Source organism: Streptomyces sp. NPDC056373 (assembly GCF_042262425.1).
Taxonomy (GTDB): Bacteria; Actinomycetota; Actinomycetes; order Streptomycetales; family Streptomycetaceae; genus Streptomyces.
The window spans coordinates 215,921-328,762 of the sequence record NZ_JBHJPX010000012.1; the positions used below are offsets into that span (position 1 = coordinate 215,921).

106 protein-coding genes, 4 tRNA genes, 1 pseudogene and 1 riboswitch (2 of these 112 only partly in view) are annotated in these 112,842 nt (G+C 70.5%); of the genes and pseudogenes, 61 read left to right on the top strand and 50 right to left on the bottom strand.

From position 1 onward, the window contains the following. Positions 1–433 carry the start of an MATE family efflux transporter gene (locus ACFCXS_RS26150; protein WP_376645757.1) on the bottom strand. The gene continues 905 nt to the left of window position 1, outside the view, so only the first 433 of its 1,338 coding nucleotides appear in the window; its start codon is at positions 431–433; its stop codon lies beyond the left edge, outside the window. Positions 434–893: 460 nt separating this feature from the next. Here ACFCXS_RS26150 and dnaB point away from each other — a divergent pair, with 460 nt between their 5' ends. From dnaB to ACFCXS_RS26170, 4 genes and pseudogenes are all read left to right on the top strand, one after another. After that, positions 894–2,375 (top strand): replicative DNA helicase, encoded by a 1,482-nt coding sequence (gene dnaB, locus ACFCXS_RS26155; RefSeq protein WP_358280283.1) that lies wholly within the window; start codon positions 894–896, stop codon positions 2,373–2,375. Positions 2,376–2,534: 159 nt separating this feature from the next. Further along, a pseudogene (locus ACFCXS_RS26160) lies at positions 2,535–2,939 on the top strand (TetR-like C-terminal domain-containing protein); the annotation flags it as partial. Next, positions 2,936–3,778, top strand: coding sequence for an alpha/beta fold hydrolase (locus tag ACFCXS_RS26165; RefSeq protein WP_376645758.1), 843 nt, complete (start codon positions 2,936–2,938; stop codon positions 3,776–3,778). The pseudogene ACFCXS_RS26160 and the gene ACFCXS_RS26165, both read left to right, overlap by 4 nt. 90 nt (positions 3,779–3,868) lie before the next feature. Continuing rightward, complete coding sequence (locus tag ACFCXS_RS26170) at positions 3,869–5,254, top strand: serine hydrolase domain-containing protein (protein WP_376645759.1); 1,386 nt, start codon at positions 3,869–3,871, stop codon at positions 5,252–5,254. A gap of 58 nt (positions 5,255–5,312) precedes the next feature. Here the strand turns inward: ACFCXS_RS26170 and ACFCXS_RS26175 are convergent, their stop codons facing one another. Together ACFCXS_RS26175 and ACFCXS_RS26180 are read right to left on the bottom strand one after the other, a co-directional pair. Further along, positions 5,313–5,765, bottom strand: a complete 453-nt coding sequence (locus tag ACFCXS_RS26175) for a GNAT family N-acetyltransferase (RefSeq protein WP_376645760.1) — start codon at positions 5,763–5,765, stop codon at positions 5,313–5,315. A 63-nt stretch (positions 5,766–5,828) separates the two neighbouring features. Then, positions 5,829–6,293, bottom strand: a complete 465-nt coding sequence (locus tag ACFCXS_RS26180) for a MarR family winged helix-turn-helix transcriptional regulator (protein WP_376645761.1) — start codon at positions 6,291–6,293, stop codon at positions 5,829–5,831. Positions 6,294–6,434: 141 nt separating this feature from the next. Here ACFCXS_RS26180 and ACFCXS_RS26185 point away from each other — a divergent pair, with 141 nt between their 5' ends. Both ACFCXS_RS26185 and ACFCXS_RS26190 read left to right on the top strand, forming a co-directional pair. Next, positions 6,435–7,643: an MFS transporter gene (locus tag ACFCXS_RS26185; protein ID WP_376645762.1), complete on the top strand. Its 1,209-nt coding sequence runs from the start codon at positions 6,435–6,437 to the stop codon at positions 7,641–7,643. 78 nt (positions 7,644–7,721) lie between these two features. Continuing rightward, positions 7,722–8,144, top strand: coding sequence for a heme-binding protein (locus ACFCXS_RS26190; protein ID WP_376645763.1), 423 nt, complete (start codon positions 7,722–7,724; stop codon positions 8,142–8,144). A gap of 113 nt (positions 8,145–8,257) precedes the next feature. Here ACFCXS_RS26190 and ACFCXS_RS26195 read toward each other — a convergent pair whose 3' ends face one another. Then, entirely contained in the window at positions 8,258–9,121 is an 864-nt protein-coding gene (locus ACFCXS_RS26195; RefSeq protein ID WP_376645764.1) for a GNAT family N-acetyltransferase, read from the bottom strand. A 569-nt stretch (positions 9,122–9,690) separates the two neighbouring features. On the opposite strand from ACFCXS_RS26195, the gene ACFCXS_RS26200 reads away from it, so the two are divergent. Beyond that, positions 9,691–11,328: a globin domain-containing protein gene (locus tag ACFCXS_RS26200; RefSeq protein ID WP_376645765.1), complete on the top strand. Its 1,638-nt coding sequence runs from the start codon at positions 9,691–9,693 to the stop codon at positions 11,326–11,328. An 8-nt stretch (positions 11,329–11,336) separates the two neighbouring features. Here ACFCXS_RS26200 and ACFCXS_RS26205 read toward each other — a convergent pair whose 3' ends face one another. From ACFCXS_RS26205 to ACFCXS_RS26225, 5 genes are all read right to left on the bottom strand, one after another. Beyond that, positions 11,337–11,819: an NUDIX domain-containing protein gene (locus ACFCXS_RS26205; protein WP_376645766.1), complete on the bottom strand. Its 483-nt coding sequence runs from the start codon at positions 11,817–11,819 to the stop codon at positions 11,337–11,339. 131 nt (positions 11,820–11,950) lie between these two features. Next, on the bottom strand, positions 11,951–12,856 hold the full coding sequence (locus ACFCXS_RS26210) for a LysR family transcriptional regulator (RefSeq protein ID WP_376645767.1): 906 nt from the start codon (positions 12,854–12,856) through the stop codon (positions 11,951–11,953). A 194-nt stretch (positions 12,857–13,050) separates the two neighbouring features. Further along, positions 13,051–14,283 carry a cystathionine gamma-lyase gene (locus ACFCXS_RS26215; protein ID WP_376645768.1) on the bottom strand — a complete coding sequence of 411 codons (1,233 nt, stop codon included), beginning with the start codon at positions 14,281–14,283 and terminating at the stop codon, positions 13,051–13,053. Further along, a complete protein-coding gene (locus ACFCXS_RS26220; RefSeq protein ID WP_376645769.1) occupies positions 14,280–14,771 on the bottom strand; it encodes a low molecular weight protein-tyrosine-phosphatase in 492 nt (163 codons plus the stop codon). Before ACFCXS_RS26220 ends, ACFCXS_RS26215 begins: the two co-directional genes overlap by 4 nt. A gap of 6 nt (positions 14,772–14,777) precedes the next feature. Beyond that, positions 14,778–15,155, bottom strand: a complete 378-nt coding sequence (locus tag ACFCXS_RS26225; RefSeq protein ID WP_376645770.1) for a phage holin family protein — start codon at positions 15,153–15,155, stop codon at positions 14,778–14,780. 60 nt (positions 15,156–15,215) lie between these two features. Here ACFCXS_RS26225 and ACFCXS_RS26230 point away from each other — a divergent pair, with 60 nt between their 5' ends. The 4 genes from ACFCXS_RS26230 (at position 15,216) to ACFCXS_RS26245 (ending at position 17,498) form a co-directional block, all read left to right on the top strand. Further along, on the top strand, positions 15,216–15,533 hold the full coding sequence (locus ACFCXS_RS26230) for a cupin domain-containing protein (RefSeq protein ID WP_344460577.1): 318 nt from the start codon (positions 15,216–15,218) through the stop codon (positions 15,531–15,533). A 165-nt stretch (positions 15,534–15,698) separates the two neighbouring features. Next, a complete protein-coding gene (locus ACFCXS_RS26235; RefSeq protein WP_020271174.1) occupies positions 15,699–15,911 on the top strand; it encodes a DUF5326 family protein in 213 nt (70 codons plus the stop codon). A 316-nt stretch (positions 15,912–16,227) separates the two neighbouring features. After that, positions 16,228–16,965 (top strand): IclR family transcriptional regulator, encoded by a 738-nt coding sequence (locus tag ACFCXS_RS26240; protein WP_376645865.1) that lies wholly within the window; start codon positions 16,228–16,230, stop codon positions 16,963–16,965. Between the two features lie 98 nt (positions 16,966–17,063). Further along, on the top strand, positions 17,064–17,498 hold the full coding sequence (locus tag ACFCXS_RS26245; protein ID WP_104779090.1) for an SsgA family sporulation/cell division regulator: 435 nt from the start codon (positions 17,064–17,066) through the stop codon (positions 17,496–17,498). A 129-nt stretch (positions 17,499–17,627) separates the two neighbouring features. On the opposite strand, the gene ACFCXS_RS26250 is transcribed toward ACFCXS_RS26245, so the two are convergent. Continuing rightward, a complete protein-coding gene (locus tag ACFCXS_RS26250) occupies positions 17,628–19,421 on the bottom strand; it encodes a YibE/F family protein (protein ID WP_376645771.1) in 1,794 nt (597 codons plus the stop codon). Between the two features lie 72 nt (positions 19,422–19,493). Next, positions 19,494–19,683, top strand: a riboswitch (TPP riboswitch). Between ACFCXS_RS26250 and thiC the strand changes: the two genes are divergently transcribed. Then, entirely contained in the window at positions 19,676–21,460 is a 1,785-nt protein-coding gene (gene thiC / locus ACFCXS_RS26255) for a phosphomethylpyrimidine synthase ThiC (protein WP_376645772.1), read from the top strand. Its footprint overlaps the riboswitch before it by 8 nt. Before the next feature lie 143 nt (positions 21,461–21,603). Here the strand turns inward: thiC and ACFCXS_RS26260 are convergent, their stop codons facing one another. From ACFCXS_RS26260 to ACFCXS_RS26270, 3 genes are all read right to left on the bottom strand, one after another. After that, complete coding sequence (locus ACFCXS_RS26260; RefSeq protein WP_376645773.1) at positions 21,604–22,470, bottom strand: hypothetical protein; 867 nt, start codon at positions 22,468–22,470, stop codon at positions 21,604–21,606. A 183-nt stretch (positions 22,471–22,653) separates the two neighbouring features. Further along, entirely contained in the window at positions 22,654–23,742 is a 1,089-nt protein-coding gene (locus ACFCXS_RS26265; RefSeq protein ID WP_376645866.1) for a metallophosphoesterase, read from the bottom strand. A gap of 276 nt (positions 23,743–24,018) precedes the next feature. Then, positions 24,019–25,131 carry a LacI family DNA-binding transcriptional regulator gene (locus ACFCXS_RS26270; RefSeq protein ID WP_376645774.1) on the bottom strand — a complete coding sequence of 371 codons (1,113 nt, stop codon included), beginning with the start codon at positions 25,129–25,131 and terminating at the stop codon, positions 24,019–24,021. Positions 25,132–25,562: 431 nt separating this feature from the next. Here ACFCXS_RS26270 and hisC point away from each other — a divergent pair, with 431 nt between their 5' ends. Next, positions 25,563–26,648, top strand: a complete 1,086-nt coding sequence (gene hisC / locus ACFCXS_RS26275; RefSeq protein WP_376645775.1) for a histidinol-phosphate transaminase — start codon at positions 25,563–25,565, stop codon at positions 26,646–26,648. 125 nt (positions 26,649–26,773) lie between these two features. Here hisC and ACFCXS_RS26280 read toward each other — a convergent pair whose 3' ends face one another. After that, a complete protein-coding gene (locus tag ACFCXS_RS26280) occupies positions 26,774–27,166 on the bottom strand; it encodes a cyclophilin-like fold protein (RefSeq protein WP_376645776.1) in 393 nt (130 codons plus the stop codon). A 149-nt stretch (positions 27,167–27,315) separates the two neighbouring features. Between ACFCXS_RS26280 and ACFCXS_RS26285 the strand changes: the two genes are divergently transcribed. The 4 genes from ACFCXS_RS26285 (at position 27,316) to ACFCXS_RS26300 (ending at position 34,539) form a co-directional block, all read left to right on the top strand. Further along, on the top strand, positions 27,316–28,824 hold the full coding sequence (locus tag ACFCXS_RS26285) for a cytochrome ubiquinol oxidase subunit I (RefSeq protein ID WP_376645777.1): 1,509 nt from the start codon (positions 27,316–27,318) through the stop codon (positions 28,822–28,824). A 20-nt stretch (positions 28,825–28,844) separates the two neighbouring features. Next, positions 28,845–29,849 (top strand): cytochrome d ubiquinol oxidase subunit II, encoded by a 1,005-nt coding sequence (gene cydB / locus ACFCXS_RS26290; RefSeq protein ID WP_376645778.1) that lies wholly within the window; start codon positions 28,845–28,847, stop codon positions 29,847–29,849. A 12-nt stretch (positions 29,850–29,861) separates the two neighbouring features. Further along, positions 29,862–33,377, top strand: coding sequence for a thiol reductant ABC exporter subunit CydD (gene cydD / locus ACFCXS_RS26295; RefSeq protein ID WP_376645779.1), 3,516 nt, complete (start codon positions 29,862–29,864; stop codon positions 33,375–33,377). Positions 33,378–33,477: 100 nt separating this feature from the next. Next, positions 33,478–34,539, top strand: a complete 1,062-nt coding sequence (locus ACFCXS_RS26300; protein ID WP_376645780.1) for a peptidoglycan DD-metalloendopeptidase family protein — start codon at positions 33,478–33,480, stop codon at positions 34,537–34,539. A 19-nt stretch (positions 34,540–34,558) separates the two neighbouring features. Here the strand turns inward: ACFCXS_RS26300 and ACFCXS_RS26305 are convergent, their stop codons facing one another. The 4 genes from ACFCXS_RS26305 to ACFCXS_RS26320 all read right to left on the bottom strand — a co-directional run bounded on the left by ACFCXS_RS26305 (position 34,559) and on the right by ACFCXS_RS26320 (position 39,118). Beyond that, on the bottom strand, positions 34,559–35,446 hold the full coding sequence (locus ACFCXS_RS26305) for a Cof-type HAD-IIB family hydrolase (protein WP_376645781.1): 888 nt from the start codon (positions 35,444–35,446) through the stop codon (positions 34,559–34,561). 155 nt (positions 35,447–35,601) lie between these two features. Next, positions 35,602–36,504 (bottom strand): LLM class flavin-dependent oxidoreductase, encoded by a 903-nt coding sequence (locus ACFCXS_RS26310; protein WP_376645782.1) that lies wholly within the window; start codon positions 36,502–36,504, stop codon positions 35,602–35,604. Positions 36,505–36,588: 84 nt separating this feature from the next. After that, complete coding sequence (locus ACFCXS_RS26315; protein ID WP_376645783.1) at positions 36,589–37,137, bottom strand: RNA 2'-phosphotransferase; 549 nt, start codon at positions 37,135–37,137, stop codon at positions 36,589–36,591. Positions 37,138–37,360: 223 nt separating this feature from the next. Next, positions 37,361–39,118 (bottom strand): SDR family oxidoreductase, encoded by a 1,758-nt coding sequence (locus ACFCXS_RS26320; protein ID WP_376645784.1) that lies wholly within the window; start codon positions 39,116–39,118, stop codon positions 37,361–37,363. 180 nt (positions 39,119–39,298) lie between these two features. Between ACFCXS_RS26320 and ACFCXS_RS26325 the strand changes: the two genes are divergently transcribed. The 6 genes from ACFCXS_RS26325 to ACFCXS_RS26350 all read left to right on the top strand — a co-directional run bounded on the left by ACFCXS_RS26325 (position 39,299) and on the right by ACFCXS_RS26350 (position 43,490). Next, entirely contained in the window at positions 39,299–40,267 is a 969-nt protein-coding gene (locus tag ACFCXS_RS26325; RefSeq protein ID WP_376645867.1) for an ABC transporter ATP-binding protein, read from the top strand. Next, positions 40,257–41,174, top strand: coding sequence for an ABC transporter permease (locus ACFCXS_RS26330; protein ID WP_376645785.1), 918 nt, complete (start codon positions 40,257–40,259; stop codon positions 41,172–41,174). Before ACFCXS_RS26325 ends, ACFCXS_RS26330 begins: the two co-directional genes overlap by 11 nt. Next, positions 41,171–42,082, top strand: a complete 912-nt coding sequence (locus ACFCXS_RS26335) for an ABC transporter ATP-binding protein (RefSeq protein WP_097217810.1) — start codon at positions 41,171–41,173, stop codon at positions 42,080–42,082. The genes ACFCXS_RS26330 and ACFCXS_RS26335 overlap by 4 nt, the downstream gene beginning before the upstream one ends. Positions 42,083–42,091: 9 nt before the next feature. After that, on the top strand, positions 42,092–42,811 hold the full coding sequence (locus tag ACFCXS_RS26340) for an ABC transporter permease (protein WP_104779072.1): 720 nt from the start codon (positions 42,092–42,094) through the stop codon (positions 42,809–42,811). 101 nt (positions 42,812–42,912) lie between these two features. Continuing rightward, positions 42,913–43,122, top strand: a complete 210-nt coding sequence (locus tag ACFCXS_RS26345) for a hypothetical protein (RefSeq protein WP_376645786.1) — start codon at positions 42,913–42,915, stop codon at positions 43,120–43,122. A 281-nt stretch (positions 43,123–43,403) separates the two neighbouring features. Further along, positions 43,404–43,490: transfer RNA gene (locus tag ACFCXS_RS26350), tRNA-Ser, on the top strand. A 91-nt stretch (positions 43,491–43,581) separates the two neighbouring features. On the opposite strand, the gene ACFCXS_RS26355 is transcribed toward ACFCXS_RS26350, so the two are convergent. From ACFCXS_RS26355 to ACFCXS_RS26395, 9 genes are all read right to left on the bottom strand, one after another. Further along, positions 43,582–44,400 (bottom strand): HAD family hydrolase, encoded by an 819-nt coding sequence (locus ACFCXS_RS26355; protein ID WP_376645787.1) that lies wholly within the window; start codon positions 44,398–44,400, stop codon positions 43,582–43,584. Next, complete coding sequence (gene serS, locus ACFCXS_RS26360; protein ID WP_376645788.1) at positions 44,397–45,674, bottom strand: serine--tRNA ligase; 1,278 nt, start codon at positions 45,672–45,674, stop codon at positions 44,397–44,399. Before serS ends, ACFCXS_RS26355 begins: the two co-directional genes overlap by 4 nt. Before the next feature lie 540 nt (positions 45,675–46,214). Further along, positions 46,215–47,147, bottom strand: coding sequence for a prephenate dehydratase (gene pheA, locus ACFCXS_RS26365; protein ID WP_376645789.1), 933 nt, complete (start codon positions 47,145–47,147; stop codon positions 46,215–46,217). A 63-nt stretch (positions 47,148–47,210) separates the two neighbouring features. Further along, positions 47,211–48,509: an iron uptake transporter deferrochelatase/peroxidase subunit gene (efeB, locus tag ACFCXS_RS26370; RefSeq protein ID WP_376645790.1), complete on the bottom strand. Its 1,299-nt coding sequence runs from the start codon at positions 48,507–48,509 to the stop codon at positions 47,211–47,213. Between the two features lie 6 nt (positions 48,510–48,515). Then, positions 48,516–50,567 (bottom strand): copper resistance CopC/CopD family protein, encoded by a 2,052-nt coding sequence (locus ACFCXS_RS26375; protein ID WP_376645791.1) that lies wholly within the window; start codon positions 50,565–50,567, stop codon positions 48,516–48,518. Between the two features lie 13 nt (positions 50,568–50,580). Further along, on the bottom strand, positions 50,581–51,054 hold the full coding sequence (locus ACFCXS_RS26380) for a copper chaperone PCu(A)C (RefSeq protein ID WP_376645792.1): 474 nt from the start codon (positions 51,052–51,054) through the stop codon (positions 50,581–50,583). After that, a complete protein-coding gene (locus tag ACFCXS_RS26385) occupies positions 51,051–51,704 on the bottom strand; it encodes an SCO family protein (protein ID WP_376645793.1) in 654 nt (217 codons plus the stop codon). The genes ACFCXS_RS26380 and ACFCXS_RS26385 overlap by 4 nt, the downstream gene beginning before the upstream one ends. 95 nt (positions 51,705–51,799) lie before the next feature. Beyond that, entirely contained in the window at positions 51,800–52,543 is a 744-nt protein-coding gene (locus ACFCXS_RS26390) for a YcnI family protein (protein ID WP_376645794.1), read from the bottom strand. A 117-nt stretch (positions 52,544–52,660) separates the two neighbouring features. Beyond that, on the bottom strand, positions 52,661–53,491 hold the full coding sequence (locus ACFCXS_RS26395; protein ID WP_376645795.1) for a hypothetical protein: 831 nt from the start codon (positions 53,489–53,491) through the stop codon (positions 52,661–52,663). A gap of 244 nt (positions 53,492–53,735) precedes the next feature. On the opposite strand from ACFCXS_RS26395, the gene ACFCXS_RS26400 reads away from it, so the two are divergent. Next, positions 53,736–54,200 (top strand): ATP-binding protein, encoded by a 465-nt coding sequence (locus tag ACFCXS_RS26400; protein WP_376645796.1) that lies wholly within the window; start codon positions 53,736–53,738, stop codon positions 54,198–54,200. A gap of 105 nt (positions 54,201–54,305) precedes the next feature. Here ACFCXS_RS26400 and ACFCXS_RS26405 read toward each other — a convergent pair whose 3' ends face one another. Continuing rightward, complete coding sequence (locus ACFCXS_RS26405; RefSeq protein WP_376645797.1) at positions 54,306–57,299, bottom strand: glycine--tRNA ligase; 2,994 nt, start codon at positions 57,297–57,299, stop codon at positions 54,306–54,308. A 279-nt stretch (positions 57,300–57,578) separates the two neighbouring features. Here ACFCXS_RS26405 and ACFCXS_RS26410 point away from each other — a divergent pair, with 279 nt between their 5' ends. Further along, positions 57,579–58,448 carry a triphosphoribosyl-dephospho-CoA synthase gene (locus ACFCXS_RS26410; protein ID WP_376645798.1) on the top strand — a complete coding sequence of 290 codons (870 nt, stop codon included), beginning with the start codon at positions 57,579–57,581 and terminating at the stop codon, positions 58,446–58,448. Here ACFCXS_RS26410 and ACFCXS_RS26415 read toward each other — a convergent pair. Then, the gene (locus ACFCXS_RS26415; protein WP_376645799.1) at positions 58,438–59,922 is read right to left on the bottom strand and encodes an aminopeptidase P family protein; all 1,485 of its coding nucleotides are present in this window, start codon (positions 59,920–59,922) and stop codon (positions 58,438–58,440) included. The genes ACFCXS_RS26410 and ACFCXS_RS26415 overlap by 11 nt on opposite strands. A gap of 92 nt (positions 59,923–60,014) precedes the next feature. Next, on the bottom strand, positions 60,015–61,529 hold the full coding sequence (locus tag ACFCXS_RS26420; protein WP_376645800.1) for a PP2C family protein-serine/threonine phosphatase: 1,515 nt from the start codon (positions 61,527–61,529) through the stop codon (positions 60,015–60,017). A gap of 504 nt (positions 61,530–62,033) precedes the next feature. On the opposite strand from ACFCXS_RS26420, the gene ACFCXS_RS26425 reads away from it, so the two are divergent. Both ACFCXS_RS26425 and ACFCXS_RS26430 read left to right on the top strand, forming a co-directional pair. Next, positions 62,034–62,699 (top strand): bifunctional DNA primase/polymerase, encoded by a 666-nt coding sequence (locus tag ACFCXS_RS26425; protein WP_376645801.1) that lies wholly within the window; start codon positions 62,034–62,036, stop codon positions 62,697–62,699. 55 nt (positions 62,700–62,754) lie between these two features. Then, positions 62,755–63,459: a hypothetical protein gene (locus ACFCXS_RS26430; protein WP_376645802.1), complete on the top strand. Its 705-nt coding sequence runs from the start codon at positions 62,755–62,757 to the stop codon at positions 63,457–63,459. A gap of 252 nt (positions 63,460–63,711) precedes the next feature. Here the strand turns inward: ACFCXS_RS26430 and ACFCXS_RS26435 are convergent, their stop codons facing one another. From ACFCXS_RS26435 to ACFCXS_RS26445, 3 genes are all read right to left on the bottom strand, one after another. After that, positions 63,712–64,701: a DUF5926 family protein gene (locus tag ACFCXS_RS26435; RefSeq protein WP_376645803.1), complete on the bottom strand. Its 990-nt coding sequence runs from the start codon at positions 64,699–64,701 to the stop codon at positions 63,712–63,714. 123 nt (positions 64,702–64,824) lie between these two features. Next, complete coding sequence (locus ACFCXS_RS26440) at positions 64,825–65,463, bottom strand: ATP-binding protein (protein ID WP_376645804.1); 639 nt, start codon at positions 65,461–65,463, stop codon at positions 64,825–64,827. 238 nt (positions 65,464–65,701) lie between these two features. Then, on the bottom strand, positions 65,702–66,529 hold the full coding sequence (locus tag ACFCXS_RS26445) for a glycerophosphodiester phosphodiesterase (RefSeq protein WP_376645805.1): 828 nt from the start codon (positions 66,527–66,529) through the stop codon (positions 65,702–65,704). A gap of 285 nt (positions 66,530–66,814) precedes the next feature. Between ACFCXS_RS26445 and ACFCXS_RS26450 the strand changes: the two genes are divergently transcribed. Together ACFCXS_RS26450 and ACFCXS_RS26455 are read left to right on the top strand one after the other, a co-directional pair. Then, complete coding sequence (locus tag ACFCXS_RS26450) at positions 66,815–68,257, top strand: S1C family serine protease (protein WP_376645806.1); 1,443 nt, start codon at positions 66,815–66,817, stop codon at positions 68,255–68,257. 63 nt (positions 68,258–68,320) lie between these two features. Beyond that, a tRNA-Ser gene (locus tag ACFCXS_RS26455) sits at positions 68,321–68,407 on the top strand. A gap of 173 nt (positions 68,408–68,580) precedes the next feature. Here ACFCXS_RS26455 and ACFCXS_RS26460 read toward each other — a convergent pair. Beyond that, on the bottom strand, positions 68,581–69,336 hold the full coding sequence (locus ACFCXS_RS26460) for a GntR family transcriptional regulator (RefSeq protein ID WP_376645807.1): 756 nt from the start codon (positions 69,334–69,336) through the stop codon (positions 68,581–68,583). A gap of 79 nt (positions 69,337–69,415) precedes the next feature. Between ACFCXS_RS26460 and ACFCXS_RS26465 the strand changes: the two genes are divergently transcribed. From ACFCXS_RS26465 to ACFCXS_RS26480, 4 genes are all read left to right on the top strand, one after another. Next, positions 69,416–69,694 carry a hypothetical protein gene (locus ACFCXS_RS26465; RefSeq protein WP_376645808.1) on the top strand — a complete coding sequence of 93 codons (279 nt, stop codon included), beginning with the start codon at positions 69,416–69,418 and terminating at the stop codon, positions 69,692–69,694. A 12-nt stretch (positions 69,695–69,706) separates the two neighbouring features. Then, entirely contained in the window at positions 69,707–70,003 is a 297-nt protein-coding gene (locus ACFCXS_RS26470; RefSeq protein WP_376645809.1) for a hypothetical protein, read from the top strand. Between the two features lie 437 nt (positions 70,004–70,440). Next, positions 70,441–71,172 carry a GntR family transcriptional regulator gene (locus ACFCXS_RS26475; RefSeq protein ID WP_376645868.1) on the top strand — a complete coding sequence of 244 codons (732 nt, stop codon included), beginning with the start codon at positions 70,441–70,443 and terminating at the stop codon, positions 71,170–71,172. Beyond that, positions 71,169–71,459, top strand: a complete 291-nt coding sequence (locus ACFCXS_RS26480; protein WP_376645810.1) for a hypothetical protein — start codon at positions 71,169–71,171, stop codon at positions 71,457–71,459. Before ACFCXS_RS26475 ends, ACFCXS_RS26480 begins: the two co-directional genes overlap by 4 nt. Before the next feature lie 1,240 nt (positions 71,460–72,699). Here ACFCXS_RS26480 and ACFCXS_RS26485 read toward each other — a convergent pair. Beyond that, positions 72,700–73,164, bottom strand: coding sequence for an NUDIX hydrolase (locus ACFCXS_RS26485; protein WP_376645811.1), 465 nt, complete (start codon positions 73,162–73,164; stop codon positions 72,700–72,702). An 18-nt stretch (positions 73,165–73,182) separates the two neighbouring features. Here ACFCXS_RS26485 and ACFCXS_RS26490 point away from each other — a divergent pair, with 18 nt between their 5' ends. The 15 genes from ACFCXS_RS26490 (at position 73,183) to ACFCXS_RS26560 (ending at position 83,181) form a co-directional block, all read left to right on the top strand. Continuing rightward, positions 73,183–73,962 (top strand): GntR family transcriptional regulator, encoded by a 780-nt coding sequence (locus ACFCXS_RS26490; RefSeq protein ID WP_376645869.1) that lies wholly within the window; start codon positions 73,183–73,185, stop codon positions 73,960–73,962. Between the two features lie 138 nt (positions 73,963–74,100). Further along, entirely contained in the window at positions 74,101–74,457 is a 357-nt protein-coding gene (locus ACFCXS_RS26495) for a hypothetical protein (RefSeq protein WP_376645812.1), read from the top strand. A 3-nt stretch (positions 74,458–74,460) separates the two neighbouring features. After that, on the top strand, positions 74,461–75,819 hold the full coding sequence (locus tag ACFCXS_RS26500; protein WP_376645813.1) for an FtsK/SpoIIIE domain-containing protein: 1,359 nt from the start codon (positions 74,461–74,463) through the stop codon (positions 75,817–75,819). Positions 75,820–75,901: 82 nt separating this feature from the next. Further along, on the top strand, positions 75,902–76,582 hold the full coding sequence (locus tag ACFCXS_RS26505) for a DUF2637 domain-containing protein (protein WP_376645814.1): 681 nt from the start codon (positions 75,902–75,904) through the stop codon (positions 76,580–76,582). 18 nt (positions 76,583–76,600) lie between these two features. Further along, positions 76,601–76,795 carry a hypothetical protein gene (locus ACFCXS_RS26510; RefSeq protein ID WP_376645815.1) on the top strand — a complete coding sequence of 65 codons (195 nt, stop codon included), beginning with the start codon at positions 76,601–76,603 and terminating at the stop codon, positions 76,793–76,795. 1 nt (position 76,796) lies between these two features. Further along, positions 76,797–76,988 (top strand): mobile element transfer protein, encoded by a 192-nt coding sequence (locus tag ACFCXS_RS26515; RefSeq protein WP_376645816.1) that lies wholly within the window; start codon positions 76,797–76,799, stop codon positions 76,986–76,988. A 12-nt stretch (positions 76,989–77,000) separates the two neighbouring features. Beyond that, the gene (locus ACFCXS_RS26520; RefSeq protein WP_376645817.1) at positions 77,001–77,156 is read left to right on the top strand and encodes a hypothetical protein; all 156 of its coding nucleotides are present in this window, start codon (positions 77,001–77,003) and stop codon (positions 77,154–77,156) included. Between the two features lie 20 nt (positions 77,157–77,176). Continuing rightward, the gene (locus tag ACFCXS_RS26525; RefSeq protein WP_376645818.1) at positions 77,177–77,494 is read left to right on the top strand and encodes a SpdD-like protein; all 318 of its coding nucleotides are present in this window, start codon (positions 77,177–77,179) and stop codon (positions 77,492–77,494) included. A 109-nt stretch (positions 77,495–77,603) separates the two neighbouring features. After that, on the top strand, positions 77,604–78,980 hold the full coding sequence (gene repSA / locus ACFCXS_RS26530; RefSeq protein ID WP_376645870.1) for a replication initiator protein RepSA: 1,377 nt from the start codon (positions 77,604–77,606) through the stop codon (positions 78,978–78,980). After that, a complete protein-coding gene (locus tag ACFCXS_RS26535) occupies positions 78,974–79,192 on the top strand; it encodes an excisionase family DNA-binding protein (protein WP_376645819.1) in 219 nt (72 codons plus the stop codon). The genes repSA and ACFCXS_RS26535 overlap by 7 nt, the downstream gene beginning before the upstream one ends. Further along, positions 79,192–80,370 carry a tyrosine-type recombinase/integrase gene (locus ACFCXS_RS26540; RefSeq protein WP_376645820.1) on the top strand — a complete coding sequence of 393 codons (1,179 nt, stop codon included), beginning with the start codon at positions 79,192–79,194 and terminating at the stop codon, positions 80,368–80,370. Before ACFCXS_RS26535 ends, ACFCXS_RS26540 begins: the two co-directional genes overlap by 1 nt. 636 nt (positions 80,371–81,006) lie before the next feature. Further along, positions 81,007–81,489, top strand: a complete 483-nt coding sequence (locus ACFCXS_RS26545) for a hypothetical protein (RefSeq protein WP_376645821.1) — start codon at positions 81,007–81,009, stop codon at positions 81,487–81,489. A 197-nt stretch (positions 81,490–81,686) separates the two neighbouring features. Then, on the top strand, positions 81,687–81,998 hold the full coding sequence (locus ACFCXS_RS26550) for an ArsR/SmtB family transcription factor (RefSeq protein WP_376645822.1): 312 nt from the start codon (positions 81,687–81,689) through the stop codon (positions 81,996–81,998). A 235-nt stretch (positions 81,999–82,233) separates the two neighbouring features. Beyond that, positions 82,234–82,371, top strand: a complete 138-nt coding sequence (locus tag ACFCXS_RS26555) for a hypothetical protein (RefSeq protein ID WP_376645823.1) — start codon at positions 82,234–82,236, stop codon at positions 82,369–82,371. 51 nt (positions 82,372–82,422) lie between these two features. Beyond that, entirely contained in the window at positions 82,423–83,181 is a 759-nt protein-coding gene (locus ACFCXS_RS26560) for a glycosyltransferase family 2 protein (protein WP_376645824.1), read from the top strand. Positions 83,182–83,370: 189 nt separating this feature from the next. On the opposite strand, the gene ACFCXS_RS26565 is transcribed toward ACFCXS_RS26560, so the two are convergent. The 3 genes from ACFCXS_RS26565 to ACFCXS_RS26575 form a co-directional block, all read right to left on the bottom strand. Next, on the bottom strand, positions 83,371–84,132 hold the full coding sequence (locus ACFCXS_RS26565; RefSeq protein WP_376645825.1) for a PIG-L deacetylase family protein: 762 nt from the start codon (positions 84,130–84,132) through the stop codon (positions 83,371–83,373). A 9-nt stretch (positions 84,133–84,141) separates the two neighbouring features. Next, positions 84,142–84,357: a ferredoxin gene (locus tag ACFCXS_RS26570; protein ID WP_376645826.1), complete on the bottom strand. Its 216-nt coding sequence runs from the start codon at positions 84,355–84,357 to the stop codon at positions 84,142–84,144. A gap of 85 nt (positions 84,358–84,442) precedes the next feature. Beyond that, positions 84,443–84,910 carry a hypothetical protein gene (locus tag ACFCXS_RS26575; RefSeq protein WP_376645827.1) on the bottom strand — a complete coding sequence of 156 codons (468 nt, stop codon included), beginning with the start codon at positions 84,908–84,910 and terminating at the stop codon, positions 84,443–84,445. 464 nt (positions 84,911–85,374) lie between these two features. On the opposite strand from ACFCXS_RS26575, the gene ACFCXS_RS26580 reads away from it, so the two are divergent. Next, positions 85,375–89,589: a hypothetical protein gene (locus tag ACFCXS_RS26580; protein ID WP_376645828.1), complete on the top strand. Its 4,215-nt coding sequence runs from the start codon at positions 85,375–85,377 to the stop codon at positions 89,587–89,589. A gap of 165 nt (positions 89,590–89,754) precedes the next feature. Here the strand turns inward: ACFCXS_RS26580 and ACFCXS_RS26585 are convergent, their stop codons facing one another. The 3 genes from ACFCXS_RS26585 to ACFCXS_RS26595 are packed head-to-tail and all read right to left on the bottom strand — an operon-like array spanning position 89,755 to position 91,723. Then, complete coding sequence (locus tag ACFCXS_RS26585; protein WP_376645829.1) at positions 89,755–90,345, bottom strand: DinB family protein; 591 nt, start codon at positions 90,343–90,345, stop codon at positions 89,755–89,757. Between the two features lie 9 nt (positions 90,346–90,354). After that, the gene (locus ACFCXS_RS26590) at positions 90,355–90,819 is read right to left on the bottom strand and encodes a hypothetical protein (RefSeq protein WP_376645830.1); all 465 of its coding nucleotides are present in this window, start codon (positions 90,817–90,819) and stop codon (positions 90,355–90,357) included. A gap of 37 nt (positions 90,820–90,856) precedes the next feature. Further along, on the bottom strand, positions 90,857–91,723 hold the full coding sequence (locus tag ACFCXS_RS26595; RefSeq protein ID WP_376645831.1) for a bifunctional DNA primase/polymerase: 867 nt from the start codon (positions 91,721–91,723) through the stop codon (positions 90,857–90,859). Between the two features lie 369 nt (positions 91,724–92,092). Between ACFCXS_RS26595 and ACFCXS_RS26600 the strand changes: the two genes are divergently transcribed. The 6 genes from ACFCXS_RS26600 (at position 92,093) to ACFCXS_RS26625 (ending at position 97,673) form a co-directional block, all read left to right on the top strand. After that, the gene (locus ACFCXS_RS26600) at positions 92,093–92,419 is read left to right on the top strand and encodes a hypothetical protein (protein ID WP_376645832.1); all 327 of its coding nucleotides are present in this window, start codon (positions 92,093–92,095) and stop codon (positions 92,417–92,419) included. A 181-nt stretch (positions 92,420–92,600) separates the two neighbouring features. Further along, complete coding sequence (locus ACFCXS_RS26605) at positions 92,601–93,515, top strand: bifunctional MaoC family dehydratase N-terminal/OB-fold nucleic acid binding domain-containing protein (RefSeq protein ID WP_376645833.1); 915 nt, start codon at positions 92,601–92,603, stop codon at positions 93,513–93,515. Continuing rightward, the gene (locus ACFCXS_RS26610; RefSeq protein WP_376645834.1) at positions 93,512–93,919 is read left to right on the top strand and encodes a MaoC family dehydratase; all 408 of its coding nucleotides are present in this window, start codon (positions 93,512–93,514) and stop codon (positions 93,917–93,919) included. The genes ACFCXS_RS26605 and ACFCXS_RS26610 overlap by 4 nt, the downstream gene beginning before the upstream one ends. 85 nt (positions 93,920–94,004) lie before the next feature. After that, entirely contained in the window at positions 94,005–95,177 is a 1,173-nt protein-coding gene (locus ACFCXS_RS26615; protein WP_376645835.1) for a lipid-transfer protein, read from the top strand. Between the two features lie 133 nt (positions 95,178–95,310). Further along, positions 95,311–95,871, top strand: coding sequence for a SigE family RNA polymerase sigma factor (locus ACFCXS_RS26620; RefSeq protein WP_376645836.1), 561 nt, complete (start codon positions 95,311–95,313; stop codon positions 95,869–95,871). Positions 95,872–96,029: 158 nt separating this feature from the next. Beyond that, positions 96,030–97,673 (top strand): long-chain fatty acid--CoA ligase, encoded by a 1,644-nt coding sequence (locus ACFCXS_RS26625; RefSeq protein WP_376645871.1) that lies wholly within the window; start codon positions 96,030–96,032, stop codon positions 97,671–97,673. A gap of 56 nt (positions 97,674–97,729) precedes the next feature. Here the strand turns inward: ACFCXS_RS26625 and ACFCXS_RS26630 are convergent, their stop codons facing one another. After that, a complete protein-coding gene (locus ACFCXS_RS26630) occupies positions 97,730–98,929 on the bottom strand; it encodes an MFS transporter (RefSeq protein WP_376645837.1) in 1,200 nt (399 codons plus the stop codon). A 129-nt stretch (positions 98,930–99,058) separates the two neighbouring features. Between ACFCXS_RS26630 and ACFCXS_RS26635 the strand changes: the two genes are divergently transcribed. Continuing rightward, the gene (locus tag ACFCXS_RS26635) at positions 99,059–99,637 is read left to right on the top strand and encodes a TetR family transcriptional regulator (RefSeq protein ID WP_376645838.1); all 579 of its coding nucleotides are present in this window, start codon (positions 99,059–99,061) and stop codon (positions 99,635–99,637) included. 250 nt (positions 99,638–99,887) lie between these two features. Here the strand turns inward: ACFCXS_RS26635 and ACFCXS_RS26640 are convergent, their stop codons facing one another. Both ACFCXS_RS26640 and ACFCXS_RS26645 read right to left on the bottom strand, forming a co-directional pair. Continuing rightward, a complete protein-coding gene (locus ACFCXS_RS26640) occupies positions 99,888–104,963 on the bottom strand; it encodes a PAS domain-containing protein (protein WP_376645839.1) in 5,076 nt (1,691 codons plus the stop codon). A gap of 558 nt (positions 104,964–105,521) precedes the next feature. Further along, positions 105,522–106,040 (bottom strand): SSI family serine proteinase inhibitor, encoded by a 519-nt coding sequence (locus ACFCXS_RS26645; RefSeq protein WP_376645840.1) that lies wholly within the window; start codon positions 106,038–106,040, stop codon positions 105,522–105,524. A gap of 183 nt (positions 106,041–106,223) precedes the next feature. On the opposite strand from ACFCXS_RS26645, the gene ACFCXS_RS26650 reads away from it, so the two are divergent. After that, positions 106,224–106,314 (top strand) — tRNA-Ser (locus ACFCXS_RS26650). A gap of 196 nt (positions 106,315–106,510) precedes the next feature. Next, positions 106,511–106,583, top strand: a tRNA-Arg gene (locus ACFCXS_RS26655). A 223-nt stretch (positions 106,584–106,806) separates the two neighbouring features. Here the strand turns inward: ACFCXS_RS26655 and ACFCXS_RS26660 are convergent. Next, the gene (locus ACFCXS_RS26660) at positions 106,807–107,091 is read right to left on the bottom strand and encodes a hypothetical protein (RefSeq protein WP_376645841.1); all 285 of its coding nucleotides are present in this window, start codon (positions 107,089–107,091) and stop codon (positions 106,807–106,809) included. A gap of 462 nt (positions 107,092–107,553) precedes the next feature. Here ACFCXS_RS26660 and ACFCXS_RS26665 point away from each other — a divergent pair, with 462 nt between their 5' ends. Then, on the top strand, positions 107,554–107,820 hold the full coding sequence (locus tag ACFCXS_RS26665) for a GntR family transcriptional regulator (RefSeq protein ID WP_376645842.1): 267 nt from the start codon (positions 107,554–107,556) through the stop codon (positions 107,818–107,820). A 7-nt stretch (positions 107,821–107,827) separates the two neighbouring features. On the opposite strand, the gene ACFCXS_RS26670 is transcribed toward ACFCXS_RS26665, so the two are convergent. The 3 genes from ACFCXS_RS26670 to ACFCXS_RS26680 form a co-directional block, all read right to left on the bottom strand. Beyond that, entirely contained in the window at positions 107,828–108,664 is an 837-nt protein-coding gene (locus ACFCXS_RS26670) for a protein kinase (protein ID WP_376645843.1), read from the bottom strand. Positions 108,665–108,734: 70 nt separating this feature from the next. Beyond that, positions 108,735–109,178, bottom strand: a complete 444-nt coding sequence (locus tag ACFCXS_RS26675) for a glycine-rich domain-containing protein (RefSeq protein ID WP_376645844.1) — start codon at positions 109,176–109,178, stop codon at positions 108,735–108,737. Positions 109,179–109,383: 205 nt separating this feature from the next. Beyond that, the gene (locus ACFCXS_RS26680) at positions 109,384–109,614 is read right to left on the bottom strand and encodes a hypothetical protein (RefSeq protein ID WP_376645845.1); all 231 of its coding nucleotides are present in this window, start codon (positions 109,612–109,614) and stop codon (positions 109,384–109,386) included. A gap of 124 nt (positions 109,615–109,738) precedes the next feature. On the opposite strand from ACFCXS_RS26680, the gene ACFCXS_RS26685 reads away from it, so the two are divergent. Then, on the top strand, positions 109,739–111,079 hold the full coding sequence (locus tag ACFCXS_RS26685; protein WP_376645846.1) for a hypothetical protein: 1,341 nt from the start codon (positions 109,739–109,741) through the stop codon (positions 111,077–111,079). Here the strand turns inward: ACFCXS_RS26685 and ACFCXS_RS26690 are convergent. Continuing rightward, the gene (locus ACFCXS_RS26690; RefSeq protein WP_376645847.1) at positions 111,057–111,590 is read right to left on the bottom strand and encodes an NUDIX hydrolase; all 534 of its coding nucleotides are present in this window, start codon (positions 111,588–111,590) and stop codon (positions 111,057–111,059) included. The two genes, ACFCXS_RS26685 and ACFCXS_RS26690, sit on opposite strands and share 23 nt — an antisense overlap. 258 nt (positions 111,591–111,848) lie before the next feature. On the opposite strand from ACFCXS_RS26690, the gene ACFCXS_RS26695 reads away from it, so the two are divergent. Beyond that, positions 111,849–112,334: a hypothetical protein gene (locus ACFCXS_RS26695; RefSeq protein WP_376645848.1), complete on the top strand. Its 486-nt coding sequence runs from the start codon at positions 111,849–111,851 to the stop codon at positions 112,332–112,334. Between the two features lie 48 nt (positions 112,335–112,382). Here ACFCXS_RS26695 and ACFCXS_RS26700 read toward each other — a convergent pair whose 3' ends face one another. After that, positions 112,383–112,842 carry the final stretch of a hypothetical protein gene (locus ACFCXS_RS26700; RefSeq protein WP_376645849.1) on the bottom strand. The gene runs 2,216 nt beyond the window's last position, so 460 of the gene's 2,676 nt are visible here — the last part of the coding sequence; its start codon lies off the right edge, out of view; the stop codon is at positions 112,383–112,385.

Below are 112,842 nucleotides of genomic sequence, written 5' to 3' on the forward strand. Positions count from 1 at the left end.
CGAGCACGGAGATGCGCAGATACGTGATCGCGTAGGGAGTTGCCGCGTCCGAAGCGCCGAAGAGGTCCACGAGATGGGGTGCCGTGGGCAGTGCGGCGGCGACGACGGCAGCGCCGAGGAGCAGAGCCAGCCAGATGCCGTCCATGCCTTGTCGGATGGCGGCTTGAAGGTCGCCCGCGCCGACACGACGGGCCACCGCGGCCGTTGTGGCGTAGGCCAGGAAGACGAAGACGCTGACGGTGGTCAGCAGCAGGGCCGAGGCGACGCCGAGACCGGCGAGTTGAGCCGTGCCCAGGTGGCCCACGATGGCGGTGTCGGCCATGACGAAGAGGGGCTCGGCGACGAGGGCACCGAAGGCAGGCACGGCCAGCGCGATGATCTCTCGATCGTGCTGTCTCCGGCCAGAGGGGTGGCGCGCGGGGGCCTGTGTCATGTGCACCAATCTAATCGTCCACAGGTAAGAGACACAAAGGATTTGTGACCCTTACCTCTCGTCTCGGTGTGCGCACTGCTGCGCACTGTTCGAGGTGATCTTGGGCCGGTTGGGAAAGTTTTTCTTCTGCACAGCCCGTGGACGGCAAAGGTGCAGGTCAATGGGTCTGACCTGGTGAGAGTCGCGGCTTGTTCACAGGCCTGTCCACCGGGTCGTGCACAGGTTTCGCGCAGTTCTCCACAGCATCTGGGCCGTCGTCCACATGGCCTGTGGATAACCAGATTGGCTGACGGTGCCGACAGGCCTACGGTAGTCCGGCGCCCGCTCCGTCCGCCGGTTTGTAAAACGTCACAAAACCGGCGCGTGCCAAACGGAGTTGGGCCTCTTATTTGTCAGTGCCGTGCCGTAGAAAAGAGGGGCACGGCTAGGTCTGCTTCGGCGGACGGGAGGAGGTGGCTCGGTGAGCATTTCCGAGCCCTTGGACGACCCGTGGGCCGACAGCGGCCCCAGTGATCGTCTGCCCGCTTCCCGCCGACGTGGTGACGGAGCCCGGGGTCGCGACGAACAGCACGAGCGCGGCAGGGACAACGGGGCGTGGGACGGTGGGTCGGCCCCGTCGTTCGAGCGGGTACCGCCGCAGGACATCGACGCCGAGCAGTCCGTCCTCGGTGGCATGCTCCTGTCCAAGGACGCCATCGCCGACGTTGTCGAGATCCTCAAGGGCCACGACTTCTACAAGCCGGCCCACGAGACGATCTACCAGGCCGTCCTCGACGTCTACGCCAAGGGCGAGCCGGCCGACCCCATCACGATCGCCGCCGAGCTGACCAAGCGGGGCGAGATCAACAAGGTCGGCGGGGCCTCGTATCTGCACACCCTCGTCCAGACGGTGCCCACGGCGGCCAACGCGGCGTACTACGCGGAGATCGTTCACGAGCGGGCCGTCCTGCGCCGCCTGGTCGAGGCCGGCACGCGCATCACGCAGATGGGATACGCGGCCGACGACGATGTCGACGAGATCGTCAACCGCGCCCAGGCGGAGGTCTACGCGGTCACCGAGCAGCGGACCAGTGAGGACTACCTCCCGCTCGGCGACATCATGGAGGGCGCGCTCGACGAGATCGAGGCGATCGGCTCGCGCAGCGGCGAGATGACCGGTGTGCCGACCGGGTTCACGGACTTCGACTCGCTCACCAACGGCCTGCACCCGGGGCAGATGATCGTCATCGCTGCCCGTCCCGCCATGGGCAAGTCGACGCTGGCCCTGGACTTCGCCCGGGCCGCGTCGATCAAGCACAACCTGCCGAGCGTCATTTTCTCCCTGGAGATGGGGCGCAACGAGATCGCGATGCGTCTGCTGTCCGCGGAGGCCCGCGTCGCGCTTCACCACATGCGGTCCGGCACCATGACGGACGAGGACTGGACGCGTCTGGCGCGCCGGATGCCCGAGGTGTCGTCCGCACCGCTCTACATCGACGACTCCCCGAACCTGTCGATGATGGAGATCCGTGCGAAGTGCCGTCGGCTGAAGCAGCGCAACGACATCAGGCTCGTGATCATCGACTATCTGCAGCTGATGCAGGCCGGTGGCTCCAAGCGTTCCGAGAGCCGTCAGCAGGAGGTCTCGGACATGTCCCGGAACCTCAAGCTCCTGGCCAAGGAGCTGGAGGTTCCGGTGATCGCGCTCTCCCAGCTCAACCGTGGTCCCGAGCAGCGCACGGACAAGAAGCCCATGGTGTCCGACCTGCGTGAGTCGGGTTCCATCGAGCAGGACGCCGACATGGTGATCCTTCTGCACCGCGAGGACGCCTACGAAAAGGAGTCGCCGCGGGCGGGCGAGGCGGACATCATCGTGGGCAAGCACCGAAACGGCCCGACGGCGACGATCACGGTCGCCTTCCAGGGCCACTACTCACGCTTCGTTGACATGGCCCAGACCTGATCCGACCAGGTGCAGGGCCTCGGATTTCGTGAAGTGCTCCCGTTGGCATGCCGACGGGAGCACTGTGCTGTCGACGGCCCGACCTGGTCGGGCCCACCGCCACAAGGTCCCCTGTTGCTGCGCCCTCGATTGTTTTCCTAGGAGTCCTAGGTTAAAAGCGAGAAGACCATCCGCATCGCGGAGGCGACTGCCGGCCTGTCAGGAAGAGACGCTCTGGTGGCCTGTGCAGACGCCTGGCGGGAGTACGCACACAAGCATCCGGGCCGCTACACAGCTACGCAGAAGCCGATCCAGATCGACTCTGAGCTGGCCGCGAAGGCGCCCGGACCACGGCGTGCGGTCGAGCTGACCTACGGCTTACTGCGCGGCTACGGGCTGGTCGAGCCCGACCTGACCGACGCGGTCCGGCTGCTGCGCAGCACATTCCACGGGTTCGTCGCCTTGGAGGCCACGGGCGGGTTCGCGCAGGCTCGTTCGCCACAGCAGTCCTGGGTCCGTGCTCTCGACGCCCTGCACACCCTCCTGGAGCACTGGCCCCCATCCCGAGAAGGGGACTCCTCATGACTGATCCGACCATCGGCAGCCTGCGCGTGAACGGCGCGACCTTGCACTACGAAGTGCGCGGCCAGGGCCCGCTCTTACTGCTGATCTCCGGCGGAACGGGCGGCGCGGCCTCCTTCGACGGCATCGCCGACGACCTGGCCGCCGAATACACCGTCGCGACCTACGACCCGCGCGGCATGTCCCGCAGCACGCTGGACGACCCCGACGCCGAGCAGCAGGTGGCCGAGCACGCCGATGACGCGTTTCGGATGCTGGAAATGCTGTCGCCCGGCGAGCCTGCCCGAGTATTCGGCGCCAGTTCGGGCGCGATCGCCGCCCTGCACCTGCTCACCGCCCACCCCGATCGCATCGCACGTGTTGTGGCGCACGAGCCGCCAGTAGTGGAAGTCCTGCCGGACGCGGCTGAACACCGCGCACTCATCGCACACGTGCAGGACACGCTCCGCACCCAAGGACTCATGCCGGCGATGGCCGTGTTCGCTGCGGGCCTCAAGAAGGACGGCGACACCACCGAGCCGAAGGCCGAGCTCAAGCTTCCGCCCCAAGCAGCGGCGCGGGCCGAGCAGACGATGGCCAACCTGCCGTACTTCGTCGGGCGGATCGTGCCCGGCTTCATGTCCTACGCGCCTGACATCCGTCGGCTGGAAGGGCTGTCGGACCGGCTCGTGATCACCGGTGGCCACGACTCACGCGGCGAGCTGCCCTACCGCTCGGCAGCTCTTCTGGCCGAGCGTCTCGGCACGGAGCTCCAGCACTTCCCCGGCGGGCACATCGGACTGACCACGCACCCCGCAGAGTTCGGCGAGTTCCTGCGGAAGGCCCTCCGAGCCTCGATCTGAATCGCGCATGACCTGGTCAACTCCGTCGGAGGCGATTGCCCCTCCCGAATGTGCTCGACGCAGGGTTGCCCGGCCGGGTGGACTAGGGCCATGACGACTTCTCTCGGAGAACTGCTTCCCGGAACCCGTCGCGCTCTGTTGCACCGGATCGCCGTCGCGCAGGCCGAAGGGCGGGCTCCCTCGCTCGTCGCCGCCGTCGTGCGGGACGGTGCGACGGTGTGGACGGGCGCGCGGACCTCGGTGGAGGGGCATGCGCCGGACGAGAACGTGCAGTACCGGATCGGTTCGATCACCAAGACCTTCACGGCGGTTCTCGTGCTGCGGCTGCGCGACGAGGGCGCTCTGGATCTGGGCGATCCGCTCGAGAAGCATCTGCCGGGCACAGGCGTGGGGGAGGTGACAGTCGCTGAACTGCTCGCGCACACAGGCGGACTGGCAGCCGAGACCCCGGGCCCTTGGTGGGAGCGGAGCCCCGGATCCCTGCGGCCCGAGCTGGCCGACGTACTGGGTGATCGCCCCCTGCTGACGCCGCCGGGCCGCCGCTTCCACTACTCGAACCCGGGCTACGCCCTGCTCGGCGCGCTCATCGAGAAGCTCCGCGGGGCTTCCTGGGAGGACGTCCTTCGGCGTGAAGTGCTCGAACCTCTGGGGCTGCATCGCACGGGCACGCGGCCGCAGGCGCCCCACGCGGGCGGCTGGGCGGTACATCCCTGGGCCGATGTGATGCTTCCTGAACCCATCGAGGATCTGGGGCGCATGGCCCCGGCCGGGCAGCTCTGGTCGACGACAGATGACTTGGCGCGGTTCGCGTCCTTCCTGCTCAACGGCGACGAGCGGGTGCTGAGCGCCGGGTCGGTGAGGGAGATGAGGACGCCGTCCGCCCCCCACGAAGCGGCGGATGTGGCGAGCGGCTACGCCTACTGCATGGGCATGGAGATCCGGCGACGGAACGGGCGGTCCCTTGTCGGACACACCGGGTCGCTGCCCGGCTTCCTGGCGTGTCTCATGATCAGTGTCGAGGACGACGTGGCGGCGATCGCCCTGGCCAACTCCACGTCAGGACCGCTGCTGTTCCCCCTCGCCGCCGACCTCGTCCGTATCGTCGCCGAGGCCGAGCCGCGTATCCCCGCACCGTGGAAGCCGCTCCGTGATGTCGATCGGTCGCTGCTGGAGCTGACGGGGCAGTGGTACTGGGGAACGCACGCCTTCGCTCTGCGGCTGGCGGCCGACGGGCTCCTCTCGATGGGGCCGTTGACCGGCACAGGCCGTCGCTCGCGGTTCCGCGCGAACGGCGACGGTACCTGGACGGGACTGGAGGGCTACTACGCCGGCGAGCTTCTGAAGGCCGTACAGCGGCCGGACGGGTCCGTGAGTCACCTGGACCTCGGTTCGTTCGTGTTCACGCGTCAGCCGTACGACGAGGGTGCTTCTGTGCCGGGTGGTGTCGATCCTCAGGGATGGCGCGGAATCGGTTAGCGCACGGGGATGCGTGGGCGTCGTGTTTCACGTGAAACACGACGCCCACGCATCTCGGTCACAGCGGGAGCTTGAAGCCCGTGTGGGAGGCCGTGAACCCGAGCCGCTCGTAGAAGCGGTGGGCGTCGGCGCGGGTCTTGTCAGAGGTCAGCTGGACCAACTGACACCCCTCGTTCCGGGATTCTTCGATCGCCCACTCGATGAGCTGGGTTCCCAGGCCGCTGCCGCGCTCGTCGGCGTGGATGCGTACCCCTTCGACGATCGACCGGGTCGCACCGCGCCGGGAGAGACCGGGAATGATCGTGAGCTGGAGTGTGCCGACGACCCTGTCCTCCCGGACCGCTACGACCAGGTGCTGGTTCGGGTCGGTGCTGAGCCGCTCCAGCGCGGCCAGGTACGGGGTGAGGTCGTCAGGCGACTCGCGCTGTGCGCCCAGTGGGTCGTCCGCGAGCATGGCGACGATCGCGGAGACGTCGTGGGCAGCGGCGGCACGTATCTCGAGATCTCCCATGACCGCACCTTACGCACTGCCACCGGTGCGCAGATGCCGCACGTCGGCGCGTGCTCGTGCGCCCTATGCGGGCACCGGAGCCTTCAGCGTCTCCACGACCCGGACCAGCGGTGCCAGCTCGGGATTCTTCGCCGCTTCGTCGAGGGCCTCGCGCAGGGCGGCGTCATTGGTCGGACGCGCCGCTTCCAGCAACTTGAGGCCGGCCGCGGTGACGTTGGTGTAGATGCCCCGACGGTCGGTGGGGCACAGGTAGCGCTCCAGGAGGCCCCGGTCTTCGAGCCGGGTGACCAGGCGCGTGGTGGCGCTCTGGCTGAGAACGACCGCGTCGGCGACCTGCTTCATCTGCAGATGGCCCCCGTCCCCGTCGTGCTGCCGGCTGAGCACGTCCAGCAGGGAGTACTCGCGCGCGCTGAGGTCGTGCCCGGCCTGCAGGGCGCGCTCGATGCCGGCCTCGATCCTCCCGTGGAGAAGGGAGAGGGCGCACCAGCTCTGGGCGAGAGCGGTGAGCGCGGGGTCCGTCGCTGTCATTGGCGTTTCCTCCGTCCCGGAGCGGCTGACACCCAGGATAGAGCAGGACCGCAATTGACGGCGCTTGCCTATTACCCGCGTCTGCAACTATTGTGGACGCACGTTAAGCGCTCCTGCAATCTCTGGGAAGGTAACCCCTCCATGCCTCTCGCGCTTCTGGCCCTCGCGATCGGGGCCTTCGGGATCGGAACGACGGAATTCGTGATCATGGGCTTGCTGCCCGAGGTCGCGTCCGACTACGGGGTCTCCATCCCTCTCGCCGGCTACCTGGTGACCGGCTACGCGCTCGGCGTCATGTTCGGCGCGCCGCTGATGACCGTGCTCGGGACCAAGATCTCCCGCAAGCGGATGCTGATGCTGCTGATGGGCCTCTTCATCCTGGGGAATCTGCTCTCGGCCTTCGCCCCCGCCTTCTCCGTCATGCTGATCGGCCGGATCGTCGCCTCGCTGGCCCACGGCGCCTTCTTCGGCATCGGGTCGGTCGTCGCGGCGGACCTCGTCGCCCCGGACAAGAAGGCCGGTGCCATCGCCATGATGTTCACCGGTCTGACCGTCGCCAACGTCGTCGGTGTCCCGCTGGGCACACTCGTCGGGCAGTCCGTCGGCTGGCGGGTGACCTTCGGCATCGTCGCCGCCCTCGGCGTCGTCGGCCTGGCGGGCATCGCCCGGCTCGTCCCCGACATGCCCAAGGCGGAGGGGGTGCACCTGCGGCACGAGCTGGCCGCGTTCAAGAACGTGCAGGTTCTCCTGGCGATGGCCATGACCGTTCTGGGCTTCGGCGGTGTCTTCGCGGCCATCACGTACATCGCGCCGATGATGACCCACGTCGCGGGCTTCGCCGACGGCTCCGTCACCTGGCTGCTGGTCCTCTTCGGCCTCGGCATGGTCGGCGGCAACCTGGTAGGCGGCAGGTTCGCCGACCGCGCCCTGATGCCCATGCTGTACGTCTCCCTGGGTGCCCTGGCAGTCGTCCTGGCGCTGTTCACCCTCACCGCCCACGACAAGCTGCTCTCGGCGATCACCATCACGTTGATCGGTGCTCTGGGCTTCGCCACCGTGCCGCCGCTGCAAAAGCGCGTTCTCGACCAGGCGCACGGCGCCCCGACCCTGGCCTCCGCGGTGAACATCGGCGCCTTCAACCTCGGCAACGCGCTCTCCGCCTGGCTCGGTGGCCTGGTGATCGCGGCGGGCCTCGGCTACACCGCCCCCAACTGGGTCGGTGCCGCCCTCGCCGCCGGCGCCCTGGTCCTGGCCTTCCTCTCGGCTGCCCTGGAGCGTCGCGCCGGTGGCCCCGGCACCGTCATCACGGGAGCCGCCCGAGCCGAGCGGCGTGCTGCAGTCCACCACTGAGCAACCGAAGCGCCCCCGACCTGCCCCCGACGGCCCCACGATCCGGAACGACCGTCAGTCCTTCAGGAGAACCCCTTCATGAGCACCACCACCGCAGTCGCCCCGCTGACCACCCAGGACGCCGACGTCCTCGTGGCCGCTGCCCACCGTGCCGCCGAGGCCGCAGGCGTCACCGTCAGCGTCACTGTTCTGGACGCGGGGGGACAGCTGCTCGCCTTCCGGCGTGACGACCGAGCCGTGCTGATCTCCGGCGAGACCAGCACCCGCAAGGCCTACACGGCCCTCCAGTTGAACGCGCCGACCGCCGACCTGGTGGACGCGGTGCAGCCCGGAGGCCTCTTCCACACGCTGCCGACAGCGCTCGACCGGCCGCTGCTGTTCATCGCCGGAGGCGTACCGGTGCACCGCGACGGCCGGCTGATCGGCGCGATAGGCGTCGGCGGTGGCGCACCGGAGCAGGATCACGGCTTCGCCAGGGCCGCCGTGGAGGTTCTCGCCTGACCCGGTCCCCGCAGCGCGACGACGCCGGTTCCCTGTTCCCGGGCAGCCGGCGTCGTCGTATCGAGACGGCCGGTTCCCTGTGCGGGGAGCCGGCGTCGTCGTATCGAGGCTTGTCAGCCCGCCGCGACCGTCACCGGCGCGAACCGCCGGCTCCAGTCGCCGGGCAACTCCGCGATCCCGTAGGTCATCACCGAGTTGAAGGCGATGCGTTGCAGGCCGCGCTCCTTCACCCACGCGAGGAGCTCCTCGTGCCGCACGTCGATGTCCGTGCGCAGGGGACGGTCGGTGCGGGCGGCGAGGGAGGAGATGAGAGCCCGGGCCACCGACGTGTCGCGCGCGATGAGCGGCCCGACGACGTGGGTGTCCATGTTGGGCCAGGCAGCCGCGTACCCGATGATCTGTCCGCTCTCCTCGGCCACGCGCAGCTGGTCGGCGAAGGCCGGCAGCCGGGTGACGATGTGGGTGCGGTCGCTCCCGAACACCTGCTCGTCGAGACGGAGGATCGCGGGGAGGTCCTCGGCGGTCGCGGCGCGGGTGGCCACCTCAGGCTCCGGTCCACCGGGAGTGAAGTGCCCGCGGACCATCTCGGCCCGTCCCGTGACCTTGAAGCCGAGTTCCTCGTAGAGAGGGCGGCCGTTCGGCGTCGCGTGCAGGGTGAGGGGCGTGGTGCCCATCGCTGAGACGACGTGACGCATCAGACGGCGTCCCACGCCCTGCCGGGCATGCCGTGCGGCGACCAGGACCATGCCGATCGCGGCGAGGGCGGGGTCCTGCGGTCCGTACTCGGTGACGACACAGGCGCTCACCAGGCCACCCTCGGGGTCGTCCATGCCGTAGCCCTTCCCGGCCGTGAGGAGGAAGCCCCATTTGTGCTCCTCCCGCGGCCACCCCTGGTCCTCGGACAAGTCGGCGCAGGCGGCCTGGTCGTGGAGCGTCAGACGACGGATGGGCAATGAGGCAAGGGAAGGAGTCGGCACGCAGGTCAGGCTGTCCGACCAGGACCCCTGACGTCCACCTGTTTCAGCGCAGACGTGCGAGCTTTTGGCCAGTTGTCGCCGCCCGCTCAGCGCGGGGACCGATGCCGGATGTTTCACGTGAAACAGGTAAGAACGCCAGGCGCCCGGCCGGGACGCTGAACGGGGCTTTCCGGCCTCATGGTTGACCGACCCGGCTGTTCGCGTCGTGCCCGTATTCGTGGCGAGAGGAGGGGGGACTTGTGTGCACGGCAGTGGCCGGTAGGGTCGAGTCCGGTTCGCATCCGGGACGGGACACCCTGTCCCGTTTGGGGTAGTGCAGGGCAATGCAGCCTAACGGGACGGAGAGATCGAAGACCCGCGTTTCCGGGTATACGTCGGAAGCGGTCAGGCGGGTGGGAAGCTCGATGAGAGTCACTGCGGCCAATGTCACACTCTCGCCTTACTTGTCCGTACGGAGCCGGAATACGGGTTGAATGTGGCCGCATTGGCCGCGACAAGGATGGGAACGAGACCGTCCACGGGGGAAGCAGGCACCTTCCGACTTCGGAAGTGCGCAGACCGACCGAAAGATGCTCGAGGCGAGGCACACCATGGACGCTCCGACCACCACGTCGGCCGACAACGGCACTTCTGGCGGCGGGGGCGACTGGTTCACGCCCCGCAAGAACCCGACGCCGGCACCGGACACCGACGCCGGGGTACCGGACAGCACGCCGGAAGCGCGCCGACCGGCCACGGTACGCCCGGTAGGCAGGCCCGGGTCCCTCCCGGAGGAACCGGCAGACGCCCACTCCGGACCCCCCGGCTCGCCGTCCGGCAGCCCGCGCACCGACGGGCCCGACCAAGGGCGCGAACATCCGGACGCGATACCCACGCCCACCCCTCCGGCCGTACAGCACGCTCCGTCCCCCGCCGCGGCGTCCGGCCCCACCACCGTCTCGTCGCCAGGTCCCGCCCCCACGGCGCTCACCCCGACGCCCTTCGCCTCCGCCGTTGCCCCGCCCCGCACTGTCCCCGAACAGCGGGTTCCCGTCCAAGAGCACGTATCGGTGCCACCGTCGAGCCAGGCTGCCACCGCACCGGCCGAAGAGGGCTCCCCTGACGCCCTTCTCATCCGCCGCACGATGGCCGAGGTCGCGCCGGTCGCCGACAAGGTCACCTCGTACTTCTACGCCCTGCTGTTCGTCCGCCATCCCGACCTGCGGTCACTTTTCCCCGCCGCGATGGACACCCAGCGGGACCGCCTCCTCAGAGCGCTGCTCACGGCCGCCGAGCACATCGACAACAAGGACGTCCTCGTCGACTACCTGCAAAAACTCGGCCGCGGCCACCGCAAGTACGGGACGCGCCCCGAGCACTACCCGGCCGTCGGCGAGTGCCTCATCGGCGCGCTGAGCAAGTACGCCGCCGGGGTGTGGAACCCGGAGACGGAAGCGGCCTGGATCCGGGCCTACACCACGATCTCCCAGGTCATGATCGACGCGGCGGCCGCGGACGAACTACGTGCCCCGGCCTGGTGGTACGCCGAGATCGTCACGCACGACCTGAGAACGCCGGATGTCGCGGTGGTCACCGTCCGGCCCGACCAGCCGTACCCGTTCCTCGCCGGGCAGTACACGAGCGTCGAGACGCCTTGGTGGCCGCGGATCTGGCGGCACTACTCCTTCGCGTCGGCGCCCCGGTCCGACGGTCTGCTGTCGTTCCACGTCAAAGCCGTACCGGCCGGCTGGGTCTCCAACGCCCTGGTGCACCGCGCCCGCCCTGGCGACATCATCCGGCTCGGCCCGCCCGCGGGTTCCATGACCGTCGACCACACCACCGACAACGGCCTGCTCTGCCTGGGCGGCGGCACGGGCATAGCGCCCATCAAGGCCCTGGTCGAGGATGTCGCCGAGCACGGGGACCGCCGCTCGGTCGAGGTCTTCTACGGTGCCCGCACCGATCACGACCTGTACGACATCGACACCATGCTCCGCCTCCAGCAGACCCACCCCTGGCTCTCGGTCCGCGCGATCATCGACCAGCAGGCGCACCTGCAGCTGCCGGACGCCATACGCACCTATGGGCCGTGGGACCAGTTCGACGCCTACCTCTCGGGCCCGCCCGGGATGATCCGCAGCGGTGTGGACGCCCTGCGGGACATCGGTATCCCCTCGGACCGCATACGGCACGACTCCGTAGAGGAACTCGTCGCGGCCGGAAGCTGACAGGCGTCTCAGCCCAGGTCGGGAGCGTGCATGGCGAGCACGCCCTCGATATTGCCGTCCAGGTAGTGGCGCAGCGACAGCGGCACGAGGTGGACGGAAGCGATCCCGACCCGGGTGAAGGGCACGCGCACGATCTCGTACTCGCCGACCGGCTCGTCCACCTCGGGGCCGTGGCGCAGAGAGGGGTCCATGGACTCCAGACGGCAGACGAAGAAGTGCTGCACCTTCACCCCGGTCGCGCCGCCGTCCGCTCCGATGTGTTCCATGGTGTCCACGAAGCAGGGCACCACATCGGTGATCTTCGCGCCGAGCTCTTCGTACACCTCGCGGTGCAGGGCATCGACGACGGTGGAGTCACTGGGCTCGACTCCGCCACCGGGGGTGAGCCAGTAGGGATCCACGCCCGGCTTGGTGCGCTTGATCAGGATCAGGTCGGCTCCGTCCAGCAGAACGGCGCGGGCGGTGCGCTTGACCACGGGTCGGACGGTCATGTGTGAAATGTGGCCCGGCTGGTTCCACGTGAAACATCGCGAAAAGTCACCGGTCGAGCTCCCAGAGTGAGGCACCGCCCCGAGCGCCCACAGCTCACGCCAGTGCACCCCGGTGAACGTCTGCGAGCACCTCAGCACCAGTCGGCCGAGGACCTCAGCAACCAGTCGTGAGCGCGCGCGATATGGGGCATCGCGAGCGTCCCGGTCCGCACGACCAGGAAGTACGTCCGCAGCGGCGGCACATCCGGCTCGTGCAGCGCGACGACATCGCCCCGTTCCAGCGCCGCGGCGCACAGATAGCGGGGCAGCACCGCCAGGCCGGCGCCGGCGACCGTGCAGGCCAGGACCGCACGAAGGTCGGGGACGATCACGGTGCCCGGGGCGGCCGGGTGCGAGTCGAAGACGGAGGCCCAGTAGCGGGAGACGAACGGCAGCGACTCGTGCACCTCCACCACCGGCAGCTTCTCGAGCGCCGGTTCCGGCCTGCGGTCGAGCTGCCCGGTCCCGATCTGCTCGGACCAGCGCGGGGCGGCGACCAGAACGTGCTCCTCGTCGCAGAGCGCAGTCGCCGTGAGCAGGGCGCCGCGGGGCTGGGCCGTGCTGATGGCCAGATCATGGTGCCCGGCGGAAAGCCCTTCCAGCGTTTCCTCGGCGGTCCCGAAGGAAACGCGCAAGGCGAAGCCCTGGCCGTCCTCGCCGGTCAGCTCCGTGAGGGCAGGCAGGGCTCGTTCCGCGGTGAACTCCAAAGGACCCGCGAGGTGCAGTGTCCGTAAGGAGGAGTCGTCGTCGAGGCCGGTCTCGGTGATCTCCACCAGGGCGTCGAGATGGGGTGCGGCCTTGTGGGCGAGCTCGTCGCCGATGCTCGTCGGGGTCACGCCACGGGCCTGCCGCAGGAACAGAGGGCGGCCCAGCTGCCGTTCCAGCGTCCGTATCTGCGAGGTGACAGCGGGCTGGGAGAGGCCGAGCAGGGCGGCGGCGCGGGTGAAGGAGCCGGCCCGGTGCACGGTCACGAAGGTCCGAAGCAAGGCCAGATCCACCGCGCACTCCCCTCTTCGGCTCCTGCTCCCTGCCCCGGCCGTGCCCAACTATAAATAAGTCGATAGGTCTCTGTCGCTACTGTGATTGGACACTGACAGAGAGTCAACTAGCCTTGGTCGCGCGGTTCTTGCGCGCGGAACCGGAGGACGGTCCGAGCCACGAGGGGGGAGGCTCGGACCGTCCGTGACGCTGGTCAGGCGGCCGACTCGTCCAGCGCGCCCATCACATCCGCCACCAGGTCCTCGGGATCCTCGGCGCCCACCGACAGCCGGATGAAGCCCTCAGGCACAGCGTCTCCGCCCCAGCGGCCACGCCGTTCGGCCGTGGACCGCACCCCGCCGAAGCTCGTCGCGTCGTCCACGAGACGCAGCGCGTCGAGGAACCGGTCGGCACGCGCGCGGGTGGGCAGCGTGAACGACACGACACAGCCGAAGCGCCGCATCTGCCGCGCGGCGATCGCGTGGGAGGGGTCGTCGGGCAGTCCGGGATAGCGCAGCCCCTCCACCTCGGGCCGCTCGCGCAGCGCCTTCGCGACCGCCAGGGCCGTCGCGCTCTGCCGGTCGACCCGCATCTGGAGCGTCGCGATCGAACGGTGCGCGAGCCAGGCCTCCATGGGCCCGGGAATCGCGCCGACGATCTTGCGCCAGCGGCGTACGGAAGCCATGGCCTCGGCGTCCCGGCCGACCACGTAGCCGAGGAGGACATCGCCGTGGCCGGTGAGCTGCTTGGTGCCGCTGGCCACCGAGAAATCGGCACCGAGTTCCAGCGGACGCTGGCCGAGCGGTGTCGCGAGGGTGTTGTCGACGGCGACCAGGGCACCACGCGCGTGTGCCGCTTCGGAGAGCCGCCTGATGTCACACACGTCGAGCCCGGGATTGGAAGGAGTCTCGATCCACAGCAGCCGCGCACCGTCGAGGACGTCGAGCTGGGCGTCCCCGCCGGTGGGCGCCGTGCGCACCTCGATGCCGTACGCCTCCAGCTGAGCGCGGACCAGCGGCAGTGCCTGGTAGCCGTCATCGGGCAGGACACACACGTCGCCGGTGCGCAGCTGGGAGAAGAGCACCGCCGAGATCGCCGCCATGCCCGAGGCGAAGACGAGCGTCCGGGCGTCGTCCCGGCCGGGCGCCTCCAGTTCGCCGACGGCGCGTTCCAGCAGCGTCCACGTCGGGTTCTCGTCGCGGCCGTACGTGTAGGGACCCGTCGGCTCGCCGGGGAGATGGAAGTGGGCCGCGAACACCGGGCCGGGCAGGGTGGGCTCGTGCTTCACCGGCTCGGGAAGCCCGGCCCGCACCGCACGCGTGCCGTCACCGGCGCCCGCGGCGCCCGTCACCTCGCCCCCGGCACCCGACGCGCCGGCCCCGCCGTTTCCGGCACCCGACGCGCCGGCCGCCCCGCCGTGTCCGGCACCCGTCGCGGAATCACTCATGCCGCCCGTCCCTCCACGTCCTCGCGCACTGCGGCGAGCAGACCGGTGCTCGCCGCTTCCACCATCTCAAGGCATTCCTCGAAGCCGTCCATGCCCCCGTAGTAGGGGTCCGGTACGTCGAGGTCGTCGCCGGCGTCAGGGTCGTAGGAGCGGAGCAGCCGTACCTTCTCCGCGTCCTGCTCGGTGGGCGCGAGGCGGCGCAGGGCCCCGAGATGGCCGGAGTCGAGGGCGATCACGAGGTCGAGGCGGGAGAACCACGACGACCGGAACTGCCGGGCCGTGTGGCCGCCCGGGTATCCGTTGTCCTCCAGGACGGCCATGGTGCGCGGGTCGGCGCCGTCGCCCTCGTGCCAGCCGCCCGTACCGGCGCTGTCGACCTCCACCAGCTCGTCGAGACCGGCCTCGGCCACCCGCGCGCGGAACACGATCTCGGCCATCGGCGAGCGGCAGATGTTGCCCGTGCAGACGAAGCAGACCCGGTACGTCATGTCCGCTCAGTCCCCGTCGGGCAGGATGACGTGCAGCGCCCAGGAGACGACCGAGATGATCAGGCCACCCACGACAGCCGTCCAGAAGCCGTCCACGTGGAAGCTCAGGTCGAGCTTGTCCGCCAGCCACGAGGTGAGCAACAGCATCAGCGCGTTGACGACCAGCGTGAACAGACCGAGGGTCAATATCAGCAGCGGCAGGCTGAGGAGCTTGACCACCGGCTTGACCAGGAAGTTCACCAGGCCGAAGAGCAGCGCCACGATGATCAGGGTGGCGATCTCCTTGCCCGTGCTGTCACCGGTCAGGGTGATCTTGTCGAGCAGCCATACGGCGACCGCCAGGGCGCCCGCGTTCGCGATCGTCTTGACTAGGAAATTCTTCATGTGTCTGATCGTGGCAGACCTGATCGGACACGGGCACAAGAGGCAGGGGCGGACAAGGCGATGAAAGCATTCCGGCTGGATGAACTGGAGGCGGAGCGCGCCGCCAACGAGGGCGCCTACCTGCAGTTTCTGCGGGAGCAGAACATGTCGGTCGGCTTGTACGCCCTCGACGCGGGCGATCAGGATCCACAGAAGCCGCACAATCAGGACGAGGTCTACTTCATTGTGAGCGGCCGGGCCGCGATCACCGTCGGCCTGGAGACGACCCAGGTGGCGCGCGGCAGTGTGATCTACGTGCCGGCGGGCGTCGCCCACAAGTTCCACCACATCACCGAGGACCTGAGGGTGCTGGTGGTCTTCTCTCCGCCCGAGAGCTGACGCGGCGTCTCAGGGTTCCCTAGGGGGTCGGTCAGGGGAGGACAAGGGATGCGAGGCACCCGTTCGACCCCCTCCCGGACCTAGCATCGAGTGCAGGACATCAGAGATCCGACAGGACCGACAGGACCCGGCACCCGAACGGGCGGAGAGGTAAGGACGAGGGCGATGCGAGAGATCTTCACGGGACTGCCGTGGTGGGTGAAGTGGATCGCGGTGCCGGTCATCGCCCTGGTCGTGTTCGGCGGGCTGATCGCCAGCGTGGTCGGGTTCGTCATCGGACTGCTCTTCAAGGTGCTGGTCTTCGTGGCCCTGGTCGGCGGACTGATCTACGTCGTACGCAAGTTCACGTCGAGCTCCTCGTCGCGCAGCGACTGGTGAGACCGGTGGGAAACCGGTGGGGGTAGCGGGAAACGCCTGGAATCACCGGTTCCCTCGGGCGGGGGAAGTTTCCCGGCGGGGCGGTCTGCACGCGGTGGCAGGCGAATAGAGTCCGGAAATCGACGCGGGGACTTCCCCGCGAGCGGCATTCACCCCCACCCGTGTTCCCCGCACGGGTCTGTCCCTCGCGCTTCGGGAGAGCCCCTTGGTCCCGGCTGACACCGCACCCGTCCACCTCCGCACCGTCCCCGCGCAACCCCGCTCGGCGGTGCCCGCCGGGCCGCAGCCTCCGGCTGCCGCACCGTCTCCGCCGACCCTGATCGGCTCCGTGCAGCGCGCGATGCGTCTGCTCGAGACCGTCGCCGCGCACGAGTACGGCGCCCCGGCCAAGCAACTGGCCCGTGAGACCGGGCTGGCGCTGCCCACGACGTACCACCTGCTGCGTACGCTCGTGCACGAGGGCTATCTGCGCCGGGACAAGGGCCTGTTCTTCCTCGGTGAGGCGGCCGAGCGGCTGAGCAGCAGCGGGGCGCGGCAGAAACGTCGCAGCACGATCGTCGACGCCCTCGCTCGCTGGCGGGACGCCCTGGGCGTGCCCGTGTACTACGCGGTCTACCGCGAGGGCGAGATCGAGGTCATGTGCGTCTCCGACACCCCCGTCAACCCCGCGGTCGAGGAATGGGCCGACTTCCGGGAAACCGGGCACGCGCACGCCATCGGGCAGTGCCTGCTGTCCCAACTGGACGAGGAGACCCGCCGTGACCACCTCGACCGCTACCCCGTGCAGCCCCTCACGCCCTACACGGTGCGCGACAACCACAGCCTGCTCAGGCGACTGGAGCGGATCCGGCGGATGGAGCCGGTGACCGAGCGCCAGGAGTACGCCCTCGGCGCCGTCTGTGCCGCGATCCCCCTCACCCTCGGCACCACGGCAGCGACGATGGCCATCTCACTCCCCGCACACCAGGCCGACCGGCTGCTGCCCGCGGCCCGGCAGTTGCAGGCCGGGATGGGGCAGTTGCTCGGCTCACTCGCGCTCTCTATCAGTATGTGAAAACTCACTCCTTGTGATCTGCTGTGTACGTTCAGCAAGATTCCACCAAGTGTCAGAGGTTCGTTCCCGGCCAGTAACGGCGATTGACGGGGTTATCGATGCGCGAGTCCGTACAAGCAGAGGTCATGATGAGCTTTCTCGTGTCCGAGGAGCTCTCCTTCCGCATTCCGGTGGAGCTGCGCTATGAGTCCAGTGATCCCTATGCCGTCCGGCTGACGTTCCACTTGCCCGGTGACGCCCCGGTGACGTGGGCTTTCGGACGGGAGTTGCTGATCGACGGGGTCGGCCGGCCGTGCGGGGAGGGCGATGTGCGCGTCACGCCTGTCGAACCCGACGCCTTGGGCGAGGTGTTGATCCGGCTTCAGGTGGGCAGTGACCAGGCGTTGTTCCGTTCGTCCACGGCACCGCTCGTCGCTTTCCTCGACCGTACGGACAAGCTGGTGCCGCTGGGCCAGGAGGGCTCGCTCGCCGACTTCGACGCCCACCTCGACGAGGCCTTGGACCGCATCCTCGCCGAGCAGAGTGCGGGCTGAGACATGGCCCGGCGGCACGGTGGAGTAACGCTTCACCGGACGCCGCCGAGCTGCGCAGGAACGCTTCTTCCTGCGATCGTCCTACGATCTTTCCTCCGGCCCGGCGCGACGCTCCGGGCTCTCACCGCGTCAGCGCTTGCGGCGCCTGCCCCTCCCCCCGCGGACCGGGACCGCGGAGGCCTCCGGGGCGGGTTCCGAGCCGGGGCGGTCGGCCGAGACCACCAGCGCCGCCAGGGCGGTGGTGACCGGCACCGAGGCGACCAGGCCGATCGAACCGACCAGCGTACGCACGATCTCCTCCGCGACCAGCTCGCTGTTGGCGACGGTTCCCACGCTGCTCTGCGCGATGGAGAACAGCAGCAGCAGGGGCAGCGCGGCACCCGCGTAGGCGAGGACGAGCGTGTTGACGACCGAGGCGATGTGGTCGCGGCCGATCCTGATGCCCGCGCGGTAGAGGCCCCGCCAGCCCATCGCCGGGTTGGCCTCGTGCAGTTCCCAGACCGCCGAGGTCTGCGTGACCGTCACGTCGTCGAGTACGCCGAGCGAGCCGATGATGACACCGGCCAGCAGCAGACCGCTCATGTCGATCGTCGGGTAGAGGCCGTGGATCAGGCCGGTGTTGTCGTCCGTGTTCCCGGTCAGGGCGGCCCAGTCGATGAAGACCGAGCCGAGGACGCCGATCAGCAGCAGTGAGATGAGGGTGCCGAGCACCGCCACGGACGTCCGGGCGGACAGGCCGTGACACAGGTACAGGGCGATGAGCATGATGGCGCTCGCTCCGACCACCGCCACGACCAGCGGGTTGGAGCCCTGCAGGATCGCGGGCAGGATGAAGAAGTTCAGCACCATGAAACTGATGGCCAGGGCGACCAGCGCCATGACACCCCGCATCCGCCCCACGACCACCACGGCCACGGCGAAGATGCCCGCGAGCAGCGCCATGGGCAGACGGCGGTTGATGTCGGTGACCGAGTACTGCAGGTCCTTCGGCGCCGACGGCTCGTAGGCGACCACGACCTCCTGGCCCTCGTGCAGCTGGCGTGACTGATCGGGCTGGACGATCTCGGTGAACGTACGGCCCTTGTCGTCGCCGCTGTCGACCCGGATCGTCGCCCGCTTGCAGGTGCCCTTCTCCTCCTGCACCGCGGAGGAGCCCTCCGCCGTGGAGGTGTCACCGGTGGGCGGTACGCCCGAAGCACCGGCCGCCTTGCAGCTCACCTCGACCACCTTGGTGACGGTGGCGTCCTGCGTCTGCCGGTCGAAACCGACGCCGGTGCGCTGGTGTTCCGGAGCGCCGCCCGGCCACAGCACGGCGAGACCGACCAGCACGGCAGCGGCGAACGGGATCAGGATCGCCGCGATGACCTTGCGCAGATGCAGCGAGACAGGCGTGGCCGGACCGTGGCTGTGTGAATGCCCGTGCCCGCCACCCGAGCCGGAGCCGTGGCCGTGACCGTCACCACCGCCGTGACCGTGGCTGTGCCCGTCGTCGCCCTGACCGTGGTCGTGCCCGTAGCCACCGCCCTGTCCATGACTCTGTCCGCTGCCGTGACCGGGGCCGTCTCCACCGCCTCCGCCGTGACCGCCTCCGCCGTGACCGCCTCCGCCGTGACCGCCTCCGCCGTGACCGCCACCTCCAGCGGGTCCTGATCCGTACCCACCATCGGTGCCCTGTCCGGGGCCCGGCCCGTACCCACCGCGGCCCCCAGGCCCGAACCCCGTGTCCTGCCCAGGCCCGAACCCCGCGTCCTGTCCGTACCCGAGCTCAGGGCCCTGCCCCCGGGCCGACCCTTGCCCCATGGCCCCTCCCCGCCCGGCCCCGGCGGCGAAATCACGGCCGTCACCACGGCCGTTGCCGGTTCCGGCGCCGGAACCGCGGCGCGGCTCGGGCGGTGGGAAGGAGGGGCGCTGAGTCGTGGTCACCGCCCGATCATCGCAAGAACGAGGGGGGCCCTCTGTTCACCGCGCCAGAATTGCCGCTAGCGTGGGGGCACCTTTTGTACACGCGGGAGCTCGGAGCACCGGGCTGAGAGGGCGCTGACCTCCGTCGCGGCGATGTTTCACATGAAACATCGCCGGAGTCGAGTGATGTTTCACACGAAGCATCGCCGGACGGAAATCGCTGCGTCGACCGCCGAACCTGTTACCGGGTAATGCCGGCGTAGGGAGTAGGTCTCATGACCCACAAGGACGCACGCACGCCTGCCTCCGTTCAGGACGAGACGTCCGAGGAGGCCGGGAAGTCCATCGGTTGGCACAAGGCGTACATCGAGGGCACCCGCCCCGATCTGCGCGTGCCGGTCCGTCAGGTGCACCTCACCAACGGCCAGGCGGTCACGCTGTACGACACGTCGGGCCCCTACACCGATCCACTCGTCGACACCGACGTCCGTAGGGGTTTGTCGCCGCTGCGCGAGAACTGGATCATCGGCCGCGGCGACACCGAGGAGTACGCGGGCCGCCCCGTCCGCCCCGAGGACGACGGCATCAAGCACACCTCGCCCCGTGGCGGTCTCCGCAACCTGGACGCGGTCTTCCCCGGCCGGCCCCGCCAGCCGCGCCGCGGCAGGGGCGGAGAGGCGGTCACCCAACTCGCGTACGCCCGCCGCGGTGAGATCACACCCGAGATGGAGTACGTGGCCATCCGGGAGAACGTCTCGCCCGAGGTGGTCCGCGACGAGATCGCCGCAGGTCGGGCTGTGCTGCCGGCCAACGTCAACCACCCGGAGATCGAGCCGATGATCATCGGCAAGCGATTCCTGGTGAAGGTCAACGCCAACATCGGCAACTCGGCGGTGACCTCCTCCATCGAGGAGGAGGTCGAGAAGATGACCTGGGCGACCCGTTGGGGCGCCGACACGGTCATGGACCTGTCCACCGGCCGCAACATCCACACCACGCGTGAGTGGGTGCTGCGCAACTCCCCCGTGCCCATCGGCACCGTGCCGCTCTACCAGGCCCTGGAAAAGGTCGACGGCCGTGCCGAGGAGCTGACCTGGGAGATCTACAAGGACACGGTCATCGAACAGGCCGAGCAGGGCGTGGACTACATGACGGTCCACGCGGGTGTGCGGCTGCCGTACGTGCCGCTCACGGCGAACCGCAAAACCGGCATCGTCTCCCGGGGCGGCTCGATCATGGCTGCGTGGTGCCTCGCGCACCACAAGGAGTCGTTCCTGTACGAGAACTTCGAGGAACTCTGCGAGATCCTCGCCGCATACGACGTCACCTACTCGCTCGGGGACGGCCTCAGGCCCGGATCGATCGCGGACGCCAACGACGAGGCACAGTTCGCGGAGTTGCGCACGCTCGGGGAACTCAACCGGATCGCGAAGCGTTTCAACGTTCAGACCATGATCGAGGGCCCGGGCCACGTCCCGATGCACAAGATCAAGGAGAACATCGACCTTCAGCAGGAGATCTGCGATGAAGCTCCGTTCTATACGCTCGGCCCGCTGACCACGGACGTCGCTCCGGCGTACGACCACATCACCTCCGGCATCGGCGCCGCGATGATCGCCTGGTGGGGCACGGCGATGCTGTGCTACGTCACGCCCAAGGAGCACTTGGGCCTGCCGAACCGTGACGACGTCAAGACCGGCGTGATCACGTACAAGATCGCCGCCCACGCAGCGGACCTCGCCAAGGGCCACCCGGGTGCGCAGGAGTGGGACGACGCCCTGTCGGACGCTCGTTTCGAGTTCCGGTGGGAGGACCAGTTCAACCTGGCCCTCGACCCGGACACGGCACGGGAGTTCCACGACGAGACCCTGCCCGCCGAGCCGGCCAAGACGGCCCACTTCTGCTCGATGTGCGGTCCCAAGTTCTGCAGCATGAAGATCTCGCAGGACATCCGCCGGGAACACGGCGGCACACGGGCCGAGGTCGAGGAGGGCATGGCCCTGAAGTCGAAGGAGTTCGCGGCGAGCGGGAACCGCGTGTACCTGCCCATCGCGGACTGACCGCCGCGCACAGGCCCGGAACCGACGCGCCACGCACAGGCCCGGGGCCGACGGGCCCCGGCCTGTGGGAGGTGCCGTGTCAGGAGCTGCCCGTGGTCTCTGAGCCCGTGGAAGGCGCGGCGCCGGCCACGGGCTCCGACGGGTTACTCCGGCTGGTGCTCCGGTCCTCCGAAGTCCGGGCTCGTGTAGTCCGGGCTGCTGAAGCTGGGGCGTGAGCCGCGGTCGCCGTCGTCCGGGCTCGTGAACCCCGGGCGGTCGTAGCCGAGGTGCGGCATGCGGCTGACCGGAGTGGACGAGGACGTGTGGTGCAGCGCGGCGGCCGCGCCGGGGTCGGCGAGTGCCTCCCGCAGGAAAGGCAGGATGCCGCGTTCCAGCAGTGCCTCGTGCCAGGCGTCCTTGGCCTGGGCCACCTCGCCCTGCAGTTCGCCGTACGGCCCGCCCTCGGCCGTGGGCTTGTTGCGCAGAGCGGTGAGCAGCAGCCCCACCGCGGCGACGAGGATCGCGACCGCGGTCACGGCACCGAACACCCAGCCCGTGGTGAGCATGGTCCGGGCGAACCCCTGCTCGGGGTCGAGCATCCGCAGGATGTAGCCGACGAGCAGGAAGATCGCCGCTGCGGTACCGGCCAGCACGGGTGCGAGGACGGCGACGACGGCGACGGCGCCCGCGCCGGTGGTCTCGGCGACCCCTCCGACGGTGGCGGCGAGCCCCGACGCGCCCGATCCCGGCTCGGAGGAGTTGGAGCCGCGCACGGCCGGTGAGGCGGCCGAGGCCGGCTGACGCAGTTCGTCGCGAACCTTGACGTAGTGCTGGTACTCGGTCGAGGCGGCCGCGGTGATCAGCGCGGTGGCGCTCAGCGCCATGGTGCGCAGCTGTTCGGGGTTGAGCCGCTGTCCGACAGCGGCCAGTTCCGGACGGTGTGGTGCGGAGCGCAGCGCCTCATCGAGGATCCGCTCGTATTCCTGGCGGTCCTCGCTCAGCAGGTGCTGCGGAACGCTGTTCATGTGCATCCCCCGATGCTCCGTAGGGCTTGGGGCTCGGCATGCTGACGAGCCGTCGGGCAGAAACGGAGGGGAGCCTGCTACGGATAAGCCGATGGTAGAGCGGTGACGGTACGCGGTGACAGGGGGTTTACCGAAATTGACCCCTCACCGGCCCGGTCCTCCGACCGGGTACGCCTGCCCGGTGAACGTTCACGTATCCAGCGGCAGTTGCTGGACCAGCAGCTTTCCGGCCATGGTCACGCCGCCGTCCATCGCGATGGCGAGCCCGTCGGCGTAGACGTGCGGTCCCTCGATCACGGGGTCGCCGTTGTCCTCGTCGTCCTCGGAGCCGACCTCGCCCAGCAGATAGGGGATCGGGCTGTGCCCGTGAACGATGCGGCTGCCCCCGTACGTATCGAGCAGGGAGCGTACGGCGTCCGCACCGCCCTCGTCGCGGAAGGAGAACCGCTTGGTGAACTTGCGGAACAGGTCCCAGACCTCGTCCGCGTCGTTGCGGGTGATCGTCTCGCGGACGGTGTCGTTGACCTCTTCGATGGAGCGGCCGTAGTCGAGATAGGCGGTGGTGTCGGAGTGGACGAGCAGGTGGCCGTCGACCTCTTCGATGGCGTCCAGGCGGGACATCCACTGCAGGTGGTGGTCCTGGAGGCGGTCCATGTCGGTCTTCTGGCCGCCGTTGAGCAGCCAGGCCGCCTGGAAGGTGGCGGTGCCCGCGCCGGAGTTGACGGGGGTGTCGCCGAACCGCTTCGCACCCAGCAGGAGCAGCTCGTGGTTGCCCATGAGGGCCTTGCAGTAGCCACCGGCCGCTGCGGCCTCGGCGGACAGCCGCATCACCAGGTCGATGACGCCGATGCCGTCCGGGCCGCGGTCGGTGAAGTCGCCGAGGAACCACAGCCGGGCGGTGCCCGCGCACCAGTTTCCGGCGGCGTCGAGCAGGCCCTTGTCCTGGAGGGCCGACACCAGCTGGTCGAGGTAGCCGTGCACGTCACCCACGACGTACAGCGGGCCCTGCCCGGTGGTGGACTGCGGGGCGGCGGTCTCGGGATCCACGGTCACCTGGACAGTGTCACCCCGGTTGACGACGGGGAGGTCGCGCTGCGTCGGCGTGTACCCCTCGGGATAGGTCTCCTCCGGCGGCGGGGCGACCTCGCCGGGGTGGACGCTGTGAACGTACGGACCGGCCTCGTGGACGTACGCGGGCACCCGGAAGTCGCGCAACGTCGCCGTCCGCTCCACCTCGGGTCCCTGACCGGCCCCCTGAGTCATCGACCCCTCCACCATCGCGCCGCGTTGCACCGCATCGGACTGCCTGGTCGTAGCGGCCCGCGGGTGTCGTGGGCCCATCATAGGAATGCGGATCGCGCCATGTGATGACCCAGGGGTGGTGAATCAGAGCAAGAGTCCAGTTCACCGCGGCTTTCGCCCCGATTGGGCCGGGCTTTGACCACCGTGTGACCGCCCGCGCTCTTCTTCTCTTCGCGAGAACGATCCCTTCTCTCCGGGGGACCGGCCCTGTTTCTCCCCAGGAGTGCGATCTTCCCCTTGCCCGGTGCGGGTCTAGGCGCCCTCGGGTGACCGCGGAGGGCTGACCGTCGTGCGCGGCGGGCGTCGCTGGGACGAGGTGCGCACGATCAGCTCCGTCGGTATCACCTGCTCCACCGGGTGGTCGGATGCCACTCCCTCGATGGCGTCGATGAGGAGCTGCACCACCGCCGTGCCGATGCGGCGGGGTTTCAGGGAGAGGGTGGTGATGGGCGGCTCGGTGTTGGCGTACACCGTGGACTCGCTGCAGCAGACCAGCAGCAGGTCGTCGGGGACGCGCAGGCCGTAGCGGCGGGCGGCGGCGAGCAGGTCGGTGCCGTTCGGGTCGAACAGGCCGTAGACCGCGTCGGGCCGGTCGGGCCGGGCGAGGAGCCGGTCGGCGGCGACGGCGCCCGCGCACGGATCGTGCGCGGGATAGGCCTCGTACACGGGGTCCTGTCCGACCCGCTCGCACCAGCGCAGGTAGGCGGTGGTCGACAGGTGGGTGTAGGTGTCCGTCGTCGTGCCGGTCAGGAGGCCGATGCGGCGGGCGCCGGCGTCGGCCAGGTGGTCGAGGATGCCGAGGACGGCGGCCTCGTGGTCGTTGTCGACCCAGGCCGTGACCGGCAGCGCACCGGCCGGGCGGCCGTCGGAGACGACCGGCAGTCCCTGTCGGACCAGCTCGCTGACGACCGGGTCCTGGTCGGACGGATCGATGACGACCGTGCCGTCCAGGGCGACGTTGGACCACACGTCGTGGCGGGAGGTCGCGGGCAGGATGACGAGCGCGTAGCCACGGGCGAGCGCGGCGGAGGTGGCTGCCCTCGCCATCTCGGCGAAGTACGCGAACTCCGTGAAGGTGAAAGGTTCATCCCCGTATGTGGTGACGGTCAGGCCGATGAGGCCCGACTTGCCGGTACGGAGGGTCCGGGCGGCGGCCGAGGGCCGGTAGCCCAGGCGGTCGGCGACTTCCCGGACATGGCGCCGGGTGGCGTCCGGGAGCCGGCCCTTGCCGTTGAGGGCGTCGGAGACGGTCGTGATGGAGACTCCGGCGGCGGCGGCCACGTCTCTGATGCCGGCCCGGCCCGGCCGACTGCCTCGCCGTGAGGTTTCCGCGCGGCTCACCTGGTGCTTCCCTGCTGCTGTCATGGCGAGCCGATAGTAGGGCTCATGCGGCGGGGTAGTGCGGACGCATATGCACGCGTTGACAGGCACGTTTCTGCATGATCATTTAGCCTCAATTGCCTTGGAAACCATGAGTGTTGAGCGCTTTCTTGTCGGTACGTGTCTTGTCCGCGCGCACGGGCCTGCCAACTGCCCGAGGTTGCGAAGAGGTCTCAACTCACCTGCACGGGGGATGCGCGCCACGGCGTACACCACCGGCGCATAGATATATGTGCAGCGCGCCCCCGGATTCGTACGCCTTGATGCGGTGATGCCCCAGATGCCGATGGGACGGAGGAGGACGGGGCCGGCCGCTCGGCCGTGGCTATACGCAGCGGCGCCGAATCCTCATAAGGTGAGGAGTATTGGATGTCGGCGGCGGTCATGGGCCGCCGGTCTTCACGAGGAGGACTGCGGTGAGCGAGACGAGCCCCAAGCTGCGCGCCGAGCTGGAGGGGATCCCCACCTACAAGCCGGGCAAGCCCGCCGCGGCAGGTGGTCCGGTGGCCTACAAGCTGTCCTCCAACGAGAACCCCTACCCGCCGCTGCCGGGCGTGATGGAGAGCGTGACGGCGGCGGCCCGCAACTTCAACCGCTACCCGGACATGGCCTGCACAGCGCTGATGAACGAGTTGTCCGAGCGGTTCGGGGTGCCTCTGTCCCACCTGGCCACCGGCACCGGCTCGGTCGGTGTGGCCCAGCAGCTGATCCAGGCGACCTCGGGCCCCGGTGACGAGGTGATCTACGCCTGGCGCTCCTTCGAGGCCTACCCGATCATCACGCAGATCAGCGGCGCGACGTCGGTCCAGGTGCCGCTGACGCCCGGGGATGTGCACGACCTCGACGCGATGGCCGACGCGATCACCGATCGGACCCGGCTGATCTTCGTCTGCAACCCCAACAACCCGACGGGCACGGTGGTGCGGCGGGCGGAGCTGGAGCGCTTCCTCGACCGGGTCCCGCGCGATGTGCTGGTCGTCCTCGACGAGGCGTACCGGGAGTTCATCCGCGACTCCGAGGTGCCGGACGGCGTCGAGATCTACCGGAACCGGCCCAACGTCTGTGTCCTGCGGACCTTCTCCAAGGCGTACGGCCTCGCCGGCCTGCGCGTCGGTTTCGCCATCGCCCATGAGCCGGTGGCCGCGGCGCTGCGCAAGACGGCGGTGCCGTTCGGTGTGAGTCAGCTCGCGCAGGAGGCGGCGATCGCCTCGCTGCGGGCCGAGGACGAGCTGTTCGGCCGGGTCGGCTCGCTGGTGTGTGAGCGCACACGCGTGGTCGACGGACTGCGCTCGCAGGGCTGGACGGTGCCCGAGACCCAGGCCAACTTCGTGTGGCTGCGGCTGGCGGAGCGTACGGTCGCGTTCGCACAGGCCTGCGAGCAGGCGGGTGTGGTGATCCGGCCGTTCCCGGGCGAGGGTGCGCGGGTGACGGTCGGGGAGGCCGAGGCGAACGACATCTTCCTGAAGGTGTCGGAAGGGTTCCGCAAGGAGCAGGAGCAGTAGGGCTCCGCGAGGAGCAGTAGGAACCGCGAGGAGCAGTAGGAACTGCGAGGAGCAGTAGGGCTCCGCGGCCAGACAGTCGGGCTCCGTGAGGAGGGGTGAGGCTCTTCAGGTGGCTGCGAGCCCGGTCAGGCGTCCAGGAGTTCCACGCGTACGGGGTCGCCGTTCCGTACGGTCGCGAGCAGCCCGGGGTCGCCGTCGAAGCGGCCCAGGACATTGCACGGGCCGGCGAGGCGGCATTCGTCGCCCCGCGAGATCGGAGTGGGCCCGTAGGGGAGAGCGAGGGCATCGCCGTCGGTCCAGAAGGCGACGGTGCCCGGCTCGACGACCTCCTGGGCGCCTGTTTCACGTGAAACCGACACCCCGGTGTCGAAGTACACCTCCGCGCCCCAGGTGCGGGCGGTGGAGATCAGAGGCAGCGCCTCGACCAGGGCCTGGCTGGTCGGGGTGTCGTCGAGCGACGCGTCGAGATGGCCCGCGGGCCAGGAAATCCGAATCTGTAGCGGTGTCGGTGTCTGCATGCCGTCGATTCAACAATATGTTGAAGTTCGAGCCAAGAGCTCGACTGTGACGGGGGAGACAGGGACCCCCTCAAGGTGCCCGAAAGTCCGTGCTGCATAATGGCTTGTGAATGTGAACGCTTTCACAAGCGTATGTAAGGAGCGGCGACGTGGACCTGGCTTTGGCGCCGGAGACCCTGGCGCGATGGCAGTTCGGAATCACCACCGTCTACCACTTTCTGTTCGTCCCCCTGACGATCTCCCTGGCCGCGCTCACGGCCGGTCTGCAGACGGCGTGGGTGCGGACGGAGAAGGAGAAGTACCTCCAGGCGACCAAGTTCTGGGGGAAGCTCTTCCTGATCAACATCGCGATGGGTGTGGTCACCGGCATCGTGCAGGAGTTCCAGTTCGGCATGAACTGGTCCGACTACTCGCGCTTCGTCGGTGACGTCTTCGGTGCGCCGCTCGCCTTCGAGGCACTGATCGCGTTCTTCTTCGAGTCCACCTTCATCGGCCTGTGGATCTTCGGCTGGGACAAGCTGCCGAAGAAGATCCACCTGGCCTGCATATGGATGGTCTCCATCGGCACGATCCTGTCGGCCTACTTCATCCTCGCGGCCAACTCCTGGATGCAGCACCCGGTCGGCTACCGGATCAACGAGGCGAAGGGCCGGGCCGAGCTCACCGACTTCTGGCTGGTGCTGACCCAGAACACCGCCCTCGCCCAGGTCTTCCACACGCTCACCGCGGCGTTCCTGACCGGCGGCGCCTTCATGGTCGGCATCGCCGCCTTCCACCTGGTCCGCAAGAAGCACGTCCCCGTGATGAAGACCTCGCTCCGGCTGGGCCTGGTCACCGTCGTCATCGGCGGCCTCCTCACCGCGATCAGCGGCGATGTGCTCGGCAAGATCATGTACCAGCAGCAGCCGATGAAGATGGCCGCGGCCGAGGCGCTGTGGGACGGCGAGAAGCCGGCCCCCTTCTCGGTCTTCGCCGTCGGCGACGTCGACAAGGGACACAACAAGGTCGCCATCGAGATCCCCGGCCTGCTGTCCTTCCTCGCGAAGGACGACTTCACCTCGTACGTGCCCGGCATCAACGACGTCAACAAGGCCGAGCAGGAGCAGTACGGGCCCGGCGACTACCGGCCCAACATCCCCGTGGCCTACTGGGGCTTCCGGTGGATGATCGGCTTCGGCATGACGTCGTTCGCCATCGGACTGGCCGGGCTGTGGCTGACCCGCAAGAAGTTCATGCTGCCGCAGCATCTGAGGGTGGGCGACGACGAGGTGCCGCATCTCGTCCTGCTGCCGAAGAAGGCGCTCGGCCCGACCCTCACCAAGTGGTACTGGCGCATCGCGATCCTCACCCTGGGCTTCCCGCTGATCGCCAGCTCCTGGGGCTGGATCTTCACCGAGATGGGCCGCCAGCCGTGGGTCGTCTACGGCCTGTTCCAGACGCGTGACGCGGTCTCCCCCGGTGTGTCGCAGGCCGAGGTCATCACGTCGATGGTCGTCTTCACCACGCTGTACGCGATCCTCGCCGTCGTCGAGGTCAAGCTGCTGGTCAAGTACGTCAAGGCGGGCCCGCCGGAGCTCACCGAGGCCGACCTCAACCCGCCCACGAAGATCGGCGGCGACTCCCGTGACGCCGACAAGCCGATGGCCTTCTCGTACTAGGCCGAGGGAGCTGCTCAGTCATGGAACTGCACGACGTCTGGTTCGTCCTGATCGCCGTCCTGTGGACCGGCTACTTCTTCCTGGAGGGCTTCGACTTCGGGGTCGGGGTGCTCACGAAGCTGCTCGCCCGCAACCGGCCCGAGAAGCGGGTGCTGATCAACACCATCGGCCCCGTCTGGGACGGCAACGAAGTGTGGCTGCTCTCGGCGGCCGGCGCGACCTTCGCCGCCTTCCCCGATTGGTACGCCACGCTCTTCTCCGGCTTCTACCTGCCCCTGCTGCTCATTGTGGTCTGTCTGATCGTCAGGGGTGTCGCCTTCGAGTACCGCGTGAAGCGGCCCGAGGAGAACTGGCAGCGCAACTGGGAGACGGCGATCTTCTGGGCCTCGCTGCTGCCCGCCTTCCTGTGGGGCGTGGCCTTCGGCAACATCGTGCGGGGCGTCAAGATCGACCAGGACTTCAACTACGCCGGCGGCGTCCTGGACCTGCTCAACCCGTACGCACTGCTCGGTGGCCTGGTCACCCTGTCGCTGTTCACCTTCCACGGGACCGTGTTCGTCGGGCTCAAGACCGTCGGGGAGATTCGGGAGCGGGCGCGCAAGCTGGCGCTGCGGGTCGGAGCGGTGACCGCCCTGCTGGCGCTCGCCTTCCTGCTGTGGACGCAGTCCGACCGGGGAGACGGTCCGTCGCTCGTGGCGATGGTCGTGGCCGTGGCCTCGCTCCTCGTGGCCCTGGTCGCGGCACAGGCCGGGCGTGAGGGCTGGGCCTTCGCGCTGTCGGGGCTCACCATCGTGGCCACGGTGGCGATGCTGTTCCTGACGCTGTTCCCGAACGTCATGCCGTCGACGCTGAACCCGGACTGGAGCCTCACGGTCACCAATGCCTCGTCCAGCCCCTACACACTGAAGATCATGACCTGGTGTGCCGGGATCGCCACCCCGGTCGTCCTGCTCTACCAGGGCTGGACGTACTGGGTGTTCCGCAAGCGGATCGGTACGCAGCACATCGCCGAGACCGTGCACTGAGGTGTGTTTCACGTGAAACCGATCGACCCGCGTCTGCTCCGGTACGCCCGCGCCACCCGTGTCTTCCTCGTGGGCGTCGTCGCCCTGGGGGCGGTCGGCGCGGGGCTGGTCATCGCGCAGGCGATGCTCATCGCCGAGGTGGTGGTCGGCGCGTTCCAGCACCGCATGACGGTGTCCGGACTCGGCACTCCCCTGATGCTGTTGGCGGGCGTCGCGGTAGGCCGGGCGCTGGTCGGCTGGCTCACCGAACTCGCCGCGCACCGGGCGAGTGCGGCCGTGAAGTCCGAGCTGCGGGGACGGCTGCTGGAGCGTTCCGCGGAACTGGGGCCGGGCTGGCTGAGCGGGCAGCGGACCGGCTCGCTCGTCGCCCTGGCCACCCGGGGCGTCGACGCCCTCGACGACTACTTCTCGCGGTATCTGCCGCAGCTGGGCCTCGCGGTCGTCGTGCCGGTGGCGGTGCTGGCGCGGATCGTCACCGAGGACTGGGTCTCCGCGGCCATCATCGTCGGGACCCTGCCGCTCATCCCGGTCTTCATGGTGCTGATCGGCTGGGCCACCCAGTCCCGGATGGACCGTCAGTGGCGGCTGCTGTCACGGCTGTCCGGGCACTTCCTGGATGTCGTCGCGGGCCTGCCCACGCTGAAGGTCTTCGGACGGGCCAAGGCGCAGGCCGATTCGATCCGGCGCATCACCGGCGAGTACCGCCGGGCGACCATGCGGACGCTGCGGATCGCCTTCATCTCCTCGTTCGCCCTGGAACTGCTCGCGACGATCTCGGTGGCCCTGGTCGCCGTGACGATCGGCATGCGGCTGGTGCACGGCGAGATGGACCTGTACATCGGACTGGTGATCCTGATCCTCGCTCCCGAGGCGTATCTGCCGCTGCGGCAGGTCGGGGCGCAGTACCACGCGGCGGCGGAGGGGCTCGCCGCCGCCGAGGAGATCTTCGAGGTCCTGGAGACGCCCCCGCCGGCGTCCGGCTCCGAGGACGTGCCGGAGGGTGCGCTGTCCTTCGAGGGCGTGACCGTCCGCTACCCGGGGCGATCGGCGGACGCCGTCACGGACATGACCTTCCGCGTCGAGCCGGGGGAGACCGTCGCGCTGGTGGGACCGAGCGGCGCCGGCAAGTCGACGCTGCTGAGCGTCCTGCTGGGGTTCGTGCGACCGGCCGAGGGACAGGTGCGGGTCGGAGGTGTCGGCCTCGTCGATGCCGACCTGGAGCAGTGGCGCTCCCGGATCGCGTGGGTGCCGCAGCGGCCGCACCTCTGCGCCGGGACGATCGCCGAGAACGTGACGCTGGCGCGTCCCGGCGCCGACGACGACGCCGTACGGCGGGCACTGCGGGACGCCGGGGCGCTGGAGTTCGTCGACGCGCTGCCCGAGGGCGTGGAGACCGTGCTCGGTGAGGACGGCGCCGGGCTGTCCGCCGGGCAGCGCCAGCGCCTCGCACTGGCCCGCGCGTTCCTCGCCGACCGGCCCGTGCTGCTGCTCGACGAGCCGACGGCGGCGCTGGACGGGGCCACCGAGGCCGAGGTCGTCGCGGCGGTGCGGCGGCTCGCGGCCGGCCGGACGGTCCTGCTGGTGGTGCACCGGCCGGCCTTGCTGGACGTCGCGGACCGGGTGGTGCGGATGGCGGCGACGGACCCGGCGGTACGGGCGGCGGAGCCCGGCACCACCGCTGCCCTGCCGCCGGTGTCCGCCGCGACCGCGCCGGCCGGCACCCGGTTCGCCGAGGTCGAGCCGCCCGCCCCGGCCGAGCCCGTCGGACGGTCGGCGCGCGGCGGTGTCCTCACGCGCGTCCGCGCGATGTCCGGTGCCCGGCGCGGGCGGCTGGGACTCGCGCTGCTGCTCGGGAGCCTCGCCCTGGGGAGTGCCGTGGGGCTCATGGCCACCTCGGGGTGGCTGATCTCGCGGGCCTCGCAGCAGCCGCCCGTGCTGTATCTGATGATGGCCGTCACCGCGACACGGGCGTTCGGGATCGGACGGGCCGTGTTCCGGTACGCCGAGCGGCTGGTGTCGCACGACGCCGTGCTGCGGATGCTGGCGGACACCCGGGTCGCGGTGTTCCGCAGGCTGGAGCGGCTGGCACCGGCCGGACTGCGCCGGGTCCGGCGGGGCGATCTGCTCTCCCGGCTGGTGGCGGACGTGGACGCGCTGCAGGACTACTGGCTGCGGTGGCTGTTGCCGGCCGGGGCGGCCCTGGTCGTGTCGGCCGCGTCGGTCGGCTTCACCGCCTGGCTGCTCCCCGAGGCCGGGGCGGTGCTCGCGGCCGGGCTCCTGGCGGCCGGGGTCGTTGTACCGCTGATCACCGGCGCTGTGGCCCGCCGGGCCGAACACAGACTGGCACCCGCCCGGGGAGTGCTCGCGACGCGCGTGGCCGACCTGCTCACCGGCACCGCGGAACTGACCGTCGCCGGTGCGCTGCCCGCGCGGACCGCCCGGGCCCGCGAGGCGGACGGGGCACTGACCCGGATCGCCGCGCGGACCGCCACGGCCACCGCCCTGGGCGACGGTCTCACCGCGTTGATCTCGGGGCTGACCGTCACGGCCGCGGCGCTGGCCGGCGCACAGGCGGTCGCCGCCGGGCGGCTCGACGGCGTGGCCATGGCCGTTGTCGTACTGACCCCGCTCGCCGCCTTCGAGGCCGTGCTCGGGATGCCGCTCGCCGTGCAGTACCGGCAGCGCGTGCGCCGCAGCGCGGAGCGGGTGTACGAGGTGCTGGACGCTCCTGAGCCCGTGGGGGAGCCGGAGCGGCCCCGGAAGGCGCCCGCGTCGCCGTTCCCGGTCGTCGTCAGGGGGCTGGCCGCCCGGCACGCGGGGCAGGACCGGGAGGCCCTCGACGGGCTCGACCTGACCCTCGGCAAGGGGCGCCGGATCGCCGTGGTCGGGCCCTCCGGCTCCGGCAAGACCACGCTGGCGCAGGTGCTGCTGCGGTTCCTCGACGCGGAGGCGGGCTCGTACACGCTCGCGGGTGTGGACGCGTCCGCGCTGCACGGCGACGACGTACGACGGCTCGTCGGGCTGTGTGCGCAGGACGCGCATCTCTTCGACAGCTCGCTGCGCGAGAACCTGCTGCTCGCCCGGAAGGACGCCACCGAGGAGCAGTTGCGCGCCACGCTGGGCCGCGCCCGGCTGCTGGACTGGGCGGACAGCCTGCCCGACGGTCTCGACACGCTCGTCGGCGAGCACGGGGCGCGGCTGTCGGGAGGCCAGCGGCAGAGGCTGGCGCTGGCGCGGGCGCTGCTCGCCGACTTCCCCGTCCTGGTGCTGGACGAGCCCGCCGAGCACCTCGACCTGGCGACGGCCGACGCGCTCACCGCCGATCTGCTGGCCGTCACCGAGGGGCGGACCACGCTGCTCATCACGCACCGGCTGGCGGGCCTCGAAGCGGTCGACGAGGTGATCGTGCTGGACCGGGGGCGGGTCGTGCAGCGCGGCCGGTACGCGGACCTGCTGACAGCGCAGGGGCCGCTGCGGGAGATGGCGGAGCGGGAAGCCGCCGCACAGTCGCTGGTGGGAGCGCGGTAGCGGCCGGGGCGGTGTGCGCTGGGCCGTTCGGCGCAGCCGGTCCCCCAGCCGTAGGACGTGAACAGGACCGGGCCCGTGGTGCTGGGCGACGATCGCTGACATGCGCTCATATCGCCGCCATCGGCTGCTGGTTCCGGTCCTGCTGTGTGCGCTGACCGTGCTCGCGGCCCGGCCGTCGGCAGTGCCCGAGGAGCCCGGCAGCGGTACCCGCGCGGACACCGGCATCAGCGCCGAGGTGGCGCGGCTGTACGAGGAGGCCGCGGTGGCGACGCAAGCGTACGAGGCCGGCCGCAAGGAGGCCGAGGAGCAGCGGGCCGAGGTCCAGCGGGCGGAGGAACTCCTGGACGCGCAGCGGCGGCACATCGCCGTTCTGCACGAGGACCTCGGACGGATCGCCCGGGCCCAGTACCGCAGCAACGGGGGCCTTCCGGTGGCCGCGCACATGATCCTCGCCGACAGCCCCGACAGCCTGATGCGAGGTCAGCACGCCTTCTCGCTGGCGGACCTCGCCGTGAACAACGCGATCTCCGAGAACCGGCGGGCCGAGGCGCGGCTGGCGGCGGACGAGGCCAGGGCCGCGGACCGGTGGCAGGCGCTGGAGCGCCGCAACACGCAACTGGCGAGTCTGAAGGCGGACATCGAGCAGAAGCTGGAGTCGGCGCGCTCACAGCTCCAGGGGCAGGCGGATGCCGCGGCCGCCGCCGGGGCGTGCCGCGCAGCCGTCCGGCTCGACCAGCCGGAGACGGGGTTCACCGAGGGCGACTGGGTCGCTCCGGTCGAGACGTACGAGCTGTCGGCGTCCTACGGCAGCGGTGGTGCGCGCTGGTCGAACCGGCACACCGGGCAGGACTTCGCGGTGCCGATCGGCACGCCGGTGCGGGCCGTGGGCGCGGGCCGGGTGGTGAGGGTGTCCTGCGGCGGCCCCTTCGGCATGGAGATCGTGCTCGAGCACGCGGGCGGCTATTACACGCAGTACGCCCACCTCGCTTCGGTCGCGGTCGCCGAGGGGGCGAACGTCAGCCCCGGACAGTGGATCGGCCAGTCGGGCACCACGGGCAACTCCACCGGGCCGCACCTGCACTTCGAAGCCCGGATCACAGCGGAGTCGGGCTCGTCGGTGGACCCGGTCAACTGGCTGGCGGCGCGCGGGGTCTCCCTCTGAGGCACCCCGGCTCCGGTGGCTACGGCAGTTCCGTCAGCAACTGCTCGATCACGACCGCCACCCCGTCCTCGTTGTTCGCCACCGTCCGGCCGGAGGCGGCGGCGATCACGTCGGGGTGCGCGTTGCCCATCGCGTACGACCGGCCCGCCCAGGTCAGCATCTCCACGTCGTTCGGCATGTCGCCGAATGCGACGACCTGCTCGTGCGAGATGCCGCGCTCGGCGCAGCACAGCGCGAGAGTGCTGGCCTTCGACACTCCCGGGCCGCTGATCTCGAGGAGGGCGCTCGGGCTGGAGCGCGTGACGTCGGCGCGGTCGCCGATGGCGAGGCGGGCCAGGGTCAGGAAGGCGTCGGGGTCGATCTCGGGGTGGTAGGCGAGGATCTTCAGCACCGGCTCCGCGGCGGCCTGGTGGTCCGGGCCCAGCAGCTCCTCGGCCGGGGCGAGGCTGTCCGGTGTCTCCATGTGCAGCTTCGGGTACGTCGGCTCCTGGTAGAAGCCGTACGTCTGCTCCACCGCGTACACCGTGCCCGGTGCCGCGTCGCGCAGCAGCCGTACCGCGTCAAGGGCGTTCGCCCGGGCCAGCTCCCGCGTCTTGACGAACCGGTGGGCACCGGGGCCGCCGTGCAGGTCGACCACGGCGGCGCCGTTGCCGCAGATCGCCAGGCCGTGGCCGTGCACATGGTCGCTGACGACGTCCATCCAGCGGGCCGGGCGGCCCGTGACGAAGAAGACCTCGATGCCCGCCTTCTCGGCGGCCGCCAGCGCGGCGACCGTACGCGGGGACACCGACTTGTCGTCACGCAGCAGAGTGCCGTCGAGGTCGGTGGCGATCAGGCGCGGAGGGAGGGTCTCGGCCGCGGTCTGGGGCTGTCGGGTCGCTGAGGTCACCCGGTCATTGTCCCGCACATGTCTGCACGGGCGTGCGGGGCTCCGCACAGGTGAGTGGATACCGCTGCCACCAGGAGCCCCACAGGAGCAGCCGCTCCGCAAGGGCCCCGCGGTGGGGCGCCCGGCCGAGGCTCCGGCTGAGGTCCTGCGGAGCCCTGACGTGTCCGTGCGGCTCAGCGCAGCTGCGCCGGCGCCTCCATCGCGATCTGCTCGAAGACCTTCTCGTCCGCGGCGAAGGGCGAGTCGGGGATCGGCCAGTGGATCACGATCTCCGTGAAGCCGAGCTCCACATGCCGTCCGGCGAAGTCCACGAACGCGTCCACGGACTGGAGCGGGCCGAGACGGTCCGGCGTGAAACCGGTGAGCAGCACCCGGTCGAGATCGGTCATGTCGCGGCCGACCTCGGCGCAGATCTCGTCGAGCCTCTCCGCCTGCCCACGAATGGCCTGAACCGACTGCTCAGGCGTGCCGTTCTCGTACAGCTTCGGGTCGCCGGTGGTCACCCAGGCCTGTCCGAAACGGGCGGCCAGCCGCATCCCGCGTGGCCCGGTCGCGGCCACCGCGAAGGGCAGCCTGGGGCGCTGCACACAGCCGGGGACGTTCCGCGCCTCGTGGGCGGAGTAGAAGTCACCCTCGTAGGACACTGCGTCCTCGCAGAGCAGCCGGTCCAGCAGCGGGACGAACTCGGCGAAGCGGTCGGCGCGCTCACGCGGGCTCCACGGTTCCTGGCCGAGTGCGGTGGAGTCGAAACCGGAGCCGCCCGCGCCTATGCCCAGCGTGACCCGCCCACCGGAGATGTCGTCGAGGGAGATCAGCTCCTTGGCCAGCGTCACGGGGTGCCGGAAATTCGGAGAGGTCACCAGCGTGCCCAGCCGCAGCCGGTCGGTGACGCTCGCGGCGGCCGTGAGGGTCGGCACGGCGCCGAACCACGGGCCGTCCCGGAAGGTGCGCCAGGACAGGTGGTCGTAGGTGTACGCGGTGTGGAAACCGAGCTGGTCGGCACGCGTCCAGGCCGCGCGGCCGCCTTCGTGCCAGCGGCGGTGCGGGAGGATCACGGTGCTCAGACGCAGACTCATGGCATCGAGCCTAAGGGAGTCCGGTGGGTCACCCGTGTTTCACGTGAAACCGGTCACCCTGAGTGTCCGGTCACACTGATCAGGTCAATGCGGTCCGGGAAAGCGCAGGTAGCGCGGTGGTACGGCCTGGGTGAGCCACACCCCGTTGGCGCTGACGTGGAAGATGTGGCCGTCGGCGTGCATGGCCGAGGCGTCCACTCCGAGCACGACCGGCTGCCCCCGGCGGGCTCCGACCCGGGTCGCCGTCTCCTGGTCGGGCGAGAGGTGCACGGCATGCCGGTTCATCGGACGGAGTCCCTCGGCCCGGATCGCATCCAGGTGGCGGGCGACGGTGCCGTGGTAGAGGTGCGCGGGCGGAGTGGCCGACGCCAGGCCGAGGTCGACCTCGACGGTGTGACCCTGGCTGGCGCGGATCCGGGTGCCCTCGACGGCGAAACGCCGCTTGTCGTTGGTGGCGACGACATGGTCCAGCTCGTCGCGGGTGAACCGGAAACCGTGCGCGGCTGCCGCGGCGATCAAGGTGTCGATCTCGGCCCAGCCGGCCTCGTCGAGTGTGAGCCCGATACGTTCCGGTTGGTGGCGCAGATGCTTCGACAGGTACTTCGACACCTTCACGGTGCGTCTCTCGTCCATCCCACCAGAGTGCTGGAGAGACCCGAATCACGCGATCGAGTTTCACCTCGGAGGTTTGATCCACAGCGAAGTAAGGTTATCCACAGGGGAATTGGCGATTCTGTGGACAACTGGGCGCCTCGGAAGGGCATTTGGGCCTCGCCTCGCTTCGCCCGCCTCGCCTTACCGGCCTTGCCGGCTAGGTCCTCGCTTCGCCGGTCCCGCCTTACGCCCTTGCCTCGCCTTATAACGGCGGCCTCATCCGCGCCAGGCCTCGCAGTGCCCCCGGTGCCCAGCGGGACAACCATCGCGCACCCCGTGCCTCCGGTGTCACCGGCACCACCGCCTCATTGCGCGTGACCGCCCGCAGGATCGCACGGGCGACCTTCTCCGGAGGATAGTTCCGCAGCCCGTACAGGCGGGCTGCGCGCTTCTGCAGCCGCTTCTCCTCCAGGTCGTCGACCCCGGCGAAGTGCGCCGTCGACGTGATGGCGGTGTTCACGATGCCGGGGCAGACCGCCGTCACACCGATCCCACGCCCGGCGAGCTCCGCCCGCAGACACTCGCTGAGCATCAGCACGGCCGCCTTGGACGTGCTGTACGCGGGCAGCGCCCGGGACGGCTGGTACGCCGCGGCCGATGCCACGTTGACGATGTGGCCGCCCTGCCCGCGCTCGGCCATCCGCCGGCCGAAGAGCCGGCACCCGTGGATGACACCCCACAGGTTGACGTCGAGCACCTTCTTCCAGTCCTCCGGGGTGGTGTCGAAGAAGGAACCGGACAGCCCGATCCCGGCGTTGTTCACGAGGACGTCCACCACCCCGTACTCGGTGGTGACCTTGTCGGTGAGCCTCTCCATGGCCTGCTCGTCGGAGACGTCGGCCGTCTCCGTCCAGACCTCGGAGGCGCCCAGCAGGCGGCAGGACTCGGCCGTGCGGGCCGCCGCCTCCCCGTTCCGGTCGACGGCCACGACGCGCGCACCGGCCTCGGCGAACGCGAGCGCCGTCGCCCGCCCGATACCGCTGCCCGCCCCGGTGACCAGCACGAGCTGCCCGCCGAACCGCTGGGCGTGCTCGTCGCTCGCCGCCACCGGGAACTGCTTGTTCTCGACGGACGTCACGAACTCCTCGATCCACGAGGCCAGTCGGTCGGGGCGGGTCCGCGGGATCCAGTGGCCCGCCTGGACCGTTCGGCGGGTCAAGTGCGGAACCCACTGCTCCAGTTCGTCGTGGAGCCGCTCCGACAGGAACCGGTCCTCCAGGGGCGTGATGATCTGCACGGGCGCGTGGGCGTGCGCGTCCGGGCGTGGCGCGCGCAGCCGGGGCCGGACGTTGTCCCGGTACAGCCAGGCCCCGTGGGCCGCGTCCGACGGCAGGGACGCGGTGGGGTAGGCGCCCCGGGGCACCTTCTCGACCCGCTCCAGCATCCGCGGCCACCGTCTGCCGAGCGGGCCGCGCCAGGCAAGCTCGGGCAGCACGGGCGTATGCAGCAGGTACACGTACCAGGACCTGGCGCCCTGCCCGAGCAGCTGGCCGACCCGGCGTGGGGTGGGCCGCTTCACGCGCTGGTCGATCCAGTGGCCGAAATGGTCGAGGGACGGCCCGGACATCGAGGTGAACGAGGCGATGCGGCCCCTGGTGCGCTGCACGGTGGTGAACTCCCAGGCCTGCACCGAGCCCCAGTCGTGCCCGACCAGGTGCACCGGCGTGTCCGGGCTCACCGCGTCGGCGACGGCCAGGAAGTCGTCCGTCAGCTTCTCCAGCGTGAACCCGCCCCGCAGCGGCCGCGGGGCCGTCGACCGGCCGTGGCCGCGGACGTCGTACGCCACCACGTGGAAGCGTCCGGCGAGCCGCCCGGCGACCTCGGACCACACCTCCTTGCTGTCCGGGTAGCCGTGCACCAGGACGACCGTCGGCCGCCCCGGATCGCCCATCTCGGCCACGCACAGCTCGACTTCGCCGGTCCGCACCCTGCGCTCCCGCGCCCCCGTCAGCAACGTCATCCGGCGAATCTGGCAGTTGTTAGAGAGTTCGTCAACAGGGCGCTGCCCCGGCCCCCACCCGACGTGGTAACTCTCGAGAACCAGCTCCCCTAGGGGCCCGTAATACTCAGGGCTGATCCGAAGACAGCTCTGCGGAGTGATGCCCGCCACGCGCTCGGCCCCTACCTTCGGAGGGTGACTGTGATCGCGACCGAAAGCCTGAGCAAGCGGTTCCCCCGGGTGACCGCGCTTGACCGGCTCTCCGTGGACGTCGGGCCCGGTGTGACCGGACTCGTCGGAGCCAACGGAGCCGGCAAGTCCACACTGATCAAGATCCTGCTGGGTCTGTCCCCCGCCACCGAGGGCCGCGCCGAAGTGCTCGGTCTCGATGTCGCCACCAAGGGCGCCGACATCCGCGAGCGGGTCGGCTACATGCCCGAGCACGACTGCCTGCCGCCGGACGTCTCGGCCACCGAGTTCGTCGTCCACATGGCGCGCATGTCAGGCCTGCCGCCCACCGCCGCACGCGAGCGCACGGCCGACACCCTGCGCCACGTCGGCCTGTACGAGGAGCGCTACCGCCCCATCGGTGGCTACTCGACCGGCATGAAGCAGCGCGTGAAGCTCGCGCAGGCCCTCGTCCACGACCCGCAGCTGGTCTTCCTGGACGAGCCGACCAACGGCCTCGACCCGGTCGGACGCGACGAGATGCTCGGCCTGATCCGCCGGATCCACACCGACTTCGGCATCTCGGTCCTGGTCACCTCACACCTGCTGGGCGAGCTGGAGCGCACCTGCGACCACGTCGTCGTCGTGGACGGCGGCAAGCTCCTGCGCTCCAGCTCCACCACGGACTTCACGCAGACCACCACGACCCTCGCCATCGAGGTCACCGACACCGACGAGCACCCGGACGGCACCCGGGCGGTCCGCGAGGCGCTGCACGCGCGCGGGGTGAGCGTCGAGGACGGCAGCGGCCTGCCGGGCGCCGGCCACGTCCTGCTGCTCACGGCACAGGGCGAGGAGACGTACGACCTGGTCCGGGACGTGATCGCGGACCTCGGTCTCGGCCTGGTGCGCATGGAGCAGCGCCGGCACCACATCTCCGAGGTCTTCACCAGCAGCGACGAACGCGAGCAGCGGAAGGAGGCGGTCGGCCATGGCGGTTGAGCACTCCACGGGGGCAGCCGCCCCGGCACGGGGCGACCAGACCCGCATCCACAACATCGGCTACCGCAAATACGACGGCCCCCGCCTCGGCCGCGCCTACGCCCGCCGCTCCCTGTACTCGCAGTCCCTGCGCGGCTCCTACGGCCTCGGCCGCTCGGTCAAGTCCAAGGTGCTGCCGATGCTGCTGTTCGTGGTGATGTGCGTGCCCGCGGCCATCATGGTCGCCGTGGCGGTCGCCACCAAGGCCAACGCCCTCCCGCTGGACTACACGCGCAACGCGATCGTCATGCAGGCGGTCATCAGCCTGTACGTCGCCTCCCAGGCACCCCAGTCCGTCTCGCGGGACCTGCGCTTCAAGACCGTCCCGCTGTACTTCTCCCGGCCCATCGAGACCGCCGACTACGTCCGCGCCAAGTTCGCGGCACTGGCCTCGGCGCTGTTCATCCTGACCGCGGCGCCCCTGCTCGTCCTCTACGTGGGCGCGCTGCTCGCCAAGCTCGACTTCGCCGACCAGACCAAGGGATTCGCACAGGGACTGGTTTCCGTGGCACTGCTCTCACTGCTGTTCGCCGGCATCGGCCTGGTCATCGCGTCCTTCACGCCGCGCCGCGGCTTCGGCATCGCGGCCGTGATCGCCGTGCTGACCATCACCTACGGCGCCGTCTCCACCCTCCAGGCCATCGCCGACGCCCAGGGCAGCGGTGACGCCGTGCCGTGGATCGGGCTGTTCTCGCCGATCACGATCGTCGACGGGGTGCAGTCGGCCTTCCTGGGCGCGACGTCCGCCTCCCCCAGCGGGGTGGGCCCGAGCACAGCCGAGGGCATCGTCTACGTCGTCGTCGCCCTGGGCCTGATCGCGGCGAGCTACGGCCTCCTGATGCGCCGCTACAAGAAGGTGGGACTGTGACCACGCTCAACATCGACCACGTCTCCCGCTGGTTCGGCAACGTGGTCGCCGTCAACGACATCACGATGACCATCGGTCCCGGCGTCACGGGCCTGCTCGGCCCCAACGGCGCCGGAAAGTCCACCCTCATCAACATGATGGGCGGCTTCCTGGCCCCCTCCACCGGCACGGTCACCCTCGACGGCCAGGCCGTGTGGCGCAACGAGCAGATCTACAAGCACATCGGCGTCGTCCCCGAGCGGGAGGCGATGTACGACTTCCTCACCGGCAAGGAGTTCGTCCTGGCCAACGCCGAGCTGCACGGCCTCGGCGCCAAGGCCGCCCAGAAGGCGCTCGCCACCGTCGAGATGGAGTACGCCCAGGACCGCAAGATCCAGACGTACTCCAAGGGCATGCGCCAGCGCGTGAAGATGGCCTCCGCCCTGGTCCACGACCCCTCGCTGCTTCTGCTGGACGAGCCGTTCAACGGCATGGACCCACGCCAGCGCATGCAGCTGATGGACCTGCTGCGCCGCATGGGCGACGAGGGCCGCACGGTCCTGTTCTCGTCCCACATCCTCGAAGAGGTCGAGCAACTCGCCTGGCACATCGAGGTCGTCGTCGCCGGCCGGCACGCCGCCAGCGGCGACTTCCGCAAGATCCGCCGCCTGATGACCGACCGGCCGCACCGCTACCTGGTGCGCTCCAGCGACGACCGCGCCCTCGCGGCCGCGCTGATCGCCGACCCGTCGACGGCCGGCATCGAGGTCGACCTCGCCGAGGGCGCGCTGCGCATCCAGGCCGTCGACTTCGGCCGCTTCACGGCCCTGTTGCCGCGGGTGGCCAGGGACCACGGCATCCGGCTGCTCACGGTCTCGCCGTCCGACGAGTCCCTCGAGTCCGTCTTCTCGTACCTCGTCGCGGCGTAGGAGGCCCTGATGTACGACCCCACAGTCGCCCGGCTCACCTACCGGGCCCTGCTCGGCCGACGCCGGGCCCTCATCCTCGGTGCCCTGCCGATGCTGCTGATCGTGATCGCCGTGGCGGTGCGTGCTCTGGCCGGCGCGGACGACCAGACGGCGTCCGACCTGCTGGGCGGACTCGCCCTCGCCACGATGGTGCCGATCATCGGCGTCATCGCCGGTACGGGCGCGATCGGACCGGAGATCGACGACGGCTCGGTGGTGTATCTGCTGTCCAAGCCGATCAAACGGCCGACGATCATCTTCACCAAGCTGATCGTCGCGATCGCCGTGACCATGGTGTTCTCCGCGGTACCGACGCTCATCGCCGGCTTCATCCTGAACGGAAACGGCCAGCAGGTCGCCGTCGCCTACACGGTGGCCGCGCTGGTCGCGTCCATCGCGTACGCGGCCCTGTTCCTGCTGCTGGGCACGGTCTCGCGGCACGCGGTGGTGTTCGGTCTCGTCTACGCGCTGGTCTGGGAGGCCCTGTTCGGCTCCCTGGTGCCGGGCGCGCGCACGCTCAGCGTCCAGCAGTGGTCGCTTGCGGTGGCCCAGAAGGTGTCCGGCGGCGACCTGGTCTCCTCGGACGTGGGTCTGACCACGGCGACGGTGCTGCTGGTCGCCGTCACCGTGCTGGCCACCTGGTTCGCCGGACAGAAGCTGCGCTCCCTGACGCTCGCCGGCGAGGAGTGACGTGCCCCGGCCTTGACGGAGGCTTCATCTTCGCCCGGGCACACTGGGCGAACGGGATGTAGGCGAAGCAATACGGAAGTTGGACGACTGGGAGGACTTCAATGGCGGGCGAGAAGGACAGCTTCGACGATGTCGTACTGGACGAGGACTTCATACGCTCCGCCGGGACCTCCGAGCCGTCCGCCCGTGCCCGGATGCTCGCCGCGAAGTGGCGCCGTGAGGAACCGGAGCCGCAGCCCTGGCGCTCCGACGAGCCGCCCGCGGGCTGGTTCTTCAGTAAGGTCCGGCGGCGCAGGTGGCGCAGGAAGTAACCGGCCGCGCCGCCGGTCCGGCCGCCGATTTAATCAGTGGCGTCCAATTCGCCCGGCGGGCACAGTGGTTGTCATCACCGCCGGGCGCAGAGCCCGGCGCCGTGTTCCGGGAGAGGAGCGGGACGATGTCCATGCACGGCAGTACGTCCAGCTCCCTTCAGGGCAGCCGGCGGCGGGATCCGGAGTAGCCACTACCCCTCCGTGGAACCCGCCCGCACGGGGAGCTGCCCGGGGCGGCCGCTTCGAGCACGCGAATCGCACATCGCGTGGGCCGCCCACCCGGAGGATTGGCCGAGTGGTAAGGCACCGGTTTGCTAAACCGTGGTCGGGTCGAAAGGCCCGCGCACGTTCGATCCGTGCATCCTCCGCCGCGCATCATCGAGCCCCGAGTACCGGGTCTTGAACAGTGGCCCGCGGTCCGGGCCCCGAGCAACAGGCTCCGGCCACCGGGCCCGACGCTCAGCCCAGCAACCGCTCCAGCACCACCGCGATGCCGTCCTCGTCGTGCGAGGACGTCACCTCGTCGGCCACCGCCTTCAGTTCCTCGTGGGCGTCCGCCATGGCGATGCCGTAGGAGGCCCAGGCGAACATCGGTATGTCGTTGGGCATGTCGCCGAAGGCGATCGTGTCGGCGGCCTTCAGACCGAGCCGGCGAGCCGCCAGGGACAGCCCCGTCGCCTTGGACAGACCCAGTGGAAGCAGCTCGACGATGCCCGCGCCCGCCATCGTGACGGTGACAAAACCGCCGGCGGTGCGCGTCGCCGCCTCGCAGAGTTCGTCGTCGGTCAGCGTCGGGTGCTGGATGTACAGCTTGTTCAGGGGCGCGGCCCACAGGTCCGACACGTCCGTGAAGGGCGTGGCGGGCAGGGTGCCGTGCACCGCGTAGCCCGGGCCCACCAGCACCTCGCCGTCGAGGCCGTCGCGGCTCGCCGCCAGGTGGAGCGGGCCCACCTCCGCCTCGATCTTGGCCAGCGCCACCCCGGCCAGCTGCCGGTCCAGCGTCACCGACGTCAGCAGGCGGTGCGCGCCGGCGTCGTAGACCTGCGCGCCCTGACCGCAGACGGCGAGGCCCTGGTAGCCGAGGTCGTCGAGGATGTGCCGGGTCCACGGGACGGCGCGGCCGGTGACGACGATGTGCGCGGCGCCCGCCGCGGTGGCCGCCGCGAGCGCGTCACGGGTGCGCCGGGACACCGTGTCGTCGGAACGCAGCAGCGTCCCGTCGAGATCGGTGGCGACGAGCCGGTACGGGAAGGCGGCCGGGGAAGCCGTGTCGCTCACTTGGCCACCGGCTCCAGGACCTCCCGGCCGCCGAGGTACGGGCGCAGCACCTCGGGCACGCGCACCGAACCGTCGGCCTGCTGGTGGTTCTCCAGGATCGCCACGATCGTGCGTGGGACGGCGCACAGCGTGCCGTTGAGCGTGGCCAGCGGGCGGACCTGCTTGCCCTCACGGACGCGGATCGACAGGCGGCGGGACTGGAACTCGGTGCAGTCCGAGGTCGAGGTCAGCTCGCGGTACTTGCCCTGGGTCGGGATCCACGCCTCGCAGTCGAACTTGCGGGAGGCCGAGGAGCCGAGGTCGGCCGACGCGACGTCGATGACCCGGAACGGCAGCTCCAGCGAGGTCAGCCACTGCTTCTCCCACTCCAGCAGGCGCTGGTGCTCGGCCTGCGACTCCTCGGGAGCGACGTAGGAGAACATCTCCACCTTGTCGAACTGGTGCACGCGGAAGATGCCCCGGGTGTCCTTGCCGTGCGAACCGGCCTCGCGGCGGAAGCAGGGTGAGAAGCCCGCGTAGCGCAGGGGGAGGCGGTCGGCGTCGAGGATCTCGTCCATGTGGTACGCCGCGAGCGCCACCTCGGACGTGCCGACCAGGTAGAGGTCGTCGTCGGCGAGGTGGTAGACGTCCTGTGCCGCCTGGCCGAGGAAGCCGGTGCCCGCCATGGACTGGGGGCGGACCAGCGCCGGGGTCAGCATCGGGGTGAAGCCGGCCGCGGTGGCCTGCGCCATCGCCGCGTTCACCAGGGCGAGCTCCAGGAGCGCGCCCACGCCGGTCAGGAAGTAGAAGCGCGAACCGGAGACCTTGGCGCCGCGCTCGACGTCGATGGCGCCGAGGAGCTGGCCGAGCGCCAGGTGGTCCTTGGGCTCGAAGCCCTCGGCGGCGAAGTCGCGGATCGTGCCGTGCGTCTCGCGGGTGACGAAGTCCTCCTCGCCGCCCACGGGCACGTCCGGGTGCACCAGGTTGCCGAGCCGCTGGAGCAGCTCCTGGGTCTCGGTCGCGGCAGCGTCGCGGTCCGCGTCGGCGGCCTTGACGTCGGCGGCGAGCTGGCCCGCCTTCTTCAGCAGCTCGGCCTTCTCGTCGCCGGCCGCCTTGGGGATGAGCTTGCCGAGCGCCTTCTGCTCGGCGCGGAGCTCGTCGAAGCGGACGCCGGACGACCTGCGCCGCTCGTCGGCAGACAGGAGGGCGTCGACGAGCGCGACGTCCTCTCCACGGGCGCGCTGCGACGCGCGCACACGGTCGGGGTCCTCACGGAGCAGGCGAAGGTCAATCACGCGCCCAAGGCTACCGGTGCGGGATGACCGCCCACGACTCACTATTACGCTCGTGCCTTACGTACCGTTATGAGCGAATTGCACGCAGTGTCAATAAAGAAGACGTCTCTCCCCGGAACGTGGCATCCGGCGGGCGTCGGCTTGACTCTAATCCCTTGGGCGGGAAGGGACTTGGGCTTCCGTTGTCCACAGCGATCCACATCCGGAGAAGAGTTATCCACAGGCTGTGTGGAAGATCTGTGGACTACGGAATTGATCACTCCGAATGGTCGGACCGTCCCATGAATTCCCGGGACAAACCCCCTCTACTCTCACTTTCGAGTGGAAGTGGGTCACCTCGAAGGGTTACGCAAGGGAAAACGGTGGACGAAGGGTGACCTGCCCGGCGATGGGCACATCAAGGACCTGTAGGGCGATTTGTCGACTGACTCACGGTTCGTTGTCGACTTGTCCCCAGGTCGAGAAGCGGACCTGTGGATAACTTCTGTGGATAACGACAATCAGCAGGTACGACCAAGCGCGGAACGGGCGGGAACCCGACTAGAAGCGCCCGTCCTGGCACCGCGCGACCCAGTCCGCCGCCCCGGCGAACTCCGCGTCCGACGTCCCCAGCCGCGGCGGCTGCACATCCGCCGGCTGCATGTCCGCACGCGGGTAGGAGCCCAGGTAGCGCACCTGGAGGCAGATCCGCTTCAGACCCATCAAGGCGTCGGCCACCCGGCGGTCGGAGATGTGGCCCTCGGCGTCGATGCAGAAGCAGTAGTTGCCGATGCCGGCGCCGGTGGGCCGGGACTGCAGCAGCATGAGGTTGATGCCGCGGGTGGCGAACTCGCCCAGCAGGTCACGCAGGCCGCCGGGGTGGTCGTCGCGCTGCCACAGCACGATCGAGGTCTTGTCCGCGCCGGTCGGCGCCGCGGGCCGGGCGGGCCGGCCCACCAGCACGAACCGCGTCTGGGCGTTCTCCGCGTCGTGGATCTGGGTCTCCAGGGCCTCCAGACCGTAGCGGGCGGCCGCGAACTCTCCCGCGAAGGCGGCGTCGTACTGGCCCTCCTGGACCAGTCGCGCGGCGTCCGCGTTCGAGGCGGCAGACTCCCAGTGCGCGTCCGGGAGGTGCTTCTTCAGCCAGTTGCGCACCTGCGGCTGCGCGGCCGGATGGGCCGAGACGGTCTTGATGTCCGACAGCTTCGTGCCCGGGCGGACCAGCAGCGCGAAGGTGATCGACAGCAGCACCTCGCGGTAGATCATCAGGGGCGCGCCGACGACCAGCTCGTCGAGAGTGGTGGTGATGCCGCCCTCGACGGAGTTCTCGATCGGCACGAACGCGGCCTCGGCCTCGCCGGCCCGTACCGCGTCGAGCGCGGACTGGACGGACACGTACGGGATGAGCTCCCGGGTGGCGGCCTCGGGAAGCGTGCGCAGGGCGACTTCGGTGAAGGTGCCCTCAGGGCCGAGATACGCATAGCTCGCTGGCATGACCTCACCCTAATGGGCTCGCGGAAGCGCCATCCCCCCACAAGCACACGCAGGGGTGAACTCTCACCCCTCCAGCAACTTCTGCCCCACGTACTCTCCCTCGGCGGCCCCGCCCGGCACAGCGAACAGTCCGCTCGACTCGTGCCGGATGAACTGCGACAGGGCGTCGCCCCGGTCGAGCTTGCGCTGCACCGGCACGAAGCCGCGCAGGGGATCGGCCTGCCAGCAGATGAAGAGCAGACCGGCGTCGGGCACCCCGTCCGGGTCGATGCCGTCGTGGAAGGAGAAGGGCCGGCGGAGCATCGCCGCGCCGCCGTTCTGGTCGGGCCGGGTGATGCGGGCGTGGGCGTTGATCGGGACGACCAGGTTGCCCTTCGCATCGGTCTTCTCCAGGTCCATCGCCGTCGTCTCGCTGCCCCCGGACAGGGCCGCTCCGTCGGACTTGCGGCGTCCGATCACGCCCTCCTGCGCCTTGACGGAGAGCTGCTCCCAGTCGTCGAGGAGCATGCGGATCCGGCGTACGACGGCGTAGGAGCCGTTCGCCATCCAGGCCGGGGAGCCCTTCTCCGGCTTCTCCGGCACGAAGATGCGCCGGTCGAAGTCGGACTCGGACGGCTTGGGGTTGCGGGTGCCGTCGATCTGACCCATCAGGTTGCGGGCCGTCATGGGGTGGGAGGTGGCACCCGGTGAGCGGTTGAAGCCGTTCATCTGCCAGCGCACCTTCGCGGCCCGGCCCGCGTCCTTCTGGATCGCGCGCAGGGCGTGGAAGGCGACGAGGGCGTCGTTGGCGCCGATCTGCACCCACAGGTCGCCGTTGCTGCGGTTCTTGTCGAGGTGGTCCGAGGAGAACTCGGGCAGTGGGTCCAGGGCGGTCGGACGCTGCTTCTCCAGGCCGGTCCGGGCGAAGAAGCTGTGGCCGAAGCCGAAGGTGATCGTCAGCGACGAGGGCCCGGCGTCGCGGGCGACGTCGGTGTCCTCGTGGGTGCTCGGCTCACCTGCCATCAGCCGCCGGGCCGTCTCCGACCAGCGGCGGAGCAGGGCGGCTGCCTCCTTGCGGCCGGCGCCCGCCGCGAGGTCGAAGGCGACGAGGTGGCCACGTGCCTGGAGGCCGTCCGTGATGCCGGGCTGATGTTTCCCGTGAAACATCGCCCGGTCCGTGCCGAGGGCGGTGAGCGGAGTGGCCGCTTCTGAGGGTGCGGCGGCGTAACCCACGGCGGCGCCCGCCGTGCCGAGGACGAGTCCGCTGGCACCGGCGGTACCGAGCAGCCGCCGCCGTGAGATGCCCTCGTGGGCGAAGGCCGTTTCGCTCTCCCCCGGGCCGGCCTCGGCGGTGCGGGCCTTCGGAAGGGACTGGTCAGGCATGGTGGTTCAGCCGATCTGCGCGTTCTTGGAGACGGTGACCTCGTCGATGTCGGAGGTCCGCACGGTCACGTCGACCTGCCAGTCGCCGGCCATGGGGATCTGCACTCCGTTCGCGGACCAGTGTCCGGTCGCGAGGTGGTCGGGGACGACGGGCAGGGGCCCGATGTCCTTGGCTTTCAGGGTGAACTCGACCTTGACCTCGGGGATGTCGAAGGCCCGGCCGTTGGGACGCTCCACATAGACGTGCATCTCGTTGTCGCCCACCCGCGCGGGGTCGAGGTCGATCGTGACGATGCCCTTGCCGTCCTCGCCGCCGGTGTCGAACGGCATGTTCAGGGTCAGTGCGCCGGACGCGCCCGTGTCGGCGGAAGCGGACGCGGAGGACGAGGTGGCCGCCTTGGCCTCCTGCTCGGTGCGTCCCGGCTCGGTCTGCGTCAGCACGGTGGTGACGGCGAGCAGCACGACCGCGATGCCGGCTTCGGCCAGGACGGAGCGGCGCAGTCCGAAGCGGTTCGGGTCCGCGTCCCGGATCCGCTTGCGCTGTGCGGCGTCCCGGGCGGCCTGCTGCCGGGCGAGTTGCGCGGCGCGTTCGGTGTCGGCGGTTTCGGAGCCGGTGGACTCGGTTCCGGTGAGCTTGGGGCCGGTGGACTCGGGTCCGGTGGGCTCGGGGCCGGTCGACTCGGGTCCGGTGGGCTCGGGGTCGGGCTGCTCGTCGGTGTCGAGGCCGGGGGCGGCTTCGCCGTCCGCTCGCGCGCCGACCCGCTCCTTCTCCCGTACCTCCGGCTCCCGCACCTCCGGCGCCTCCACCGGTGCCCCCACCGGTGCCGTCTCCGCCAGCCGTCCCGTCCACCGGCGCGAGATCCACGCGACGCCGACCAGGACGACCACGAGGGCGATCTTGGCGAGGAGGAGCTGGCCGTAGCGGGTGTCGGTGAAGGCCGACCAGGAGCCGAGCTGGCGCCAGGACTGGTACGTCCCGGTCGCGATCAGGGCGAGGACGCTGCCGAAGGCGACCTGGGAGAAGCGGCGTACGGCCGGCGCGTCGAGGTGCGTCTCGGCGGGCGCGCGGTACAGGGCGACCAGCAGCGCGCCGAGTCCGCCGAGCCAGGCGGCGACGGCCAGCAGATGGAGCACGTCGACCGGCATGGCGATGCCCGCCTGGAGACCGACCGAGGCATGCTCGGACATCGCCCAGCTCGCCGCGAGCCCGGCCGCCACGACGACGCCGCCGATCGAGAGCCCGAAGGTCAGGTCCCTCTTCTCCCGGGCGTCCTCCCGCTTGTCGTACGCGCCGAACAGCACGGCGATGAACAGGGCCGCCGCGGCGAGCAGCAGCAGCCGGGACACCAGGGCCGCGCCGGTCTTGGTCTGCAGCACCTGCCCGAGCAGGGACAGGTCGAAGACGTCGGAGATCTTCCCGGAGCCCGTGAAGGAGCCGCGCAGCAGCAGCAGCGCGAGGGTCGCCGCGGTGAGTGCGACCCATCCGGAGACGACGTACCGCTGGATCGAGCGCACCCCGGAACCGCGCTGCCAGCAGGCGAGCACGAAGGCGGCGCCGCCGGCCATCACGATGAACCCGGCGTAGGACACGTACCGCCCGAAGCCGTACAGCCAGCCCACCACGCCGTCGTCCGTCGACTGCCCGGAGACCGACACGGACGTCTTGGAGGGGGCGCCGATGGAGAAGGTGTAGGCACCGGCGACGGGATGGCTGTCCGCCGAGACGACCTGATAGGCCACGGTGTACGTGCCGTCGGGCAGCCCCGAGTGGAGCGGCACGGCGTACGTCGTGCCGCTGACGTTGGCCGGTTTGGCCGTGTCGACGCGCTTGCCCTCGGGGTCGAGCACGCGCAGCGAGTCGTCGGACAGTGCGACCTGCTCGGAGAAGGTGAGCGAGATCCGGGCCGGGGCCTTGTCGACCACCGCCCCCTGCCCGGGGTCGCTGCCGGTCACCGCGGCGTGCGCGGAGGCCGGTCCGGCTCCGGCGAGCAGTGCGCAGGCCGCGGCCAGGAGCAGCAGCACCAGTGTCCGGACGCGGGGGGCGATGGTCTGTGTCACGGAGGTCCCTCCCTCAGTGTCCGGTCGTCGGGGTGTAGGTCGGCGGCTTCACCGGCATCTGGACCTTCACCGGGGCCGAGTGCGCGAAGTGCAGTTCGACGGAGACCGTCTGGCCTTCCTCGGGCTTGCTCTTCAGCTGCTCGAACATCAGGTGGTCGCCGCCGCTCTTCAGCTCCAGCCGGCCGCCTGCGGGGATCTTGAGGCTCTTGACCTCCTGCATCGCCCCGTCGACGGTCTCGTGCACGGTGACCTCTCCGGCGATGTCACTGGTGACGGAGGTGAGCTCGTCGGCGGCCCCGCCCTTGTTGGTGACGGTGAGGAAGCCGGCCGCCATGTCGTCGGACACGGGCTGCGGCATGTAGGCGGAGCCGGCGGACAGGTCCGGCTTCCCCGAGTCGTTCCCGCCGCCGGAGTCCGAGCCGCCGCAGCCCGCCAGAGCCAGGGTTCCCGCTATGACGAGGGCTGTCGGGACGAGCCGCCGCCTCACGGGTTCTCCCCCTTGACGATCTTGGGGAGGTCCTTGGTGTAGTCGTCGACCGTGGCGTCCTCGCCGTAGAGCACATAGCCGCCGTCGGTCTTCGGGGAGAACGCGATGACCTGGGTGCCGTGCTCGGAGATGAGCTTGCCGTTCTTGTCCTTGCGGGTCGGCTCGATGGAGATGCCGAGGGTGCGGGCGCCGGCCTGGATGGTCGGGAAGTCGCCGGTCAGGCCGATGAACTGGCTGTCGATGCCCTTGAGCCACTTGCCGAGCTCGGCGGAGGTGTCGCGCTTTGGATCCGTCGTGACGAAGACGACCCGGAGTTCGTCCTGCTCGGCCTTGGGCAGCTGCTTCTTGGCGACGGCGATGTTGTTCATCGTCAGCGGGCAGACGTCGGGGCAGTGGGTGTAGCCGAAGTAGATCAGCGTGGGCTTGCCCGCGGTCTCCTTGCGGAGGTCGTACTTCTTGCCCTGCGTGTCGGTGAGAACCAGGTCCGGCTTCTCGAAGGGCTTGTCGAGGACGGTGGCGGCCTTGTCGGAACCGGCCTCCTCGGACACCACGGAGACGGGCTTGCCGCTGTCGGCGCCGCTGCCGCAGGCGGTCAGGGTCAGGGAGGCGGCGGCGAGCAGCGCGGCCGCGGCGAAAATCTTGGTGCGCATAGAAAAATGTCCCAGATGTCGGTGGCCCGGCGCGCACCGGGGATGTCCCCGCCCGGGGGGCGGGGTTCCGGTGCGCGCCGTCAGCGGATGCGGCCTCAGGCGTCGGACCGCCGGCGCCCGGCGAGCACGCCGTAGGCGACGCCCGCCGCGCCGACCACGATGCCGACGATGCCCAGCACGCGAGCGGTGGTGTCGGTGCCGGCGGAGGAGGTGGAGTCGGAGGCGGTGGTGTCGGCGGAGGCCTTCTCGGCCGACTTGGCGTCGGAGTCCTCATCGGCGGACGAGCCGTGGTGCCCGTCCTCGGAGGCCGCGGACAGCTCCAGCACCGGGGCCGGGTTGTCGGGCTCCTCCTTGCCCTTCTGCGGCACCTCGATCCAGCGGACGACCTCCTTGTTGGAGTACGTCTGGAGGGCCTTGAAGGCCAGCTGGTCGGTGTCCTCGGGCAGCTGGCCGACGGAGAGCGGGAACTTCTCGAAGTAGCCGGCCTGGATCCCCTTGCCCTCGGCGGTCCAGGTGACCTTGGTGACGGCCTCGGTGATCTTCTCGCCGTGCATCTCCAGCGGCTTGTCCAGCTTGGACTTGGTGACGTCGATCTTCCAGCCCGGGATGGCCTGCGGCATGACGGAGGCCAGCGGGTGGTCGGTCGGGAAGTTGACCTCGAGCTTGGTGGTCGAGGCGTCGTCGCGCTCGTTGGGGACCTTGAAGTCGATGACCGCGTAGCCGCCCTTGGCGGCCGTGCCCTCGGGCTGCACGGTGACGTGCGCGAAGGCGGGGGCGGACAGGGCGAGAACGGTGATACCGGCGGCGGCACCGGCCGCGACGATACGGGAAGCCTTCATGGAAGGGGCACTCCGCTGTGAGTCGGTCTGGATGTGGAAGGAGGGATGCGCACACGCGCGTGCCGCACGACGGCGGCCCCTCCTCCGCGGGAGCGGAGTGGTGGTGGTCGCGTCGCGTCAGACGGCGAGGGCGAGTGCGGTCGCGGAAGCCGTGGCGGTCGGCGGGCCGCGCCGGATCACCGTGTGCTGGAGCGCCGCCGTGCGAGGCATCGGGGGCGCGGACCGAGTGGTGAGCGCCGGGCGCGGGCCGGCTTCCGGCACTCCCGGGAGCCCGGCGCGCAGGGCGCGGACCAGGGCGAGAGCGGCCCGCAGTGAGCGCATGAGCGTACCCTCGGCGACTCCCTGGGCCGACAGTGCCGACAGCTCGACGAGCCGCAGCAGAGCCAGGTCGCCGTGACGCAGCAGCCAGCCGGCGGCGAGCGCCGCGAGGAGGTGGCCGAGCAGCATCGGCAGGGACGGCCACAGCGACGCCGACGACCCGGACGCCGCGTCCGCGGCCAGATGCGTGTGCGCACCTGCGGGCGGCTGGATCCGGGCGTCGGTGAGGATCCTGTGGGCCTGCGCCGGGCTGATCGCCGCAGCCGTCGTGCCGCACACGAACCGCGCGGCCTGCTGGACCAGGGCGGCGTCACCCCCGCCCGTCGGCGCCGAGGACGTGACGGCGGCCGTGCCGTGCTGGCCGAGGCCGAACAGCGTGTGCAGCACCGTCTGGCCGATCGCGAGCAGTGCCGTGATCCCCGCCAGTGAGCGCGCTCGTCCCGCGAGGGGTGCCGCCACCGCGGTCACTCCGAGGAATCCGGCGCCCAGCGTCCACAGCGGGATGGTGTCGCAGGAGGCCAGTGCGTGACCTGCCCCGGCCAGCACGACGCAGACCGCGGCGAACACCGCGGCCCGCAGGATCCGGAGCATGTGTCCGGAGCGCGTCGCGCGCGCGTGGGGGGCAGTCATGGCGGGCTCATCATCGCACTGGCCCCGCAGGCCTCGTGCGGCAGGTCCACAAGATGCCGTACGACCGGAACATCATGCTCTGGCCCCGGGCGTCCCTGAATGGGGCGATAGCTTCCCCCACATACACCGATCAGGACCAGCGCGCATCCGCCGTATGGGCGGCGTCACGTCAACTTCACGCTTACACAGGGGGACTCGGGGCAATACGTAACGGTATGTCGAGCCGCAGCCAGGAGGCTGGAGCATGAGCATCTGGTGGTCACTCCATCTGCGGCGCGAAGCTGCGAGCGTGCCGCTGGCCCGCCGCCTCCTGATCGGCACGATGGAGACCGCGGGCGTCGACCCGGACATCTCCTACGACCTCTCCGTCGCCCTCAGCGAGGCGTGCGCGAACGCCGTGGAGCACGGCGGGGACACAGGGCGCGGCCCCGGCTCGGAGGCGTACCGGGTCACCGCGTACCTCGACGGCGAGAAGTGCCGGATCGAGGTCGCCGACGCGGGCCCGGGCTTCCCCGCGGTCTCCGCCGGCATGCCCCGCCTTCCCGTCCGCCCCGCTCAATCCGACGCGGAGAACGGCAGGGGGCTGTGTCTCATCGAGGAGCTCGCCGACCACGTCCACATCGGTAACAATCCGGGCCGGGGTGGAGCCGTGGTGAGCTTCGACAAGGTCCTGAAGTGGCGTTCCGACGCCCCGCTGATGGCAGTCTGACCTCGCGCGGCGGGACGGCGTTTCACGTGAAACAGGGCTGTTTCACGTGAAACACCGCTCGTGTTCGGTAGCCCTACAGGGCTCCAGCCCTGCAGCGCACCAGCCCTACAGTGCTCCCCAGTCCAGCGTCGTACGCGCCAGCCCCGCCACGTCCGTCAGCAGCGCCAGCCGCGCCGCCCGGACCGCCGGGTCGGGATCCATGACCAGCACCTCGTCGAAGAAGGTGCCGATCGCCTCGACCAGCGGGGCGGAGACCTCGATCAGCGCGCCGAGATCGTCCTCCCGCCCCTGCAGCGCCTGACGCACGGCCTGCGCGCTCTCGGCGAGGGCACGTTCGGCGGGCGCGGTCAGCAGGGACCCGTCGGCCGCCTCGACACCGCCCTCGGGCAGGATACGCACCACCCGCTGGAAAGCGGCGGCGAGCGCCTGGAACGCCTCGCTGTCGATGTGCCCTTCCAGCGTGGCGAGGGTGCGGTCGCCGTGGGCGGGCCGGTCGGCCCACACCAGTACGGCCTGGACGAGCCGGTGCTCGTGCCCGGCGTCCGTGAGCTGCTGCTCGTAGCGCCGGGTGATGAGCTCGGCGGCTTCGGCGACCCGCTCGGCGGGCACCTCGACTCCTTGCGCGGCGTAGCGGACGGCCGCCGCGCGCAGACCCTCGCTCACCCGCACCCCGGCCACGGCGGGTGCGCTCCGCAACACGTTGAGCAGCCCGATCGCGGCCCGGCGCACCCCATAGGGGTCGGAGCTCCCGGTCGGCGCGGCGTCGATCAGGAACATGCCCGTCACCAGGTCGAACCGGTCGGCGAGGGACAGCACGGCCCCCGCGTCCCCGGCCGGCAGGGCGCCACCGGCGGAGCGGGGCAGCTCCATCTCGGCCAGCGCGCGGGCGACCTCGTCGGACTCCCCGGCCCGGCGTGCGTACTCCTCGGCCATGACCCCGGCCAGGCCGGAGAACTCGATCACCATCTGCGAGGCCAGGTCGAACTTGGCGAGCGCGCCGGCCCGCCGCACGACCTCCACCGACTCCTCGGGGAGACCGGCCCGTCCGGCCAGGTCCTGGGCGAGGGAGGCGAGCCGGACGGCGCGGTCGGCGACCGTCCCCAGCCGGTCCTCGAAGGTCAGCTTGTCCAGCCGGCGCCGGAACTCCTCCGGCGCCACCTTCAGGTCCGCCCGCCAGAAGAACGCGGCGTCCTCGTAACGGGCCCGCAGCACCGCCTCGTTGCCGGCCCGCACCACGTCGTCGTCGCACAGGGCGTTGGCGAACGTCACGAAGTGCGGCATGAGCCGGTCGCCGTCCAGCACCGGCAGATAGCGCTGGTGCTTGCGCATCACGGTGGTCAGGACACTCGCGGGCAGTTCGAGGTAGCGCTCGTCGAACGAACCCCGCACGGCGTAGGGGAACTCCAGGATGTCGGTGATCTCGTCGATCAGCCCGGCCTGGTCCTCCACGTCGATGCGTCCACCCACCTCGGCGGCGGCCTCCAGGGCTCCGCGCACGACCGCGCCACGCCGGGCGTCCCGGTCGAGCAGGATGCCGTGCATGTGCAGGAAGTGCGGGTAACCCTCGGCGGAGGTCACCCGGACCTCCGGGTAGGGCGCCTGCCGCTGCACCCGCGTGGTGTCGCCGGCTGACAGCGAGGAGACCACCACGGGCAGGGGAGTACGGCCCAGCAGCGCGAGCAGCCAGCGCACGGGACGTGAGAACGACAGCCCCGGGTCGCTCCAGCGCATGTTGCGCCCGGCCCGCAGCCCGGAGACGACCTCGGCCAGCAGCTCACTGAGCACCTCGACGGCCGGACGCCCCTCTTCGTGACGGGTGACCGCCACGTACTCGACCCCGTTGGCCTCGACGACCCGCACGTCGGCCGGTTCGGCGCCCTGGCTGCGGGCGAAGCCCTGGAGCGCCGGGGTGGGGGCACCGTCCTTGTAGGCGGCGGCGACCTTGGGCCCGCGCACGGTCCGCATGGTGTCGCGCTCCCGCGGCTGCACACCGTCGACCGTGATCACGATCCGGCGCGGTGTGGCCATCACGTTGACCGCGCCGTGCCCCAGCCGGGTCGCGGCGAGCTTGGCCGTGACCGACTCACGCACCGCTTCGGTGGTGGCGGGGACGTCGGCGTACGGAAGTTCCTCCACACCGATCTCGAACAGCAGCGTCTCGACGCCGGGCACCTTGGGCAGCATCGCCCGCTCGGCCGGGGCGGGCGCCGCCGCACGCCCGAGCGGATGCTCCAGCGCGGCCCGCCGCCGTTCCCACAGCTTGGCCGTCTCATGCGTCAGCCCGCGCATCAGCGAGAACGCCTTGGCCCGCTCGGTGGTGCTGATCGCCCCGCGCGCGTCGAGCACGTTGAAGGTGTGGCTGCACTTCAGCACGTACGTGTACGCCGGGACGGGCAGCTCCAGGTCCAGCAGGCGCCGGGCCTCGGCCGCGTACGACTCGAACAGCCGGTGGTTGGTGTCGATGTCGGCGTCGTCGAGGTAGTAGCGGCTCATCTCGTACTCGTTCTGCCCGAACACCTCGCCGTAGGTGATGCCCGGCGCATAGGCGATGTCCTTGAAGTGGGACACGCCCTGAAGGTTCATCAGGATGCGTTCGAGGCCGTAGGTGATCTCCACCGACACCGGGTCCAGGGCGACGCCGCCGACCTGCTGGAAGTAGGTGAACTGGGTGATCTCCATGCCGTCCAGCCAGACCTCCCAGCCCAGCCCCCAGGCGCCGAGCGCGGGCGAGGCCCAGTTGTCCTCGACGAACCGCACGTCGTGCGCGTTCAGATCGACACCGAGGGCGCGCAGGCTGCCCAGGTACAGCTCCTGCGGGTTGCCCGGATCGGGCTTGAGGATCACCTGGAACTGGGTGTGGGTCTGGAGGCGGTTGGGGTTCTCGCCGTACCGCGAGTCGTCCGGCCGCACGCTCGGCTCCACGTAGGCGACGCTCCACGGCTCGGGACCGAGCACCCGCAGTGCCGTGGCCGGGTTGGCCGTACCGGCGCCGACCTCGGTGTTCAGCGGCTGCGTGATCATGCAGCCGTTGTCGCTCCAGTACTTCTGCAGGGTGAGGATGGCGTCCTGCATGGTCAGCGCCGTCGATACGTTCTTCATGATGATCGCGCCTGTTCCCCGAGTCGGACCGGCAAGGTCGGCCATGATCTCATACGTCAACTGGCGCTGACCTGCTGTTTCTTGACCGACCGGTCGGACGTGCGCGGGGAGGGCGGCAGGGGGTGCCACTGGAACGCCGTGGGCGGGCGCGGGTCGTGCGTGGCCGGTCGCGCAGTTCCCCGCGCCCCTGTGGGACGCGGTAAGCCAGGGGGCGATGTACAGGGGGCTCACAGCCGGGACCCATCCGTCTCATGGGTGACGCCCCTACATTCCCGGCCCATGACGGGAACGCAGTACGGGAACGGCCGTGAGGACCAGGCACTCGCGAGGGCCGCCGTCGGCGCCCTGGTCGGTCAGCTGGCCCTGGCGCCCAAGCCGGGCCTGCCCGATCCGCGGGAGCGCACAGCCCGGGACCACAGCACCCTGCGGTGGTCGGCCCGAGCACTGCTCCCCGGCCTCATCGCCATGGCCGCCACAGCCCGCCGCACAGGCGAGCCCAGCGCCCGCCTCCGCGCCGACCTGGGTGCGATCGGCCGCTCCACCGAACACACGGTGGCGCTGGCGGGCGGCGGCCACCGGGGCGCCCTGTGGACGCTGGGCCTGCTGGTGGCGGCGGCAGCCCTGCGGCCGGGAGCCGGGCCGGCCGACCTCACGGCCCTGGCCAAACAGCTGGCCGCCCACCCGGACCGCCGCGCCCCGCGCCGCCCCTCACACGGCTCCACGGTGTCGGCCCGCTACGGCGCGGCCGGTGCGAGAGGAGAGGCAAGGGCGGGATTCCCGCACGTCCGCCGCGCCCTGACCGCCCTCACCGCGGCCCGCGCTCAGGGCGCCACCGAGCCCCAGGCCCGGCTGGACGCCCTGCTCACGGTGATGTCCACCCTCCAGGACACCGAGCTGCTGTACACGGCGGGGCCCCGGGGGCTACGCCACGTCCAGGCAGGCGCGCGCGGTGTCCTGGACGCGGGCGGTACGGCGGCCGATCCGGGGGCAGTGGCGCTGTCAGCCCTGGACGCAGACCTTCAGGCGCGCGGCTGGGGTCCCAAGGGCAGCGCCCCTCTGCTGGCAGGCACGCTGTTCCTGGATGCCATAGGGGCGCGGGGAACTGCGCGATCAGCCCCCACGCACCCGCACCCGAAACTCAGCCCTTGAGCGACGCCATCCACGCCTCGACCTCGTCGGACCGCCGAGGCAGCGCCGCACTGAGGTTCCGGTTCCCGTCAGCCGTCACGAGGATGTCGTCCTCGATCCGCACTCCGATGCCCCGGTACTCCTCCGGCACGGTCAGGTCGTCGGCCTGGAAGTACAGGCCGGGCTCCACGGTCAGACACATCCCCGGCTCCAGGACACCGTCCACGTACGCCTCGACCCGCGCGGCAGCGCAGTCGTGGACGTCCATGCCGAGCATGTGCCCGGTGCCGTGCAGCGTCCAGCGCCGCTGCAGCCCCAGCTCCAGCACCCGCTCCACGGGCCCCTCGACGAGCCCCCACTCGACCAGCCGCTCGGCCAGCACCCGCTGGGCGGCGTCGTGGAAGTCGCGGTACTTCGCACCGGGCTTCACCGCCGCGATCCCGGCCTCCTGGGCCTCGTACACGGCGTCGTAGATCTTGCGCTGAAGGTCGCTGAACCGTCCGTTGATCGGCAGCGTGCGCGTCACGTCGGCCGTGTAGTACGTGTGCGTCTCCACACCCGCGTCGAGCAGCAGCAGCTCGCCCGAGCGAACGGCGCCGTCGTTGCGTACCCAGTGCAGCGTGCAGGCGTGCGGCCCGGCCGCAGCGATCGTGCCGTAGCCGACGTCGTTGCCCTCGACACGGGCGCGGAGGAAGAACGTGCCCTCGATGTACCGCTCGGAGGTCGCCTCGGCCTTGTCGAGGACCTTCACCACGTCCTCGAAGCCGCGCACGGTCGAGTCGACCGCCTTCTGCAGCTCGCCGACCTCGAACTCGTCCTTGACCAGGCGCGCCTCGGAGAGGAAGACCCGCAGCTCCTCGTCCCGCTCGGCGGTGACCTTGTCGGTCAGGGCCGACTCGATGCCGGCGTCGTAGCCGCGCACGACCCGCACCGGGCCGGTGGCCTCACGCAGGGTCCCGGCCAGCTCGCGCACGTCGGAGGCGGGGATGCCGTACAGCGTCCCGGCCTCGGTGAGGGAGTGGCGGCGGCCGACCCACAGCTCGCCCTGGCCGTCCAGCCAGAACTCGCCATTCTCGCGGTCGGAGCGCGGCAGGAGGTAGATCGTCGCCTCGTGGCCGTCACCCTTGGGCTCCAGGACCAGGACGCCGTCCTCCGTCTGGTTGCCGGTGAGGTAGGCGTACTCGACGGAGGCGCGGAAGGCGTACTCGGTGTCGTTCGAGCGGGTCTTCAGGTTGCCCGCGGGGATCACCAGACGCTCGCCCGGGAAGCGCGCGGAGAGCGCGGCCCGGCGGGCGGCGGTCTCGGCGGCCTGGGGGATGGGCTCGAGGTCGCGCAGCTCGGTGTCGGCCCAGCCGCTCTTCATGTTCTCGGCCAGCTCGTCGGACACGCCCGGGTACAGTCCGTTCTTCCGCTGCTTGATCGGCTCTTCGCTCTCGTCCGGGCCCGCTGCGTCAGCAGCAGAATCAGGCACTGCCGGGGTGAGCTCCTCCGCCACGGTCATCCTCCTCGATACGGCACTGGACCGTCCTCCACTGTACGGCGGCGCGGAAGCGGGCCCAGGCCCATGACGAGGGACGACGAGGAGGCCTACTCGAACCGGACCGCCAGCAGGACGACGTCCTCCGCACCGTCGGCGGCGTCCAGCCCGTCCGGCAGCACGCTCCGCAGCACATGGTCGGCGATCGCGCCGGGGTCACCGCGCAGGGCCCGCGGCACCGAGCCCGCCGCCGCGTGCAGCCGGGCGAAGGCGCGGTCGGTGCCCTCTCCGGTGCGGTGCAGCAGCCCGTCGGTGTAGAGCAGAACCGTCTCTCCGGGCTCGGCGAGGATCTCCACGCTGGGTGCCTCCCAGCAGGCGAGCATGCCCAGCGGGGCGGAGACGGAGGTCTCGACGAACTCGGTGCGGCGTGGCCCGATCAGCAGGGGCGGACTGTGCCCGGCACCGGCCAGTGTGATCTTGCGGGCGGCCGGTTCGCAGTAGCCGAACAGCGCGGTGGCCGACCTGGCCGGTTCGGTCAGGCGCAGCAGCAGTTCCAGGTCGGACAGGACGGCGACCGGGTCCTCCCCTTCCATCACGGCGTACGCGCGCAGGGACGCCCGCAGCCGCCCCATCGCGGCGACCGCGCTGGGCCCCGAGCCGGTGACGGATCCGACGGCGAGACCGAGGGCGGCGTCGGGCAGCGGCAGCGCGTCGTACCAGTCGCCGCCGCCGCGCGGTCCCGTGTGGTGCCGGGCCGCGAGCTGGACGCCGCCGACCCGGGGCAGCCGCGTGGGCAGCAGTTCGTCCGACATCGTGGCCATGGACGCGCGGGTGCGTTCCAGTTCGAGGAGGCGGGCCAGGTGCTCGGCGGCGTAGCGCACGTAGAGACCCGCGAGGTGGCGCTGCCGCTCGCCCGGTTCGGCGGGCTCGTCGTAGAGCCAGACGGCGGCGCCGAGGCGGACGGCGGTGTCGGCGGTCAGGGGGAGGGCGTAGCTGGCGGCGTAGCCGAGGCGGGCGGCGACGTCGCGGTGGCGGGGGTCCAGTCCCTCCTGGGCGAAGAGGTCGGGATCGGCGATGCCGCCCTCGTCGCCCGGCAGCCCGTCGAGGATCCGGCCGTAGGACAGGGCGCTGCGCGGCACGGTCTCGATGTGGCCGAGATCGGCGCGGGCGAGACCCAGGCCGATGGTGGTGTCGGGGCCGAGTCCGTCGCCGGGTTCCATGACGACGAGGCCGCGCCGGGCACCCACCAGGGCGGCGCCGGCCCGCAGCACTTCCTGGAGCGCGTTGTCGAGCGTGGTGGTGCGGGCCAGGCGTTCGGTGAGTTCGTGCAGGGTGGTGAGGTCGGAGACCCAGCCGGCGAGACGGTCCTGGAGCACGGCTCCGGCGGGGGCCGGGGGGTTCGCGGGTACGGCCGGGGACGAGCCCGCCGTCACGGGCGCGACAGTGTGTGCGGGTGCCGGAACCGTTGAATCGATTCCGGCCACTTTCGGAGGGTGCGGAGCGTTCATGGCGTCCGGCCTTCCAACCGGTACGTACTGCTCAAAAGCATCGCAAACCCCCATGTCATTCTGCGTCGCTAGCAGTGTCTCCACATGTACACGCACTCGTGAGGAGATGTCCAGCATTGTCCTGCTGGGATTCCTGGTGTCCGCGAGGTGCGAGGGAACAACTCTCCTTCCCCTTGCGGAAATGCAAAGTTGGCTTAAAACTGCCTCAGGGGACGGCTTATTGCGGTCGACTGGGCTTGCTCGACGGAGCGTCACAACGGTCGTGATGGGTACGTACTCGGTGAAGGCCAGGGGTGGTTGGGAACCACCCGGAACCTGGTGACGGAACCGGGCGTCCTATCCACCGACGACCGTGCCCCATCCTCCCGTGGCGGAGGCGGAGAGAAATACGCGCGACGGCAAACGCCATACTTCGCCACCCCTGCGCCACGCCCGTGCTTTCGGCAGACGCAGTATGGGCGGGACAGCCGCGGAGGCAGCCCGAAGCTCGACCCACAGGGGTTCCCCTTGCTTCAAGCAGGGGTGTGATGCGCCAACAGGTACGCACAGTGAAGTGATCGACACATGATGTGATGTGGACCACGGTGTTGCCAGGCGTGCAACGGAAAGGAACGAGCGCTCATGCGCGAGATCCTCGGAAGGCGACGCAGGCTCTTGTCTCAGCGCAGCGACGGGAAGCCTGAGCTGATCGACGCGGCCCTGACCTACGCGACGCAGTGGCAGTGGCCCGTACTCCCGGGCGTGGCGGCGGACCCGCAGGGCCACTCCCGCTGCAGCTGCCCCGACCCCGACTGCACGGTGCCCGGCGCGCACCCCTTCGACCCCGGCCTCCTCGCGGCCACCACCGACGAGCGCATGGTGCGGTGGTGGTGGGGCAACCGGCCGACGGCGCCGATCGTGCTGGCCACCGGCGGTCTCGCGCCCTGCGCGGTGTCGCTGCCGGCCCTCCCGGCGGCCCGCGCCCTCAAGGCGCTGGACCAGATGGGCATGCGCCTCGGCCCGGTCGTCGCCTCCCCCGCCCGCTGGGCGATCCTCGTCAAGCCGTACTCCATGGAGCAGCTCGGTGAACTGCTCTACGCCAAGGACTTCGTGCCCGGCTCGCTCCGCTTCCACGGCGAGGGCGGCTACCTGGCTCTGCCGCCCTCCGAGACGGGCCAGGGCGAGATCCGCTGGGAGCGCGCGCCGCTGCCCGGCTCGGCCTCGCCGTGGGTGCCCGATGTCGAGGCCGTGGTGGACGCCGTGGTCGAAGCCCTCACTCGTACGGGTGTGAGCGCGCCCGAGTTCTAGGGCCGTCGGGCGCGTTGAGCCCGGTGCCCGCCCGGGCGCGTTAAGTTCCGGAACCATGCGGCGTCACGCCCGGGGCCGCTCCCGGGACCCTCGAAAGATCAGGCTGCTCGCCCTCGCCGGCGTCGTGGCGACATGCGCGATCGCACTGCCGCTGGCGGTGGCGTCCGCGGGGCCGGTGGAGTCGGCCAGGACCGAACGGGCCGCGGATTCGGTGGGTGCGGGCGCCCGCACGTCCGGTTCCGGTTCCGACCCCCGCTCGTCAGGTTCCGGTCACGGCTCCGGCGCGTCCGGTTACGGCTCCCGCCCCTCCGGCTCCGGTGCGGACTCCCGCGCGCCGGGTTCCGCTGCCGTAGGGACTTCCCCACGCGCCGACGGCAAAGCGCCCGGGGCGTCCGCCGGCTCCCACGGTCTTCCGGTGCTCGGCCAGGGCCTGTCGACCGCCGTGCGCTGCGGTCCCGAACTCTCCTCACCCGACGGCGTCGAGGCGCAGACCTGTGTGGTGACGCAGGGCGTGGAGACCTGGGCGCGGACCTACTACCGCAATACGACGGGTGAGGCGCTGGACGCCGCACTGAGCCTGATGGGTCCTGGCGACCGCACGGTGCGGATGACATGTGCCCTGGCGGCGGAGGACGAGCCGGGGACGTGCGAGACGCCCCGGGAGCCCGCACGCGGGAATCCAGCGGCGTACACGGCCGTCGCGGAGTTCGCCGAGCGGGGCGGGCAGGGACCGCTGCTGCTGCGCTCGGGAAGCAACTAGCCTTCCCATACAGGTAGTTGAAGAGCCGCTGCGTTCCGTGAACGGAAGCGGAGACGCAAAGACCCGGTTGCTGGCGACGGGGGATGCACCAGCAACCGGGCTACAGGAACGGTAACAAGAGATCGGCGGTTCGCAAATTCGAACTCGCCTTTCCAGTCACCGACTGGCTTGTCCCCGACGGGAGTTGTGATCTGAAGGGGTCCCGGAAGCCGGCCGGCCGGTGGAGCGGCCGGCCTGACTCCGGGGCGGGGATCAGCTGAGCGTGACCTGCCGGTTGGTGAGGCCGCCGCGGGCGCGGCGCTCGTCCGCGGTGAGCGGCGCGTCCGTCGCCAGGGCGGCGGCGAGGCGCTCGGCGAACTCCGCCGCGGGCTTCTCCACGTCCTCGGCGGTGACCCCGCTGGGCAGGTCCCACACCGGCACCGTGAGACCGTGAGCGCGGAAGGAACCCACCAGCCGGGTGCCCTCGCCGAGGCTGGAACGGCCCGCGGCGTGCAGCCGGGCGAGGGCGTCCAGAAGCTGCTCCTCGGCATGCGGCATGACCCACCGCAGGTGGTTCTTCTCCGGCGTCTCGCACCAGTACGCGGCGTCCACGCCCTGGAGCTTGACGGTCGGGATGGCCGCGGCGTTGGCCCGCTCCAGGGAGGCGGTCACGTCGGGCGTGGCGTTCTCCGGGTCCGGCACCCAGAACTCGAAGCCGGTGTGCACTTCTGGCTCGAAGGCGCCGTCGGGGTCGAGCAGATCCTGCAGCCGCGGGCTGTCGGCCGGGGCGCGGCGGCCCTGGACGGGCGTGCCCGGCTTGGCCTCGAGGGCGCGCTGCAGGGTGTCGGCGAGGTCGCGGCTGATGTCGCCGGACGAGGTGTCGTTCTGCAGGCCGAGCAGGACCGAGCCGTCGTCGCGGCGCAGAGCCGGCCAGGCCATGGGCAGGACCGTGGCCAGGGTGACCGCCGGGACGCCCTCGGGCAGGCCGTCCTTGAGGGGCAGCTCGACCGTGGCCGCCGGGACCAGCTCGCGCAGGGCCACCCAGTCGCACTCGCCGGGCAGGCCCTCGAAGGGGCGGTGCACCAGCTCGGTCGCGGCGTGCGAGGCGGCCCGGCCGTGACAGGCCTTGTAGCGGCGGCCGCTGCCGCAGGGGCAGGGCTCACGAGCGCCGACGACCGGAACGTCTCCCTGGGCACCAGCGGTGCGGGCCCCGCCCGTGGTCTGCGGGCGCTTGGCCTTCGTCTGGGGTCGCTTCTTGGCCATCGATGGGTCTCCCGGTTACGGCTCGTCTCGTACGGTCGCGAGCCTAGCCGTTCATGCCCCGGGTCAAGGGGTCCTGTGGACAACACCCGACCCGCGCGGCGTATGCGCCCGGTCCCTCCGGTCTCAGTCGATGTCCTCGAAGGCGTCCGCGAAGTCCAGCCCGGGTATCTGGGAGACCGTGGGGGCGGCGACGCGCGTCGCGAAGTCGTCTCGGCGGTGGCCGGCGTCCGGATCGTGCACGTCGTCGTGGACGATGACCCACACGGTGACCTCACCGCGGATGTCGTCCCGTACGCCCCAGTCGTCGGCGAGGGCGGTGATGATGTTCAGCCCGCGGCCGCCGTGCGCCGTGACCGAGGGGGTCGCGGGGGCGGGGCGGGTCGGGCCGCCGCCGTCCGTGACCTCCACGACGAGCCGGCCGGCCGGCTCCACGCGCCACGCGGCACGCACGTCACCGTCACCGGACAGTGCGTCGCCCAGGGGTCTGCCGTGCTTGCAGGCGTTGCTCAAGAGCTCGGAAAGGATCAGTACGGCGTCGTCGATGACCGATTCCGCGACTCCACCTCCGCGCAACTGCGTACGCATCCGGTGTCTCGCTTTCCCCACGCCCGCAGGGCCATGGGGAACGGCCATGCTCGACGACGTGGGCACCTCCTGTGCCACCACCAACGCCACCCCCGAGACCTCCTTCGCCCCACGCCACGGTGTGGATGCCCCATTGGCCTGTACCGGAAACCGGCCAATCCACGTCCGGTGACGCATTCACCACGACCGAATACGGATCGAACGCGCCGGAGCACTCCCGGTAACCGCTGGCTGAAAATCATCGGTGTGGCCGAGAGGGGAGGATCCCGCCCGGCGTGGGGCGGGGTCAAGAGGTGTGCGTGGGTCTGGTGGGACTTGAGAGGTTGGTCGCGCCCGGTCCGACGTCGGCAGCCGGGCCGGCTCGGCAGATGACACGGCTCGGCAGATGCGTCGGCTCAGCGGCCGCCGGGCCGGCTCAGCGGCCGAGCTGCTCCAGCACCGCGCGCGGGCGGTTGGTGATGATGGCGTCGACGCCCAGCGCGACGCAGTGGTCCACGTCCTCGGGCTCGTTCACCGTCCACACGTGCACCTGGTGGCCGGCCTGCTTCAGCCGCTCGATGTACGTGGGGTGGTTGCGCACGATGCGAAGGGAGGGGCCGGCGATCCGCACACCCGGGGGCAGCCGTCCGTCGCGCAGCCGGGGTGAGAGGAACTGCGTCAGGTAGACCGTCGGGAGGGTCGGCGAGGCGGCGCGCACGCGGTGCAGCGAACGGGCCGAGAAGCTCATGACCCGCACCTGCGACTCCGTCGCCGAGGCCGGGGCGTCGAGCCCGAACCGCTTCAGCAGCAACAGCAGCCGGTCCTCGACCTGCCCGGCCCAGCGCGTGGGGTGCTTGGTCTCGACGGCCAGTTCCACGCGGCGCCCGGCGTCGGCGACGAGTTCCAGCAGTCGCTCCAGGGTGAGTACGGAGGTCGCCTCGCGGTCCTCCGGGCGGTGCTCCCAGTCGGGTTCCTCGTCGCGTCCCTTCCAGGCCTCGCCCTTCTTCCAGGAGCCGAAGTCCAGGGCGGCGAGATCGGCCAGCTCCAGCGCGGAGACCGCACCGCGGCCGTTGGACGTACGGTTGATCCGGCGGTCGTGGACACACACCAGGTGGCCGTCGGCGGTCAGACGCACATCGCATTCGAGGGCGTCCGCGCCGTCCTCGATCGCCTTGGTGTACGCGGCCAGGGTGTGTTCCGGGGCGTCCTCGGAGGCTCCGCGGTGGGCGACGACTTGAATCACGTGCTGTCGTGCGTGGGTCACCGCGTCATGGTGCCACCGAGTGCGGGTACGCGTCCGGTCGGACGGACTCGACGGAGACGCAGGTCCGGACGGAGGCGCTGGGATTGCATCCTTTTCGCCCTTGATGACCTATATAAAGAATGGCCTCGGACGCACAGCCACCGCTTATGGTGCCCTGACGGCCTGTGGGAAAAGCTGACGGCATACAAAGGGACAAGCTCAGCTGTATCGCGCCGGACCCGTCGACGGCGTGAAAAGCGTGAACGCATGCGACCCGGAAACGGCCGTGGATCTAGGAGAGAAGCTGTGAGCACCGAGAACGAGGGCACCGCGGTACCCCCCGCCCCGTCCGCACCCCCCGTGCCGGTGGACGCTCCCGCTGCTCCGGCACCCCAGGGACAGGCGCCCCAGGGACAGGCGCCCCAGGGACAGGCCCCCCAGGGGCCGTACGGACAGGACGCCCAGGGGCAGGTCCCCCAGGGGCAGGGCGGCGCAGGCCACCCCGGCGCCTCCTCTTCGGCCCCCGACCCGTCCTGGCCCCCGCCCCCGCCGCCGACCGCCCCGTACGGCGACGGTGGCTCCGGCTCGGGTGGCTGGGGTTCGTCGTACCAGCAGCCGGCACCGCCGTCCGGTCGCAGGCGCGGCGGTCTGGTGGCGGCGGTCCTGGTCGCCGCGCTGGTCGCGGGCGGCGTGGGCGGCGGGCTCGGGTACGTGCTGGCGAAGGACAACGACGAGAGCACCGGTTCGACGACGGTCTCGGCCTCCTCGAACGGCGGCGACGTCAAGCGTGACCCGGGCACGACCGCGGGTGTCGCCGCCAAGGCGCTGCCGAGCACGGTCACGATCGAGGCCGAGAGCACCAGCGGCGAGGGCGGCACCGGCACCGGCTTCGTCTTCGACAAGCAGGGCCACATCGTCACCAACAACCACGTGGTGGCGGACGCGGTGGACGGAGGCAAGCTGACGGCGACCTTCCCCAGCGGCAAGAAGTACGACGCCGAGGTGGTCGGCCACGCGCAGGGCTACGACGTGGCGGTCGTCAAGCTCAAGAACGCCCCCTCCGACCTGAAGCCCCTCACCCTCGGCGACTCGGACAAGGTGGCCGTCGGCGACTCGACCATCGCGATCGGCGCCCCCTTCGGCCTGTCGGACACGGTGACGACGGGCATCATCAGCGCCAAGAACCGCCCGGTCGCCTCCAGCGACGGCAGCGGCAGCCAGGCGTCGTACATGAGCGCCCTGCAGACCGACGCCTCGATCAACCCGGGCAACTCCGGCGGTCCGCTGCTGGACGCGCAGGGCAATGTCATCGGCATCAACTCCGCGATCCAGTCCACCGGCAACGGCGGCTTCGGCACGGGGCAGTCGGGTTCGATCGGCCTGGGCTTCGCCATCCCGATCAACCAGGCCAAGTACGTCGCCCAGGAGCTGATCAAGAACGGCAAGCCGGTGTACGCGAAGATCGGCGCGTCCGTCTCCCTGGACGACGGTTCCGACGGTGCGCAGATCACCGACAAGGGCGCGGGCGGTGCGGCACCGGTCGAGCCGGGCGGCCCGGCGGCCAAGGCGGGTCTCAAGCCGGGCGACGTCATCACCAAGCTCGACGACCGGGTGATCGACTCCGGCCCGACCCTGATCGGTGAGATCTGGACCCACCAGCCCGGCGACAAGGTCACGATCACCTACGAGCGCGGCGGCAAGCAGCACACGGTCGACGTCACGCTCGGCTCCCGCGTCGGCGACAACTGACCCCCACCTGCCCGCGCCGACCCGTTACCCTTGTCCCCGCGCCGCCGATCACGGCCGGCGCGGGGAGGCGTGCCCGAGCGGCCGAAGGGAACGGTCTTGAAAACCGTCGTGGCAGCGATGTCACCGTGGGTTCAAATCCCACCGCCTCCGCGTGGTGAGCAGTGAGAACGGCCCCTGACCTGGGTGTTTGGTCAGGGGTCGTTCTCATGTCGGGACACCGTGGCCAACCGGTGATCACCGTGGTTTCCCGCTGGATCGGGCACGGCAGGGGCACGCGCGGGCGATCTCCCAGGCGAGCGGCTGTGGGCTCCTGAGCCGTCCGCCTAGCGACTGATCGGGACCTCGTAGACGATTTCGCACAGAGCGGCGGGCACCACGATGTCCGCAGTCTCCACGGGCCGTCCCTGGTCGCTGTAGTACGTCCGCCGGATGTGTGTGACCAGGGCGCCCTTCTGGATGCCCAGGAGCGACGCCTCCTCGGTGGTCGCCTGCCGCGGCTCCGGCTGCTCCACGGCATGGCTGACGTTGATGCCGATCTCGGCCATGCGGTTCACGACGCCCACCCCGGCGTGCGGTCCTCCCTCGGGGAGGACGACGAGCGTGCCGGCGGTGACGTCGTACGGTTCCCAGCTCGTCGACAACTGCACCGGCCTGCCGTCGGCGAGGAACTCGTACGCCGTGCGGACGCACAGGGCACCTTCGGCGATACCGAGACGCGCTGCGATCTCTGCCGGGGCCGGGACCTTGGCGTCGGTCCGGCTCTCCCAGTCGCCTTGCCTGCCGACAGCCTTCATGTCCGAGCGGAACGGGGAGCCGTCGGGCTGCTCGCGCGCCGATGAACGGACCACGCGGACGCGTTGCCGGGGCTCGGCGACGTACGTGCCCGATCCGGCGCGGCCCTCCAGTACGCCCTGGGAGATCAGCAGTTCCTGGGCCCGGCGGACCACGTTGTCGCCCACCTCGTACTCCTGGGCGATCTGGGCGCGGGAGGGGAGTCGGTCTCCCGGCATCCACTCGTGCTCCGCGATCCGCTGCCGGAGTCGGTCGGCGATGCGGAGATAGGGCGGCTGCTCAGGCATATGGAAAATCTAGTCCACTAGCTCTAATCTAGTTAACTAGCTTTACTTAAAGTGATCACCGGTGGCCGGAGGATGCCCTGTGCCTGCTTCAGAGGTGAGCGCGGAGGCCATCGCGGCTCGGTTATCCGCCGTCGGACTCGCCGCGCGTGTGGGGGAACGCGACGGCTGCACGGCCATCGAGGCGGAGGTGCCCGAACCACTCTCCGCAGAGTCATGGCGGGAGGTCCTGGAAGCGGTGGCTGGAGCCGACCGATTCGGGCTCCTCGCCACCAGCTCGAACGACCGCACCCTTTGGGCGGTCGTACGCAAAGCGGTCCCCGCGACGGGCGATGTCGGGGGACCAGGCCATCAGCGATAGGAGCTGAGCAGCGTGTTCGATCGTATCCGCCGTACCGTCTCGCACGTCAGGGAGCGGTACCTCCACAAGGGTCGGCACCGCCGCCCCGCAACGCCTGTGCGCCCGTCGGCCGCTTCTCCTGGGGTTGCCTACGGGGCACCGCTGTTCCTGCGACAGCGTCGCGAGGACACGGGCGTTCTCAAGGGCGAGGAGACCGCGCTCGTCCGTCCGTACGTGCTGGCCAGTGAGGAGCTCGCGCGGCATCGTTCGACGGCCGTGCACTGCCCTCCCTTCGCCGGTCCCTGGTTCGCTTCGGCGGGTGACCGTTGATGCCTCCTCGCCAACGCCCCCTCACCGTGCAGGTGGGGGCCGACTCCTACCGGTCGAGCTCCTGCCGGATCGGTACGCACGACGCATGCGCAGAGTCGTCCCCAGTCACTGCACCGGTTGATGTACCGGTGATCTACGAGGTCTGCGGCTGCTCGTGCCACAAGACCGTCAGCCGGGAAGTGCCGACGGAGGCGGCGCGGTGAGGGCAGGAGCACTCAGTGGCGTGCTGCTCTCGCCCGTCGAGATCACATCGGTCAGCGTGCAACGCGGTGACGTCATCCAGGTCGGAGGCCAGGAGTGCCGGGTGGCCGACCTCTTCCAACTGCCCGGTGGCACGAAACGACTTGTGTTCGACTCGGGCGAGTTGCTGACCATGCACACGGGGACTCGGCTCATCGCCCTGCGGCTGATGAGAGCGCGAGGCGGTGATCCAGCCAATGCCTTCGCGTCGCGACGCTATCGCCGATGACCTCCGAGACGGGATCGCCACCGGCCGGATCAAGCCCGGTGAACGCCTGCCCTCTGAGGCCCACTTGGCGGCGCAGTACAGGGTCAGCACACCGACGCTGCGGAGTGCCCTCGCCGTGCTCCAAGTGGAGGGCCTCGTCGAGAAGGTCCACGGCAAGGGGAACTTCGTTTGTCCTCCCATCCGCAGAGTCACGTACGTCGGCGGGTGCCGTAGGTCCGACGGACAGGCCGCCGCCGAGGCGGCTCTGAGCATCACTGTCCAGGCCACGAAGCTTCGGGCTCGCGGGCATCTGGCGACCTTGCTGGAGGTGTCGGCCAGTAGCTCGCTGACCGAGTTCCTCTGTCTCAGCAATGAGGGGGAGAGGCCGCACAGCCTGGCTCGCATCTACGTCCCTTGCGACCTGGTGCCGGCCGCCGCGCTCCGCGGCTCACTCTCGTACGCGGGCGTGATGACGCGACTGAGGCAGGTTCGCCCGCCGCTCGCTGAAGTCCGGGAGAGGGTCAGCGTTCGACTCCCGAGCCCGGAGGAGGCATCCACCCTTCGGATCAGCTCTGCCCTGGCGGTCCTCGCCGTCACACGCCAGATGGCCGACAGGGTGGGGCGCGTGGTCGAGGCCGCGCTCCTGGTGCTGCCGGGGGACCGTGCTGACGCGGTGTTCACCACTCCGTACGTGATCGACGAGAGGCAGGCTGAAGGATGACGACGTCGAACGAGCTGCGGCTCCTGCCGTGGACGGGGCCCGAGGGCAAGCCTTGCTTCCTCAGCACCGATGGCAGCGACGGCCACGTGTCCCGCCTGGCCGACAGCATCGAGTCTGTGCAACTCGGCGTGGCGGCTGAACTTCTGGACCAGGCGTTAGACGTACTCGCCGACGCGGATACCGAGTTGGACGAGCTGCGACTCTTGGCGAAGGACCTGACGGGGGCTTTGAGGGACACGCTCCGCGTAGCGATCAGCCGTGGTCACCGCCTGGCAACGTCTGGGTAGCACTGCCCCCAAAGAGGGGTAGCTCAGAAGGGAATCCTCTTGAGCTACCCCTCTTCTCGGTGTCCTCGGTCGTCACCGAGCGCCCTCGGATGCCCTCGGGCAGCATGCAACTTCTGATCCGTAGCTCTAGCAGGACCGGTCGTTGGCGGTCACACCGGTCGCGCTGTGGCTCTGGAACGCTACTGGACGTGGCACGTTGCTGGGGTTGCCGTACATCGCTGCTGTACCGACCCCGCGAAGAGAACGGTCGTTAGGGCGAGAACATCGGCGTACACACTCACCAACTCAGCCGCCGCCTTCCACGTGATCACAACGACTAGCACCACCGTGATCACCCACGACTTCGAGCCGGGGTTTGACAGCTTCCACGGGGGAAGGGTCACACTCATCCTTGAACCTCCTGAGGTTCGGTGCCCACTCGGTCGCCTCGCCTGGAAGCCTGGGCGACTGAGTGGGCTTTTCTTGGCCCAAGATGGGAGCCATCGGGGGTTTCTTGGGATCGGCGCTGCGCGCTGGCCGCTATCCCCGGTGAGTCATTGACTATGAACCGGAAGAACGCCCTTCGCTTTCAGGCGCACGACCACCCCTCCCCCTCTTCTGGGGTGCGGCTAGCGCCGCACAGCAGGATTCTGTGGCATGCTGAGGAGAACTGCAACTGGCCAGGTCAGGGGCATAGTGCCCCTTCAGTATTAGTTGCGGACTTAGTTCGGGACTTAGTTGTCATTTAAGTCCCGAACTAAGCTCCAAGGTGAAATCGCGCGCCAACTTTTCCAAATCTGATCACGAGCGAGAATCGTGAATCGTGGATTCTGATTGACTTCGCAGATTCGCTTGAAAAATATCTACGGTGAATCCATTTGGTGAATTAAAAGCGCGGTACACATTCGGGTGGCCGAAGTGTGGCGCACCGTGCCGAGCGGTTGGTGGAGCGGCTTTGGGCTGGAGCTGCTTTGGGGCGAGTGATCATGGCCCCGTAAGCTTCCGGCGCGTCGGGCAGTCTGTGGACCTGCCCGTTAAAGCACGACGTTGGGGCCATGATCTTAGAGGCTCGCCCCAAAGTGGCTGCCTAAAGCCGTGGAGCCGACCGCCCCAGCCACAGAGGGTGTCTCCCACTTCATGCCCGCAGTCGCCGAGCGCGCCGCCGGGCGCGGCCAGCCGGGGCGAAGACAGGAGGCAGGCCGCGCCGCAGAGGCGGCGCGCGCCCGCGCCGTGCGCGGGCCTTGATGAAGTAGGGAAAGTCTTATCCCGCTGGGATGAGGTGCCTGCCGTCGTGGCTCCGTACGTGTGGGCCACTGCCGTCCAAGGCGTCCAAGAGCCTGATCGCGAAGACCTCGGACATGCGCTCGCTGACTTCGTCGGGGGTGAGCCAGGAGACAGCCGTGGACTCGCTCGAGGTGCGCTCGGTGCCGCCAGAAGGCTTGCAGCGGAAGACCAGGGCCACGACGCCTCGGGTCGTGTTCTTGTAGACGCCGGTGAGTTCGTCGACCTCGACGTGGATACCTGTCTCCTCCAGGACCTCGCGGGCGACACCGGCCTCGGGGGTCTCCTCGAGTTCGAGCACACCGCCGGGAAGCTCCCACGTGCCGTTGTCGGCTCGGCGGATCGCCAGGAGGCGGCCGTCCTCGCGCACCACTACCCCGGCTACGGATACGGAGTGCAGCGGCGTCGACGTTGCTTCCTGTGGTTGACTCATGTAGAGGAGCATAGGAGGCAGAGAACGGCTATGGGAACTGCGGTAGGAGGGGGCAGGTCCGGGCCTCGGTACGTACAGATCGCTGACGAGATTGTGCAGCAGATCCGGGCGGGTGTTCTCAAGCCTGGTGACATGGTGCCGAGTGAGTCGGAGCTGGTGGAGCGCTACGGCGTCTCCGGTGGCACGATCCGTAAGGCCATGGTCGAAGTGCGTGCGAGCGGGCTTGTCGAGACCCGGCACGGCAAGGGCTCGATCGTGAAGGACCGGCCGCCGGTGCGGCACCGCTCCTCCGACCGTTTCCGGCGCTCGCTCCGGCAGGGTGGCAAGGCCGCGTATCTCGCGGAGTCCGCACAGTCCGGCGCCACTGCCAAAGTGAGTGTTCTCTACATCGGCCCCATGGAGGCCCCCGAGGATGCCGCCCGGCGTCTCGGCGTCACCGCCGGCACTCAGGTGCTCGCTCGGCGGCGCCTCTACTTCCGCAACGGCACTCCGGTCGAGACCGCCACCTCGTACCTTCCGTGGGAGGTCGTGAAGGAGATCCCGGAGCTGTTTGCCGAGAACCCCGGTGGCGGGGGCATCTATGCCCGACTCGAAGAGCACGGGCACGAGTTCGCCGAGTTCGTCGAGTCGCTGCAAGCGCGTGCGGCTTCCAAGGCGGAGGCGTCCGAGCTGGCACTCAGCCCTGGTGCGCCGGTGGTTCACCTGATCCGGGAGGCCCGGACGACGGCGGGGCTCGTGGTTGAGGTCTGCGACACGCTCATGGCCGCTGACCAGTTCGTTTTCGAGTACCGGATCCCTGCCGCCGACTGACGTCCGCTCAACTTCTCGCAACCCGTCGCGACTTCGCAGCCGCGGCGGGTTGACTCATGTACAGGAGTCAGGCACTCTTCTTCATGTCACTCATATACATGAGTGAAGGAGTCCAGCCTGTATAGAGGAGCTATCGCTGTGCGTCAGATCCCTGTCGACACCTCCGCCGCGACCGTGATGGTCGCCAAGACCCCGCAGCCCAAGGTGCGTGACCGCCGCACCGGTGAGATCGCCACCGACGCCGAGACCGGCGGCAAGCTGATGACCGTCGACGTGATGTTCGCGGCCAACGACGAGGTCGAGATCCTTTCCGTCACCGTCCCCGAGACCGGCATCTCCGGTGAGCTGACCATGGGCACCCCGGTCGCGCTCACGGGGCTGATCGCCCGGCCGTGGGAGAACGAGTTCAACGGTCAGAAGCGTCACGGCATCGCCTTCCGTGCCGTCGCCGTCACCTCGCTGGCCGCTGCGGGTCCGGCCTCGAAGGCGGCCTGAGCCATGACGTGGCCGACGGCCTTACTGCTGCTCCTGGTGGTCGTCGCCGCTGCGGGTCTCCTGCGGTGGCGGCGCCCCGCCTGGTACTGGCTGACCTTCGGGGTCACCCTCGCTGCCCTGCGGGTCCTCGTCCGCTACGCCTCGGTCATGGACGCCTGCGGGCTGACGGTTCCGCCCTCGCGGTGGCGCCTGGCCCTGGCCCGCATGACCAACCGTCCAACGCCCGAACCCCGCGCGCCGCGCATCCTGCGGCTGCGGCCCACCCGCACCGGTCTGGTCCTCCGGCTCAAACTCCGCCCGGGACAGGACGCCTTCGACGTCGCCGCCGCCTCGGACCGGCTGCGCCACTCCTTCGCCATGTACGGCGTCACGTCCCGTGAGCTGCGCTCGGGTGTGGTCGAGATCCGGATGACCGGCTACGACGTGCTCAAGCGGGTGCAGATGCCCGCCGAGACCGACACCCGCCCAATGCGGGTCCCGGTGGCTCTCCGGGAGGACGGCTCGGTGCACTATCGCGACTATCGCGCCGTGCCGCACGGTCTGACACTCGGGGCGACGGAGTCTGGTAAGTCCGTCTACCAGCGCAACCTTGTGGCCGGGCTGGCCTCGCACGACGTCGCCCTGGTCGGCATCGACTGCAAGCAAGGGGTCGAGCTGTTCCCGCTGGCGCGCCGGTTCTCCGCGCTCGCCGACAACCCGGACACCGCACTGGAGTTGCTTGAAGCGCTGGTGTCCCACATGGAGGAGGTGTACCAGATCATCCGGGCCGAGCAGCGGATCAGCGTCGCGGTGCCGGATGCGGAGATCGCCGCCGATATATGGGACCTGCCTGAGGATCTGCGGCCTGTGCCGGTCGTGGTCCTGGTCGATGAGGTCGCCGAACTCGCCCTGTTCGCCAGCAAGGAAGAGGAGAAGCGCAGGGACCGGATCGTCACTGCCCTGGTCCGTCTCGCCCAGCTCGGCCGCGCGGCCGGCATCTACCTGGAGATCTGCGGCCAGCGCTTCGGCTCCGAACTCGGCAAGGGCATCACCATGTTGCGCGCCCAGCTCACCGGTCGTACCGCCCACCGCGTCAACGACGAAACCAGCGCGAACATGGCCTTCGGCGACATCGCCCCGGACGCCGTCCTGGCCGCGATCCAAATCCCCGCCGAGACGCGGGGGCTCGCCATCGCCGGGGACTCCACTGGCGGCTGGCACCGCATCCGCGCCCCGCACCTCTCCCTGCGCCAGGCCGTGAACACGTGCAACAAGCACGCCGACCGTGCTCCCGAACTGCCTGGCCTGGCTGCCTTCCGGCCCGTGGTGACCCCGCTGCCCTCGGCCCGGGTTCCGCTGTCCAAGACAGCCCCTGCCGTCTGACCACCCCGCCCCACGGTCGGCGCGACCGCCCTTCGCGCCAGGTCCCTACCCCCGTCATGCCTGATCACAGGAAGGAGCCGTGATGGCTCGCGCCGCTCTCCGCATTGACGCCGTCCTCGTTCAGGCCGTCATCGCCGGGGCGCTGTCCTTCGCCCACCTCCACGACCTGGCCGCCGCTGCTGGACAGGACGGCTGGAAAGCCTGGGCCTATCCGGTCTCGGTGGACCTGCTCCTGGTCGCCGCATGGCGTCGGCTGCGCACCGACGGCCCCTCCCGGCTTGCTTGGTGCTGGTTCCTCATGGCCCTGGTCGCCTCGCTGGGCGCCAACGTCGCCACCGCCGGACTGCTCGACCTGAACGACGTCCCGGCCTGGCTGCGCATCCTCGTCGCCGCCTGGCCCGCCCTGGCCTTCATGGGCGGCACTCTCCTCGCCCACTCACCCGCAGGCCACTCCTCGCCGCAGTCGGCGTCCTCCCCTCCTGCCCCGGAGTCCGTGCCCGAGGTGGAGACCGCCCCGGCCGCTGATGAGCCGGATCCCGTGCCCGAACCCCTCGGTGTCCCGGTGCCCGACGAAAGTCCGGTTCTGACCGCCGCAGAACAGCCCCCGGCTGCACAGGTCCCGGCCGCGCTGGTCGACCACGCACGCAAGGTCGCCGACGACCACCACGCCCGCACCGGCGCCCCCATCGACACCGACACCCTTCGCGCCCGCCTCGGGGTCCCGCCGCATCTGGCCGACGCCATCGCGGCCCAACTCACCTGACTGGAAGGGAGACACGCCGTGATCAGTGATCCAGCCAACCTGACCGCCTCCGACTACCTCGACAGCGCCCGCGAGATGGCCGCCGCCAACCGGCCCTACCTGGCCCACCTGCTCGCCGAGGAAGCCGCCCGGTGCACCACCGACCCGGCGACCGCCGCCGGTATCCGCGCCTCCTTCCCCGACCCGACCACGGCCCGAGAGGAGACCGACTGACATGCCCGCCCGCGACTTCTTCCACTCCGTGATGCGGATCGGACCGGTGCAGATCGGCACACACCGCGACCGCCACGGCCAGACCAAGCACGCCGCCGTGTGCAGCTCCGACGGCTGCGGCTGGTCCGCCGACTACACCAGCCGCTCCGCCGCTCAGCTCGCCGCCCGCACCCACCGCTGCAAGGTCCGCTAGGAGGCCCAAGTCATGGACGTCCCGCTCTGGTTCGCCCTGCTCTGCGTCGGAGTCCTCGGCGTCAAGCTCATCCGCCCGCCCTGGTGGCTCATCGCCGTACTCCTGCTGGGCGGCTACCTCCTCGCCGACAGCCTCCTGGCCCCGGTCATCGACACGGCCCTGAAGTAACCGAGAAAGGAGACCCGCTCGTGTTCCGGCCCAAACTCCCGACCATGCCCCAGCCCACCGGCACGGTCACCCCGCCCACCGTGGTGGAGCCGACCACCATCACCGCGGGCACCCCGGCCCCACCGCCGGCACCCGTGGCACCGGCTCCGACCCGGCCCACGGTCCAGCTCACCCCCGGCACCGCGCTCGCCCTCGTCGGCGGTGGTACGGCCGTCGTCCTGGTCGTCGGCGCTGTCCTTGTCTCCATGCTGCTGGCGGTCGCCATCACCGGCGCCTCGGTCGCCGTCTGCGCCCTGGTGATCCGCTCGCTCGTCAACACCGACGCCAAGCGTCGCTGACCGGCCCCCGGGCGGCCTCGATACCGCCAAGCATCCGCCGCCCGGGCGCCGTCCCTGTCCGATCTCACAACCGGAAGGAAGAACCAGCATGGCGCATCGCGCCTCGCCCGTGTCGGAGACGCTGCTCGACCCGACCACCCTCGGTGACCTGCTGAGGGTGGCGTCAGCCCCCGACTATGCGCGCTGGGAGGACCAGATCCGCCGTACCGGCGGCTGCTCCGACCCCATCCACCTGACCGGCTGGACCCTCCACAAGGACAAGACCACCGGCGAGACCCTGCACCACTACACCACCGCCGGTGAGCCCGGCGGACGCCTCCGCGTGGCCTGCGGCAACCGCCGTGCATCGCGCTGCCAGGCCTGCGCCTGGACCTACGCGGGGGACACCTATCACCTCATCCGCGCGGGCCTGGCCGGTGACGACCGCCGTGACGTTCCCACCACGGTTCGGGCTCACCCACGAGTCTTCGCCACCCTCACCGCCCCGTCCTTCGGCCCGGTACACAACCGGCCCGACCGTGGTGTCTGCCGCTGCGGCACCCGCCATGCCCAGGACGCCCCGGAACTGGGTACGGCCCTCGACCCGAGTACGTACGACTACGCGGGCGCGGTCCTGTTCAACAACCATGCCGGGCAGCTCTGGCAGCGCTTCACCACACGGCTGCGCCGTGAACTCGCCGCCCGCTCCGGCCTTTCGCGCCGTGAACTCGCTGACCGCCTCCGTGTCTCGTACGGCAAGGTCGCCGAGTTCCAGAGGCGTGGTGCCCTGCACTTCCATGCTGTGATCCGGATCGACGGCCCGGAGGGTGCTGGAACGTCGCCGCCTGCCTGGGCCACGGTCGACCTCCTCGCCGACGCGATTACTGCGGCTGCGGCGCACTCCTACACGTCGGTCTCGGTCCCGGCCGCCGGGGACCAGCCCGCCCGGTCGTTCCGCTGGGGAACACAGCTCGACGTCCGGCCGGTGAAGGCCTTCGGTGACGGCTCCGACATCACCGAACAGGCCGTCGCCTCCTACGTCGCCAAGTACTCCACCAAGGCCGCCGAGAACACCGGAACCCTTGACCGCCGCATCGGTGAACTCGCCGAACTCGACCGCCACCAGGTCCCGGACCACACCCGCCGACTCATCACCGCATGCCGCGACCTGGACAGCCTGTATCCCGACCGGCGCCTCTGGGCCTGGGCCCACATGCTCGGCTTCCGCGGCCACTTCTCCTCGAAGTCCCGCCGCTACTCCACCACCCTCGGCGCTCTCCGCCAGGCGCGCGCCGACTACCGCGCGAGCCAGGAGGCCGCCGCCCTCGGGCTGGACGACCGGGAGCCGGACACCGTCCTTGTCCTGACCGACTGGCAGTACGCCGGACACGGTCACACCCCTGGTGAAAGCGCCCTCGCCGCAACCGTCGCCCGGGACATTCAACTCAACCGCGAAACCGCCCGCGAAGCCCTGGCCGCACTGCCTGTCGACGAAAGGGGGTGGTGATCGTGGACCGACTCCTCACCGTGGGGCAGGTCGCCGAACGTCTCGGTACGGGCGTCCGCTTCCCCCGGCGTCTCATCGAGGAACGCCGCATCACCTTCGTGAAGGTCGGCCGACACGTCCGCATCCCCGAGAGCGTGGTCGAGGCCTACGTGGACGCCAACACAGTGGAGCCGGTCGTCCTGCGGCCCACCGGCCTGAGGAGGGCTGCCTGATGGCTGGCAAGCGCAAGTCTCGCCGGGGCTTCGGCCGCATCCGCAAGCTGCCCTCCGGCCGCTTCCAGGCCCGGTATCCGGGACCTGACGGTGTGCTCCGGCCTGCCGACCGGACGTTCGCCACCTCGACGGACGCTGACCGCTGGCTCGTGCGGAAGCGGATCGAGATCGAAGAGGGTCGCTGGCTCGACCCCGCCGAGGGCCAGACGACCGTGCGAGACTGGGCGGCCCGCTGGCTCGCTGCCGTCTCCCCGCAGCTCAAACACAAGACACAAGCGTCGTACCGGTCACTGATCAACTCGCTGATCAATCCGGCGCTCGGGGACCGTGAGCTGTCCACCCTCCGGCCGATCACGATCGCTGAGTGGGTCGGCGGGATGAAGACCAAGGGACTCAGTGCCTCGCGCATCCGGCAGGCGTACCGGGTCCTGTCGCAGATCATGCGGGCGGCCGTCGACAACGACATGGTCCCGCAGACGCCGTGCCGGGGCGTGAAGTTGCCCAGGATGCCGCAGACGGAGCCGCACATCCTCACCCCGCTCGAAGCCTCCCGACTCGTGCGGAGTGCAGCCGCTCCCCATGACTTGCTGATCGCGCTTCTCGCGTACGCGGGCCTGCGGGTCGGTGAGGCCTTCGCCCTCCGGCGCGTGGATATCGACGTGTCCGGCGGCTTGGTCCTGGTCGACGAGAACCTTGCCGAAGCCAACGGCACCTTGGTCTTCGATACCCCGAAGTCGCATCAGAAGCGTCTCCTTCGCGTTGGTCCGTCGCTCGCGAAGAAGCTCGGCCGGCATCTTGAGTCCCTGCCAGGAGGGGATGACGCGCTCCTGTTCACGACGCCCGCGGGGAAGCCGCTCCGCTACAACCAGTGGCGAAAGGCCTACTTCGACCCCGCTGTCTCGGCGGCCGGGCTGACCGACGTGACCCCGCATGACCTCCGAGCCTCGCACGGGACCTGGGTCGCCGACCGGTACGGCGTAATGACCGCCGCTCACCGGCTCGGCCACTCCAACGCGAGTGTCACCACCCGGCACTACGCTCGACCTGTCGCCGGTCGTGATGACCAGGTGGCCGAAGCTGCGGACTCGTGGCTCAGCGGGCACGACTACGAGCCTGGGGCACGTAGCGGGCACGACGACGATGACGATGGCTCCGCAGGAGTCCTCGCACCTGTCTGACCTGCGGTGGAGCGATAGGCCCGCCTGATCGTCGAAAGATCTTGAAAACCGTCGTGGCAGCGATGTCACCGTGGGTTCAAATCCCACCGCCTCCGCGCAGGTCATGAAACTTGCAGGTCAGATGGGGTGTCTCTCGTCAGAGGCACCCCTTCTGCATGGGGCTGTCTCACCAGGATCCGGCTCTGACGCGTGGTGGTTCACCGCGGGTGGACCAGACGCGGTCCTGAGCCCTGACGCGCATCGCAGACCTGATGGTCGCCGGAGTGTCTGGCCTGGCAGGGAATCATGAATCTCAGCGGGTGCGCCACGTGATCGTGACGACTTCTCAGACCTCCTTGCGAAGCGCGAACCTCGATGACGTGGAAAGGATCACCGAACACGGGCGGGCCCGTACCCGAGCACGCCGACTGCCCCGGATACCGTCGGCACCGGGGCCCTGATCCGGGCTTCCACGACCGACCGGACCACCCGGGGTGCTGTCCAGGCTGAGGCGGTCCGGTCTTCTGGGTTCACGCAGATACGTCACTGGCGTCGGGCTGTCCGCGTGTCCCGTCAACAGGCCGACCACGCTCTGCGGATCAGGCGGTGTGTGGTCACCCCGGGCACGTTGTCGGTGCCGGATGGCACCGTGCCGCCATGACGACAACGACGGAACTCACCCTCTTCGCCGACTACTTCCAGATTCACGTGACCGATGCGGAGGCGGACGGTGATCTGAGTGACGCCTGGACGGACCAGGCCTTCGCCGATCGCCTCGCGGTGGCACGCGATGCGCTGGGCGTCGGCACGACTGTGAACGTCTACGTCTCCGTCACTGTGGTAGTGCTGCCTCAGGAGCCGGGTGACGACTGCGCGGAGTTCGATCACGTGGTCGAGGCCGGCCTCGAAGTGTCCTCGGGGCGCCTGATGGTGCTGGGCTGCACGGACTACGGCCCCGATGCGGCCACGTTCGAGGTCCCGGCGGGCTGGAACCGAGTCCGTGTGTCCCGGAGCAACCTGGCCCGGGCGGCCCGGGCCGACATCGACTCCCACAAGAGCCCCGACACCACGGAGAAGGTCCGCATTCAGGTGTGGCCCGCCCCGGAATCTCCCGCAAAGATCATCAAGCGCTGGTCGTAGCCGGCTGGAGAGTCAAAGGGGCATGAAGGGCGAATGCTCGATGAGGAGGAGCTTGCGCAGTGATGAGCGAATGCGTGACATGACGCGGTGGCGTGGCGATGCAGGTGCGGGCATGGTTCCCCCAGGAGTAAGGTACGCGTATTCGCGTACCTCCAAGAAGGTACGCATAGGCGCGTACCTTGTCGAGGGGTGGAGTGATGGACGCAGGCGAGTTGGTGCACCCTCGCGTCGAGGAGCTGGAGGTGGGCCCCATCCTTCTGGCCCTGGCCGATGAGAATCGGCGGCGGGTCATCGCCGAACTGTCCGCGCGGCCGGACGAAGAGCGGCTCTGCGCGTCTTTCGACCTGCCGCTGAGCAAGTCCAGTCGCACCCGGCACTGGCGAGTGCTGCGCGAGGCGGGCCTGGTCCATCAGCGCAACGCCGGAAACGGGCTGTACATGCGCCTTCGCAAGGAGGATCTGGAGCGCAGGTTCCCGGGCCTGATCCAAGCGGTCGTAGCAGCTGGTTAGGGATGCTTCGGCGCATCCAAGCGCAGTGAAGGTGTGGCAGTGACGTGCCGCCGGATCGTACGGTCACGGTGCACCGCACGGTCACGGTGCACCGCACGGTCACGGCGGATCGCACGATCCCTGCGGATTCGATCTCGACGGGGAGGTGCCCCTGCGCGAGGCGCCCTCGCGTGCGGCGCAACGGCTGCCGGCTCTTCCTCGTCTTCCGTGCCGCGCCTCCCGACCCAGGAGTGTCATGGCGAACACCAAGGCCCGCACCGCTGCGCTGATCACCCCCGTCGGGCAGGAAGCCCAGGACGAGGCGAGGGCGTTGGCCGCGGACGGCCGTAAGGACAAGGCCGCCCTGGGCGGCCACCGGCCGGGTCCTCGGTGAGGATTACGATCACCAGGGTGTGCCGGTCGGAGAAGGGTGGGTGAGCGCCCAGTGAGTCGGCGCATCGTCGTCGTCACCGCCGTGCACGGCCCCCACGCCCCGTTCCTGCCGGAGGCCTACGCGTCGTTGTGCGCGCAGCGGCTTCCCGAGGGCTGGGAGTGGCACTGGGTCGTGCAGGAGGACGGGGAGAGCGAGAGCGTCAGACCGTATGTGCCCGTGGACGCCCGGGTGACGTTCAGGCAGGGGCGGGCCGGCGGGCCCGGCGTCGCCAGGACCATGGCGCTGGCCCACGGGGACGGCGCGTACGTGAAGGTCCTCGACGCCGACGACCGGTTGACGCCGGGCGCGCTCGCGCGGGATCTCGCCGTGCTGGAGGGGGACCCGGACCTCGGGTGGGCCACCTCCCGGGTGCTCGACCTCATGCCCGACGGGTCGACCGTCGGCTTTCCGGGCGATCCCGAACAAGGGCCGATCGAGCGCGGGGCCGTGCTCGCGCACTGGAAGGCCAACGGCTTCCTCGCGCAGGTGCATCCCGCCTCGCTGTGCGTGCGGCGGGAGTTGCTGCTCGCCCTGGGCGGCTGGATGGCGCTGCCCGCCTCTGAGGACACCGGGCTGTTGCTGGCGCTGAACGCGGTGAGCCGGGGGTGGTTCTCGCGGGAGGTGGGCCTGCTGTACCGGAAGTGGGACGGGCAGGTGACCGGGCAGGCGGCCCACACCGACCGGGCCGAACGCGAGGTGCGGATGGCTGTCGTGGAGGCCAGGGCCAGGGCGTTGTCCCGGCTCCAGTGGGGCGCGCCGACCGCGCTGTGAGGGCAGCCCCGTTTGGGCGGAGGCCTTCGGCGCCCGGGGTGTGGCGGGGCGAACCCGCGTTATGGGAGCAGCTCGGTCTGCGCGGGGGGTTGTTGGCGCCATGGTGTGGCGGGCGTGCCTCGCGTTGTGGGAGCAGCCCTGCTTGGGCGCAGGTCTTCGGCGCCCGGGGTGTGGCGGGGCGAACCCGCGTTATGGGAGCAGCTCGGTCTGCGCGGGGGGCGTCGGTGTCAGGTCGTGGCGGGTGTACCACTCCGTGCCGAGCAGCCGTTGCCGCTCGGCTGCGGGGAGGGCGGCGATGAGGCCCGGCGCCGCTCCCCGTGCCACCTCCGTGCGGTGGGCCAGGATCGCCGCGATCTTCCGGTCCAGCCAGGGGGTGACGTCGACGGTCGCGGTGACGCGTTCGTCGGGCACCGTGCGCACCGCCTTGTTCACGGGGGCCAGGTGCCCGCCCCATGTCCGAGCGGCCGAGTCCGGGTGCGTGGCCAGGTACAGGGCGCTCGGCTGCCAGGGCGCCCCGGCGTCCGGGTAGAGACGTTCCAGTCCGGCGGCGTGGACCGCGAGGGTGGTCACCCGGTGGGTGTGCACGTGGTCCTCGTGGCCGGTCAGGTTGCCGTAGGCGTCGTGGGTGACGACGATCTCCGGTCGGAAGTCGCGCAGGTGCGCGACCAGTTCTCCCACCGCCACGTCCAGCGGGACGTCACAGAAGCGCGGTCTGCCCGGGGCCGAGTGCGGGACGCGGGCGTCGGCGTACCCCAGCATGCGTGGCGGGCCCGCGCCCAGGGTGCGGAGCGCCTCGGCCAGTTCCGCCGCGCGCGGAGTGTCCGCCGACCAGGTCGCCGTGACGACCGCGGTGCGCCCGCCCGCGGCCGCGTGGCGGGCGAGGACGCCGCCCGCCGTCAGGGACTCGTCATCGGGGTGGGCGAAGACCGCGAGCAGGTTCGGTACCGGCACGCGCTCTCGCTAGGGCCGGTCCGGCGCCGACCGCGGCGCACGGGTGATGCCGATCGCCTGGCTCGGGCACTTCTCCGCCGCCTCCAGGACCTCGGGGTCCTCGCCCGTCTCCGCGCGGCCCGGCCGGACCGCCCCGAAGCCGTCGACGAACTCGAAGACCGCCGGGACCCGGTGGGCGCACTCGGCGGAGCCGTAGCAGAGATCGCTGTCCACGAAGACCTTCATGTCCTTTTGTCCCCTCCTGGCGACATCGTGCCCCCGAGTCGTCAGGAGTTGACTGCCCAGCGCGGCACCGGCTGAACCGGCCCGGCTAGCGCGCGCTCCCGGCGGCCGCCAGCCAGTGGGCGACCCGGCGTACGGCGGCCTCGTCGAGGTGTTCCACCAACGCCCGGACGGTTGTGCCGTCCTCGGGGGAGAGGTCGTAGAGCCCCGCCTTCGTCAGGGCCGCCATGAGGACCTGGTGGCGGCGGCCGGTCATCCGTTCCGCCAGCTTGGCCGGTTCGGCCGGGGAGGGTTCGGGTTCCGGCCGCGGGACAGCGGTCTGCTTCAGAGGGGTGTCGAAGCGGTGCCACGCGCCGTCCTTCGGCCCCCACAGGGCGAGGGTCACGTCGTCGCCCCGGGCGCGCAGGGTCTGGGTCATCTCGCCGAGGGCGTACAGCACGGGCGCGCGATGGGGCGACTGGGCGGCCGTCCGCCAGGACCTCTCGGCGGGCCGGTAGAACATCGCGACCCAGCGCGGAGCACCCTGCGGTCGTGGGCTCTCGGGACGTGACTCCACTGCGCTCACCCCTGTACGTCGCTGATGCGTCGCCCGGCCTCTGCTTGCGCGCTGCCCGTTCTCGCTCATCCGTGCCCGAGCCGTGCTCGAGCCGTGCTCTTCCATCGCTGCGGGAGCGGTACGGCACGGCGACCATAACTGACGGGTCGTCAGTTTTCCAGGGTCGTCCGGAGGCCGGGCCTGCCGAGCACGGAGGTTGCGGGGCGGGGGGTGCTGGGGAGGTTCACCACATCGTCCGGTACCGGTCCCTCCCCTCGTGGGGACCGGTACCGAACGGTGGAGCCTCATCGTCCGCTCCGGACGGAAGCTGGCCGGATGGGGGCGCCGCTGCGTCCGGATCCTGCCATTTCCGGCCATGGAGGAGGAGGTTCCGGCGCTTAACGGACGGCATCGCCGCAGGTCAGCCATATAGAGTGAGTTTTCCGGTCCGGACGTCCAGGCGTGGGAAGTAAGGAGCTGAGACCTTGAGTTCCGACTCGGGGGTACGCACCGCCTTCGCGGAACGCCTCGCACTGCTGTACAAGGAAGCCGGCAACCCTCCTCTCAAGCGGGTGTCCGAGGCGGTCGTCCGGCTTCAGCGGGTCGACGAACGCGGGCGGCCCGTACGGGTGTCCGCGCAGCGCATCAGCGACTGGCGGCGGGCCCGGAACGTTCCGGCCCAGTTCCCCGCCCTCGCGGCGGTGCTGCACGTGCTGATCCCCGACGCGCGGCGCTCGCGGCCCACGCCGGTCTCCCCCGGTCTGTACGACCTCGGCCAGTGGCAGCGGCTGTGGGAACGCGCGGTGGCCGACCCGGTCGGTGAGCGCCCGGCGTCTTCCGAAGCCGAGGAGCGGTCCGGGGACGAGTCCGCCTCCACCCCGGGCGGGGTGTGCCCCTACCGGGGGCTCGCCTCTTACCGCCGGGAGGACGCCCGGTGGTTCTTCGGCCGGGAGCGGAGCACGGACGCGCTCGTCAAGCAGCTCGGGGCCGTCGCGCGCACGGGCGGCCTGGTCATGCTCGTCGGCGCGTCGGGGGCGGGGAAGTCCTCCCTGCTGAACGCCGGCCTGGTGCCCGCCCTGCGGGACGGCGCGCTGGGCGGTGACGGTGGTGACGGTGGTGACGGGACCGGCCGGCCGCGAGAGGTCGTCCAACTCGTGCCGGGAGGCGATCCGCTGGGGGAACTGACCCGCTGCATACCCGAGCTGGCCTCCGTCGTCCCGGTCTCGACCTCATCCGACGGTGCCTCCGCGCGGCCACGGCCAGAGGGATCGGCCGAGACCGGTGGGGAGGGGGCCGGTGCGGCGCCCGCTGCGTCCCCCGACACCGCACCCTCCCCCGAAACCGCACCCTCCCCCGAAACCGCACCCTCGCCCGACACCGCACCCTCCCCCGAAACCGCACCCTCCCCCGAAACCGCACCCTCGCCCGACACCGCACCCTCCCCGCTCTCCCCACTCTCCCCCCAAGCAGTCCGTGCCGCCGTCGGTGTCTGGGCCCGGCGGGAAGCAGCTTCCGGGGCCCGTCCGGTCGTCATCGTGGATCAGTTCGAGGAGACGTTCACCCTCTGCCCCGACGAGGCGGACCGCCGCACCTTCATCGAGGTGCTGCACGCCGCCTGCTCACCCGCGGGCCCCGGCGAACCGGCCCCGGCGGTCGTGGTGCTGGGCATACGCGCCGACTTCTACGACCGCTGCCTGCGGTACCCGGAGCTCGCCGACGCGCTCCAGCACCGGCACATGGTGCTCGGGCCGCTGACCACCGCGGAGCTGCGTGAGGCGGTGAACGGACCGGCCAGGGCCGTCGGCCTGGAGCTGGAACCGGGGCTGGCGGAGCTGATCGTCCGCGAGGTCAGTGCCGACGGCCCGGGCGGGGCGCACGACGCCGGTGTGCTGCCGCTCCTCTCGCACGCCCTGCTCGCCACCTGGCAGCGCCGGAAGGCGGGCCGCCTCACCCTGGCCGGCTACCGCGCGGCCGGCGGCATCCAGGGAGCGGTCGCGGCGACCGCCGAACGGGCCTGGACCGGCCTCGACCCGGCCGCGCGCACCGCCGCCCGGTTGCTGCTGCTCCGCCTGGTACGGCTGGGCGAGGACACCCAGGCCACCCGCCGCCGCGGAACCCGGCGTCAGCTGGCGAAGGAGTCGGCCGACCCCGGCAAGACCGAGGAGTCCCTGGAAGCGCTGGTCCGCGCCCGGCTGGTGACGCTCGACGCGGAGACCGTGGAGATCACCCACGAGGCGCTGCTGCACGCCTGGCCGCGGCTGCGCGACTGGATCGACGAGGACCGGCAGGGCAATCTGCTGCGCCAGCGTCTGGAGGAGGACGGCCGGGCCTGGGAGGAGTCGAACCGCGACACCTCACTGCTCTACCGGGGCTCCCGGCTGGAGCAGGCCCACGGCTGGGCGAGGTCCGCCGGGGACACGTTCCTGACCCGCAGCGCGATGGAGTTCCTGGCGGCGTCGGTCCGGCTGCGCAGGCGGATCATCTGGATCAGCCGGGGGGCGGTGGCGACCCTGGTCGTCCTGGCGATGCTGGCCGTCGGGTCGGCCGTGGTCGCCTGGAAGCAGCGGGACGAGGCCGTCTTCGAGCAGGTGCTCGCCCAGTCCGACCGCGTCCAGGACACCGATCCCTCGCTGTCCGCGCAGCTCGATCTGGTGGCGCACGGACTGCGCCCGGACGACAAGGGCGCGAACAGCCGCCTGATCTCCATCGTCAACCATCCGCTCGCCACGCCCCTCACCGGTCACACCGGCGCCGTCTACCTCACCAGCTTCAGCCCGGACGGACAGGTCCTGGCCACCGCCAGCTACGACCGGACCGTACGGCTGTGGGACGTGGCCGACCCCAAGCGCCCCAGGCCCCTGGGCAAGCCCCTGACCGGGCACACGAGCTGGGTGAGCAGCGCGGTCTTCAGCCCGGACGGCCGGACGCTCGCCAGCGCCTCCGACGACGGCACCATCCGGCTGTGGGACGTGACCGATGCCGCGCACCCGAAGTCGCTCGGCCCGCCCCTGACCGGCCATGACGGCACGATCTACCTGATCGCCTTCAGCCCGGACGGGCGCACGCTGGCCTCCGCGGGCGACGACCACACCGTCCGGCTGTGGAACATGGCCGACCGGCGCCGGCCGCGGGCCCTGGGCAGGCCCCTGACCGGGCACAGGGCCGCCGTGCGCTCGGTGGCGTTCGGCCCGGACGGCCGGACGCTGGCCGCGGGAGGCGACGACGGGACGATCCGGCTGTGGGACGTGTCCGACCCCGCGCGCCCCGAACCGGCCGGGAAGCCGCTGACCGGCCACACCACCACCGTGCACTCCGTGGCCTTCAGCCCCGACGGGCGTACGCTCGCCAGCGGCAGCGCGGACGGCACCGTACGCCTGTGGAACATGGCAGGTCCGGGCCGCCCGGACCTGATCGGCGCGCCGCTGACCGGCCACACCGGGCCGGTCTGGTCCGTCGCCTTCAGCCCCGACGGCAACATGCTCGCCGCGGCCAGCGCGGACAGCACGGCGAGCCTGTGGAAGGTCAGCGACCCGCAGTACCCCTCGCAGGTGGGCGGGCCCCTCGCGGGCAGCAGCGGGGAGATGTACGCGCTCGGCTTCAGCCCCGACGGGCGCACCCTCGCGACCGGGGCGGGCGACAACAAGGTGCGTCTGTGGTCGCTGCCGGTGTCGGACATGACCGGCCGGACGGGGGTGTTCCGGCCGGACGGGCGGCTGCTCGCGACGGCGGCGCGGGACGGGCGGATCCGGCTGTGGGACGTGCGCAGGCCCGGCAGGCCCGTGCGCGTCGGCGAACCGTTTCACCCCGGCCGGGGCGACGTGCGCTCCCTGGAGTTCGCCCCGGACGGCCGCACCCTCGCGGTCCTGACGGACGAGAGGGTGGTGGAGCTGTGGAACCTCGGCGACCCCGAACACCCCGTCCGCTACCGCTCTCCCGCGCCCCTGCGCATCCGCTACGCCGACCCCCTGGCGTTCAGCCCGGACGGGAAGGTCCTGGCCACCGCCTACGACGACCGCACCATCCGGCTGTGGGACATCGGCGACCCGGCCCGGCCGCTCCCGCTCGGCAGCCCCCTCACCGGTCACAAGGGCTACGTCAACCACCTCGTGTTCAGCCCCGACGGCCGGACGCTCGCCAGTGGCAGCGCGGACGGCACGATCCGGCTGTGGAACGTGACCGAGCCCGGCCGGGCGACCCTGATCGGGAAACCTCTGCGCGGCCACCTCGGAGCGGTCAACACGCTCGCCTACAGCCGCGACGGCCACACGCTGGCCAGCGCCGGCGACGACAACTCCGTCCGCCTCTGGGACATCACGGACCCGGCCCAGGCCTCCGAGGAGGCGCTGCTCACGGGCCACACGGAGGCGGTCGTGTCGCTGACGTTCAGCCGCGACGGCCGCATCCTGGCCAGCGGCGGAAACGACAGCACCGTCCGCCTGTGGAACGTGACCGACCCCTCGCACGCCACCGCGATCGGCCAGTCGATGAGCCCCAACTCCAAGACCGGCACGTTCCTCTCGTTCAGCCCGAACAGCCACACGCTGGGGGTGTCGAGCGGCGCGGACACCATCCGGCTCTGGAATCTCGACGTCGACACAGCCGTCCGCCGCATCTGCTCGATGACCCGGGGCGTGCTGACGCAGGACACCTGGCGGGAGTACCTGCCGCGGCTCTCCTACGACCCGCCGTGCGACGGCTGACGCGACCGCTCAGGACAACAGAGCGGGTTGTCCTGGTAGTTGAGTGAGACGAGTCACAACCGGGCTTTCCCGGCGGCCGGTCGGCTCGCGGTGGGCAAGCGCTTGTTACCCTTGGCCATAGCTCGACCGCTGGTGCATCCCCCGTCGCCAGCGGTCGAGCCTTTTTCATCTCGGGCCGGGCCCGCCCCGAGGGCCGGGAGCACGCGGGGGCGGAGTGCCCGGACCCTGTGCCTGGACGGACGCCCTCCGCAGCAACCGCAGCTGGCCGATCTCGCTCACGTTCTTCATCAGCTCCGCGTTCACCCAGGCCAGCATGTGCTCGACGGTGTGCTCGGGGTCGTTCGGCCAGGGGAACGGGGCCGTGGCGTCGAGGTCCTGGTCGGTGAGGCCGTTCAGGACCTTCAGCCACTGGGCGCGCAGGTCGCGCAGCCACTCCACCGTCGGGGCGCCCTCGCCGGGCCAGACGATGTCCTCGCGGTCGCGGGGCGGGCGGCCCTCCAGGTGGTCGAGGGCGACGCTCCACCACCAGCCGAGGTGCCAGCTCACCCAGGCGAGGGTGGGGACGGGGACCGGGTCGGGTTCGGTGTCCGCCCAGTCCGGGACCCAGGTGCCGTCGGGGCCCCGGCGCATCGTCCAGCAGTGCGCGGCGGGTTCCCAGAGGAAGTCCTCCGGCTCCAGCCGCTCCAGGTGGTACTCGAACAGGGACCAGGTCAACTCGAACTGCCAGCGCGGCAGTTCGATGCGGGAGGCGTTCATCGCACGACCCTACGGGGGAGCGGGGGCGTCCCGGGCCAGTACCGCCCAGTCGAGGTTGCGCAGCGCCGGTTCGGCGTCGCGGTCCGAGGGGAGGCGGGGCGTGGGCTGGAACCAGACGACGGTCAGGCGCGAGCGGTAGGCGACCGGGTCGTGGGCGGGGTCCAGGGCCGTGGAGTGGAATGTGCCGAGGCAGGCCACCGCGGGCAGCACCTCGACCGGCCCGAGGCCGCCCGCGTACTGGTCGGGGTACTCGCGCCGCGGCGGGACGAGGTGCACCGGCGTGCCCGGGCGGGACAGCTCGGCGGCGTGCAGGAGGCTGCTGATCCGCAGGTCGTTCAGCGGCTTGCAGGGATAGCCGTCCAGCAGGTCGCCGTACGTCGACGAGAACCGCAGCTCGGCGAGGTGCACCGGGCGGCCGGAGGCCAGGACGAGGCGGGCGAGCGCCAGGGCCGGCGTCTTTGCGTGGTGTTGCATCGAGGTCTTTCGGTGGTGGTCATGGGCGGGGCCGTGCTCACGGCCGGTGCCCCGTCATCCGTGCCGCCGAGGCGATCGTCGCCCTGGCCTCACGCTCGGACAGGCCGGTGTTCAGGGCCGCGTCGACCAGGGGGTCCACCAGCGCCGGGCCGATGCCGTCCTCATAGGCCCGGCAGGCGGCCCAGAACAGGCGGGTGTTGCGCTGGCCCTCGTGCGCGGCCAGGACGAACTGGACCAGGCCCTGGCCGTGCCCGCCGGTCGCCGCGGGGGCGGGGTGACGGGGGCGGGGCGGCGGGATCAGCAGCCGCAGCAGGGAGCGCGGGCAGGGTGCGGGGGTCAGGTGCGCGGTGCCCGGGGCGGCGGCGTAGACACCCTGGCCCGTGCGGGAGCCGGGGCCGACCAGGTAGCCGCCCGCGCCCCGGATGTCGATGCCGGGGGCGAGCCGGCTCGCGGAGTTGGGGACGACCATCTCGGGCGGCCCGCTCAGCCACAGGTGCCGCCCGCCGGAGGGGGTCACGACGACCACGGTCGGCGGGATCGTGAACAGGTGCCGCAGCGCGAGTTCGCGCAGGGCGGCCGAGGAGTCCGTGCCGGTCTTCACGTCCAGGTCGAGGCCGATCAGATGGTGCGGGGGCAGCCCGCAGGCGATGCCGTAGCCGGTCGCCCAGGGCGCGGCGGCGAACAGCTCGCGGATGCGGTCCGGGTCGCTGGAGGCGTCGTAGACACCGTGTCCGAGGCGGCCGCACGCGCCGTGGCAGGGGGAGGGGGCGGGGTCGTCGCGGTGCGGGGAGCGCAGTGCCGGGAGCTTGGAGCGGGACAGGGGGATGACGGCCAGTCCGCGTTCGGCGGCTGACAGGGCGTGTGCGAGGGCCAGCGTCGTGGCCTGCCGGTCGGTGGTGGCCATGCCTCTAGTTTCGTACTTACGTTCGAAAAAGGAAAGAGGGAACGGGCGCGACGCGCCGGGGCGGGGGGTGACCGGAAAAAGTGCTGGACCGCTTCGCCCCTTGCGGCACCCGGGTTCGAGCGCCCTTTTTCGCTCTCGTCCGGGACGGAAGTGAAGCTTGAGGGTTTATCGACTTGTCCTCACGCTTGCGTGCGAAAGGCGGCTTCCGGGGTGGTTCGCCGGGGATTCGGTGGGCAACTCTGGACTCGCGACGTCGAGCACCGCACCGGGGCGGTCGGCCAACTTCCCCGGTGACAGCAGTGGTTCACGCACCGAACCGTCACGAGCCGGTGCGTCCTCGGTTCGATCAGTCCTGGAGGGACAAGAAACATGGCAAGCATCCGTACCGCCCGCGTCATCGCGGCCGTCTCCGCCCTTCCGCTCGCAGCCGCCCTCTTCACCGGTGTCGCGGCGGCGGACAACGGCGCTTTCGCGGACAACGGATCCATCGCGTCCGTCACCGAGACCGAGCAGGGCGTCCTCGGCAGCGGCGTCGGCGGTGACAACTTCGGCAACGCGGCCACCACCCAGCAGCAGGCCCTCGGTGACGGCACCTCGAACCAGAGCAACACCGCCCAGGTCAACGGCACCGAGCCCACGGCCGTCAACCAGGGCAACGGCAACACCGCCGTCAGCTTCTCCCCCCTGTGGTGGTGAGCTGAGCGGGCCGGTGCCCGGCACCGGACCGGGTGCTGTGGGGGTGTGCTTCGTGGGCTCACAAACGTCTGAGCGGCGGTACTCCGGTACTGCCGCGCAGGCGTTTTCGCGTCCGGGGGGTGGTCCGGTGGGCCGTGACGGGGCTTGACTGCACGGTAGATCTGACGGACAGTCAGAAACCGTGAGTGGTGAGCCGGAGGTCCACGAGGAGTTCGAGGCGCGGCTGAAGGCCTACGAGGGCCTGCGGGCCGCCGCCGGCGGGGTGGGCCGCGACCCCGTCAACATGCCGATGATCAGGCACTGGTGCGAGGCCATGGGGGACACCAGCCCCGCGTACACGGGCCCGGACGCCATCGCTCCGCCCACCATGCTCCAGGCCTGGACCATGGCCGGCCTCACCCGCCGCCCGGAACGCACGGCGGCCTATGACGAACTCCTCGACCTGCTCGACACGTCGGGCCATGAAGCGGTCGTCGCCACCGACTGCGAACAGGAGTACCTGCGCCCGCTGCGCCCGGGTGACGAGATCACCTTCGACTCGGTCATCGAGTCGGTGTCCGGGCGCAAGACCACGAAACTCGGGCCGGGTTACTTCGTCACGACCCGCACGGACGTCCGCGCGGGCGGTGAACTCGCCGGCACCCACCGCTTCCGCATCCTCAAGTACGCCCCCGCACACCGGCCTTCGCAACCGGCGGAACGCCGCCCCCGCCCCGTCGTCAACCGCGACAACGCCGGCTTCTGGGAAGGCGTGGCCCGCCACGAGCTCCTCATCCAGCGCTGTACGGCCTGCGACACCCTGCGTTTCCCCTGGCTGCCGGGCTGCAACAGGTGCGGCTCCCCGGACTGGGACACCGTCGGGGCGAGCGGCGAGGGCACGGTCTACTCGTACGTCGTGATGCACCACCCGCCCTTTCCGGCCTTCGAGCCTCCCTACGCGGTCGGCCTGATCGAGCTGGCCGAGGGCGTGCGGATCGTCAGCAACGTGGTCGGGGTGCCGTACGACAAGGTGCGGATCGGCATGCCGGTGCGGCTGGAGTTCCGCCGGTACGACGACGAGCTGGTGCTGCCCGTCTTCCAGGGGGTGACGCCGTGAAGGCCGGGGACCGGCTCCCGCCGCTGGAGATCCCGATCACCCGCACCCTGATCGTCGCCGGGGCGATCGCCTCCCGCGACTACCAGGACGTCCACCACGACCCGGAGCTCGCCCGGCAGAAGGGCTCCCCCGACATCTTCATGAACATCCTGACGACCAACGGCCTGGTCGGCCGCTACGTCACGGACCACTTCGGCCCGCGGGCCGAGCTGCGCCGGGTCGCCATCCGGCTCGGCGCGCCCAACCGTCCCGGCGACACGATGGTGCTGACCGGCACGGTCGAGGAGGTCGACGGCGACACCGCGACGGTCCGGATCGCCGGCGCGAACGGCCTCGGCCGGCACGTCACGGGCACGGTGACGGTCAGGGTCCCGGCAGGAGCGGGAGAGGGCGGCTCGTCGTGAGGGGGAGAGGGCGGGGCGGTCACGGGACGAACGGGAGAGGGCCGGGGGGTCCCGGCATGAGCCGGCAGGGGCGGGCGGTCCAGGCATGAGCATGAGCGGGCGAAACGGTCTCGGCGGGTGTGCGGCCGTCGTAGGTGTGGGGGCCACCGAGTTCTCCAAGGACTCGGGCCGCAGCGAACTGCACCTCGCCGTGGAGGCGGTGCGGGCGGCCCTCGCGGACGCCGGGCTGAGCCCGGCCGACGTCGACGGGATGGTCACCTTCACCATGGACACCAGCCCCGAGATCACCGTCGCCCAGGCGGCCGGCATCGGGGAACTCTCCTTCTTCTCCCGGGTCCACTACGGCGGCGGCGCGGCCTGCGCCACCGTCCAGCAGGCCGCCCTGGCGATCGCCGCGGGCGTGGCCGACGTGGTCGTCTGCTACCGGGCGTTCAACGAGCGCTCGGGCCGCCGCTTCGGCTCCGGGGTCCGGCACCGGGAACCCTCGGCGGAGGGCGCGGCCCTCGGCTGGTCGCTGCCGTTCGGCCTGCTCACCCCGGCCTCGTGGGTGGCGATGGCGGCCCGCCGCTACCTGCACACCTACGGGCTGACGCCGGAGGCCTTCGGGCACGTGGCGGTCACCGGCCGCAAGTACGCGGCGACCAACCCGGCGGCCCACTTCCACGGCCGCCCCATCACCCTGGCCGACCACGCCGCCTCGCGCTGGATCGCCGAACCGCTGCGCCTGCTGGACTGCTGCCAGGAGACGGACGGCGGGCAGGCCCTCGTCGTCACCTCCGCCGAACGCGCCCGCGCCCTGCCCCACCCGCCCGCCGTGATCGCCGCGGCCGCCCAGGGCGCCGGACGTGCCCAGGAGCAGATGACCAGCTACTACCGCGACGACCTGACCGGCCTTCCCGAGGCGGCGGTCGTCGCCCGGCAGCTGTGGCGCACCTCGGGCCTCGCCCCGGCCGACATCGACGTCGGGATCCTCTACGACCACTTCACGCCGTTCGTGCTGACGCAGCTGGAGGAGTTCGGCTTCTGCGGCCCGGGCGAGGCGGCGGACTTCGTGGCCGAGGAGCGCCTGCCCCTCAACACGCACGGCGGGCAGCTCGGGGAGGCGTACCTGCACGGCATGAACGGCATCGCGGAGGCGGTCCGGCAGATCAGGGGCACGGCGGCGAATCAGGTGCCCGGAGCGGAACGTGTCCTGGTGACGGCCGGGACGGGTGTGCCGACCTCGGGACTCGTCCTGACCGCCGACCCCCAGGGGTGAACCCGCAGTACCCCGGGCCCTTCGCTCCACCTACAGGAGGTGCGGCGGGCCCTACCCGTACAACCTGAGGGGGACCCCGCTTCGGGACCTGCGGCCGATCCGCTCACCGTGCCCCCGCTCATAGCGTTGAGCCATGACCACACTCGTCTGCACGAGCGCTTCGAAGGCGGCCGGACCAGCGGCGCAGACCCTTCCCTACCCGTCGTTCTCGTCGTACGTCAGGGCCCGCCAGCCGGTGCTCCTGCGTACCGCCCGCTCGCTCACCGGCAACCCGAGCGACGCGGAGGACCTGCTGCAGACCGCGCTCGCCAAGACGTACGTCGCCTGGGAGCGCATCGAGGACCACCGCGCCCTCGACGGCTATGTGCGCCGGGCGCTGCTGAACACCCGGACCTCGCAGTGGCGCAAGCGCAAGGTCGACGAGTTCGCCTGCGACGAGCTTCCCGAGCCGGACCCGGTGGCCGGCCGTGACGACCCGGCCGAGCAGCAGGCGCTGCGCGACGCGATGTGGAGGGCGATCATGCGGCTGCCCGACCGGCAGCGGGCGATGGTGGTCCTCAGGTATTACGAGGACCTCAGCGAGGTCCAGACGGCCGAGGTGCTCGGCGTCTCGGTGGGCACGGTGAAGTCGGCCGTCTCCCGGGCGATCGGCAAGCTCCGCGAGGACGCTGAGCTGGGGCTCGTCCGCCGGTGAGGTCCCCCTCCACCCGGCTGTGAGGCACTCCTGAGGCATGGCGTGATGTGATCGATCGCCCGGTCCTAGTGACATACCACGCGGTATGTGCGCAGAATCAGCGCAACCTTTACCACCGCGTAGGCAATGTCGCCCGGGAGGACGCCGTGCTGAGCACGATGCAGGACGTACCGCTGCTGATCTCGAGGATCCTGACCCACGGGTCCACCATCCACGGGACATCGCAGGTGACCACCTGGACCGGTGAGGACGAGCCGCACCGCCGCTCCTTCGCGGAGATCGGCGCCCGCGCGGCCCAGCTGGCCCACGCGCTGCGGGAGGACCTCGGCGTCACCGGCGACGAGCGCGTCGCGACCCTCGCCTGGAACAACGCGGAACACGTCGAGGCCTACTTCGCCATCCCGTCCATGGGCGCGGTCCTGCACACCCTGAACCTCCGCCTCCCGCCCGAGCAGCTGGCCTGGATCGTCAACCACGCCGCCGACCGCGTGATCATCGCCAACGGCTCGCTGCTGCCCCTGCTCGCCCCGCTGCTGCCGCACCTGAAGCCGGTCGAGCACGTGGTCGTCACCGGCCCCGGAGACCGCTCCCTCCTCGCCGAGGCGAGCGTTCGCGTCCACGAGTACGAGGACCTGATCGCCGGCAAGCCGACCTCGTACGACTGGCCCGAGCTGGACGAACGCCAGGCCGCCGCCATGTGCTACACCTCCGGCACCACCGGCGACCCCAAGGGCGTGGTCTACAGCCACCGCTCCATCTACCTGCACTCCATGCAGGTCAACATGGCCCAGTCGATGGGTCTGACCGACCAGGACACCTCGCTGGTCGTGGTCCCCCAGTTCCACGTGAACGCCTGGGGCCTGCCGCACGCCACGTTCATGACCGGCGTGAACATGCTGATGCCGGACCGCTTCCTCCAGCCGGCCCCCCTCGCCGCGATGATCGAGAGCGAGAAGCCCACGCACGCGGCCGCCGTCCCCACCATCTGGCAGGGCCTGCTCGCCGAGCTGACGGCGAACCCCCGCGACGTCTCCTCCCTCGGCCAGGTCACCATCGGCGGCGCGGCCTGTCCGCCCTCGCTCATGGAGGCCTTCGACAAGCTGGGCATGCGGGTCTGCCACGCCTGGGGCATGACGGAGACGTCCCCGCTCGGCACGATCGCCCGCCCCCCGGCCGGTGTGATCGGCACGGAGGAGGAGTTCGCCTACCGCCTCACCCAGGGCCGCTTCCCGGCCGGTGTCGAGGGCCGCCTGTCCGGCCCCGGCGGCGAACGCCTCCCCTGGGACGGCGAGTCCGCCGGTGAGCTGGAGGTGCGCGGCCCCTGGATCGCGGGCGCCTACTACAACGGCCCCGACGGCGAACCGCTGCGCCCCGCCGACAAGTTCAGCGAGGACGGCTGGCTCAAGACCGGTGACGTCGGCACCATCTCCCCCGACGGCTTCCTCACCCTCACCGACCGGGCCAAGGACGTCATCAAGTCCGGCGGCGAGTGGATCTCGTCGGTGGAGCTGGAGAACGCGCTGATGTCCCACCCCGACGTCGCCGAGGCGGCCGTCGTCGCCGTCCCCGACGAGAAGTGGGGCGAGCGCCCCCTGGCCACGGTCGTCCTCAGGGAAGGCTCCACCGCCACCTTCGAGACCCTGCGCGCCTTCCTCGCCGACGAGGGCCACATCGCCAAGTGGCAGCTCCCGGAGCGCTGGACGGTCATCGAGGCCGTCCCGAAGACGAGCGTAGGAAAGTTCGACAAGAAGGTGCTGCGCAGGCAGTACGCGCAGGGGGAGCTGGACGTCACCAGCCTCTGACCCGCCGGCGGGCCGCCGTACGGCAGTCCGCCCGCAGACCGCCGTACGGCAGCACCTCACCGTCGTACGGCGGTCACGCCCCACCCGAGCGCCAGCCACACGCCCGCGACGACACACACCCCGCCCCACCCGAAGTGGCTGAACGCCACCCCCGCGAGGGCCGAAGCGGTCGCGCCGCCCGCGAAACCGGCGACCACATAGGCGGTGTTGGCCGTGGCGGGGGTGCCGGTCGCGGTCAGGGCGAGGGTCTGGTTGGCGACATGGGAGGCGACCAGTGCCGCGTGCACGGCGACCGCCGCGGCGAACAGCGCCCCCAGCACCTGCCCGCCCAGCCAGAACAGCGGCACGGACACGGCCGCGACCAGATACGCCGACCGCACCACCCGCGCCGCCCCGAACCGGTCCACGAGCCCGCCCGCCAGCGGCGCCACCGCGCTCGCGGTCAGGCCGAACAGCCCGAACAGCCCGGCGGTCGCGGCGGACAGCCCGTACTCCGGCCCCGTCAGCAACAGCGTCAACGAGGTCCACAGCGCGCTCCACGCACCGAACATCCCGGCCTGCCGCACACACGCCCGCCACAGCTCCGGCGAGCTCCGCAGCACCGACGGCAGCGCGACCAGCCCCGCGAACAGCGGGCCCTCCCGGCGCCGCCGCGACGGCAGGACCACCGCCGTGGCGAGCCCCAGGGCGAGGGTGAGCACGGCCGCACCGGCGAACACCCACCGCCAGCCGAAGGCCTGCCCGGCCAGCCCGCCCAGCACCCGGGCCCCGACGATGCCGACGAACAGGCCCGAGATGATCACCGCGACATGCAGGGCACGCCGCTCGGCGGGAGCCCGCTCGGCGACCAGCGGCACGAGCAGCTGGGGGATGACGGTGGCCGCCGAGGCGACGAACATCGCGACCGCGAGGGCCCCGGCGCCCGGAGCGGCCGCACTGGCTCCCAGCGCGAGCGCGGTGACGAGCGTGAGCCCGGCGACCGTCCGGCGCCGGTTCGCACTGTCGCCGAGCGGGGCGAAGAACAGCAGGCCGACCGCGTAGCCGAGCTGGGCGACCGAGGCGATCCAGGCGAGGGCCGAGGGTGCCGAGCCGAAGTCGCGGGCCATGAGCGGGAGCAGCGGCGCGGCGAGGTAGATGTTGGCGGCGGTGACCGCGCTGCACACGGCGAGCAGGGTGAGGAAGAGCCCGGGGGCGGGCTCGCGGGTCCGCCGCACCGGGGGCGTGGTCCGGGCGGCGGTGGTGGTCGCTGACGGCATGGGAGGGGACTCCTTGGAGTCGGCTCTAGCAACTAACTGGTTGGTTGGCTGATGGGGGAACAGTCTGTTCCGCCCCGCCGTTCCCTGTCAACCAAACAGTTGGTTACCCGGCGCGCTACCCTCTCCCCCATGGCAGCAAGGGACCCCGAGGCCACCAAGGCCCGCATCTTCGAGGCGGCGGTCGCCGAGTTCGCCCGGCACGGCATCGCCGGCGCCCGCATCGACCGCATCGCCGCCGAAGCGAAGGCCAACAAACAGCTCATCTACGCCTACTTCGGCAACAAGGCGGAGCTGTTCGCGATCGTCCTCGAGAAGAAGATGCTCCATGTCGCCCAGGACGTCCCGGTGGCCCCGGACGACATCGAGGACTGGATCGACCGCGTCATGGACTACCACGCCGCCCACCCGGAGCTGCTGCGCCTGCTCTTCTGGGAGGGCCTGGAGTACGGCAGCGCCGAGCTGCCCCTCGAGTCCGCCCGCCAGGAGCACTACGCCCGCAAGGTCGCCACCCTCGAGGACGCCCAGGAGCGGGGCGTCGTCACGGACACCATCCCGGCCGCCGACCTGCTGTTTTTGCTGACCGCCCTGGCCAACTGGACCGCCGTCGTCCCGCAGATGCGGCGCATCCTGGTCGGCGAGGGCGAAGCGGACCGGGACCGCCTGCGCGCGTCGGTCAAGGAAGCGGCCCGCCGCCTGACCGCCCGCTAGGGCCGGTCCTTCGGACCGGGTCGCAAGGGCGCAGAGAAGGCGCTGCCCGTCGGCCCCGCGTCAGGGTGTGCCCGGACCGGACACCCCCTGGGCCCCGCCGGGGGCGGCGGCCGGGCGGCGGTCCACGGCGTGCCCGCTGCCGCCGCTGAGGCCGGCACCGGACGGGTCGGTTGGTGCCGGTTCGGTTGAGCAGCTCGGCCGGGACGGGTCGGTTGGTGCCGGTTCGGTTGAGCAGCTCGGCCGGGACGGGTCAGTTCGTGCCGATCCGGCTGAGCAGCTCGACGATCCGGGACTGCACGTCGGAGCTGGTGGACCGCTCCGCGAGGAACAGCACCGTCTCCCCGGAGGCCAGCCGCGGCAGGTCGGCCTGGTCGACGGCGGCCGTGTAGACGACGAGCGGGGTGCGGTTGAGCTGCCCGTTCGCCCGCAGCCAGTCGACGATCCCGGCGGAGCCCCCCTGCCGCCGATGCACCTGCAGCAGATCCATCACGACCAGGTTCGGCCGGAACTGTCCCGCCAGCGTCACCGCGTCCGCGTCGCTCGCGGCCCGCGCGACCTGCATCCCGCGCCGCTCCAGGGTCGCCGTCAGCGCCAGCGCGATCTCCGCGTGCTCCTCGATCAGCAGGACCCGCGGCGGGTGCTGCTCGGTGTCGCGCGGCGCCAGCGCCTTCAGCAGCACGGCCGGATCGGCACCGTACGCCGCGTCCCGCGAGGCCTGTCCGAGCCCGGCCGTGACCAGCACGGGCACCTCGGCGGCCACGGCGGCCTGCCGCAGCGACTGCAGCGCCGTACGCGTGATCGGCCCGGTCAGCGGGTCGACGAACAGCGCGGCCGGGAACGCCGCGATCTGCGCGTCGACCTCCTCGCGCGAGTTCACGATCACCGGCCGGTAGCCGCGGTCGCTCAGCGCCTGCTGGGTGCTGACATCCGGCGCGGGCCACACCAGCAGCCGCCGCGGGTTGTCCAGCGGCTCGGGCGGCAGTTCGTCGTCCATCGGCTGCGGCCGCGGCGGATCGGCCACCTCGACGGCCCCGCCGGGCCCGTCCAGCGGCTCGGGGCCCTCGGCGGCATTCTCGTCCGGTGCGCCTATGGCGTACGACCGTCCGCCGCCCTCGGTCATCTGCACGAGGCGCGACTGACCGGCGAGGGACGGCTGGGCCGGGGCGGGAGCGGTGGCCGGGGCGGGGACCTGCGCGGCGACCGGCGGCGGCGTGTGCTCGGAGGCCGGATGCGGCCGCGCTGCCTGCTCGGGACGGGGTCCCTGGCCCGCGGGACGCGGCTGCCCCTGCTCCGGGCGGGCCGCCTGGTCCGTACGCGCCGCCGGGTCGGGCGGCGTGCCGAGCTTGCGGCGCCGGCCCGATCCGCCCGGCTGGTGCGGGGGAGGCGTCGCCGACTGCAGCGCGCCGGACTGCGGGACGGCGGCCGCCGACGGCTGCTGGACCTGGGCCGCCTGCCGGGTGAACGGCACACCCTGGCCGAGCGTCCGCACGCTGATCGCACGCCCCTGCGTGGAGTTCGGATCGACGGGTGGCGCGGCCTCCGCGGGCAACGGCTGAGCCGCCCGCGGCGCGTTCTGAGGCGGCAGCGGCGTGCCCGGCGCGGGCGTGTGCTGCTGCGCGGCCCGGGGCGGCGTGCCGTTCGCGGGCCCCGGGTGCGCGACCCCGGCCCCCGACGTGTCGTCGGCGGTGGGCCAGGGCTGAGCGGCCGGGGTGCCACCCTGCGGCGGGGTGCCGTGGGCGTCGGTGCCCGGTGCCGGAGCTCCCTGGGCCGGTGCTCCCTGCGCTGGTGCCCCCTGGGCCGGAACTCCCTGAGATGTGGACGCCTGAGCGGGCGCGCCCCGGGGCGGGACGCCCTGGCCCGCGGCGGCTTCCGCAGGGAGCGGCAGGCCGGCGGGGCCCGGTGCGGCGATGCCCTGCTGCGGCAGGGGCTGGGCCGGGACCGAGGGTTGCAGGACCTGCCCCGGGAGGGCCGCCTGCACACTCTGCCCGAGCCCACCCTGAGCGGGTACGGACACGCCCTGCGGCGGCACGGCGTGCGCCTGCGCAGGTACGGCGTTGCCCTGCGGATGAACGGCGTTGCCCTGCGGGGGCACGGCGGGTGACTGGGGATGAACGGCGTTGCCCTGCGCGGGAACCGGCCCGGCCTGCGGCGGCACGGCCGTACCCGGCGCGACGGGTGCTGCGGCGACACCGCCCTGCACGGGCGCGCCCTGGCCGGGCGCGGCCTGGCCGGGCGCGGCCTGTCCCGGCGGGACCTGCCCGGTCGTGTCCTGCTGCGCGGGACCACCCTGCGCGGCTCCGGCGGGCACGGGCCCTGCCGGTCCGGAAGCGGCAGGCATGGAACCGGGAGGCACAGCCCCTGCAGCGGCGGGGCCTGCCGCCGTGGGGCCCGCGGGCGCGGCACCCGCCGGTACGGAACCCGCCGGTACGGAACCCGCCGGTGCGGAACCTCCCAGTGCAGGACCCGCCTGGCCGGCAGCCCCTGGCACCGGTGCTCCGGCCTCCTCGGCCTGCTGCGGCACCGCGACGGCACGGCGCCGGCGGCCGGTCGGCGCACTGGTCGGATGAGGCTGCGGCGGAGTGTGATCGGCGGACTGGTCGTGCGGAACGGCGTCGTGCCGCCCCTCATCGGCCACCCCGTCACCGGCACCGGCCGCCCCGGGCCCCGCCACGACTTGCTGCGGCTGCCCTTGAGCCGGCATCTGACCCTGGACCGGCACCTGTCCCGGAGCCGATACCTGCCCCGGGCCCTGCCCCTGGGCGGGCACGGCACCCGGCGCCGCATGCGGGGCGCCACCCGGCACGCCACCTGGTGCGGCACCCGGCGTTCCGACCGGGCCGCCACTGACCTGCTGCCCCTGGCCGGCCTGGGCCGGGGCCTCCTGCTGGGCCGGGGGCGGCGTCTGATCGGACCCGGCCGGCGGCAGCGCGAACACCGGACGCGGCCCGGCCGCCTCCTGCGCGGCGGCCGCCCGCTCGTTGGCCGCGGCCAACGCACGCCGTCGGCGCCCGGTCGGCTGCCGGTCCTGCCCCTGAGCCTCATCGGCGGAACCGCCGGCCTCGTCACCGGACTGCGCCGCGGGCAGGGCGGGCGGCAGTGCCGCCTGCTCACCGTGCTCCGCCCGGGCCCGTCGTCCGGACGGCGCGGGCACACCCTGCGGCGGCACGGTTCCGCCCAGGCCCGTGTTCGAGGCGGCGGTCCCGGCCGCGTGCTCGGCGGCCGTCACCACGGCCCCCTCGGCGATGCCCTGGACGGCACTGCCGACGCCGTCGGCGGCGGCTTCCTCGGCCGCGCGCCGCCGACGCCCGGTGCCGCCGGACGGGCCGCCCGCCGCGGCGTCGTCACCGGATGCCTGCGCCGCCGGAAGAGCGGCCGGCTCCCCGGCGGCCCGCCGCCTGCGCCGCCCGGTGGGCACGGCCCCGTCGGCTCCGGGACCACCGGCCCCCTCGTCGCCGGGAGTGCCGGTCCCCTCGCTGTCGCCACCCGGAACGTCTCCGTCCAGGAAGGCGTCGGTGGTGGCCCGCCGCGCCCGGCGCCGCCCCCCACCGGAGTTCTGCTCAGCGGGGTCGACTGCGGTGGCGTCGACGGCAGCGGGGCCGACGGCAGTGGGGCCGACGAGGGCGAGCGCGGCGGACTCGTCCACCGGCTGGGCGGCAACAGCTCCCGCCCCGCCCCCGATCGGCACCTCGAGGACGTAGGCGCTCCCGCTCATCCCCGGCACGTCATGCGTCTGCAGCACACCACCGTGGGCCCGGACGATCCCGCGCACGATGGGCTCGTGCACGGTGTCGCCACCGGCGTAGGGCCCACGTACCTCGATGCGTACGACCTCGCCGCGCTGCGCCGCCGCCACCACGACGGTGTTGTCCAGGTAGCCGCCCGCCGACACGGGCGTGTTGCCGGTCGCGTCGACTCCCGCCACGTCCGCGACGAGATGCGCGAGGGCGGTCGCGAGCAGCCGGGGATCGACCTCGGCCTCGATGGGCGGCGCGTGCACGGCGAACTGCACCCGCCCGGGCCCGATGAGCTCGACGGCACCGTCGACCCCGGCGGCGACGACGGCGTCCAGCATCACCTTCGTACGGGCGACGCTCTCGCTGCCCGCGTCGAGCCGCTGGTAGCCGAGGACGTTGTCGATCAGGGTCGTGATGCGCGCGTAGCCGGCCGACAGGTGGTGCAGCACCTGGTTGGCCTCGGGCCACAGCTGCCCGGCGTCGTCGGCGGCGAGTGCGGCCAGCTCGCGGCGCAGCTCCTCCAGGGGCCCGCGCAGCGACCGGCCGAGCAGGGTCAGCAACTGCTCGTGCCGGGCGGCGAGCGCCTCGAACCGGTCGTTCTCCCGCTCCCCGAGCGCCGCGTAGCGGTCCTCGTTGGCGGCGAGTTCCTCGGCGTGGCGCTCGGTCAGCTCCTCCAGCTCGGTGACGTGCTGCTGGCGCAGCGCGGTGAGCTCGGAGGCGTGCTCCTCGGCGATCCGCTCCAGTTCCTCGGCGTGACGCTTCGCCGCCGCTTCCTTCTCGTCGACGACGGCGTCGTAGGGGCGCCGGTCGGTGAAGGTCATCACGGCGCCGACGAGCTGGTCGCCGTCGCGTACGGGCGCGGTCGTCAGGTCGACCGGCACCTTGCCGCCGTCCTTGGCGTACAGCACCTGCCCGCGCACCCGGTGCTTGCGCCCGGAGCGCAGGGTGTCGGCGAGTGGCGAGTCCTCGTAGGGGAAGGGCGAGCCGTCGGCGCGCGAGTGCAGGACGAGGTCGTGCAGTTCGCGTCCGCCGAGGTCGCTGGCCCGGAATCCCAGTATCTGGGCGGCGGCCGGGTTGACGAGCACGATCCGCCCGTCGGTGTCGGTGCCGACGACGCCTTCGGACGCGGCCCGCAGGATCATCTCGGTCTGCCGCTGGGACCGGGCGAGCTCGGCCTCGGTGTCGACGGTCCCGGACAGGTCGCGTACGACGAGCATGAGCAGCTCGTCGCCGGTGTAGCCGTAACCGTCGTAGGCCTGCTGCCCGTTCTCGAGATTCGCACTGGTGACCTCGACGGGGAACTCGGTGCCGTCGGTCCTGCGCGCGATCATCCGGGTGGGCTTGGTCCGGGCATGCGGATCGAGGTGTTCCGGCCGGCGCATGGAGCCGGGGATGAGCTTGGAGTCGAACTGCGGCAGCAGATCGAGCAGCCCGCGCCCCACCAGGGCGGTGCCCGGGGTCTCGAAGGCCTCCAGGGCGATGGTGTTGGCGTTGACGACCGTGCCGTTGGCGTTGACCAGGACCAACGCGTCGGGGAGCGCGTCCAGTATGGCTGCGAGGCGAGCAGCGCCTCGGGATGGCCTGCTGCTCACGAGACGCTTCCTCCCTGTTACCGCACCTTGCCGACCGCTCGGGCCATCTTGCCAACCGTCCCGCAGCGTGTCACGCGAGGGAGTCTAAGGGTTGCGGTTGCGCTCGCGACGCCGGATGAGAGGGAGGTCGCACGAGGAAGTGACCCCGAACTGACGACCGGGTAACCCTCAAACGCCCGCCCTCCTGCGACGACGTCGCGGGACCTTCGCGAGACCTTTACGAGGACGGCTTTTCTGTACCTTTTGGCCGGGCTGGCGGGATGGGGGCGGAGAGTGGCGCAAATGGGGTGCGCGGCGGGGGTGCTGGACGCCGCGGGACGTCGCTCGGCAATTCGCCCCGTCGACGACCTCCCGCCCCGACGGGCCCACTCCCCCCAGCCCACGCCCAGCCGCCGCGGACGGAGAGGGTGGGCGTACGGACGGGGTGGGTGAGGGGGAGACGGGCGTACGGACGGGATGGGCGAACTCGCCGATCGGGGTACGTCGGACGGGATGGGCGAACAGGACGATCGGGCCTACGTCGAACAGGACGGGTGAGCGGAGCGACGGGCGGGCGGCTCAGGCCCTGGCGCCCCGGTTGCCTCCCATGGCCGGCAGCAGTGGCACGAGCCGGTCCCAGCGGGAGATCTGGCAGCCGTCGCGGCGGTCGTACGTGGCGTCGACGGGCCGCCCGGCCCAGGTGCCGGTGACGCGTGCGGTGGCAGGGCCGCCGTACTGCATGGTGCAGAAGCCGCCCTCCGACGGGGCCGCGAAGACGTCCTGCCCCCATCGCGTGTCCCGCTCCAGGGCGGCACAGGCGCCGCCCGGGTCGGGGTGGCTGCCGCCGTCGGGGTTGCAGTACAGCTCGAACGTTCCGTCGGCCCCGCCGCCGGCGTTCCGCACGGTGACGGTGAGGTGATCCCGGTCCGGGCCGGCGCCGGGCCTGGCCGGGGACAGCAGGCCGGTCCCGTGGGCCTGGGCATACGCGACCGGGGGCGCCGCGGTCAGCGACCCGGCGGCGGCGACGGAGGCGGCGGCACCGACGAGGAGGCGCCGCAGGACGGGGCGGGCGGTGGCCCGGGGGGTGGCACGCAACATGCCCTGCCTAACGCGACGCGGCCCCGGATGTTGCGCGCGGACGCCCGGGCGGCCCCGCACCGGCCTGACAAGGTCTTTGCCCCGTGCCCTTCCCGCCTAGTACCGTGGGGGTCGATTGGTGACAGCACGCTCGACTGTGTCATCATCGGCACGCACCGCTCGCGCTCGCGCGGGAGTGATGCTGGAGGCGTCGCCTAGTCCGGTCTATGGCGCCGCACTGCTAATGCGGTTTGGGTCTTAAAGCCCATCGAGGGTTCAAATCCCTCCGCCTCCGCACTCGATCACGAAGCCCCGGTCACTCGACCGGGGCTTCGCTGTCGTTGACCTCGTAGCTGCGGCCTGAAGTGCCGTTTTCGCAGCTCACAAGGGGTGCGGCTAACGGATTTCACATGGCGGCGGCAGTCATGTAATGTTCTTCCTGTCGCCGCGAGCGAGCCGGAAGGCCCGAGAGCGGCGAAAAAACAGAACAAGCACTCGTAGCTTAACGGATAGAGCATCTGACTACGGATCAGAAGGTTGCAGGTTCGAATCCTGCCGAGTGCACACAGATCAAAGGCCCCGCCGGTTCGTCCGGCGGGGCCTTTGACATCACCAGGTGACATCAACACCTACATAGGCCGTGCCGATGACGTGATGAAGACCCCTGACTACAGGATCTCTTCTTCGGTCTCGTGGCCCACCGCTCCTCCCAACCGTGTGCGCCCAGGTGTTGTGGCGATTGTGCTGTGCTTCTGAGGCCCCGGAGAGGTCCGGGGCCTCAGAGGTTTCAGGTGTTGTCCGGCTGGCTCAAACGCCGACCTCTGCTCTCGGCGATGCGCAAAACGTCCTGTAGGGCCTCGGTCAGGCGCTCGGCGAGGTAGCGAAGATCACCGGGCTGCGTGTCGGGGAGCAGTACGAGGGCGTGTTGGACGAGCTGGTCGCCCATGTGAAGTTGGATTGACTCTGTGGCATCGGCGGCTCGGGAGACCGGTCCGCCGTGGTGGTCGGTGATCAGGTAGCTGCGCTTGCCATCGGTGGCGGACCGAGGAAGCAGGCGGTGCTCATCCGACATCAGGCGACCGCCGACACGTGATCGCGCCGACCAGGAGTGGAGTGCTTCAGCCTGAACCCGGCTCCTCCAGGCTGACGCTGATCTTGCTCATGAGCGATCAGATACGGGCGTACGGACGGGGATGCTGTGACGTCGAGAGGGAGGTCGTCCTGGCTGTAGGGGCTGCGGTGTGGAGGTAGGAGTGAGACGAGGTGCCGGCTCTGGCCCACGGGCAAAGCGGGCGGCGACGGCTGGTGGTTTGATGTTGTGCCTGGGTCCCTCACCAGGACGTACAGCCAGGCCGCGAGGCGGCGGATAAGGTCCCTCATGTCATCAGCTCCGATCAGCTGGTGGCCGTGCCCCGGGGCGGCTCCAACCGTCGCCGGGGCTTTCACGTGAGTAACCGTAGCTGAAGCGTTCTAGGGCATGCTAGGGATACTAGGTACTCCATGTATCGCACGGATGTCCAAGCATGCGCATGCTATGGGGGTGATCGAGTTCGTTCCTGACATTCCTCGATGGCGGCAGGTGGCCGAAGTGGTTCGCCGTCGCATCGCGGACGGCACCTATCCACCGCGTACTCGTGTCCCCTCTGTCGTGCAGTTGACTTCGGAGTTCGGTGTCGCCAACGCGACAGCGCACAAGGTGCTCCGCGCGTTGCGCGAAGAGGGGCTGACGTACACCGAACCCGGTCTGGGGTCGTTCGTTGCCGAGCGGCCTCAGAATGCTGCTGTAGAAGGGGACACATAGCCAGGACTCAGCTCAGGGCCTTACCCACCTCGTAGATGGTCGGCCGGTCTTCCGGAGTGCGGCTGAGCATCGCCTCGATCAACTCGCCCAACTCACCAGGCGCCTTAACGGCGCGGCGGCTGCCGTTGGCTACGGCCTGTCTCTGGACGGGGCGTGGAGCGTCGTCCGGGTACTCGACAGCCCGCCAGCCGGTGGCCGAGATGAGCAGCGAGGCGCCGAGGGCGTAGATGTCGGCTTCCGGCGTGGGCTCGGCTTCCCCCGTGGCGAGCACGCTGCGCGCGATCTCCGGTGCCTCGTAGTGGACGAGGCAGCCGCGGAACGGGAAGTCGTAGCCCTCTGGGACGTGCCCGCCTCGGGCTAGAGCCAGGTCGATGAGGTGTGTCCGCTCCGACCCGACGATGAAGTGGGCGGGCTGTACGTCGCCGTGGGCCCAGCCCTTGGCGTGCAGTTCGGCCAGCGCCTCGACACAACCCAGCGCCACACGGGGGTCCGGTGCGATGGACGGGGCTTGCCTACGGCAGGGCTCCCACAGCTGGTGCAGGTCCGGCCCTTCATGCCACGGCTGGAAGTTCCACGTCCCGCGCTCCCATTCTCCGTACGCGAAGTTGTCCCATCCGAGGCGATGCAGCACGGCACCCTCGCGGGCGGGCGCGAGGGCGGTCCAGGGCTGGGCGGGCCAGTCGGCCGTAGCCTCGATCGGATAGCCGACCTTGACGGCGTAGTGGCCTCGATGGCTCTGCACCTCCCAGACCATGGAGCCCCGGCGGTTCAGGACCAGGCGCTGAGACGTGGGCATCAGGGCGTCGAGGACCACGATCGGCAGTTCAGAGGGTGAGCCGGACAACGTCTCTTCTCCTTCCGGGCGAACGCGGCCGACCACGAGTCGAGGCCGGCCGCGCCGCTGGTGTCTTGTGTTACGCCTGGCCGTACGGGCGGCCGCAGTCGGAGTCGCACTGGGCAAGGTTCGTGCCGTCCACGGTCCACAGGTCATCGAAGACCATGAAGCCCGCCGTCTTCATGGCGCGTGCCGAAGCGGCGACCTGCTTCGGGTCGCGGGCCCCGCCACCGGGCTTGGGGTTGTGGTGCAGGTAGCGGCCCGCGTACCGCTCGCACAGGCCGGCGTACTCCTTCGTGTGCAGGATGAGCGCGTGGAGACCCAGGTCCACGTCATCCGACGGAACCATGGGGACGATCGCGGTGGCTGCGGTGACCACGAAGGCGACCGCCTGGTCCGCGATGCGCTCGGCATGCTCGGGTGACTGCCCGTTGTGGACGACCACGAAGTGGGCGAGGCTCTGGAACAGTTCCTCGCCAGCCACCGCGCGGCCGGTCCTCTGGTCGTTCGCCGTTGCCGTCATGCGAGTACTCCTTCTGGATAGTGGAGCGTGGCACTTACGGGTGTGGAAGGCCGCCCCGGACAGGGGTGGGGGGAACCGGGAATGAGCACCCGCCCGGGGCGGCCGGTCTACTGGCCGACAGCGAGAGCCATGCCGATCACCAGGCCGCATGACCCGCTGATCACGACGATGAAGAGGACTCCCGCGTATCGGCCGATGGCGCGCATTACAGGCCGTCCCTGCTGTTGCCGTTCTTGATTGCCAGGCGGGCGCTCAGTTCCTCCCGAGCGCTCGGCTGCACCACCTTGTCCGGCATGGCATCCCACTCCCGGCCGCCGCCGATGGGCCGTATCTGCACTCGGCCACCGAGTTCACCCATGACGATGCCGATACGTCCCTTGGCGGTGTCCTTCGCCAGTTCACCGATGCCTGGTCTGGTCTGCTGGTTGCTCGCCATGCAAGGAGCATCGCGATCTGAGGGCCGCTGCCAAAAGGTCAGGCTGATTACCCAACTTGGGTAACATCGCCGGAAGTAGAGAACCAGCGACGCTGCGTAGCCCTCGCAGTTTGGGAGCTTGCCGATGCTCGACCCGGACCGGCCGCAGGAACTGCCGGCCAGGCTGCTCACCGATCCTGAGATGGTCGATGCGTGTCGGGTCCGGGACTTCGCCAGAGTCTTCCGGCTGGTGAAGGTCAGGGCGGGGATCTACCCGTCGATGATCGCCCGGCGTTGTGACCTGACGCCGAGCCGTGTCGGCGAAGTCATCGCAGGCCGACGGCACTTGCTGCACATGGATGTCATCGAGCGAATCTCAGACGGTTTGCGCATCCCAGGGGACATGCTCGGGCTTGCCCGCCGAGCGTGGGAGACGCCCCAGGCCCTCGTGGTCGACGAGCGCGAGGCGCCCCAGATGCCGGAGCAGGAGCAGCAGGCCCTCGCGTCTCTGCCAGGGCCCGACGTGGACGGCATCTTGGCCTTGGCTACGCGAACCAGTCTGAACAAGGCCACCCTTGAGGCCTTTCGCTCTTCTATCGAGGACTATTGGCGACGAGACGACCAGCACGGCGGCGAGGCACTGCGGCCCGCCATTGTCGGGCAGCTCCGTCATGTCGTCGGGCTCTTGAAGGAGAGCCGACCGCCGTCCATCCAGAACGGCCTTTACGGAATCGCGGCCGAGCTGGCACGCCTCACAGGCTGGACCTACTTCGACGCCCGCCAGTACAGCCAGGCACGCGCGTACTTCACCGAGGCCCTGCAACTGGCGAAGGAGATCGACGACCGGCAGTTCATGGCCAACGTCCTCGCCTGCATGAGCTTGCAGGCGACCTACCAGGACAAGCCCGCGGACTCCTTGGCACTCGTGACCGCAGCCCAGGATCAGGCTCGGTCAGCACTCGGCAGCACGCCGCGCGTTATGTCGATGCTGGCCATGCGGGAAGCATTCGCCCACGCCACCCTCGGCAACCGTGATGACACGCATCGGGCGATCGGAGAAGCGCACAGCCAATTCGAGCAGATCGGGGCGAGCGATCCGGACCCCTCATGGGTGACCTACTTCGACGAGCCGAAGCTCATCGTGGACACGGGCATCGCCCATGGCCGTCTGGGCGAAGCGGCAACCGCCGAGCCCTTGATCGCCGATGCCCTGCGGCGGGAACACCACACCAACCAGCGGGGCCGCGCGTTCCACTCGTTCTGGCTGGCCCGTACGCAGCTGGAGCAGGGCAAGCTTGACCAGGCGTGCCAGACCGCCACGCAAGCCCTTGAGCCCGCGTCGGCGGTGGCTTCAGAGCGAGTGTCTGGGCATCTCAGGGAGTTCTACGAGCAATTGGCCCCACACAGGCAGGAGCCCGTAGCCCTTGCCTTCGAGGCACGGCTACGGGAACTCCTCCCGCCAGTTAGCGGATCGCTTCATCCATGAGCAGGTAGAGCAGACCCACGAGTGAGCCGCTGCTCACGATCTCGCGGCGGTCTATCATCCCGCGCACCTCCGAGAGGGGGATCCATTCGATGCGATCGGACTCATTCTTCTCCGTGGGAGGACCGGAGTACGTGGCGCCGTCAACGCGGAAGACGTGGTGCTGCGAGTCAGTGATCCCGTTCGCCGGCTCGGCGTAGATCAGAGGCTTGATGGGGCCGGGACGCCAACCGGTCTCTTCCAAGACCTCGCGGGCAGCCGCTTCTTCCGGCGTCTCGCCGTCCTCGACCAGGCCCATGGGCAGTTCCCAGGCCCACGAGTCCGTGATGAAGCGGTGTCGCCACATCATCAGGACCTCTTTGCGGTCGTTGACCACAGCGGCAACGGCCAGGTGCCGGAGGCGGACGACGTGGTACTCCCACCTGCGTCCATCAGGCTGCTGGACGTCGACCAGACACAGATTCACCCACTTGTTGGTGTAGACCTGTCGCTCACCGTGGGTCTTCCACTCCATACCTGCGGCCCCTCTCGATCGGTCTCCAGGATCTCAGACGGATCTGAGATGGGGGGCATGTTCCCTTGTTTCGCGTCACTTTGACGAGATATGCGGTTGAGAGCCCTGCCCCCGACTAGGCCTGAGCGGCGGGCAGCGACGCACGAACGACGACGGGGATTCACCGGGTCTCAGCTGGAGAAGCTCATTGGCCACTGGGAAGAGTAAACCGGCCAGGTGGTGGCTATGCTGATGACAAGTCAGATGAGGTGGGGGGGCATGGAGACGCCAGCGGACTCGACGCAGGAGCCGAATACCGTGCGGAACGAATTCGCCCTGGAGCGATATCGATATATCCTTCAGCAAATTCACGCTCTTAATGAGAACGCGCACCGATTCTTGGCTATCTATCAAACACTGGCCACTACCCTTGTTGGCGCCGCACTTGCGCTTTTTGTCGGGTACCGCAGATGGGGATTAGAGCCAACTACGGTGCGGGGTGGAGTTATTGGATTCCTTGCTCTCGCTACCGTAGTTGCAGCATTTACCATAGTGCTGATTATAGCGGGAGCCCTCTCGTGGTTGGACTACCGCAACGAAGAATGCGATATTCTAGACGAGGTTGCTGGTCCCGGGCTTCGTGAGCGCCCAAAGGTAGGTAACCTTCTGCGGTGGTATGAAACCTACATTTCCTTATTCATTTTCGCTTCAATCGCAGCCATGTGGGTACTCGCAGGCTATCTTGTATTGCCGGCGATAAAGTGAATTCCTGACATCCTCTTAAACCAGTGAAAAGCCCCCGTTGCTGTCGCGTTAGATTCCACCCTCAACCTCCTCCCGTCGTACCGAATAGGATACGCGCAAGCGCACTGGCCGACCATTATTGATCCCAACGGGGCGAATTTGGTCGACGTCACCTCTCTGTTCCCACTTATCTCGAATATGGCTCACCGGTACGCCCCAGGCCTCGGCAATCGCCATTGCGACTCGTCCAATCACAGTATGCTCTCCAAGCCACTCATGTGGAGATTCAGAGGTGCCCCAAAGGAAAGCCGCCGCATTGAAGGAGAGGCCTCCGCTCACCACTTCACTCCGTCCAAGGGAGACGGCCAGGCAATTGTGATCCATGGTGGCTTGTGAGTTCTCCCAGCGAAAAAGGCTCCATACGGCATCTTGCAAAACCAGGACTTCTTCTAGGTCCTGACAGTAAGCGACAAGATCTCGGTAAGTCAGGCTGCCTGTAGATCCTTCGCATAGGGCAAGTTCCTGTGTG

Bases quoted from the DNA above. Each gene is read 5' to 3' on its own strand.
- ACFCXS_RS26165 (WP_376645758.1), top strand. From the start codon at position 2,936: ATGACTGATCCGACCATCGGCAGCCTGCGCGTGAACGGCGCGACCTTG.
- ACFCXS_RS26170 (WP_376645759.1), top strand. From the start codon at position 3,869: ATGACGACTTCTCTCGGAGAACTGCTTCCCGGAACCCGTCGCGCTCTG.
- ACFCXS_RS26175 (WP_376645760.1), bottom strand. From the start codon at position 5,765: ATGGGAGATCTCGAGATACGTGCCGCCGCTGCCCACGACGTCTCCGCG.
- ACFCXS_RS26180 (WP_376645761.1), bottom strand. From the start codon at position 6,293: ATGACAGCGACGGACCCCGCGCTCACCGCTCTCGCCCAGAGCTGGTGC.
- ACFCXS_RS26185 (WP_376645762.1), top strand. From the start codon at position 6,435: ATGCCTCTCGCGCTTCTGGCCCTCGCGATCGGGGCCTTCGGGATCGGA.
- ACFCXS_RS26190 (WP_376645763.1), top strand. From the start codon at position 7,722: ATGAGCACCACCACCGCAGTCGCCCCGCTGACCACCCAGGACGCCGAC.
- ACFCXS_RS26200 (WP_376645765.1), top strand. From the start codon at position 9,691: ATGCTCGAGGCGAGGCACACCATGGACGCTCCGACCACCACGTCGGCC.
- ACFCXS_RS26205 (WP_376645766.1), bottom strand. From the start codon at position 11,819: ATGACCGTCCGACCCGTGGTCAAGCGCACCGCCCGCGCCGTTCTGCTG.
- ACFCXS_RS26215 (WP_376645768.1), bottom strand. From the start codon at position 14,283: ATGAGTGATTCCGCGACGGGTGCCGGACACGGCGGGGCGGCCGGCGCG.
- ACFCXS_RS26220 (WP_376645769.1), bottom strand. From the start codon at position 14,771: ATGACGTACCGGGTCTGCTTCGTCTGCACGGGCAACATCTGCCGCTCG.
- ACFCXS_RS26225 (WP_376645770.1), bottom strand. From the start codon at position 15,155: ATGAAGAATTTCCTAGTCAAGACGATCGCGAACGCGGGCGCCCTGGCG.
- ACFCXS_RS26230 (WP_344460577.1), top strand. From the start codon at position 15,216: ATGAAAGCATTCCGGCTGGATGAACTGGAGGCGGAGCGCGCCGCCAAC.
- ACFCXS_RS26235 (WP_020271174.1), top strand. From the start codon at position 15,699: ATGCGAGAGATCTTCACGGGACTGCCGTGGTGGGTGAAGTGGATCGCG.
- ACFCXS_RS26245 (WP_104779090.1), top strand. From the start codon at position 17,064: ATGCGCGAGTCCGTACAAGCAGAGGTCATGATGAGCTTTCTCGTGTCC.
- thiC (WP_376645772.1), top strand. From the start codon at position 19,676: ATGACCCACAAGGACGCACGCACGCCTGCCTCCGTTCAGGACGAGACG.
- ACFCXS_RS26260 (WP_376645773.1), bottom strand. From the start codon at position 22,470: ATGCACATGAACAGCGTTCCGCAGCACCTGCTGAGCGAGGACCGCCAG.
- ACFCXS_RS26265 (WP_376645866.1), bottom strand. From the start codon at position 23,742: ATGGTGGAGGGGTCGATGACTCAGGGGGCCGGTCAGGGACCCGAGGTG.
- ACFCXS_RS26270 (WP_376645774.1), bottom strand. From the start codon at position 25,131: ATGACAGCAGCAGGGAAGCACCAGGTGAGCCGCGCGGAAACCTCACGG.
- ACFCXS_RS26280 (WP_376645776.1), bottom strand. From the start codon at position 27,166: ATGCAGACACCGACACCGCTACAGATTCGGATTTCCTGGCCCGCGGGC.
- cydB (WP_376645778.1), top strand. From the start codon at position 28,845: ATGGAACTGCACGACGTCTGGTTCGTCCTGATCGCCGTCCTGTGGACC.
- ACFCXS_RS26300 (WP_376645780.1), top strand. From the start codon at position 33,478: ATGCGCTCATATCGCCGCCATCGGCTGCTGGTTCCGGTCCTGCTGTGT.
- ACFCXS_RS26310 (WP_376645782.1), bottom strand. From the start codon at position 36,504: ATGAGTCTGCGTCTGAGCACCGTGATCCTCCCGCACCGCCGCTGGCAC.
- ACFCXS_RS26315 (WP_376645783.1), bottom strand. From the start codon at position 37,137: ATGGACGAGAGACGCACCGTGAAGGTGTCGAAGTACCTGTCGAAGCAT.
- ACFCXS_RS26320 (WP_376645784.1), bottom strand. From the start codon at position 39,118: ATGACGTTGCTGACGGGGGCGCGGGAGCGCAGGGTGCGGACCGGCGAA.
- ACFCXS_RS26330 (WP_376645785.1), top strand. From the start codon at position 40,257: ATGGCGGTTGAGCACTCCACGGGGGCAGCCGCCCCGGCACGGGGCGAC.
- ACFCXS_RS26340 (WP_104779072.1), top strand. From the start codon at position 42,092: ATGTACGACCCCACAGTCGCCCGGCTCACCTACCGGGCCCTGCTCGGC.
- ACFCXS_RS26345 (WP_376645786.1), top strand. From the start codon at position 42,913: ATGGCGGGCGAGAAGGACAGCTTCGACGATGTCGTACTGGACGAGGAC.
- pheA (WP_376645789.1), bottom strand. From the start codon at position 47,147: ATGCCAGCGAGCTATGCGTATCTCGGCCCTGAGGGCACCTTCACCGAA.
- efeB (WP_376645790.1), bottom strand. From the start codon at position 48,509: ATGCCTGACCAGTCCCTTCCGAAGGCCCGCACCGCCGAGGCCGGCCCG.
- ACFCXS_RS26385 (WP_376645793.1), bottom strand. From the start codon at position 51,704: ATGCGCACCAAGATTTTCGCCGCGGCCGCGCTGCTCGCCGCCGCCTCC.
- ACFCXS_RS26390 (WP_376645794.1), bottom strand. From the start codon at position 52,543: ATGAAGGCTTCCCGTATCGTCGCGGCCGGTGCCGCCGCCGGTATCACC.
- ACFCXS_RS26395 (WP_376645795.1), bottom strand. From the start codon at position 53,491: ATGACTGCCCCCCACGCGCGCGCGACGCGCTCCGGACACATGCTCCGG.
- ACFCXS_RS26400 (WP_376645796.1), top strand. From the start codon at position 53,736: ATGAGCATCTGGTGGTCACTCCATCTGCGGCGCGAAGCTGCGAGCGTG.
- ACFCXS_RS26405 (WP_376645797.1), bottom strand. From the start codon at position 57,299: ATGAAGAACGTATCGACGGCGCTGACCATGCAGGACGCCATCCTCACC.
- ACFCXS_RS26410 (WP_376645798.1), top strand. From the start codon at position 57,579: ATGACGGGAACGCAGTACGGGAACGGCCGTGAGGACCAGGCACTCGCG.
- ACFCXS_RS26420 (WP_376645800.1), bottom strand. From the start codon at position 61,529: ATGCTGGACATCTCCTCACGAGTGCGTGTACATGTGGAGACACTGCTA.
- ACFCXS_RS26425 (WP_376645801.1), top strand. From the start codon at position 62,034: ATGCGCGAGATCCTCGGAAGGCGACGCAGGCTCTTGTCTCAGCGCAGC.
- ACFCXS_RS26430 (WP_376645802.1), top strand. From the start codon at position 62,755: ATGCGGCGTCACGCCCGGGGCCGCTCCCGGGACCCTCGAAAGATCAGG.
- ACFCXS_RS26435 (WP_376645803.1), bottom strand. From the start codon at position 64,701: ATGGCCAAGAAGCGACCCCAGACGAAGGCCAAGCGCCCGCAGACCACG.
- ACFCXS_RS26440 (WP_376645804.1), bottom strand. From the start codon at position 65,463: ATGCGTCACCGGACGTGGATTGGCCGGTTTCCGGTACAGGCCAATGGG.
- ACFCXS_RS26460 (WP_376645807.1), bottom strand. From the start codon at position 69,336: ATGCCTGAGCAGCCGCCCTATCTCCGCATCGCCGACCGACTCCGGCAG.
- ACFCXS_RS26475 (WP_376645868.1), top strand. From the start codon at position 70,441: ATGCCTTCGCGTCGCGACGCTATCGCCGATGACCTCCGAGACGGGATC.
- ACFCXS_RS26480 (WP_376645810.1), top strand. From the start codon at position 71,169: ATGACGACGTCGAACGAGCTGCGGCTCCTGCCGTGGACGGGGCCCGAG.
- ACFCXS_RS26485 (WP_376645811.1), bottom strand. From the start codon at position 73,164: ATGCTCCTCTACATGAGTCAACCACAGGAAGCAACGTCGACGCCGCTG.
- ACFCXS_RS26490 (WP_376645869.1), top strand. From the start codon at position 73,183: ATGGGAACTGCGGTAGGAGGGGGCAGGTCCGGGCCTCGGTACGTACAG.
- ACFCXS_RS26500 (WP_376645813.1), top strand. From the start codon at position 74,461: ATGACGTGGCCGACGGCCTTACTGCTGCTCCTGGTGGTCGTCGCCGCT.
- ACFCXS_RS26505 (WP_376645814.1), top strand. From the start codon at position 75,902: ATGGCTCGCGCCGCTCTCCGCATTGACGCCGTCCTCGTTCAGGCCGTC.
- ACFCXS_RS26515 (WP_376645816.1), top strand. From the start codon at position 76,797: ATGCCCGCCCGCGACTTCTTCCACTCCGTGATGCGGATCGGACCGGTG.
- ACFCXS_RS26520 (WP_376645817.1), top strand. From the start codon at position 77,001: ATGGACGTCCCGCTCTGGTTCGCCCTGCTCTGCGTCGGAGTCCTCGGC.
- ACFCXS_RS26540 (WP_376645820.1), top strand. From the start codon at position 79,192: ATGGCTGGCAAGCGCAAGTCTCGCCGGGGCTTCGGCCGCATCCGCAAG.
- ACFCXS_RS26545 (WP_376645821.1), top strand. From the start codon at position 81,007: ATGACGACAACGACGGAACTCACCCTCTTCGCCGACTACTTCCAGATT.
- ACFCXS_RS26550 (WP_376645822.1), top strand. From the start codon at position 81,687: ATGGACGCAGGCGAGTTGGTGCACCCTCGCGTCGAGGAGCTGGAGGTG.
- ACFCXS_RS26555 (WP_376645823.1), top strand. From the start codon at position 82,234: ATGGCGAACACCAAGGCCCGCACCGCTGCGCTGATCACCCCCGTCGGG.
- ACFCXS_RS26570 (WP_376645826.1), bottom strand. From the start codon at position 84,357: ATGAAGGTCTTCGTGGACAGCGATCTCTGCTACGGCTCCGCCGAGTGC.
- ACFCXS_RS26585 (WP_376645829.1), bottom strand. From the start codon at position 90,345: ATGAACGCCTCCCGCATCGAACTGCCGCGCTGGCAGTTCGAGTTGACC.
- ACFCXS_RS26590 (WP_376645830.1), bottom strand. From the start codon at position 90,819: ATGCAACACCACGCAAAGACGCCGGCCCTGGCGCTCGCCCGCCTCGTC.
- ACFCXS_RS26595 (WP_376645831.1), bottom strand. From the start codon at position 91,723: ATGGCCACCACCGACCGGCAGGCCACGACGCTGGCCCTCGCACACGCC.
- ACFCXS_RS26600 (WP_376645832.1), top strand. From the start codon at position 92,093: ATGGCAAGCATCCGTACCGCCCGCGTCATCGCGGCCGTCTCCGCCCTT.
- ACFCXS_RS26615 (WP_376645835.1), top strand. From the start codon at position 94,005: ATGAGCATGAGCGGGCGAAACGGTCTCGGCGGGTGTGCGGCCGTCGTA.
- ACFCXS_RS26620 (WP_376645836.1), top strand. From the start codon at position 95,311: ATGACCACACTCGTCTGCACGAGCGCTTCGAAGGCGGCCGGACCAGCG.
- ACFCXS_RS26625 (WP_376645871.1), top strand. From the start codon at position 96,030: ATGCAGGACGTACCGCTGCTGATCTCGAGGATCCTGACCCACGGGTCC.
- ACFCXS_RS26630 (WP_376645837.1), bottom strand. From the start codon at position 98,929: ATGCCGTCAGCGACCACCACCGCCGCCCGGACCACGCCCCCGGTGCGG.
- ACFCXS_RS26635 (WP_376645838.1), top strand. From the start codon at position 99,059: ATGGCAGCAAGGGACCCCGAGGCCACCAAGGCCCGCATCTTCGAGGCG.
- ACFCXS_RS26645 (WP_376645840.1), bottom strand. From the start codon at position 106,040: ATGTTGCGTGCCACCCCCCGGGCCACCGCCCGCCCCGTCCTGCGGCGC.
- ACFCXS_RS26660 (WP_376645841.1), bottom strand. From the start codon at position 107,091: ATGTCGGATGAGCACCGCCTGCTTCCTCGGTCCGCCACCGATGGCAAG.
- ACFCXS_RS26665 (WP_376645842.1), top strand. From the start codon at position 107,554: ATGGGGGTGATCGAGTTCGTTCCTGACATTCCTCGATGGCGGCAGGTG.
- ACFCXS_RS26675 (WP_376645844.1), bottom strand. From the start codon at position 109,178: ATGACGGCAACGGCGAACGACCAGAGGACCGGCCGCGCGGTGGCTGGC.
- ACFCXS_RS26680 (WP_376645845.1), bottom strand. From the start codon at position 109,614: ATGGCGAGCAACCAGCAGACCAGACCAGGCATCGGTGAACTGGCGAAG.
- ACFCXS_RS26685 (WP_376645846.1), top strand. From the start codon at position 109,739: ATGCTCGACCCGGACCGGCCGCAGGAACTGCCGGCCAGGCTGCTCACC.
- ACFCXS_RS26690 (WP_376645847.1), bottom strand. From the start codon at position 111,590: ATGGAGTGGAAGACCCACGGTGAGCGACAGGTCTACACCAACAAGTGG.
- ACFCXS_RS26695 (WP_376645848.1), top strand. From the start codon at position 111,849: ATGGAGACGCCAGCGGACTCGACGCAGGAGCCGAATACCGTGCGGAAC.